The 115,343-nt window shown below is 54.8% G+C and carries 91 protein-coding genes and 3 pseudogenes (1 of these 94 running past the window's edge); 59 read left to right on the forward strand and 35 right to left on the reverse strand.

Annotation, left to right across the window (positions count from 1 at the left end; translation table 11 throughout):
- Positions 1-13 precede the first annotated feature (13 nt).
- The 5 genes from LH23_RS15355 to LH23_RS15375 form a co-directional block, all read right to left on the reverse strand.
- Complete coding sequence (locus LH23_RS15355; protein ID WP_008459294.1) at positions 14-1,045, reverse strand: methionine synthase; 1,032 nt, start codon at positions 1,043-1,045, stop codon at positions 14-16.
- A 25-nt stretch (positions 1,046-1,070) separates the two neighbouring features.
- Positions 1,071-2,048 carry a DUF1852 domain-containing protein gene (locus LH23_RS15360; RefSeq protein WP_039292832.1) on the reverse strand — a complete coding sequence of 326 codons (978 nt, stop codon included), beginning with the start codon at positions 2,046-2,048 and terminating at the stop codon, positions 1,071-1,073.
- Positions 2,049-2,291: 243 nt separating this feature from the next.
- A complete protein-coding gene (locus LH23_RS15365) occupies positions 2,292-5,360 on the reverse strand; it encodes an efflux RND transporter permease subunit (RefSeq protein ID WP_039292835.1) in 3,069 nt (1,022 codons plus the stop codon).
- Entirely contained in the window at positions 5,360-6,472 is a 1,113-nt protein-coding gene (locus LH23_RS15370) for an efflux RND transporter periplasmic adaptor subunit (RefSeq protein ID WP_039292838.1), read from the reverse strand. The genes LH23_RS15365 and LH23_RS15370 overlap by 1 nt, the downstream gene beginning before the upstream one ends.
- Before the next feature lie 77 nt (positions 6,473-6,549).
- Positions 6,550-7,167, reverse strand: a complete 618-nt coding sequence (locus LH23_RS15375) for a TetR/AcrR family transcriptional regulator (RefSeq protein WP_039292841.1) — start codon at positions 7,165-7,167, stop codon at positions 6,550-6,552.
- Positions 7,168-7,343: 176 nt separating this feature from the next.
- Here LH23_RS15375 and LH23_RS15380 point away from each other — a divergent pair, with 176 nt between their 5' ends.
- Positions 7,344-7,790, forward strand: a complete 447-nt coding sequence (locus LH23_RS15380) for a DUF4019 domain-containing protein (protein WP_039292844.1) — start codon at positions 7,344-7,346, stop codon at positions 7,788-7,790.
- A 79-nt stretch (positions 7,791-7,869) separates the two neighbouring features.
- Here the strand turns inward: LH23_RS15380 and LH23_RS15385 are convergent, their stop codons facing one another.
- From LH23_RS15385 to LH23_RS15405, 5 genes and pseudogenes are all read right to left on the reverse strand, one after another.
- The gene (locus tag LH23_RS15385; RefSeq protein ID WP_039292847.1) at positions 7,870-8,619 is read right to left on the reverse strand and encodes a hypothetical protein; all 750 of its coding nucleotides are present in this window, start codon (positions 8,617-8,619) and stop codon (positions 7,870-7,872) included.
- Between the two features lie 5 nt (positions 8,620-8,624).
- Positions 8,625-15,650 (reverse strand): YadA-like family protein, encoded by a 7,026-nt coding sequence (locus LH23_RS15390; RefSeq protein ID WP_231560136.1) that lies wholly within the window; start codon positions 15,648-15,650, stop codon positions 8,625-8,627.
- A gap of 30 nt (positions 15,651-15,680) precedes the next feature.
- Positions 15,681-15,764: pseudogene (locus LH23_RS24445) on the reverse strand (ESPR-type extended signal peptide-containing protein); the annotation flags it as partial.
- Positions 15,765-15,971: 207 nt separating this feature from the next.
- Positions 15,972-16,274, reverse strand: a complete 303-nt coding sequence (locus tag LH23_RS15400; protein WP_039292857.1) for a hypothetical protein — start codon at positions 16,272-16,274, stop codon at positions 15,972-15,974.
- A 344-nt stretch (positions 16,275-16,618) separates the two neighbouring features.
- The gene (locus LH23_RS15405) at positions 16,619-17,497 is read right to left on the reverse strand and encodes a LysR family transcriptional regulator (protein ID WP_039292860.1); all 879 of its coding nucleotides are present in this window, start codon (positions 17,495-17,497) and stop codon (positions 16,619-16,621) included.
- A gap of 107 nt (positions 17,498-17,604) precedes the next feature.
- Between LH23_RS15405 and budA the strand changes: the two genes are divergently transcribed.
- The 7 genes from budA to LH23_RS15435 all read left to right on the forward strand — a co-directional run bounded on the left by budA (position 17,605) and on the right by LH23_RS15435 (position 24,768).
- On the forward strand, positions 17,605-18,384 hold the full coding sequence (gene budA / locus LH23_RS15410; protein WP_039292863.1) for an acetolactate decarboxylase: 780 nt from the start codon (positions 17,605-17,607) through the stop codon (positions 18,382-18,384).
- A gap of 23 nt (positions 18,385-18,407) precedes the next feature.
- Positions 18,408-20,087, forward strand: a complete 1,680-nt coding sequence (alsS, locus tag LH23_RS15415; protein ID WP_039292866.1) for an acetolactate synthase AlsS — start codon at positions 18,408-18,410, stop codon at positions 20,085-20,087.
- A gap of 19 nt (positions 20,088-20,106) precedes the next feature.
- Positions 20,107-20,877 carry a (S)-acetoin forming diacetyl reductase gene (locus LH23_RS15420; RefSeq protein ID WP_039292869.1) on the forward strand — a complete coding sequence of 257 codons (771 nt, stop codon included), beginning with the start codon at positions 20,107-20,109 and terminating at the stop codon, positions 20,875-20,877.
- Between the two features lie 188 nt (positions 20,878-21,065).
- Entirely contained in the window at positions 21,066-21,548 is a 483-nt protein-coding gene (locus LH23_RS15425) for an Hcp family type VI secretion system effector (protein ID WP_039292872.1), read from the forward strand.
- Entirely contained in the window at positions 21,545-22,021 is a 477-nt protein-coding gene (locus tag LH23_RS23515; protein WP_071842733.1) for a DUF2778 domain-containing protein, read from the forward strand. Before LH23_RS15425 ends, LH23_RS23515 begins: the two co-directional genes overlap by 4 nt.
- 445 nt (positions 22,022-22,466) lie before the next feature.
- Positions 22,467-22,748: a hypothetical protein gene (locus tag LH23_RS15430; RefSeq protein WP_039292875.1), complete on the forward strand. Its 282-nt coding sequence runs from the start codon at positions 22,467-22,469 to the stop codon at positions 22,746-22,748.
- A gap of 127 nt (positions 22,749-22,875) precedes the next feature.
- Positions 22,876-24,768 (forward strand): potassium transporter Kup, encoded by a 1,893-nt coding sequence (locus LH23_RS15435; RefSeq protein ID WP_039292878.1) that lies wholly within the window; start codon positions 22,876-22,878, stop codon positions 24,766-24,768.
- On the opposite strand, the gene LH23_RS15440 is transcribed toward LH23_RS15435, so the two are convergent.
- On the reverse strand, positions 24,765-25,346 hold the full coding sequence (locus LH23_RS15440) for a TetR/AcrR family transcriptional regulator (protein WP_039292880.1): 582 nt from the start codon (positions 25,344-25,346) through the stop codon (positions 24,765-24,767). The two genes, LH23_RS15435 and LH23_RS15440, sit on opposite strands and share 4 nt — an antisense overlap.
- 41 nt (positions 25,347-25,387) lie before the next feature.
- Positions 25,388-26,893, reverse strand: a complete 1,506-nt coding sequence (locus LH23_RS15445; protein ID WP_039292882.1) for an MFS transporter — start codon at positions 26,891-26,893, stop codon at positions 25,388-25,390.
- Positions 26,894-27,081: 188 nt separating this feature from the next.
- On the opposite strand from LH23_RS15445, the gene LH23_RS15450 reads away from it, so the two are divergent.
- Positions 27,082-27,696 carry an alpha/beta hydrolase gene (locus tag LH23_RS15450; RefSeq protein WP_039292884.1) on the forward strand — a complete coding sequence of 205 codons (615 nt, stop codon included), beginning with the start codon at positions 27,082-27,084 and terminating at the stop codon, positions 27,694-27,696.
- 99 nt (positions 27,697-27,795) lie between these two features.
- Here LH23_RS15450 and LH23_RS15455 read toward each other — a convergent pair whose 3' ends face one another.
- Positions 27,796-28,830, reverse strand: a complete 1,035-nt coding sequence (locus tag LH23_RS15455; protein WP_039292887.1) for an AI-2E family transporter — start codon at positions 28,828-28,830, stop codon at positions 27,796-27,798.
- Between the two features lie 460 nt (positions 28,831-29,290).
- Here LH23_RS15455 and mdtJ point away from each other — a divergent pair, with 460 nt between their 5' ends.
- From mdtJ to mrdB, 5 genes are all read left to right on the forward strand, one after another.
- Positions 29,291-29,665, forward strand: coding sequence for a multidrug/spermidine efflux SMR transporter subunit MdtJ (gene mdtJ / locus LH23_RS15460; protein WP_039292889.1), 375 nt, complete (start codon positions 29,291-29,293; stop codon positions 29,663-29,665).
- Positions 29,652-29,981 carry a multidrug/spermidine efflux SMR transporter subunit MdtI gene (gene mdtI, locus LH23_RS15465; RefSeq protein ID WP_039292892.1) on the forward strand — a complete coding sequence of 110 codons (330 nt, stop codon included), beginning with the start codon at positions 29,652-29,654 and terminating at the stop codon, positions 29,979-29,981. The genes mdtJ and mdtI overlap by 14 nt, the downstream gene beginning before the upstream one ends.
- Positions 29,982-30,114: 133 nt before the next feature.
- A complete protein-coding gene (locus LH23_RS15470) occupies positions 30,115-32,268 on the forward strand; it encodes a bifunctional diguanylate cyclase/phosphodiesterase (protein WP_039292896.1) in 2,154 nt (717 codons plus the stop codon).
- Between the two features lie 308 nt (positions 32,269-32,576).
- Positions 32,577-33,218, forward strand: a complete 642-nt coding sequence (locus LH23_RS15475) for an ATP-dependent Clp protease proteolytic subunit (protein ID WP_039292898.1) — start codon at positions 32,577-32,579, stop codon at positions 33,216-33,218.
- A gap of 59 nt (positions 33,219-33,277) precedes the next feature.
- Positions 33,278-34,390, forward strand: a complete 1,113-nt coding sequence (gene mrdB, locus LH23_RS15480) for a peptidoglycan glycosyltransferase MrdB (protein WP_039292903.1) — start codon at positions 33,278-33,280, stop codon at positions 34,388-34,390.
- A 75-nt stretch (positions 34,391-34,465) separates the two neighbouring features.
- Here the strand turns inward: mrdB and LH23_RS15485 are convergent, their stop codons facing one another.
- The 4 genes from LH23_RS15485 to LH23_RS15500 form a co-directional block, all read right to left on the reverse strand.
- On the reverse strand, positions 34,466-35,272 hold the full coding sequence (locus LH23_RS15485) for a trypsin-like serine peptidase (RefSeq protein WP_039292906.1): 807 nt from the start codon (positions 35,270-35,272) through the stop codon (positions 34,466-34,468).
- Positions 35,273-35,566: 294 nt separating this feature from the next.
- Positions 35,567-35,992, reverse strand: a complete 426-nt coding sequence (asr, locus tag LH23_RS23520) for an acid resistance repetitive basic protein Asr (RefSeq protein ID WP_008459254.1) — start codon at positions 35,990-35,992, stop codon at positions 35,567-35,569.
- 152 nt (positions 35,993-36,144) lie between these two features.
- The gene (locus tag LH23_RS15495) at positions 36,145-37,629 is read right to left on the reverse strand and encodes a carboxypeptidase M32 (RefSeq protein WP_039292911.1); all 1,485 of its coding nucleotides are present in this window, start codon (positions 37,627-37,629) and stop codon (positions 36,145-36,147) included.
- Between the two features lie 74 nt (positions 37,630-37,703).
- The gene (locus tag LH23_RS15500) at positions 37,704-38,954 is read right to left on the reverse strand and encodes an MFS transporter (RefSeq protein WP_039292915.1); all 1,251 of its coding nucleotides are present in this window, start codon (positions 38,952-38,954) and stop codon (positions 37,704-37,706) included.
- A gap of 99 nt (positions 38,955-39,053) precedes the next feature.
- On the opposite strand from LH23_RS15500, the gene LH23_RS15505 reads away from it, so the two are divergent.
- From LH23_RS15505 to bioD, 3 genes are all read left to right on the forward strand, one after another.
- Positions 39,054-39,956 carry a LysR family transcriptional regulator gene (locus LH23_RS15505; protein ID WP_039292918.1) on the forward strand — a complete coding sequence of 301 codons (903 nt, stop codon included), beginning with the start codon at positions 39,054-39,056 and terminating at the stop codon, positions 39,954-39,956.
- 125 nt (positions 39,957-40,081) lie between these two features.
- The gene (gene mlc / locus LH23_RS15510; protein WP_039292921.1) at positions 40,082-41,299 is read left to right on the forward strand and encodes a sugar metabolism global transcriptional regulator Mlc; all 1,218 of its coding nucleotides are present in this window, start codon (positions 40,082-40,084) and stop codon (positions 41,297-41,299) included.
- 122 nt (positions 41,300-41,421) lie between these two features.
- Entirely contained in the window at positions 41,422-42,117 is a 696-nt protein-coding gene (gene bioD / locus LH23_RS15515; protein WP_039292924.1) for a dethiobiotin synthase, read from the forward strand.
- Here the strand turns inward: bioD and clcB are convergent.
- From clcB to LH23_RS15555, 8 genes and pseudogenes are all read right to left on the reverse strand, one after another.
- On the reverse strand, positions 42,070-43,362 hold the full coding sequence (gene clcB / locus LH23_RS15520; protein ID WP_039292927.1) for a voltage-gated ClC-type chloride channel ClcB: 1,293 nt from the start codon (positions 43,360-43,362) through the stop codon (positions 42,070-42,072). The genes bioD and clcB overlap by 48 nt on opposite strands.
- A gap of 97 nt (positions 43,363-43,459) precedes the next feature.
- Positions 43,460-44,605: an osmoprotectant ABC transporter ATP-binding protein OsmV gene (gene osmV / locus LH23_RS15525; RefSeq protein ID WP_039292930.1), complete on the reverse strand. Its 1,146-nt coding sequence runs from the start codon at positions 44,603-44,605 to the stop codon at positions 43,460-43,462.
- Between the two features lie 36 nt (positions 44,606-44,641).
- On the reverse strand, positions 44,642-45,280 hold the full coding sequence (osmW, locus tag LH23_RS15530) for an osmoprotectant ABC transporter permease OsmW (protein WP_039292933.1): 639 nt from the start codon (positions 45,278-45,280) through the stop codon (positions 44,642-44,644).
- Positions 45,281-45,289: 9 nt separating this feature from the next.
- Positions 45,290-46,195, reverse strand: coding sequence for a glycine betaine ABC transporter substrate-binding protein (locus LH23_RS15535; protein ID WP_039292935.1), 906 nt, complete (start codon positions 46,193-46,195; stop codon positions 45,290-45,292).
- 18 nt (positions 46,196-46,213) lie between these two features.
- Positions 46,214-46,930: an osmoprotectant ABC transporter permease OsmY gene (osmY, locus tag LH23_RS15540; protein WP_039292938.1), complete on the reverse strand. Its 717-nt coding sequence runs from the start codon at positions 46,928-46,930 to the stop codon at positions 46,214-46,216.
- Positions 46,931-47,241: 311 nt separating this feature from the next.
- Complete coding sequence (gene dmsD, locus LH23_RS15545; RefSeq protein WP_039292940.1) at positions 47,242-47,868, reverse strand: Tat proofreading chaperone DmsD; 627 nt, start codon at positions 47,866-47,868, stop codon at positions 47,242-47,244.
- Between the two features lie 90 nt (positions 47,869-47,958).
- Positions 47,959-50,399 (reverse strand): annotated as a pseudogene (gene ynfE / locus LH23_RS15550) (selenate/tellurate reductase subunit YnfE).
- 205 nt (positions 50,400-50,604) lie between these two features.
- Positions 50,605-50,877, reverse strand: a complete 273-nt coding sequence (locus tag LH23_RS15555) for a DUF1161 domain-containing protein (RefSeq protein WP_039292941.1) — start codon at positions 50,875-50,877, stop codon at positions 50,605-50,607.
- A 106-nt stretch (positions 50,878-50,983) separates the two neighbouring features.
- On the opposite strand from LH23_RS15555, the gene LH23_RS15560 reads away from it, so the two are divergent.
- Entirely contained in the window at positions 50,984-51,694 is a 711-nt protein-coding gene (locus LH23_RS15560) for a YnfC family lipoprotein (protein ID WP_052050256.1), read from the forward strand.
- A gap of 52 nt (positions 51,695-51,746) precedes the next feature.
- On the opposite strand, the gene LH23_RS15565 is transcribed toward LH23_RS15560, so the two are convergent.
- Genes LH23_RS15565 through LH23_RS15580 form a run of 4 tightly spaced genes read right to left on the reverse strand, consistent with a single transcriptional unit; the run spans position 51,747 to position 55,750 of the window.
- Complete coding sequence (locus LH23_RS15565; RefSeq protein WP_039292943.1) at positions 51,747-52,535, reverse strand: HPr family phosphocarrier protein; 789 nt, start codon at positions 52,533-52,535, stop codon at positions 51,747-51,749.
- Positions 52,522-53,946 carry a PTS fructose transporter subunit IIC gene (locus tag LH23_RS15570; RefSeq protein WP_039292946.1) on the reverse strand — a complete coding sequence of 475 codons (1,425 nt, stop codon included), beginning with the start codon at positions 53,944-53,946 and terminating at the stop codon, positions 52,522-52,524. The genes LH23_RS15565 and LH23_RS15570 overlap by 14 nt, the downstream gene beginning before the upstream one ends.
- 10 nt (positions 53,947-53,956) lie before the next feature.
- Positions 53,957-54,871, reverse strand: a complete 915-nt coding sequence (gene pfkB, locus LH23_RS15575; protein WP_039292947.1) for a 1-phosphofructokinase — start codon at positions 54,869-54,871, stop codon at positions 53,957-53,959.
- Between the two features lie 24 nt (positions 54,872-54,895).
- Positions 54,896-55,750 (reverse strand): tagatose bisphosphate family class II aldolase, encoded by an 855-nt coding sequence (locus LH23_RS15580; protein ID WP_039292949.1) that lies wholly within the window; start codon positions 55,748-55,750, stop codon positions 54,896-54,898.
- A gap of 317 nt (positions 55,751-56,067) precedes the next feature.
- Here LH23_RS15580 and LH23_RS15585 point away from each other — a divergent pair, with 317 nt between their 5' ends.
- From LH23_RS15585 to paaY, 8 genes are all read left to right on the forward strand, one after another.
- Positions 56,068-56,898: a DeoR/GlpR family DNA-binding transcription regulator gene (locus LH23_RS15585; protein WP_039292951.1), complete on the forward strand. Its 831-nt coding sequence runs from the start codon at positions 56,068-56,070 to the stop codon at positions 56,896-56,898.
- A 10-nt stretch (positions 56,899-56,908) separates the two neighbouring features.
- A complete protein-coding gene (locus LH23_RS15590; RefSeq protein WP_039292954.1) occupies positions 56,909-57,862 on the forward strand; it encodes a sugar kinase in 954 nt (317 codons plus the stop codon).
- Between the two features lie 52 nt (positions 57,863-57,914).
- Entirely contained in the window at positions 57,915-59,333 is a 1,419-nt protein-coding gene (locus LH23_RS15595; protein WP_197062488.1) for a DUF3404 domain-containing protein, read from the forward strand.
- Entirely contained in the window at positions 59,320-59,982 is a 663-nt protein-coding gene (locus LH23_RS15600) for a response regulator transcription factor (RefSeq protein ID WP_039292956.1), read from the forward strand. Before LH23_RS15595 ends, LH23_RS15600 begins: the two co-directional genes overlap by 14 nt.
- Positions 59,979-60,797 carry a DUF2861 family protein gene (locus LH23_RS15605; protein ID WP_039292960.1) on the forward strand — a complete coding sequence of 273 codons (819 nt, stop codon included), beginning with the start codon at positions 59,979-59,981 and terminating at the stop codon, positions 60,795-60,797. Before LH23_RS15600 ends, LH23_RS15605 begins: the two co-directional genes overlap by 4 nt.
- An 89-nt stretch (positions 60,798-60,886) precedes the next feature.
- Positions 60,887-62,074: a glycoside hydrolase family 5 protein gene (locus LH23_RS15610; protein ID WP_039292962.1), complete on the forward strand. Its 1,188-nt coding sequence runs from the start codon at positions 60,887-60,889 to the stop codon at positions 62,072-62,074.
- A gap of 126 nt (positions 62,075-62,200) precedes the next feature.
- Complete coding sequence (gene paaX, locus LH23_RS15615; RefSeq protein ID WP_039292964.1) at positions 62,201-63,127, forward strand: phenylacetic acid degradation operon negative regulatory protein PaaX; 927 nt, start codon at positions 62,201-62,203, stop codon at positions 63,125-63,127.
- A 14-nt stretch (positions 63,128-63,141) separates the two neighbouring features.
- Complete coding sequence (paaY, locus tag LH23_RS15620) at positions 63,142-63,738, forward strand: phenylacetic acid degradation protein PaaY (protein WP_039292967.1); 597 nt, start codon at positions 63,142-63,144, stop codon at positions 63,736-63,738.
- Positions 63,739-64,075: 337 nt separating this feature from the next.
- Here the strand turns inward: paaY and azoR are convergent, their stop codons facing one another.
- Entirely contained in the window at positions 64,076-64,681 is a 606-nt protein-coding gene (azoR, locus tag LH23_RS15625; RefSeq protein WP_039292970.1) for an FMN-dependent NADH-azoreductase, read from the reverse strand.
- Positions 64,682-64,894: 213 nt separating this feature from the next.
- On the opposite strand from azoR, the gene hrpA reads away from it, so the two are divergent.
- A complete protein-coding gene (hrpA, locus tag LH23_RS15630) occupies positions 64,895-68,794 on the forward strand; it encodes an ATP-dependent RNA helicase HrpA (protein ID WP_039292974.1) in 3,900 nt (1,299 codons plus the stop codon).
- A 33-nt stretch (positions 68,795-68,827) separates the two neighbouring features.
- Here the strand turns inward: hrpA and LH23_RS15635 are convergent, their stop codons facing one another.
- Together LH23_RS15635 and LH23_RS15640 are read right to left on the reverse strand one after the other, a co-directional pair.
- Positions 68,828-69,484: an O-methyltransferase gene (locus LH23_RS15635; RefSeq protein WP_039292976.1), complete on the reverse strand. Its 657-nt coding sequence runs from the start codon at positions 69,482-69,484 to the stop codon at positions 68,828-68,830.
- A gap of 67 nt (positions 69,485-69,551) precedes the next feature.
- A complete protein-coding gene (locus tag LH23_RS15640) occupies positions 69,552-71,849 on the reverse strand; it encodes an FdhF/YdeP family oxidoreductase (protein WP_039292979.1) in 2,298 nt (765 codons plus the stop codon).
- A 186-nt stretch (positions 71,850-72,035) separates the two neighbouring features.
- Here LH23_RS15640 and LH23_RS15645 point away from each other — a divergent pair, with 186 nt between their 5' ends.
- Positions 72,036-72,578, forward strand: coding sequence for a GNAT family N-acetyltransferase (locus LH23_RS15645; RefSeq protein WP_039292981.1), 543 nt, complete (start codon positions 72,036-72,038; stop codon positions 72,576-72,578).
- On the opposite strand, the gene LH23_RS24030 is transcribed toward LH23_RS15645, so the two are convergent.
- Positions 72,534-72,710, reverse strand: a complete 177-nt coding sequence (locus LH23_RS24030) for a hypothetical protein (protein ID WP_156108045.1) — start codon at positions 72,708-72,710, stop codon at positions 72,534-72,536. The genes LH23_RS15645 and LH23_RS24030 overlap by 45 nt on opposite strands.
- A gap of 265 nt (positions 72,711-72,975) precedes the next feature.
- On the opposite strand from LH23_RS24030, the gene LH23_RS15650 reads away from it, so the two are divergent.
- The 30 genes and pseudogenes from LH23_RS15650 to cybB all read left to right on the forward strand — a co-directional run bounded on the left by LH23_RS15650 (position 72,976) and on the right by cybB (position 111,373).
- Complete coding sequence (locus LH23_RS15650) at positions 72,976-73,227, forward strand: HTH domain-containing protein (protein ID WP_039292984.1); 252 nt, start codon at positions 72,976-72,978, stop codon at positions 73,225-73,227.
- A 106-nt stretch (positions 73,228-73,333) separates the two neighbouring features.
- Complete coding sequence (locus tag LH23_RS15655; protein WP_039292986.1) at positions 73,334-74,983, forward strand: putative bifunctional diguanylate cyclase/phosphodiesterase; 1,650 nt, start codon at positions 73,334-73,336, stop codon at positions 74,981-74,983.
- A gap of 532 nt (positions 74,984-75,515) precedes the next feature.
- Entirely contained in the window at positions 75,516-76,013 is a 498-nt protein-coding gene (tssB, locus tag LH23_RS15660; protein ID WP_039292988.1) for a type VI secretion system contractile sheath small subunit, read from the forward strand.
- Positions 76,014-76,045: 32 nt separating this feature from the next.
- Positions 76,046-77,581 (forward strand): type VI secretion system contractile sheath large subunit, encoded by a 1,536-nt coding sequence (gene tssC, locus LH23_RS15665; protein ID WP_039292991.1) that lies wholly within the window; start codon positions 76,046-76,048, stop codon positions 77,579-77,581.
- Between the two features lie 21 nt (positions 77,582-77,602).
- Positions 77,603-78,943, forward strand: coding sequence for a type VI secretion system baseplate subunit TssK (tssK, locus tag LH23_RS15670; protein ID WP_039292994.1), 1,341 nt, complete (start codon positions 77,603-77,605; stop codon positions 78,941-78,943).
- Positions 78,940-79,629: a type VI secretion system protein TssL, short form gene (gene tssL, locus LH23_RS15675; protein WP_039292998.1), complete on the forward strand. Its 690-nt coding sequence runs from the start codon at positions 78,940-78,942 to the stop codon at positions 79,627-79,629. Before tssK ends, tssL begins: the two co-directional genes overlap by 4 nt.
- A complete protein-coding gene (locus LH23_RS15680) occupies positions 79,626-81,338 on the forward strand; it encodes an OmpA family protein (protein ID WP_039293001.1) in 1,713 nt (570 codons plus the stop codon). The genes tssL and LH23_RS15680 overlap by 4 nt, the downstream gene beginning before the upstream one ends.
- A gap of 3 nt (positions 81,339-81,341) precedes the next feature.
- The gene (locus tag LH23_RS15685; RefSeq protein WP_039293006.1) at positions 81,342-81,833 is read left to right on the forward strand and encodes an Hcp family type VI secretion system effector; all 492 of its coding nucleotides are present in this window, start codon (positions 81,342-81,344) and stop codon (positions 81,831-81,833) included.
- 179 nt (positions 81,834-82,012) lie between these two features.
- Positions 82,013-84,667, forward strand: a complete 2,655-nt coding sequence (gene tssH, locus LH23_RS15690; protein WP_039293008.1) for a type VI secretion system ATPase TssH — start codon at positions 82,013-82,015, stop codon at positions 84,665-84,667.
- Positions 84,664-87,156 carry a type VI secretion system Vgr family protein gene (locus LH23_RS15695; RefSeq protein ID WP_039293010.1) on the forward strand — a complete coding sequence of 831 codons (2,493 nt, stop codon included), beginning with the start codon at positions 84,664-84,666 and terminating at the stop codon, positions 87,154-87,156. Before tssH ends, LH23_RS15695 begins: the two co-directional genes overlap by 4 nt.
- Positions 87,157-87,407: 251 nt before the next feature.
- Complete coding sequence (locus LH23_RS15700) at positions 87,408-89,330, forward strand: effector protein Tle3 domain-containing protein (RefSeq protein WP_039293013.1); 1,923 nt, start codon at positions 87,408-87,410, stop codon at positions 89,328-89,330.
- Positions 89,331-89,594, forward strand: a complete 264-nt coding sequence (locus tag LH23_RS15705; protein ID WP_039293016.1) for a PAAR domain-containing protein — start codon at positions 89,331-89,333, stop codon at positions 89,592-89,594.
- A complete protein-coding gene (locus tag LH23_RS15710) occupies positions 89,594-91,024 on the forward strand; it encodes a hypothetical protein (RefSeq protein WP_039293018.1) in 1,431 nt (476 codons plus the stop codon). The genes LH23_RS15705 and LH23_RS15710 overlap by 1 nt, the downstream gene beginning before the upstream one ends.
- 5 nt (positions 91,025-91,029) lie before the next feature.
- On the forward strand, positions 91,030-94,401 hold the full coding sequence (locus LH23_RS15715) for an ImcF-related family protein (RefSeq protein ID WP_039293021.1): 3,372 nt from the start codon (positions 91,030-91,032) through the stop codon (positions 94,399-94,401).
- Positions 94,394-96,883 (forward strand): type VI secretion system Vgr family protein, encoded by a 2,490-nt coding sequence (locus tag LH23_RS15720; protein WP_039293025.1) that lies wholly within the window; start codon positions 94,394-94,396, stop codon positions 96,881-96,883. Before LH23_RS15715 ends, LH23_RS15720 begins: the two co-directional genes overlap by 8 nt.
- A gap of 14 nt (positions 96,884-96,897) precedes the next feature.
- On the forward strand, positions 96,898-97,638 hold the full coding sequence (locus tag LH23_RS15725; RefSeq protein ID WP_039293029.1) for a T6SS immunity protein Tli3 family protein: 741 nt from the start codon (positions 96,898-96,900) through the stop codon (positions 97,636-97,638).
- Between the two features lie 13 nt (positions 97,639-97,651).
- Entirely contained in the window at positions 97,652-99,592 is a 1,941-nt protein-coding gene (locus tag LH23_RS15730) for a hypothetical protein (protein WP_039293032.1), read from the forward strand.
- A gap of 44 nt (positions 99,593-99,636) precedes the next feature.
- Positions 99,637-99,900 carry a PAAR domain-containing protein gene (locus LH23_RS23525; protein WP_071842781.1) on the forward strand — a complete coding sequence of 88 codons (264 nt, stop codon included), beginning with the start codon at positions 99,637-99,639 and terminating at the stop codon, positions 99,898-99,900.
- A gap of 100 nt (positions 99,901-100,000) precedes the next feature.
- Positions 100,001-101,602 carry a type VI secretion system protein TssA gene (gene tssA / locus LH23_RS15735; RefSeq protein WP_039293034.1) on the forward strand — a complete coding sequence of 534 codons (1,602 nt, stop codon included), beginning with the start codon at positions 100,001-100,003 and terminating at the stop codon, positions 101,600-101,602.
- A 59-nt stretch (positions 101,603-101,661) separates the two neighbouring features.
- Positions 101,662-103,416, forward strand: a complete 1,755-nt coding sequence (gene tssF / locus LH23_RS15740) for a type VI secretion system baseplate subunit TssF (RefSeq protein ID WP_039296749.1) — start codon at positions 101,662-101,664, stop codon at positions 103,414-103,416.
- A complete protein-coding gene (tssG, locus tag LH23_RS15745; protein WP_039293038.1) occupies positions 103,380-104,465 on the forward strand; it encodes a type VI secretion system baseplate subunit TssG in 1,086 nt (361 codons plus the stop codon). The genes tssF and tssG overlap by 37 nt, the downstream gene beginning before the upstream one ends.
- Positions 104,443-104,985: a type VI secretion system lipoprotein TssJ gene (tssJ, locus tag LH23_RS15750; protein ID WP_039293042.1), complete on the forward strand. Its 543-nt coding sequence runs from the start codon at positions 104,443-104,445 to the stop codon at positions 104,983-104,985. The genes tssG and tssJ overlap by 23 nt, the downstream gene beginning before the upstream one ends.
- A 2-nt stretch (positions 104,986-104,987) precedes the next feature.
- On the forward strand, positions 104,988-105,443 hold the full coding sequence (tssE, locus tag LH23_RS15755; protein ID WP_039293045.1) for a type VI secretion system baseplate subunit TssE: 456 nt from the start codon (positions 104,988-104,990) through the stop codon (positions 105,441-105,443).
- A 44-nt stretch (positions 105,444-105,487) separates the two neighbouring features.
- A complete protein-coding gene (locus tag LH23_RS15760) occupies positions 105,488-106,717 on the forward strand; it encodes a VasL domain-containing protein (protein WP_039293048.1) in 1,230 nt (409 codons plus the stop codon).
- A gap of 147 nt (positions 106,718-106,864) precedes the next feature.
- Positions 106,865-108,559 (forward strand): methyl-accepting chemotaxis protein, encoded by a 1,695-nt coding sequence (locus LH23_RS15765; RefSeq protein WP_039293050.1) that lies wholly within the window; start codon positions 106,865-106,867, stop codon positions 108,557-108,559.
- A 125-nt stretch (positions 108,560-108,684) separates the two neighbouring features.
- The gene (locus LH23_RS15770) at positions 108,685-108,963 is read left to right on the forward strand and encodes a VF530 family DNA-binding protein (protein ID WP_039293053.1); all 279 of its coding nucleotides are present in this window, start codon (positions 108,685-108,687) and stop codon (positions 108,961-108,963) included.
- A gap of 2 nt (positions 108,964-108,965) precedes the next feature.
- Positions 108,966-109,370: pseudogene (fos, locus tag LH23_RS15775) on the forward strand (fosfomycin resistance glutathione transferase); the annotation flags it as partial.
- Positions 109,356-109,811: an N-acetyltransferase family protein gene (locus tag LH23_RS23815; RefSeq protein ID WP_419672750.1), complete on the forward strand. Its 456-nt coding sequence runs from the start codon at positions 109,356-109,358 to the stop codon at positions 109,809-109,811. The pseudogene fos and the gene LH23_RS23815, both read left to right, overlap by 15 nt.
- Positions 109,812-109,897: 86 nt before the next feature.
- The gene (locus LH23_RS15780) at positions 109,898-110,692 is read left to right on the forward strand and encodes a YdcF family protein (protein ID WP_039293055.1); all 795 of its coding nucleotides are present in this window, start codon (positions 109,898-109,900) and stop codon (positions 110,690-110,692) included.
- 144 nt (positions 110,693-110,836) lie between these two features.
- Complete coding sequence (cybB, locus tag LH23_RS15785) at positions 110,837-111,373, forward strand: cytochrome b561 (RefSeq protein ID WP_039293057.1); 537 nt, start codon at positions 110,837-110,839, stop codon at positions 111,371-111,373.
- 10 nt (positions 111,374-111,383) lie between these two features.
- Here cybB and LH23_RS15790 read toward each other — a convergent pair whose 3' ends face one another.
- Complete coding sequence (locus tag LH23_RS15790; RefSeq protein ID WP_039293061.1) at positions 111,384-112,280, reverse strand: AraC family transcriptional regulator; 897 nt, start codon at positions 112,278-112,280, stop codon at positions 111,384-111,386.
- A gap of 124 nt (positions 112,281-112,404) precedes the next feature.
- On the opposite strand from LH23_RS15790, the gene LH23_RS15795 reads away from it, so the two are divergent.
- Positions 112,405-113,292 (forward strand): SDR family oxidoreductase, encoded by an 888-nt coding sequence (locus tag LH23_RS15795; RefSeq protein WP_039296753.1) that lies wholly within the window; start codon positions 112,405-112,407, stop codon positions 113,290-113,292.
- Between the two features lie 41 nt (positions 113,293-113,333).
- Here LH23_RS15795 and LH23_RS15800 read toward each other — a convergent pair whose 3' ends face one another.
- A protein-coding gene (locus tag LH23_RS15800; protein ID WP_039293064.1) for a TonB-dependent receptor domain-containing protein crosses the window boundary here: on the reverse strand, positions 113,334-115,343 show its 3' portion. The gene runs 258 nt beyond the window's last position; only the last 2,010 of its 2,268 coding nucleotides appear in the window; its start codon lies off the right edge, out of view; the stop codon is at positions 113,334-113,336.

Genomic DNA, 115,343 nt, shown 5'->3' on the forward strand with positions numbered 1-115,343 from the left:
GATAAGCTCCCGGTTATTTACCCAGAATCTCTCTACGCACGATCTCGGCCCCGGCGCTTAACGCGTGCAGTTTGCCTCTGGCCACATGGCGCGGCAGCGGAGCCATACCGCAGTTGGTGGAAGGGTAGAGATTTTCGGCATCAACGAACTGCAGCGCTTTGCGCAGCGTGTTGGCGACTTCTTCCGGGGTTTCAATGGCGTGGTTGGCCACGTCGATGGCGCCCACCATCACTTTCTTGCCGCGAATCAGCTCGAGCAGGTCCATCGGCACGTGGGAGTTGTGGCACTCCAGCGAGATGATGTCGATGTTCGAGGTCTGCAGTTTTGGAAACGCTTCTTCGTACTGGCGCCATTCGGAGCCCAGCGTTTTCTTCCAGTCGGTGTTCGCTTTGATGCCGTAGCCGTAGCAGATATGCACGGCGGTTTCGCACTTCAGCCCTTCGATGGCGCGTTCCAGCGTGGCGATGCCCCATTCGTTAACTTCGTCGAAGAACACGTTGAACGCAGGCTCATCGAACTGAATGATGTCCACGCCGGCGGCTTCTAGCTCTTTCGCTTCCTGGTTCAGGATTTTGGCAAATTCCCAGGCCAGTTTTTCGCGGCTTTTGTAGTGGTTGTCATACAGCGTGTCGATCATCGTCATTGGGCCAGGCAGCGCCCATTTGATTGGCCGGTCGGTCTGTTTGCGAAGGAACTTCGCATCTTCCACAAACACCGGTTTCTGGCGAGCCACGGCGCCGACCACGGTCGGGACGCTGGCATCGTAGCGGTTACGGATACGCACGGTTTCGCGTTTCTCGAAATCTACGCCGTCCAGGTGTTCGATAAAGGTGGTCACGAAGTGCTGACGAGTCTGCTCGCCGTCGCTGACGATGTCGATATCCGCCAGCTGTTGTTCGTGCAGCGCAAGGCGCAGGGCGTCCTGTTTACCCTCAATCAGTTCCTGATCCTGCAGTTTCCACGGCGACCACAGCGTTTCAGGCTGGGCCAGCCAGGATGGTTTAGGCAGGCTGCCGGCGGTGGACGTAGGCAATAATCTTTTCATGTCGAATAACCTTGTATTTGGTGTCTCAAAGAGGGTAGTTGGCAGACCACTGCTCTAAAATTGTTTGGTACGGTTTGATGAAGTGCTCTTCAGTAAACTTCCCTTGTTCGATGGCCAAACGGCTGCGTTCTTCACGATCGTAAACAATTTGAGTAAATGAATGATCCTGGTGGTTCAGGCTTGGCTGGAAGCACAGCCCGGCCGGAGAGTTCGCGTTGTAAATCTCCGGGCGATAGATCTTCTGGAACGTCTCCATGGTGCTGATGGTGCTGATAAGCTCGAGATTCGAGTAGTCATTCACCAGGTCGCCCGTGTGGTAGAAGGCAAAAGGCGCCACGCTGTTTGGCGGCATGAAGTAGCGAGCCTTCAGCCCCATTTTGTTGAAATAGAGATCGGTCAGGGAAGATGAATCTTGTTCATATTCGATGCCGAGCACCGGATGGCGGTTCCCGGTCTGGCGGTAAACGTTTTTGCTGGAGACGCTCAGGCAAATGACCGGCGCTTTGTTGAAGTTTTCTTTGTAGGTGTCTGAGCCAACGAAGTGTTTGAACAAGTTCCCGTGCAGGTCGCCGTAGTTTTCCGGAATGGTGAATTTTTCACGATCCTGGTTGTACTCTGGCAGCAGAACGCTGAAATCATAGTCGCGGACGTAGGAGGAGAAGTTGTTCCCAACGATGCCTTCGATGCGCTGGCCGGTTTTCTTATCCAGCACGTGTGTTTTTAAGATCTCAATCGCCGGGAAGGTGTTGCCTTTGCCCTCGACATCCAGCTCAACGGAAATAATTTCAAGTTCAACGCCGTAGCGGTCAGAGGTGGGGTTGTCCCAGTTCGCCAGGGAATTGAAGCGGTTATCAATCATGATCAAAGCGTTACGCAGGTTCTCCTGACGCTTCTCACCGCGGGCCAGGTTAGCAAAATTGGTTGTGATGCGCGTATTCCCTGATGGGTTGTAATTCTCATCAAAAACAATGCTCTTAAGAGTAAAAGTAAACGCTTTAGTCATGGTAATCCGGCACCTTAATTCTGTTTTTTGCCTGTATCTACTGCTTGATTTCTCACAGATAACCTTTGGTTAGCTGTGGTTTTACCTGTCAGTAATCTTCACATTGCATGTCGTTAACAATATTGCATCTTTTATGCCTGAGTCACAGTTTTAGTAAAAGTGATTTAATTTCATTAGAACATGAGCGGTGTTCATGATTTGGAATATGGCCCGGAGAGATCTCTTCCGGGCCTGAAAAGTCGGTCAGTTATCGACCTTTGGTGGGCGGATTTTGAACCAGATCGCATACATGGCGGGCAGGAACAGCAGCGTCATAAAGGTGCCGCCAAACGTCCCGCCGATGAGCGTGTAGGCCAGTGCCCCCCAGAACACGGAGTGGGTCAGGGGAATAAACGCCAGAATCGCCGCCAGTGCGGTGAGCAATACCGGGCGTGAACGTTGGATTGTCGCTTCAACCACGGCATCAAAAGGCGTCAGCCCGGCCTCCTCGTTATGCTTTATCTGGCCGATGAGGATCAGCGTGTTGCGCATTAAAATCCCCGAAAGCGCAATCAGCCCCACCAGGGCATTGATACCGAACGGCTGGTTGAAAATCAGCAGCGTCGGCACCACGCCGATAAGCCCCAGCGGGCTGGTGGCAAACACCATCAGCATGGCTGAGATCGACCGAACCTGAAGAATAATCACCAACAACGTTAACGCGATCATGATCGGGAACAGCGGGGCCATGGCCGCCGTGGCTTTGCCGGATTCTTCAATGGCGCCGGCTTCTTCGATGCGGTACCCCGCCGGAAGCCCTGCCACAATAGGTTGAATTTGTTTCACGATCGCCGTTGATACATCCGGCGGCTGAAGGCCATCGGCGACATCGCCACGCACGGTAATGGTTGGCGTCCTGTCGCGGCGCCGGAGCACCGGGTCTTCCATCACAACTTCAACCTTCCCGATCTGCGAGAGCGGCACTTTTTGCCCGTTCGCACCGACGAGCGTTAGCGCGGCGAGCTGCGCTGGATCGTCCCGCACGCTGCCTTGCGCTCGCCCGGTAACCTGCACGGAACGAATATCTTCTCGTACTTCGGTCAACGGCGTGCCGGATAGCAGAAACTGCAATTGCTGCGAGACGGAAGCGGTGGTTAAGCCCACGGCGTTGAGCCTGTCCTGGTTCAGGGTGAAATGCAGCGTGGGCACCCGGGAGCCCCAGTCGATATTCACGGTGCGCATCAGCCCGCTTTGATTCATCACTTTTTCTACCCGCGACGAAATCGTTCTGAGTACGTCCGGGTCTGGCCCCATCACGCGAAACGCCACCGGGTAGGGCGTATAAGGCCCGAAGACCAGCTGGGTGACACGCACCTGTGCTTCCGGTGCCAGGCCGTCGCTGATGGCCTGCCGCAGCCGCAGTTTCAACGCTTCCCGCGCATCGGGATCGGGCGTGAGGATCACGATTTTTGCAAATGAAGGGTCGGGCAGCTCAGGCGCCATGGCCAGGTAGAAACGCGGCGCGCCCTGGCCAATGTAGGAGGTGACGATTTTGGACTCTTTCTGGGCGCTGAGCCATTTTTCAATGCGCTCGGTAGTGCTCGTCGTTTGCTCGATTGAAGTGCCATAAGGCAGTTGCACTTCGACCAGTACTTCCGGGCGGTCGGAGATCGGGAAGAACTGCTTTTTCACCACGGCCATTCCGGCTATCGCCAGCACAAACAGGCCGATGACCGAACCGGCGGTCAGCCATTTGCGGGCGATGACTTTTTTCAGCAATGCCCTGAAGCGATTGTAATTTTTGCTGGTGTACAGCGCGTGTTCCGCCAGCGCGGCTTTGTGCATATCCGGGAGCAATTTCACGCCGAGATAGGGCGTGAACACCACGGCCACCAGCCAGGACGCTATTAGCGCGATGCCGACAATCCAGAACATGTTGCTGGTGTATTCCCCGGCGGTGGAGTGGGCGAAGCCGTTCGGCATAAAGCCGATGGCGGTCACCAGCGTGCCGGCCAGCATGGGCGCGGCGGTGTGGCTCCAGGCGTAGGCAGAGGCTTTCACGCGGCTGTAGCCTTCCTCCATTTTCACCACCATCATTTCAATGGCGATGATTGCGTCGTCCACCAGCAGGCCCAGCGCCAGAATCAGCGAGCCTAAGGTTATCCTGTCGAAGTTTTTATCGGTGGCGGCCATGACGATAAATACCACCGCCAGCGTTAGCGGCACGGCGGCGGCAACCACGATGCCCACGCGCCAGCCCATGCTGACAAAGCAGACCACCATTACTACCAGCAGGGCGACAAAAAACTTCACCATAAACTCATTCACGGCGGAGCTGATGTTCACCGACTGGTCGCTGACTTTACTGAAACTCATGCCGAGCGGCATTGTCTCGTTGATCTTGTGCGTTTCCAGATCCAGGGCTTTGCCCAAATCAAGCCCGTTCCAGCCGTCGCGCATGACCACGCCGAGCAGCAGGGCTGGCTCGCCGTTGTTTCTGACTAGGAATGTCGCCGGGTCTTCATACCCGCGTTCGACGTCAGCGACGTCTGACAGCTTCAGCGTTTTTCCCTGAGCCACAATAGGGGTATCGCGAATTTTGGAGAGCTGATTCAGCGCGCCATCCACGCGGATAAACACCTGCGGGCCAGCAGTTTCGATCGAGCCTGCGGGCGTGAGCAGGTTCTGATTGCTCAGCGCCTGAAAAATATCCAGCGGCGAAACGCCAAGTGTGGCGAGCCTGTCGTGCGAGAACGAAACAAAGATGCGCTCCGCTTGTTCACCGATAATATTCACTTTCTTCACGCCGGGGACATGCAGCAATTGCTGGCGCAGATTCTCGGCATCACGCACCAGCAGGCGCTGCGGCTCGCCTTTGGCTTTCAGGGCGAATAACGCAAAGGTCACGTCTGAGAACTCGTCGTTCACCAGCGGGCCAATCACGCCATCCGGCAGGTTTTTAGCCTCATCGCTGATTTTTTTACGCGCCTGGTAAAATTCCTCCGGCACGTTGGCGGGTAGCGCACTGTCTTTTAAGGAGACAACGCTATAGGCAAGGCCTGGACGGGTATAGGTTTCGGTGCGGTCATAATCGTCCAGCTCCTGCATTCTCTTTTCCAGCGGCTCGGCCACCAGATCCTGCATTTGCTGCGCGGTTGCACCCGGCCAGGCGGTGATCACGGTCAGCTGCTTCACCGTAAAGGGCGGGTCTTCGGCACGGCCCAGTTTAAAAAAGGCGATGATCCCGGCAAGCGTAATGAGCACGATCAGAAACAGCGTGACTGATTTTTCCCGTACCGCGAGAGCGGAAAGGTTAAAGCGAGAATCGCGCATTAGGGTGCTCCCGCCAGGTCAGTGGTGCCTTGTGCCAGTGGCCTGACTTCTTCGCCTTCGTGCAGCAGGTGTGCGCCCAGGGCGACGATGCTGGCGCGGCTGTCAATATGAGTAGCAACAACGGCGGATTCGTCGCTGATGCGGTGGATGCTCACCGGCTGCCAGCTCACTGTCGCCGGCTTGCCGCTGACCACCCAAACGCCGGTGCCTTTATTTTTCCCGGCATCATAGAGCGAGGCTAAAGGCACAATCACGTTCTGTGTGGTAGCACCTGCATCCGGGATGGCGACCGTGACCGTGCTGCCGAGAGGGGCCTGAGAAAGCGCACCAGCCAGTACAAATTTCGCTTCAAAGGTACGGGTTTGCGGGTCTGCCGCGTCGGAAAGCTGGCGTAAGGTGGCGGCCACGGGAGCGCCATCTGAACCGTAAAGATGAGCCTGAGCGACGGTGCCCAGTGCCGGGCGCAGCGTTTCCGGCAAATCGACAACCGCTTCACGCTGGCCCGCCCTGGCCAGACGAATCACCGCTTGCCCGGCGGCGACAACCTGACCAGGCTCGGCCAGAGTGTCCATGATCACGCCGTCAGAGTCTGCCGTCAGCACCGCATAATTCATGGCGTTTTTAGCCACATTGGCCTGCGCAATGGCCGCCTGCAGATCTGCTCTGGCGCTGTCGGCCTGGGCCTTAATTTGATCGTACTGCGAAGCGGAAATCGCGCCGCTGCCGAGAATACTTCTGTAGCGGGCCTCATCGGCGGCGGCCTGCTTCGCGCGGGCTTTGGCGGCTGCGACGGCCTGATCCTGTGCTTTAGCCTGCAGGCTTAAGTCCTGCGGATCCAACCGGAGCAGGGGCTGGCCGCTTTTCACCGTCTGGCCTTTGTCCACCAGGCGCTCAAGGATTTTGCCCGAAACGCGAAAACCGAGATCGCTTTGGATTCGGGAGGCGACAATGCCGGTAAACGCCCGGGCGTCATCGTTGGCGGACTGAACCGTGACCACACGAACCAGCGGTGGCTGGGTACGCGGATCCTCTGGTTGAGATGAATCACCGCAGGCGGTGAGCGCTGAGCACAGCAGCGCCACAGCGGCTGGAAAAGGCTGAAGACGAAACATACGTTCCCTTATAAACGCGGAGCAGGAACGCAATAATTATTCAAGTGACCAATTTAGTCAATGGTCACAAAATGCGGTCAGGGCATTAAACTTTTGAGGATAAGCGCGGGCAAAAGCTGTTCGGCCTGCTTAGCCAGTTCAAGGTTATATTGCAGCTGTACCGGGCTGATAAACGGCAGCATGACCAGGAAAACGGCGTTCACGGTGTCATCCATCGGACTGCGGCGCTCAAATTCACCGGACTGGCGGCCTTCCTGAATGATGGCGGTAAGCACTTCCCGCAGCTGCAGCTTGTAGCGTTCGGCCGAGGGCCAGTTCTCCAGGCAGGAAACAATGGCGATATCGTGCAGTTTACGGTCATAGAAGAACAGGTCGCTACCCGCGGCGATTAAGGCACTGAACATCGCCCGTAGCTTAGCCGATGCACCAGTGGCGTCATCCACCGACTGGCTGACAATTGCCATCATCTTTGTCAGGCGGTTGTCGCAGATAACTTCGCCGATTTCCTGCTTGGATTTAAAAAACTTGTAGATATAAGCCTTGGAATAGCCGATGGCTTTAGCCAGGTCGGAAACCGTTGTTTTTTCAAACCCGTAGTGGCCGAAGAATTCGGTCGCCGCCTCGATGATCTGTTCCCTGACGCTGTGTTCCGCAGGCCCTCTGGTTTCCCCGCCCTGAACGTGAGTTTCAGACATATTTTCTCCCTGTGTTCGGATTTGTGAATGGTGACTATTGTAGCATTGGGTCACTACAGGTGCGATGTTGCTTTAGTGCTGCGCTTTTCCAGCAAATATGGTGGGATGGTATATATTTTATTGATTCAGTCGTAAGCCTGCGTGTTACCTATTTTAATCGGCGAAGGAGAAGTTGCGTGAGGACAATAAAGTATTCCGGTTTTGCCTTATTTTTACTGCTGGTTCAGCCCGTTCTGGCCAATGAGGCTAATCCGTCCAATGATCCAACAGCTTTTAAAGATATGGCGCTGAAAGCTGCCGCCGTGATTGATTCCGGTGGTTATCAAAAAATATGGAAAGAGGCGACAAAACATACGCAAAATGCCGTGAATGAAAAAACGTTCGTTTCTCAGGTAGACAGCAACAGGCTGGCGGTTGGGAGCGTGAAAAACCGTGCGTGGAGAAGCATCACGCAGGTGCAGATGGCGGAGCAGAGCGGCAATGTGAATCCTGGCCATTATGTGAACGTTAATTTCAACTCGACATTTTCAGATGGGCGCCAGGGCAATGAATTAGTTTCTTTCCGTAAGGATGAAGACGGGAAATGGCGTTTTTCAGGCTATGTGGCTACGTTGAATAAATAGTGCTCAGGTGCCGCTAAGAATAAATAGTGCTCAGGTGCCGCTAAGAATAAAAGTGCCGCCGTGGCGGCGGCACTCAATTTTATTTCTTCCTCTGAATGCTTACCTTATATTCTGTTCCCATAACTTTTCCGTTTCCGAGCCAGTCTGCATCATATAAAGACATCACTATCGTATTATTCGAGATCCGGAAACGATATCCTGCATTAACACCACGATCCCGGTAGCTTTCAGGCTGAGCAGGATCATTCATCACTGACTTCACGAAGGCCGGAGCCGTTTCAGACAGCTGCTGGTGGATGAAAGTCTGGTAGTCGGCCACCGTGGCAAAGGTCATGCCTTCACTGGACGTGGCCAGTTGAGCAAGGTACTGCGCTACGTGAACGGCGCTGGGTGTCAACTGCTGCAGCCGCTGGGCAATTTGCTCCACGGCTTGCTCATCATTAGCCTGCAGGTGTTCGCTGGCGAGGAAGATGTCCGTTTTGAAGATCTTAGCTGAAACATACGCGGCGCACTTTAGCGCATAATCCGGGGGCTGTTTTCCATCATTCGTACCAAAGGCGCTGGCATTCAGGCTTTGTTCCGCCAGACTGGCGTCCAGATGCGCTTTGTCTATTTGCCCGGCGACATACTGGCAAATACTGGACATCACGGCTTCATTCAGCTGCCCGCCTGGGGCGGGGACTTCATTGACCAGCGCCTGCTGTAACAGCGGCACGGAGGAGACGGTAATCATCCCCTGTTGCCGGGTATCATCCTTGTTGGCCTCTTTACAGCCCGCCAGGGCGGCAAGAGCAATGACTGCCGGTAATATTGCGCATTTTCTCATCATTTTATTTACCACTGATAACCTACCCCAATTGATGCACCCACATCGCTTTCGGTGTTGGCGCTGGCCTGCAGCTTGGTGATCCACCGGCCGTTTTCAGAAATTTTTGATATGCCCACGGCAATTGCGCTCTTATCGGAGTAGCCGGAAATCGCGGCCCCGACCAGGTTTGAGTCAGGCTGGTATGCCTGCGGGATCCCAGCCATCGCCATGGATGAGGCAATACCCGCCGTCAGCTTGTTTTCAACCCTGTCAATACGGCGACTCAGCTGGCTGAATGCGCGGTTGTTTTGCTGTTGAGCACTGTTGAGCTGTCCAAGGTTCACGGCATCGGTGCTTTGCGTGCCTGCTGCCACATTGGTTATCTGACGTTCGTTTCCGGCCGCGCCCACGGACACGCTGTTATCGCGTGAGGCAACGGAGTTTGCGCCCAGCGCGACGCTATTGCTGCCGCTGGCGGTGGAGCTGCTGCCGAGGGCAACAGAGTTGGCGCCGGAAGCATTGCTGTTTTGCCCCATCGCGGTGGCGTTCGTGCCGCTGGCAGAGGAGGAGGCACCGACGGCAGAGCTCCCGCTTCCCGAGGCGGCAGCGCCGTTACCAATCGAAATGGCATTGGTCCCTGAACTGTTAGCGTTCCCGCCCAGGGCAATACTGTCTGCCCCGGTAGCGGACGCTGGCGTGACGCTGTCACTTACGTTGACGGCCAGCTGTTTGCTGGCGGCGACAACTTCCCGGCTCAGTGCATTCAGCTGCGCCACAGTTACTGCATCATTATCGTTCACACCGTTGGCGACACCGGTAAGTTTGCGATCTCCTTCCTGCCCGGTAAGCGAGACGCTCGTGCCGCCAGTATGTCCACCGACTGACACCGTATCTTTGGGATCTGGCTGCGTGACAATTTTACCGCCGCCGCTTTGGGCCTCCTTCTTCAGGTCATTCACGGAGTTGTCCAGCGAGGCCAGCGCCTGGCTGATGTTGTTGGTGGTGGTGCCCTGAATGGTCCAGGTCGGGCCGGTGATATTGCCATTGCCGTCCAGCGCCGCGCTGCCGCCGAGAATATTGACGATGGTGTTGTTGGCGGCATAAAGCTGGCTGCCGTTGACCGCCTGCGTGCTGGTGCTGCTTAACAATGCGGCGGTCACGCCGGACAAGGTACGGGTGTTACCTGTGCTGTTAGTGAAGGAGACTAAATCCCCATCGGTTGCGGCCGCCACGGTGATATCGCGAGTCGTTGCATCCTGTTTCACCAGACCAAGCCCGCCGTTGTTGATCTCTGTCTGGAGGTTGGTGATAGCGGTGCTGTTGCCCGTGGTCGCTACATCCAGCGCACTGAGCGCATCGCCGACGTTGGCATAGTTCCCGCCCTGGACGGCGTAGTCCGGTGCTGTCCATGTGCCGTCCGGGGCGATACCCGCACCACCGCCGAGGGAGGTGGCGACGTGGCCGAGGTTGGTGGTGTTGGTCGAGACACGTGCATTGGTAGCAAACAGCTGACTCCCATTGACTGCCTGATTGCTGGTGGCGCTGAGTTCGCCGTCGGCAACGCCGCTGAGGGTGCGGCTGACGCCGGAGGCATTGGCAAAGGTGACGCTGGTACCGTCGGTGGCTGCCGCCACGGAGATCTCCCGGGTGGTCGCATCCTGTTTCACCAGGCCGACCGCACCTTCGTTCAGCTGCGTCTGGAGGTTAGTGATCGCCGTGCTGTTGCCGGTGGTGGCGGTATCCAGCGCGCCGAGCGCTGCGCCGACGTTAGAGTAGTTCCCGCCCTGGACGGCGTAGTCCGGGGCCGTCCATGAACCATCCGGGGCAATGCCCGCACCGCCGCCGAGAGAGGAGGCGACGTGGCCGAGGTTGGTGGTGTTGGTGGCGATGCTTGCCGTATTTCCGGCGATACTGACCGTATTAGCCGTCACCTGATTATTGGTGGCAAACAGCTGGCTGCCGTTAACCGCCTGATTGCTGGTGGCGCTGAGTTCACCGTCGGCAACGCCGCTGAGGGTGCGGCTGACGCCGGAGGCATTGGCAAAGGTGACGCTGATGCCGTCGGTGGCTGCCGCCACGGAGATCTCCCGGGTGGTCGCATCCTGTTTCACCAGGCCGACCGCGCCTTCGTTCAGCTGCGTCTGGAGGTTAGTGATCGCCGTACTGTTGCCGGTGGTGGCGGTGTCCAGCGCCCCGAGCGCTGCGCCGACGTTGGCATAGTTCCCGCCCTGGACGGCGTAGTCCGGTGCTGTCCAGCTGCCGTCCGGGGCAATGCCCGCGCCGCCGCCGAGAGAGGAGGCGACGTGGCCGAGGTTGGTGGTATTGGTGGCGATGCTTGCCGTATTTCCCGCTATATTTGCAGTGTTGGTCGCGATATTTGCCGTATTCGTCGCGATATTGCCGGTATTGGTCGTTACCTGATTATTGGTAGCGAACAGCTGGCTGCCGTTCACCGCCTGATTACTGGTGGCGCTGAGTTCACCGTCGGCGACGCCGCTAAGCGTGCGGCTGACGCCGGAGGCATTGGCGAAGGTGACGCTGGTGCCGTCGGTCGCCGCTGCCACGGAGATCTCCCGGGTGGTCGCATCCTGTTTCACCAGGCCGACCGCGCCTTCATTCAGCTGCGTCTGGAGGTTAGTGATCGCCGTACTGTTGCCGGTGGTGGCGGTGTCCAGCGCGCCGAGCGCTGCGCCGACGTTAGAGTAGTTCCCGCCCTGGACGGCGTAGTCCGGTGCCGTCCATGAACCATCCGGGGCAATGCCCGCACCACCGCCGAGGGAGGAGGCCACATTACCAAGGTTGGTGGTATTGGTGGCGATGCTTGCCGTATTTCCCGCGATATTTGCAGTGTTGGTTGCGATATTTGCCGTATTCGTCGCGATATTGCCGGTATTGGTCGTTACCTGATTATTGGTAGCGAACAGCTGGCTGCCGTTCACCGCCTGATTACTGGTGGCGCTGAGTTCACCGTCGGCGACGCCGCTAAGCGTGCGGCTGACGCCGGAGGCATTGGCGAAGGTGACGCTGGTGCCGTCGGTCGCCGCTGCCACGGAGATCTCCCGGGTGGTCGCATCCTGTTTCACCAGGCCGACCGCGCCTTCATTCAGCTGCGTCTGGAGGTTAGTGATCGCCGTACTGTTGCCGGTGGTGGCGGTGTCCAGCGCGCCGAGCGCTGCGCCGACGTTAGAGTAGTTCCCGCCCTGGACGGCGTAGTCCGGTGCCGTCCATGAACCATCCGGGGCAATGCCCGCACCACCGCCGAGGGAGGAGGCCACATTACCAAGGTTGGTGGTATTGGTGGCGATGCTTGCCGTATTTCCCGCGATATTTGCAGTGTTGGTTGCGATATTTGCCGTATTCGTCGCGATATTGCCGGTATTGGTCGTTACCTGATTATTGGTAGCGAACAGCTGGCTGCCGTTCACCGCCTGATTGCTGGTGGCGCTGAGTTCACCGTCGGCAACGCCGCTGAGGGTGCGGCTGACGCCGGAGGCATTGGCGAAGGTGACGCTGGTGCCGTCGGTGGCTGCCGCCACGGAGATCTCCCGGGTGGTCGCATCCTGTTTCACCAGGCCGACTGCACCTTCGTTCAGCTGCGCCTGGAGGTTAGTGATCGCCGTGCTGTTGCCGGTGGTGGCGGTGTCCAGCGCACCGAGCGCTGCGCCGACGTTGGCGTAGTTCCCGCCCTGGACGGCGTAGTCCGGTGCTGTCCAGCTGCCGTCCGGGGCAATGCCCGCGCCGCCGCCGAGAGAGGAGGCGACGTGGCCGAGGTTGGTGGTATTGGTGGCGATGCTTGCCGTGTTCCCCGCTATATTGGCCGTATTAGCCGTCACCTGGTTATTGGTGGCAAACAGCTGGCTGCCGTTCACCGCCTGATTACTGGTGGCACTGAGTTCACCGTCGGCGACGCCGCTAAGCGTGCGGCTGACGCCGGAGGCATTGGCGAAGGTGACGCTGGTGCCGTCGGTGGCTGCCGCCACGGATATCTCCCGTGTAGTCGCATCCTGTTTCACCAGGCCGACCGCGCCTTCGTTCAGCTGCGTCTGGAGGTTAGTGATCGCCGTGCTGTTGCCGGTGGTGGCGGTGTCCAGTGCGCCGAGCGCTGCGCCGACGTTGGCATAGTTCCCGCCCTGGACGGCGTAGTCCGGTGCTGTCCATGAACCATCCGGGGCAATGCCCGCGCCGCCGCCGAGGGAGGAGGCGACGTGGCCGACGTTGGTGGTGTTGGTGGCGATGCTTGCCGTATTAGCCGTCACCTGATTGTTGGTGGCAAACAGCTGGCTGCCGTTCACCGCCTGATTGCTGGTGGCGCTGAGTTCACCGTCGGCGATGCCGCTGAGCGTGCGGCTGACGCCGGAGGCATTGGCAAAGGTGACGCTGGTACCGTCGGTGGCTGCCGCCACGGAGATTTCGCGGGTAGTCGCATCCTGTTTCACCAGGCCGACAGCACCTTCATTCAACTGCGTCTGGAGGTTAGTGATCGCCGTACTGTTGCCGGTGGTGGCGGTGTCCAGAGCCCCGAGCGCTGCGCCGACGTTAGAGTAGTTCCCGCCCTGGACGGCGTAGTCCGGTGCCGTCCATGAACCATCCGGGGCAATGCCCGCACCACCGCCGAGAGAGGAGGCGACGTGGCCGAGGTTGGTGGTGTTGGTGGCGATGCTTGCCGTATTTCCGGCGATATTGGCCGTGTTAGTGGCGATATTGCCCGTATTAGCCGTCACCTGGTTATTGGTGGCAAACAGCTGGCTGCCGTTCACGGCATCGGTGCTGGTGCCGCTCAGCGTCCCGGCGGTAACACCCGTCAGGGTACGACTTCCGGCGGTTCCTGCAATACTCACCGAAGTTCCGGCTTTGTCTCCCGCAACGGAAATCGCCTGGGTGGTCTGATCTTGTTTGACCAGGCCGACGGTGCCGTTAGTCAAATTGGTAATTGCTGAAGTGTTGCCCGCAATGTTGGCTGTGTTGGTAGCAATATTCGCTGTATTCGTCGCAATATTGCCGGTATTTGTGGAAACCTGATTATTGGTGGCAAACAGCTGACTGCCGTTCACGGCGTCGGTGCTGGTGCCGCTCAGCGTTCCAGCGGTAACACCTGTCAGGGTACGACTTCCGGCGGTTCCGGCAATGCTCACCGAAGTCCCGGCTTTGTCTCCCGCAACGGAAATCGCCTGGGTGGTCTGATCTTGTTTGACCAGGCCGATGGTGCCGTTAGTCAGGTTGTTAATTGACGTCGTATTCCCGGCAATATTGGCCGTATTCGTCGCTATATTCCCGGTGTTTGTGGAAACCTGGTTATTGGTGGCAAACAGCTGGCTGCCGTTCACCGCTTGAGTGCTGGTGGCGTTCAGTGCAGCAGGCGCAACACCACTTAGCGTTCGGTTACCTGCGGTGCCAGCAATGCTCACCGAAGTCCCGGCTTTGTCTCCCGCAACGGAAATCGCCTGGGTGGTCTGATCTTGTTTGACCAGGCCGACGGTGCCGTTAGTCAGGTTGTTAATTGACGACGTATTCCCGGCAATATTGGCCGTATTCGTCGCAATATTACCGGTATTTGTGGAAACCTGGTTATTGGTGGCAAACAGCTGGCTGCCGTTCACCGCTTGAGTGCTGGTGGCGTTGAGTGCAGCAGGCGCAACACCACTTAGCGTTCGGTTACCTGCGGTGCCAGCAATGCTCACCGAAGTTCCGGCCTTATCCCCGGCGACGGAAATCGCCTGGGTGGTTTGATCCTGTTTCACCAGGCCGACGGTGCCGTTGGTCAGGTTATTTATTGATGTCGTATTTCCGGCAATATTTGCTGTATTAGCCGCAATATTGCCGGTGTTGGTGGAGACCTGGTTATTGGTGGCAAACAGCTGGCTGCCGTTCACCGCGTCGGTGCTGGCCGCGCTTAAAGTCCCTGCTGTGACGCCGATTAAGTAACGGTTTCCTGATGTTCCTGAGATGTTGACTGTATTCCCTGCTTTGTCTCCGGCAATGGAAACATACTGGGTGGTGGGATCTTGTTTCACCAGGCCAACCGTACCGTTGGTTAGATTGGTTATTGACGTAGTATTGCCCGCAATATTGGCCGTATTTGTCGCTATGTTTGCGGTATTAGTGGCGATATTACCGGTGTTGGTATTGACCTGATTGTTAGTAGCAAACAGCTGACTGCCGTTAATGGCGTCTGTACTGGTGGCGCTCAGTACGCCGGGAGCGACGTTCTGAATCTGGCGTTCAGCGCCTGCCGCCCCTACCGAGACAACACCATTGGCGGTACCTGCGGCACTGCCGCTGATAACAAAACTGCCCGTATGGGCGACGTCGGTCACGCTTCCGTTGCCCAAGGCAACACTGTTTGCCTGAGAGGCGTTGGCTGTGGCACCGATAGCAATAGAATTGGCCTGGCTGGCAATGGCGTTTGCACCAAGAGCTACGCTATTGGTGCCACTGGCACGAGTATTTGTCGCAGTATCTTGAGGAATGCCATTCAATGTAGACGAACCAATGGCAATCGCTCCCAAAGCCGTTGATGAGGCAGAGTTACCCAGCGCAATGCTTCCCCCGGCACTCGCCGTGGTCGTATTACCTATCGCAATGGTGAAATCACCACTGGCCACGTTCATGCGACCGATGGAAACGGCCGTGTTGCCGATGGCGGAGTTTGCGACGCCCACTGTTGTGGAGGACGGGCCTGATGAATTATTACCAACACCTAACGCTGTACTTAGTGCCCCGGAAGCAATGCTGTTGCCGCCGATAGCCGTTGATCCTCCACCTGTAGCCGAAGAGGATATCCCAACCGCCGTACTTGAGCTGGCATTAGTAATATTATAATCCCCCAGGCCATCTGTACGGCGTTGGGTTGCCAGAGTAGCGGCCCCTCCGGCATTAGCGCTTCCGCCAATAGCTGTTGCTGCTACGTTCCCGGTAACGGTCGCACCATTACCCACGGCAACGGCGTTATCATTGGTCCCGGCTACGGCACCGACCCCAGCAAAATAACCGACAGCCTGTGTGGGTGACGCCCAAAAAACAGGCAGGATAGCTAATGCAAGACCCGTTCTCACCGTTTTTGGGGACGCTGTTACTGCCCCTGAAGATAATTTGTTTTTTGAAAGCTCACCGACAGCAATACAGGTCTTGAGTGACGCGTTCCATATGACTTTATAGACTCTATTCATGTGTTGCCCCAGGGGTGTAAATAACAAAAGGGAAATATCATTAAGGCAATGATTTACCCGCTGCTATTGTTGGAGAATGTTTTGTTAATATGATTTGTTGTTTTGCTGTGTTTTAATCGTATTTATTCTGACGAAACTGTTCCCCGCTCTAAAATGAACGGTAAAAATTAAACGGCTGAGTCACAGGCTTTTTATAAGCCTGCTAATTTATTTTGTGCTGTTTATTTTCGATAATAGTCGCTCAGCCTCATCACAGGAGGCTTTGTTTTCCTTAGCTATTTTTTCCTTATTGCTGCAGGATTGAAGATAAAAACTGGTGTTCATCATGGCGACTTTAGCCGTTATCCAGACAAGCCTTTCACATCCTGATTTATCAGGGTTTCCGCTGCAGGCTTGATTAGCTGCGGTCTGAATGGATTGTATGGAATCAATTTTCTTTGCAGCAGAACTGGTAAGGGGTAGAAAAACCATTAAAGAAGAAAGCATTGATATGACAATTTTTTTTTTCATAATCCCGCCGTGGATTTAATATTCTCATAAAGCGTAGTCCATAAGCGAAATTGCACAATTCAGTAAATTAAAAACTGCCAAAATTGGTGGGTGCTAATAAGTCTCATTTTTAGAGTGGTTAATTTTAAGAATCGATATTGTTTAGTATTCCAAACATAGGATTATTCTTAGTATTGATTACGTAATAACTGAGTGGATAGTCACTTTTGGCTTATTTTGCTGTGTTGTTTTTGTTTCTTTTAATTATGGGGTGGGTGGGCGTGAGTATGGGGAAACGGATCATAACGCCCGGATTCCATAGCACGATCCGGGCGCAGTACCTGATAGTCGCGGCGGTAATCGGCTCAGTGGGCGAACAGCTGGATAAAACGTTTCACTGACGGGGAGCGTTCAAACTGCCGCCAGGCCAGCGCAATGTCCGTCTTCACCTGGTCACCGCGAATCGCGTGGAAGGTGACGTTCGGGCACGAGATACAGGTCATCGATTGGGGAACTAAGGCAAACCCGAAGCCTGCCGAGACCATGCTTAACGAGGACGAGATTTGTGAAGCCTGGCAGGCGCTTGTCAGATCAATTCCCGCCCGCAGGCAGGCGTCATACATCAGTCCATAAAGTCCTGGAGCCACTTCTTCCGGGAATAGCACCGGCGGGACGTCGGCTAGCGCCTGCAGGGCCAGTTCTTTCTCTCCAGAAAGAGGATGATCCTTGTGCAGGGCAATCATCATCGGTTCTTCGTCAATTAGCTTGAGCGCAAACCGCTTGCTGCTTTCGCAGGGCAGGCGCACGAACGCCACGTCCAGCAAGCCTTCATCCAGCTCCTGCATCAGCCCTGCCATATTGGTTTCCCGTTGACGAAGCTCGATGGCCGGATAGTGAGCCTGAAACTGGCGCAGCAGAGAAAAAATCTTTGGATTAAACGCGTTTGAACTGGTTATCCCGAGCGACAGCTTGCCGTTAATACCGCGGGCAATGCCGCGAGCTTTCTCCAGCGCAGCGTCGCTGTGGGCCAAAATCTGGCAGGCATCCTGATAAAACGCTTCTCCCGCATCCGTCAGCTCCACCCCCCGCGTTAAGCGGTGCAGCAGTGGCGTGCCCACTTCGCGTTCAAGGCGTTGAATTTGTTGGCTAAGAGGAGGCTGGGAAATACCCAGCAGTTCGGCTGCCCGGGTGAAATTGTGCGTCTGGGCGACGGCGACAAAATAGCGGAGATAGCGAAGTTCCATATCGAAAACGTCTCAAACCAGAAGGGCTTTTATATTGGAACTGTGAGCTGGATCACGTCAACATTTAATTAAAGTTTCTTAACCTTCAGCCCGAGGTGACAAACGCCATGAGCGATCTAACTCTATGTTCCTGCGAAGAAAGTCTTTTAGAGATGGTCGAGACCTTCGCTGCAGCTAATAAAGAAAACATGATATATCAGACTTCATTGATGAGCGCATTACTGAGCGGCGTCTATGAAGGGGAAACCACCATGGCCGACCTGTTGAAGCACGGTGACTTTGGCCTGGGCACGTTTAACGAGCTGGACGGCGAGATGATTGCCTTCAACAGCAATGTGTATCAATTACGGTCAGACGGCAGCGCCAGAGCGGCCAGTCCGCAGCAGAAAACGCCGTTTGCGGTGATGACCTGGTTTAAACCGCAATACCGCCTGCGCATTGACAGCACGACCAGCCGCCAGAAGCTGCACGAGATTATCGATGCAATAATTCCTTCCGATAATCTGTTTTGTGCCCTGCGCATCGACGGCCATTTCCGCCACGCTCATACACGCACTGTTCCTCGCCAGAAGCCACCCTACCGCGCCATGACCGATGTACTGGACGACCAGCCGGTATTCCGTTTTAACGGTCGCAAAGGCGTGCTGGTGGGGTTCCGCACCCCGCAACATATGCAGGGCATTAACGTGGCGGGCTATCACGAACACTTTATTACCGATGACCGCCAGGGCGGCGGGCATCTGCTCGACTATCAGCTGGAGCAGGGGGTGCTCACCTTCGGCGAGATCCACAAGCTGATGATCGACCTTCCGGCAGACAGCGCATTTCTTAACGCCAACCTGCACCCAGAAAACCTCGACGCGGCGATTCGCGCGGTTGAAAACTAGCGTTCCCTGAGGAGATGTGAGCCATGAATAACAAAAAACCTTTGCGTCAGTGGGCGCACGGCGCTGACATGGTGGTCAGCCAGCTTGAAGCTCAGGGCGTGAAGCACGTCTTTGGGATTCCTGGGGCGAAGATCGATAAGGTTTTTGACTCCCTGAACGACTCGCCGATTGAATTGATTCCGGTTCGCCACGAAGCCAATGCGGCCTTTATGGCTGCAGCAGTGGGGCGCATCACCGGGAAAGCGGGGGTGGCGCTGGTGACTTCGGGCCCCGGCTGCTCAAACCTGATAACAGGCATGGCAACTGCCAACAGCGAAGGCGACCCGGTTGTGGCGCTGGGCGGGGCGGTAAAACGTTCCGATAAAGCCAAGCTGGTACACCAAAGCATGGACACCGTGGCGATGTTTAGCCCGGTGACGAAATACTCAGTAGAAGTGCCTTCTTCCGACGCCATTGCCGAGGTGGTTTCGAACGCTTTCCGTGCCGCCGAGCATGGCCGCCCCGGTAGCGCCTTTGTCAGCCTGCCGCAGGACATCAGCGACGGCCCGGCAACCGGAAACATTTTGCCCGCTAACGGATCGGTGAAAGCTGGTGCCGCGCCGGACGCCGCTATTAACGACGTGGCGAAACTTATCTCGCAGGCCAAAAATCCGGTATTCCTGCTTGGGCTGATGGCAAGTCAGCAGGAAAACAGCGCGGCGCTGTTCCATCTGCTGGAAAAAAGCCATATCCCGGTCACTAGCACCTATCAGGCCGCAGGTGCGGTGAATCAGCAGCATTTTGCTCGTTTTGCCGGGCGCATTGGGCTGTTTAATAACCAGGCCGGTGACCGCCTGCTGCAGCTTGCGGATCTGGTTATCTGTATCGGCTACAGCCCCGTGGAATATGAGCCGGCGATGTGGAATACCGGCGATGCGACGCTGGTACATATCGACGTGCTGCCCGCATATGAAGAACGTAACTACGTGCCGGACGTCGAGCTGGTGGGCGATATCGCCAGCACGCTGGACAAACTCACCGCCCGCATTGAAAAACCGCTGATTCTTAGCCCGCGAGCATCTGAAATCCTCGTGGACAGGCAGCACCAGCGTGAACTGCTGAGTCGCCGGGGTGCACAACTGAATCAGTTTGCTCTCCACCCGCTGCGTATCGTCCGGGCGATGCAGGACATCGTGAACGACGACGTGACGCTGACCGTCGATATGGGCAGTTTCCATATCTGGATCGCCCGTTACCTCTACAGCTTCCGCGCGCGTCAGCTGATGATCTCTAACGGCCAGCAAACCATGGGCGTAGCGCTGCCGTGGGCCATTGGCGCGTGGCTGGTGAATCCGGGCCGCAAAGTGGTTTCGGTATCCGGTGACGGCGGTTTCCTGCAGTCCAGCATGGAGCTGGAAACGGCGGTGCGCCTGGGCGCTAACGTGCTGCACATCATTTGGGTGGATAACGCCTACAACATGGTGGCGATTCAGGAAGAGAAAAAATACCAGCGTCTGTCCGGCGTGAACTTCGGGCCGGTGGACTTCAAAGCTTACGCGGACGCCTTCGGCGCGCGAGGCTTCGCGGTGGAAAGTGCGGAAGCGCTGGAGCCGACTTTACGCGCCGCTATGGATGTGAATGGTCCAGCGGTGGTAGCGATTCCGGTTGATTACAGCGACAACCATCTGCTGATGAGTCAGCTGCACCTCAGCCAAATTCTTTAAATAACAGAAGGATATTGTGATGAAAAAAGTAGCACTGGTTACCGGGGCCGGTCAGGGGATCGGGAAAGCTATTGCCCTGCGTCTGGCTAAAGACGGCTTTGCCGTCGCCGTGGCGGACTACAACGCTAAAACCGCAAAAGAAGTGGCGGACGAAATTAACCGCAACGGCGGTCGCGCGCTGGAAGTGACTGCGGACGTGTCCGACCGCGATCAGGTTTTCGCCGCCGTTGAGGCTGCCCGCAAAGGACTGGGCGGTTTTGATGTCATCGTCAACAACGCAGGCGTGGCGCCGTCTACCCCTATCGAGGAGATCACCCCGGAAATCGTCGATAAGGTCTACAACATCAACGTGAAGGGCGTGATTTGGGGTATTCAGGCCGCGGTTAAAGCTTTTAAAGCAGAGGGTCACGGTGGGAAAATCATTAACGCCTGTTCCCAGGCCGGCCACGTGGGTAACCCGGAACTGGCTGTTTACAGCTCCAGCAAATTTGCCGTGCGCGGCCTGACCCAAACCGCAGCGCGCGACCTGGCGCCGTTGGGCATCACCGTGAACGGCTACTGCCCAGGGATAGTCAAAACGCCTATGTGGGCCGAAATCGACCGTCAGGTGTCCGAAGCCGCAGGCAAACCGCTGGGCTATGGCACCGCCGAGTTCGCCAAACGCATCACCCTGGGGCGTTTGTCCGAGCCGGAAGATGTGGCCGCCTGTGTGTCTTATCTGGCCAGCGCGGACTCCGACTATATGACCGGGCAGTCGCTGCTTATCGACGGCGGGATGGTCTTTAATTAAAAAAGCGTTTTAATGTGGAGTACCTTTGGCCTGGCGGGAAACCGTTAGGCCTTTTTTATTTGAATCGTCAATACAGGGCAATAATTAAGGGAATTAAAAAGAGTTAAGATTTTTTCAAAGTTTCTGGTTTGAAGTGAATTTAATTCATATATAGGGTTGGCTCCTTATTGATAATAAGGAGATGAAAAATGGCAATACCGGCTTATTTATGGCTGAAAGATGATGGTGGGGCAGATATCAAAGGCTCTGTCGATGTTCAGGATCGTGAGGGAAGCATTGAGATACTCGGGTTTGGTCATGGCCTGTATTTGCCCACAGACAACAGTACGGGGAAAATTACCGGCACACGCGTACACGCTCCGCTAACGTTTGAAAAAGAATTTGATTCATCGAGTCCTTATCTCTATAAAGCCGTCGCAAGAGGGCAGACGCTAAAGAGTGTTGAAATAAAATGGTACAAGATTAACTATTCCGGACAGGAAGAAGAGTACTTCAATATGTTATTGGAAGGCGTAAAAGTCATTTCAATATGCCCGATGATGCATGACTGCAAGAATCCGGCCACCGAGAAACATAATCATCTGGAAGCCGTGTCGCTGCGCTACGAGAAAATTACCTGGAAACATTGCGACGGAAATATCATCTTTTCTGATAGTTGGAGCGAACGATGATCCGCTGCACGTTCCATCTTAACGGTGGGGCGCTAAGTACATTGAGCTGCCCTGGGGTTGGATTTTTCCCCGCCTATTCAGGTACGGGAGCATCCCGCAATAATCCGGATGACATTGCAGTAAAAAATATTGGTCCACTTCCACCGGGGCAGTACTACATAGTCATCAGAGGTACTGGTGGTATAGTGACTTCGATCAATGATTCAATTGCATCTGTAATCAGTGGTTCAGATCGTTCGATCTGGTTTGCACTTTACCGAAATGATGAACAAATTGATGATTTTACCTTTATAGATGTGGTTGAAAGGGGACATTTTCGCTTACACCCAGCAGGATATAAGGGGACCAGCGAAGGATGCATTACTTTACCCAGATTATCTGATTTTATGCTTTTACGTGAAGCATTGCTTAAAACGCCCAAAATACAGGTTAGTGCCTCACTTTCAGCTTTTGGTACAGTGCAGGTATACTGATGAAATATGTATGGATTTGGCTGAGTGAGGCTGCATTGTATTGTGTGGTCTTCGTACTGCTGTTTATTTATGGGCCTGAACGTGCAGCTTACAGTTTTGTACGGCGTTTTACAGGTGTGATTTCCGGAGATACATGGGATAAATATTATTTCTTATCTTTATGTGTACTATCGCTACTCATCGTTTCGCTGGTAATTTACATCACGGTATGTATTAGAAAACGTTACTTTTAAGCTCTCACCAAGTCCATGTTTTTGCATCGACTTGGTTTTAGCCTTATTCTTATCGAATTGGATTTTCCTCATATATGTGTTGATTGATGATAATAAGATGCTAGTTTTAATGTCTATAAAACAAGGGGTTTTTTATGTTAATGTTAAAAGTAAAATTGGTATTCATGACTGTGACGTAAACGTTAAAATTGTGCTTCGGACAAGGACGGTTTATGTTTTTTAATATCCAATATGTTAAGCCGATGCTGACATGGCTTATATTTACCGCAAGTGCAGTGGCCATATATTGTGGGCTGTTTGCGTATTCGCCTGAACGTGAGTTATACATCTGGTATTCTGAAAGGAAAGGCTTTGTAGAAGAGAATGTTTGGGTTGATATTTATATGTCGACTCTTTTAGCACTTACAGTACTATTGAACAGCATCTTTATATTAATAACAACGCTGGTTTATAAAAAACTAACACGTAAGAAATTTGACGATAAAGCAGGGTAGCAATTTCTAAAATGCCCCCAGACCTGGCCCCCCGCCAGGTTTTTTTAGCCGCCCCTGGCTGAAAAATTCCCCCAACCTCTATACTTTGTCATGGCAACTGCCAGAAAAATCACAGAAAGGATTGTGCATGACAAACCAGCCGCAGACGGCCGGCGCGGAAGCCGCCGGGACAACGCCGCATAAATTTATCCTCGCGGGAAGCGCCCTCGGCGTGGTGTTTGGCGATATTGGCACCAGCCCGCTTTATACCCTGAAAACGGTGCTGCTGTTATCCGGCAACAATCCCACCCCGTCGGTTATTCTGGGGCTGCTGTCGCTGATTATCTGGACGCTGATCCTTATCACCTCGGTGAAGTACGCGATGTTTGCGATGCGTATCGACAACCACGGCGAGGGCGGCATTATGGCGCTGATGTCGCTGCTGGTGGCGAGAGACAAAGGCTCGCGCTGGGTGGTGCTGGCGGCTTTATTAGGTGCGGCGTTGATCTACGGCGACGGGGCAATTACACCAGCCATTTCAGTGCTCTCCGCCATTGAAGGGTTGAATATAATCCTGCCCGAGGCCGAAACCTGGGTGCTGCCTATTGCGGTGACGATTCTGGTGCTGCTGTTTGCCGTGCAGCCTTTCGGCACGGCTAAAATCGGTAAAGTCTTCGGGCCGATTATGGCGCTGTGGTTTATTTCTATCGCTGGACTTGGGATTTGGGGTATTGCACAGCATCCGGCGGTGCTGCTGGCCATCAATCCCTGGTACGGGCTGCGGTTTCTCGTCTCCAATGGTTTTGTCAGTTTTATGGTGCTGGGCGGCGTGTTTCTGTGCGTCACCGGGGCGGAAGCGCTGTATGCCGACATGGGGCATTTCGGTAAAAAGCCTATCTGGATGGCGTGGTACGGCGTGGTCTTCCCGAGCCTGCTGCTGAACTACGCGGGGCAGTCGGCGCTGATCCTTTCCGGGGCTGATATAACCCAGAATATCTTCTTCCGCCTTTGCCCACCGGCACTGCTTATCCCGCTGGTGATCCTTGCCACGCTGGCCACCATTATTGCCAGTCAGGCGATTATCACCGGGGCATTTTCGATGACCCGGCAGGCAATACAACTGGGTTGGCTGCCGCGGCTGCGCATTCGCCAGACGGCGGCGGAGAGCTACGGGCAAATCTACATCGGCGTGATCAACTGGCTGCTGATGGGCGTCACGCTGTTCCTGACGGTATTCTTTAAATCATCCGAAAATCTGGCGGCGGCTTACGGGATTGCGGTGTCTCTTACCATGCTGATGACCTCCGGGCTGCTATATGTGGCGATGCGCCACATCTGGCAGTGGCGACGGCTGACCAGCGCGCTGGTGGCGGGGGGCTTTTTGATTGTCGATACCAGCTTCCTGATCGCTAATCTGATCAAGGTGCTGGAGGGCGGCTATATTCCGCTGCTGCTGGCGGCCATCGTCTGTACGACGATGCTGGTCTGGCACCGTGGCGCGTCGGCAGCGTCCAACGCGGTGAATGAAAAGGTTATCGATGTGAATACCTTCTTCGCCGCGCTGAAAGAACGTGACGTGCCGCGCGTGCAGGGCTCGGCGGTGTTTCTGACCAAAACGCGTAATGGTATTCCGCCCGTGATGCGGTGGCATGTGGCGCGCAACCACGCGTTGCAGGAGCAGGTGCTTTCGCTGACCATTTCTATCATGAACGTTCCGCGCGTCCCGGCTGGGGAGAGATTGGTGATCGTGGAGCAGGCACCGAATTACTGGCGCGGTATCGCCCAGTACGGCTTTATGGAAAGGCCACACATTCCTGAATTGATGGCTAGGTTAGGGGAGATGGCGTGTGCTTTCAGCGTGGAAGATGTGACCTATTATCTGGGCCATGAAACCATCGTGGCCCGTGAGGACGGGCAGGGGATGCCAGCCTGGCAGCGTAAGTGCTTCGCGTTCATGGTGAGAAACGCCACACATGTGACGCACTATTACCGCCTGCCGAGCGACAGCGTGGTAGAGATCAGCCGTCGGATAGCGATTTAGCCAGCGCGCAGGACCAGGCGAATAAAACTGTCGATGTCGTCCAGCGCCAGCTGCCTGTCGGCGGGGGCTGAGGCGACAAGTAGTTTGTCGGCATAACCGTTTAGCAGAGCGCTGAACTGGCGCGTGGTTCTGGCGGCATCCACCGCTTTAAATACGCCAGCCGCAATGCCGTCATCGACGATATCGGCCAGCACTTTTTCCCATTTTTGCGTCATTACCAGCGCAAGCTCAGCCCATACGCTGCTGTGCGCCGCCTGGTGCCACAGCGCGCCGTAAAGCTGCCAGACAGCGTCCGGCGCGTGGGGGAGATACGTGTGGATCAAGCGTTGCAACTTATCTTCCGGGGAAAATGTGCTGGTTTCAGCGGTAAACTTGTGCAGATCGGCCATTAAAAACGCCGTCATGGCTTCGATGCAAAGCGTTTGCCAGTCGCTGAAGTAGTGGTAAATGTGGCTTCGCGAGATGCCCACCCGCTCGGTGAGTTCACGGGTGGTCACCTTCTCAATGCCTTTCTCAATGAACAGCTCAATGGCCCCGCTCAGGATTTTGCTTCTTAGCGTGTCCGGTGCTTCTTTCATGACGTTTCCACGGTTATCTGAATCGCTGGTGGGGCATCTTATCAGCTTTTAACATGTTGGCTGGACAGCTTTTCCGACTGGCGCAGTACATATTTCAATACCACCGTACTGACGGCGACCAGCACCGCGGCGCAAATAATCACCGTAAGATAGGCATGGCTGAAGGCGTCACGCGCCAGCTCTCTCAGCAATTCGGCGCTTGCCGTGCTCATCGAGCCTGCAAGGTGCAGGGCTTCATCCAGGCTGTCGTACGCGCTGTTCCCCGCAACCAGGCCTTCAGGCAACACCAGGCTTGCGCTGTAGACCGCAGTCATCAGTCCGCCCAGCAATGTGACACCAAGTACGCCGCCCATTTCCCATGAGACATCCTCAATCGCGGCGACCATGCCAGCTTTTTCTTCCGGGGCATTTAGCATGATGGATGTTGATGCGGCGGTAAACGCCACGCCAAGGCCAAGTCCGATAACAAACAGCGCGGTGAGCTGTGGGGCCAGGCTGTAATCGGCCAGCAAAGCCATACCGGTCATACCCATGGCTGTTACCAGCAGGCCGAAGACCATAAGTTTGGCGCCGCCCCAGCGCGGCAGCACGACACCGGCCAGCGGTGAGGCCAGGGCCGAACCAATCGGGATAGGCAGAATCGACAACCCGGCTAACAGCGGCGTCAGGCCTAAAACAAGCTGCAGGCGCTGGGTTAGCACCAGCTCAATGCCGGTTAGTGCGATCATGGTGATAATCGCCACGCTAATGCCGCTGGCAAACATGCGGTTACGGAACAGCGAGAAATCGATCATCGGCTGGGCCGAGCGCTGTTGGCGACGGACAAACAACGTTAAAAAGACCACGCCAGCCAGCAAAGAGCCAGCCACGGTTAACCACGAGGCGTCCATCTTGCTGAGTTCCTTGAGAGCGTAAATCACGCCGACAAGGCCAAGCATAATCAGCAGCGATGCGGTGAAATCACAGGGGCGGCTGGCGTTCCCCGCATCCCGTGGGATCAGGAACCAGGCAAAAACGATAACCAGCAAGACAACCGGCACGTTAATCAGGAAGACCGATCCCCACCAGAAGTATTCCAGCAGCACGCCGCCAATAACCGGGCCAAGCGCTGCGGCGGCAGAAGCCACGGCAGACCAAATGCCGATGGCCAGCGCCCGCTCGCGCTCGTTGGTAAAGACCTGACGCACGATGGCAAGCGTGGCTGGCATCATCATCGTGGCACCTATAGCCAGAAACACGCGTGAAGCGATCAGCAGTTCAGCCGTGGGCGAATAAGCCGCGCAGAGCGAAGCTATGCCGAACACTGGCAATCCGCACATAAACAGCAGCTTGTGACCCAGGCGGTCACTCAGCATCCCCGCGCCGGGAAGCAGGCCCGCCGCCACGAGCGGATAGGCGTTAATGATCCACAGTTTTTCAGACGCTGTAGCGTTTAAGGCCTGGGTGAGCCTGGGCAGGGCCGTGTAAAGCACCGTCATATCAATAATGATCAGGAAAAGGGTGCTGGTCAGGATCGCCAGAATCAGCCAGCGGTTAGTGAAGCGCATGTTGAATGCCTCTAAAAAAGCCAAATTTGAGCGGTTGCTCAAGCGCGAAATATACTTGAGCAGTTGCTCAAAAACAAGCTCGACATTGCTGCCTGTTTATCGGTGGTTGACTTGTTGTGAAGGGGGGGATCGCGATAAGGTAGCCGCCTGCGAGGATATTTATTCAGATTTGAGCACAGGGCAGGGAAATGAAAAAACTGATCGTGATGTTACATGGCGTAGGGAGTTCCGGGGCGGATCTCGAAGGGCTGGGGCTTTTCGTTCAGCAGGTGATGCCTGAAGTATTATATGCCTCACCTAACGGCAGCGAGCCTTTTGACGGCGGCGGCGACGCCTGGCAGTGGTTCAGTCTGGAAGGCGTAACCGTAGAAAACCGCCCGCAGCGTGTTGCCGAGGCTCGTGCCGCGTTTGATGCGAAGCTGCAGGCTATTTTTAAGCAGCATGACGTGACGCCGGGTAAAGATCAGGTCATCCTGCTGGGCTTCTCTCAGGGATCTATTATGGCCCTGGATGTCCTGGCTACCTCCCGTTTTCCACTGGCGGGCGTGGTCGCGTTTTCCGGGCGCCTTGCTTCACCCCAACCGTACCACGTGGCGGCAGATGCTTCGGCGCTGTTGATTCATGGCATGGCGGATCAGGTGATTCCGTGGGCTGAAAGTGAAGCGGCTGCCGCGGCGTTAATTGAAGCCGGCGCGGAAGTTGAAACGCTGTTTGAACCCGGCGTGGTGCATACCATCAGTGCGGATGGGGTGTCGCAGGCGCTGGGGTATATTGCGGAGCGTTTTGAGTTAGATCCGGAGTGATTTTTTCCCTCACCCTAACCCTCTCCCAAAGGGAGAGGGGATAAAACATATTGCATGTGATCTTACCTCTCACCCCTTTTGGGGATAGGGGCAAAATCTTCAGGACTTACTCATATCACTCAGCAGCACCGCAATACTTTTCCCGCCTTCCGTTTGCTCCAGCGCAATCTTCACCGCAATGGTCAGTGGCACAGACAGCAGCATACCGACCGGACCAAGCAGCCAGCCCCAGAAAATTAGTGACAGGAACACCACCAGCGTCGACAGCCCAAGTCCGCGGCCCATCATGCGCGGCTCCAGAATATTGCCAAACACCAGATTAATAAGCAGATAACCTGCGACGACAATCAGTGCCTCGTAGAGCCCGTTAAATACCAGAACCTGTATCACCGGCGGGATAGCGGCCAGTACGGAGCCGATGTTTGGAATATAGTTGAGCGCGAAGGCCAGCAGCCCCCAGATAAAGGCAAAGCGAACATCCAGGGCGGCAAGCATGCCCCAGACGACAAGCCCGGTGACGATGCTGATGGCTGTTTTGAGCACCAAATAATGGCTGACGCTGTCCAGCGCACGCTGAATAGCACCCATACCTTCTTCCGGGCGAGACATCAGTTGCTGAAGTTTGCGCGGCAACTGAGGGACCTCAATCAGCATAAATACCACGGTGAGCAGCAGTAAAAAGATAGAGGTCATGGCGTTGGAAAGCTGGGTCAGCAGGCCGGTCACCAGCGTCATCAAGGCATTAGGGTCGACATACTTCATTAACTCATCGACGGAAACAGAGATTCCCGCTCGCTGCAGCCAGGGCTCAAGGGTTTTTAAGGGAATCACTAGCGAAGAGCGGTATTGCGGCAGGGTGCGTGCCAGTTCATTCAGCGAAGTGCCGAGATAAGCCAGCAGCAGCACCATGCTCAGAATAATGACGACAATGACCAGGCTAATGGCCAACACGCGCGGCACCCGCAGCCGCTCAAGGCGACGAATCAACGGGTTGAGAATAACGGCAATAAATAGCGCCAGAATAAACGGCACGATGATATCGGCTGCCGCTTTAATACCCACCAGAATAATGACCAGCATGCCCAGCATAATCACAGCTTTCAGTGCTTTAAGTGTAATAATTGGTTTTGCCATTGTGGCTGGTTCTCCAGTGTGCGGGAGGGGGAATAATACACCGCCGTTAAAATAGTCATCCCTTTATTACGTTATTTTAAACGCTAAAAACAGTTTAATACATTGTGTTTTTACTGTCATTTATCGTAAAGGAGTGTAAAGGTCAGGCGCTAACATACCGATTTATGGTATAAAATCGTCGTGTTTAACTACCGAGGACAATTTTCTATCCGCAACTGACGAGAAGCAACACCGCGGATAAGTTGGAAATATTATGGACAATACGTTCAGCATTTCAGTCAATCAGCATCCTGTTTTTATCACGTCTACTTCTTCACTTTCTGGTGAGCAGCACTGGCGCAACGCGCTTTAGTCCCTTTCTTCTGACAATTATTCTGGTTTTTTAATTTTCCCTTGCCCGTCGTTTTGACGTCGCTTGTCGGTTTTTTGCATCTTTATTTTCTCTGTCAGGAGAGAAATCATGATTTATTGGATTTTATTGGGATTAGCCATCGTTGCCGAAATTACCGGCACCTTATCAATGAAATGGTCAAGCGTTAGTGAGAGTAATATGGGTTATATTTTCATGCTGGTCATGATCGCAATTTCCTATATTTTCCTGGCGTTTTCGGTAAAAAAAATTGCCCTTGGTGTGGCCTACGCCATGTGGGAAGGTATCGGTATTCTGTTTATTACCGTCTTCAGCGTCATGTTGTTTGATGAGTCCATTTCACCGCTAAAAATACTCGGCCTGACCACGCTGGTTGTCGGTATTGCGCTGATTAAATCGGGTACGCGAGAAAAAAAATCACGCCCGGTAATGTCTAAGAAAGGAGAACATCATGCCGTCGTTTGAGTGGGTACACGCCCTGTGGCTGGCGTTAGCTATTGTTCTGGAAATTGTTGCCAATATTTTTTTAAAACAATCTGATGGTTTTAAACGCCCGATATACGGCGTACTGTCCTTGCTGGCCGTCCTGGCCGCGTTCAGTGCCCTGGCTCAGGCGGTTAAAGGTATTGAGTTATCCGTAGCCTATGCGCTCTGGGGCGGGTTTGGTATTGCAGCCACCGTGGCTGCAGGTTGGATCCTCTTCGGCCAGCGCCTCAATCGCAAAGGCTGGGTCGGCATTAGCCTGCTATTGGTAGGGATGATTATTATCAAAATTGCCTGATCCATCACGCTGCCCGTTAATTATTCGGGCAGCGCTTTCCTCAGGGTGTATTACGCTTATTTTACGGTAAAAGCACTTCTATAAATCCAATGCCGAAAATATCCACGTTATTTCACTTAGAAGAGAGCTGAAATTGCGTAATCTCCTTAGCTGGAAAAGCACTCCCGTTGCCGGAACCTTGTTTGCCATGGTGTTTGTGGCAGGCATCGGGCTGATCGTGTCGGTTATCTCACTTCTCTACCTTTCACTTCACCTTATCAGCAGTAAAACCAATGAGATAGATGAACACCGAAGCGCACTGTCGGTGCAAGGGGCCATTCAGACTTCGGTCAATCGCGTGTGGGCGTTGGTTATCGACAATGCGGTTTGGGACGATGCCGTCAATCAAGTTTACCGCCCTGAGTTGGACGTTAACTGGCTGTATAACACCTGGGGGGCTGGTTACAAAATCAACAATCTCTACGATGGCGTGTATGTGCTGGATGAGGGGTTCAATGTGCTTTGGGGATCGTTTCGCGGGCAGCGAGTGACAGGGCAAAACATCTCGCAACTAGGGAAGGGGTTTGAGTCCCTCGTGTATCAAAACGCGCAAACGCTGAGAGATGACAAAAAGATCTTTGCCGGTATCACTCAGACCGGAAGCGGCGTTTCGTTTATCGGGATTGGGCTTATTCGGCCCATGCTAGGGCGGCTTCAGGTCCACGATGCGACGCGGCGTTACCTGGTGATTGGCCGTCAGATCAACGATCTGATGCTGAAAGAGTTGGGCAACACCTTCCAAATTGAGAACCTGCGCCTGACGTCCACGCCAGCGGATTCCTCCAGCGTCCCGTTGAGCAGCGCATCCGGTGAAACGCTGGGTTATCTAAGCTGGGAACCAAGGCAGCCTGGGGCAGAGGCTGCCCGTGCCGCTTCGGCAGACATTCTGCGTATTACGTTGCTTGCGGCAGTATTAATCCTGGTGTTTATCGTCATCAGCAGCCTGGGGTTGTACAAGCTGGCACGCGGAGAAAAGCAGGCGAGAAACATCGCGCTGACCGACTGGCTCAGTCATTTACCCAACCGACGAGCGCTTATCGAGCGGCTGGAAACCATCAGTAAACGGGGAGATACCGACGAAAAAAGCGTGGTATTTATCGATCTCGATGGTTTTAAGGATGTGAATGATATTTACGGGCACGACAAAGGCGACCAGTTAATCGTGACCATTGCTCATGCTCTTCGCGATCGCGTGCCGCAAAACGGCATGCTGGTACGCATGGGAGGGGATGAATTTGCCATGATGATAGGCGGGGAGAGGGCCGGGGAACATTCAGCCGCCTTTGCGGGTTCGGTCCTGGATTTTCTGAGCCAGCCTGTCCCCGTAGGGGAAAGTACCATCCATATTAGCGCCAGCATCGGAATAGCTTCGGGCTCGCTGGTCGATTGCAGCAGTTCGGAGCTGTTCCGCCGGGCTGATATCGCTATGTATCACTCTAAAATTACCGGCAAGGGGCGCACGACGTATTATGATGCTGCGTTAAATAACGTTCGCGAGCGCCGTTTAACCATCGAAAATGACATTCGTGTAGGTCTTACACGAGATGAGTTTGAAGTCTGGTACCAGCCGATTATTGATGCACGTAGCCAGACGATGACCGGTGTGGAAGCGCTGGTGCGCTGGCCGCGCCGCCCCGGAGGTGAGCTGCTACCGGATGAGTTTATTTCCGTGGCTGAAACCAGCGGCCTCATCTATTCCCTCGGGCAGTTCGTGCTTCGTCGCGCGTGCCGTGATTTAGCGCCTTATGAGGATCTCCAACTGTCGGTGAACATTTCCCCGGCTCAGTTCCGCGATCCAGAATTTGAGGATAAAGTTGCGCGGGTGCTACAGGAAACTGCGTACCCGGCACAGCGGCTTGAACTTGAAGTGACGGAAAGCTATGTGCTGGAAAACCCGGAGCGTGCCCTGGCGGCAATTCGAAATCTAAAGTCTCTGGGCATGGCGGTGGCGCTGGACGATTTTGGCAACGGCTATTCGAGCATCGGCTATCTGCGTCGCTTTCATTTCGACACGATCAAAATTGATAAGTCGCTGGCCGGGCTGGTGGACAGCGACGAGCAGGCGCTGGCGTTGGTGAACGGCACGGTACGTATTGCCACCGCGTTGGGTATGGCGGTGACGGCAGAGGGAGTGGAAAACGAAAACCAGCTCAAGCTGCTTTGCCACGCAGGCTGTGACCGACTGCAGGGCTATTACTTTAGCCCCCCCAGGCCGCTGGCGACCATCTTGTCGCTAAGGCCAGCGTAATAATGTTTTCTGGAATAAAATACCTGTAATTCAATTTCTTCTGTTATTGCTGCTATGAAGTTGCGGTTTGGTAGAGAACAGATGCGCCTCCAGCTTTACCGCGCGATGATTTATAAAGGAGGTTTATAGAATGGGTTAATATTGTTAGTCATTACAGCGGGTTGTTTTGTTTTTTTTATGTTTTCTTCTTTTTACTTCTACATTAACGCTTTGTTTAAAATCCGGATATAAAACATCTTGCTTTTGCAACGCCATATTATAAGCTGTGAAAAAATGGAGTGTGCGTAAAATTTATCAAGGAGAGAGATGTGAAAGCCATAATACACCTGATCATGACAGTGTTAATTTCGTATGTTTCATTTGCTGTAGCGCAGCCTGTTGAAGATAAAAATAAAATCGCCAAAATCTATTATTCTGGAGAAATGCAAACGTCTGCCGTGTCGAGGCTGGTCAGCGTCTTTGATGAAATTAATAAAAATAATGATGTAGAGAGAATTTATTTATATATCAATAGCTATGGCGGCGATATGGACGCGGGCCTGATGGCCGCTGCCGCCGTCAGAAGCTCCGAAATCCCCGTCACAACCGTGGCCATGTCTACCGTCGGCTCTTCGGCAACGATCATGTTCTGCGCCGCAGACGACAGGCGTTCTTTACCGGATGGCAGCTTATTTCTGCACCCGGCTTCTATTTCACATAGCGGGGATTTAAGGCCCGCTGATGTGACTTATCTTGAAAGAGAAACCCGTCGTTTCAATGAAATGTTTAAAAAAACGTATCGGGCATGCACAAAACTTGATGAAGCCAAAATAGCTGAAATATTGCATAGCGAGTATAACCTCACCGGCTATTCTCCCAGTGAGGCAATGGCTATTGGATTAGTCTCTTCCGTGGATAAAAAAATAATACCGGCTACCTACACTTACTCTATCGTTAGCAGCTCGAATTAATACGCGGATATCACCTGGCTAACCCGAACTGAATTACCTCACGGTTGCAGAGGTATTAAATGGAAAATATTCATCAGAAAAGAATGTGTTGGGCAAGAGTTCATCTTGATCCCTCGCTACTGCTGTTGATTATGTTATTGCTGGCTTACAGCGCTTTTGTGATGTGGAGCGCCAGTGGCCAGGATATCGGGATGATGGAGCGTAAAGCCGGGCAGATCGCGATGGGGCTTATGGTGATGATTGCCATGGCGCAAATCCCTCCGCGCTTCTACGAAAGATCCGCACCCTGGCTTTTTGCCCTGTGCGTTATTTTACTACTGCTGGTCGATAGCATCGGGCAAATCAGCAAAGGGGCTCAGCGCTGGTTGGATCTCGGCATTATCCGCTTCCAGCCTTCGGAAATTGCCAAGATTGCCGTTCCGCTGATGGTGGCCCGATTTATCAATCAGAACCTGAGTCCACCGTCGCTTAAACAGACGGCTATTGCGCTGGCGATCATTTTTGTGCCTGTCTTACTTATTGCGATGCAGCCTGACCTCGGTACCGCCGTCCTGGTAGCGGCATCCGGTCTTTTTGTGCTGTTCCTGTCGGGGATTAGCTGGAGAATTATCGCCGCAGCTGCCGTGCTGATGGCCATTTTCATTCCGGTGCTGTGGTTCTTTCTTATGCATGACTACCAGCGCGAACGCATCATGATGCTGTTGGATCCGACGCTAGATCCGCGCGGGGCGGGTTATCACATCATTCAGTCAAAAATCGCGATTGGTTCTGGCGGCCTGGTGGGGAAAGGCTGGCTGCATGGCACACAGTCTCAGTTGGAGTTTTTACCGGAACGGCATACCGATTTTGTGTTTGCCGTTATTGCGGAGGAACTGGGCTTTATCGGCATTCTGGTGCTGCTTGCGCTGTATCTGCTGGTGATTATGCGAGGCCTAATCATTGCGGCTCAGGCTCAAACGCTCTTCGGGCGGATGGTCGTCGGCGGCCTGATACTGATCCTGTTTGTTTATGTGTTTGTGAATATCGGTATGGTGAGCGGTATTTTGCCGGTGGTGGGTGTTCCGCTACCGTTAATAAGCTATGGCGGCTCGGCGTTGATCGTGCTGATGGCCGGGTTTGGCATCATGATGTCAGTGCATACGCACCGCAAGATGATGTCAAAGAGTGTTTAGCGGCAGGAAGAGGGCGAGTCATTTGCCGCCGGGCAACCCTGGTATTGCGCTGCCCGGCGGTATCAGGATAAAGCTTTATTGTGCCAGTGCTTCCAGCCTGTCGCGGAAGCCGGTCACTGAAATGGCGCGGTTATCCGCCCTGTATCTGTCTTTGGCTGCCGGGGCGGAACTTTGCACCGCAATCAGCTGCCAGCCCTGATCGGTTTTCAACAACAGCGGTGAACCACTATCGCCTGGGAGCGTATCGCACTGGTGAGACAGCACGGACGCCTGAGCCCAGCCTGTTACCAGGCAGTTACTGTGGGTATACAGGTCGTCGAGATGATCCAGCGGATAGCCAGACTGTGTCACTTTACGATCCTGTGCTTTTAATGCTTCGGTTAGCGCGTCTTTGTCGCCGGTAAACAGCGGCAACGGCGTAATTCCCGAAGGCGGATTACGGATAATAATCAGGCCAAAATCATAAGGTGCCGCGTTAGACGGAACCAGCCATCCGTCGCCATCCGGCTTGAGGCGGCGACCAAGGGATTTGTCCACGCGGCCTTCAATATCATGGATCTCATAGCGCCATTGCCCTTTGTGGGAAATAAAGCGCAGGGCGATGGCTTTGTCTGCTTTACCGCGCGGCGGCTGCAGCAGGCAGTGTCCGGCGGTTAAGGCCAGATGCGGTGAAATCAGGGTGGCGGTACATAAGTTGCCGCTGGCGGTTTCCAACTGGCCAATGGCATCCCAGGGGGCATCCTCAGGGTTGGTCACGCGAATACGGTCATCTTTGCCGAAGAACAGTGTTTTAACGTTCGCCGGGCTGTCGTCTTCGTCCGCGTGAGCAAGTTGAGGTAAAAGGATCAATGCTCCTAAAAACAACACAACACTTTTGCGCATAGCTCTCTCTGAAGGGGCTAATAATTATGGTTTTTATAGATGCAGTAACTATAGTCGGAACGGACCGAAAGTGGGAGTGAAAACAGCAGACTACGCTATCAGAGCCAGAAGCTCAGCGTAATAATACCGCAGATGATCAGCAGGGCGAGGATTAACTCGAAACTGTAGCGTCGCAACATTATCCGCACTCCAGAAATAAGTACGTGCTAAAGGCTGTGCCTTATTCCTAATAAAACACCCGGCAAGCCGGGTGTTTATGTAAACGCTTTAAGCTAACGGGTAGCCCCGTTTAACTTATGCTGCTGGCTGTGCAGCTGGTTTAGCAGCGGCTTTGTGATGTTTTTTCACGTGTTTTTTAGCAGCCTGAGCTTTCTGTGCAGCTGGTTTTACTGCTTTTTTGTGGTGTTTTTTAGCAGCCTGGGCTTTCTGAGCAGCTGGTTTGGTTGCTTTTTTGTGGTGCTTTTTAGCAGCCTGAGCTTTCTGCTCGGTCGCTGGTTTAGCGGCTTTTTTGTGTTTCTTTTTAGCAGCCTGAGCTTTCTGAGCGGCAGCTTTTTTGTGTTTCTTGTGATGCGTTACTTTTGCAGCTGGCGCTTTAGCAGCAGGAGCAGCAGCGGTGGTTGCTGGAGCAGCAGCTGGAGCGGTAGCGGTGGTGTCAGCAGCGAAAGCGGCAGAAGACAGACCCATAGCAGCGGCAACAACCAGAGCTAATACTTTTTTCATTTCGACATCCTCGAATTTGTTTGTGTGTCAACCCCACTGCGGGGCCGTTGAAATGAACTATAGGCTGGGGAATCAAAGTGTTCAGTGAGTGATTGGTATCGGCATGTAACGTAATGTACAAGGCCGGGTACAGACGACCCGGCGCGAGGGGTTTACAGGTAACGTGACTCTAAATGCTTGCGGAAATACAATGGGTTAAGGTCTTCGCCGGTCGCGTTGGTTATCAGCTGTGAAGTGGTGAAACGGCTGCCATGCTGCCAGATATTTTGCTTCAACCAGTCAAATAAGGCGGTGAAATTGCCGCTGGCGATCGCCTGGTCCAGATCCGGCAGCGCGCGTGATGCCGCGCTAAACAGCTGCGCCGCGTACATCGCGCCCAGCGTATAGGAAGGGAAGTAGCCGAAAGCGCCATCGGTCCAGTGAATATCCTGCATACAACCATTGCGGTAATTGCCTTCGGTGGACAGGCCCAGCCAGGACTGCATCTTCTCATTCCACAGCGCCGGAATGTCATCCACCTCGATATCCCCCTCGATCAGTGCCCGTTCAATTTCATATCGCAGCACAACGTGTGCCGGGTAGCTCACTTCATCGGCATCGACGCGAATATAGCCGCGCTCAACCTGCTGGTTGACGTTGATAAAGTTGTTCAGTTCGAACGCCGGCTGCGGACCAAAACGCTCAATGACTTTTGGCAGCAGCAGTTTCAGGAACGGCGCGCTGCGGCCAAGTTGCATCTCAAAGAACAGGCTTTGAGATTCATGGATGGCGGTAGAACGCGCCAGAGCGACGGGCTGGCCGAGCCATTCCCGCGGCAGGTTTTGCTCGTAGCGGGCGTGGCCGGTTTCATGAATCACGCCAAACAGCGAGCTGAACATCTCTTCTTCGTTATAACGCGTCGTGATTCGCACATCTTCAGGCACGCCGCCGCAGAAGGGATGCGCGCTGACATCAAGGCGGCCGCCGTTAAAGTCAAAGCCAAGCAGCCCCATAGTATCCAGCCCGAGCTGACGCTGGGTTTCAGTGGCAAAAGGACCTTGTGGCGTCAGCATTTTTTCTTTGGCCTGCTTATCAACCACCTTCTGGAGCAAATCAGGCAGCCAGCCGCGCAGGTCGCCAAACAGCACGTCGAGCTTGGCGCTGGTCATACCGGGTTCATAGATATCCAGCAGCGCATCATAGCGAGAAATACCTTTTGCCTCCGCGCGCAGTCGAGCCTCTTCGCGGCTGACGCGCACGACTTCTTTCAGGTTCGTGGAGAAGCCTTGCCAGTCGTTGGCCGGGCGCTGGGTACGCCAGCCGTGTTCGCAACGCGTACCTACCAGCGATTTCTCTTCTACTAACGCATCGGGGAGCAGCACCGCTTCCTGGTAGTGACGAGTCATTTCACGCAGGTTTGCACGCTCTACATCGTTCAGATCTTCCTGAGCTGCGGCCTGGAGCAGGGTGGCAATTTTCTTGTCGGTCAGGATCTGGTGCTTAAGCACGCTAAGTTCAGCGAGAGCCTCGCCGCGCGCCTGGCTACCGTTAGCGGGCATCATGGTGGACATGTCCCAGCCGGCAATGGCTGACAAATGCTCAAACCGGGACAGACGCTGGAAGGTACGGGTCAGGTGATTATAGTTTTGCTTTTCCATATGGCCTCGTGAACAGGTTGTTAACGCCAAAGAAAATAGCATTAAGCTTACCTGAACACGAGAGCGGCAGCAGGTTAGTGCGCCTTATGGTGCAAACGGGCGGCAACCAGCAGGGCGACCAGCAGCAGCGAGCCGATAAACGCCGCCACGCCGTTCCAGCCAAACTGGTGCCAGAACACGCCGCCAAGGGTACCAGCCAGGCTGGAGCCGAGGTAATAGCTGAACAAATACAGTGACGAAGCCTGGCCTTTGGCACGGCGCGCGCGTGGCCCAATCCAGCTGCTGGCAACTGAGTGAGCGGCAAAGAAACCGGCGGAAAACAGCAGCATTCCGGCAAAAATAACGATAAGCGAGGAGAAAACAGTCAGCGTCAGGCCAAGGAACATAATGGCCGTGAAGCCAATCAGCACGGGGCCTCGGCCATATTTAGCGGTCATTGCGCCCGCTTTAGGTGAGCTCCATGTCCCGGTCAGATAGGCGACGGAAAGCAGGCCCACCACCGCCTGGCTCAGGAACCACGGAGCTTCCATCATGCGGTAGCCAATGTAGTTAAAGAGGGTGACAAACGCCCCCATTAGCAGGAAGCCTTCCGCAAACAGCAGCGGCAACCCCTGGTCCCGCCAGTGCAGGCGGAAGTTAATAAACAGCGTTTTAGGGCGAAGACTGGAGGCGCGAAAATGCTGCGACTGCGGCAAAATCTTCCAGAACATCAGCGCAGAGGCGAGGGCAAAACAGCCGATAGCCGCGACGGCCACGCGCCAGGTAAAGAAATCGGTAAGTACCCCGGTGATCAGGCGGCCGCTCATTCCGCCGATTGAGTTCCCGCTGATGTACAGGCCCATCGAAAACGCCACCACGCTCGGGTGCATCTCCTCGCTGAGGTAGGTCATGCCCACGGCTGCAACGCCGCTCAAAGAAAGGCCGATGAGTGCGCGCATGATCAAAATGCCGTGCCAGCTGGTCATCAACGTTGACAGTAAAGTGCAGCAGGAAGCCAGCAGCAGAGCCGTAACCATGACCTGTTTACGGCCAATGGCGTCCGATAGCGGGCCGGTAAACAGCAGCCCGATAGCCAGCATGGCGGTAGAAACCGAAAGCGAAATACTGCTGCTTGCCGGGCTGACGCCAAATTCATGGGAGAGCACCGGTAGAATAGGCTGGACGCAATAGAGCAGGGCAAAAGTAGCCAGCCCGGCGGAAAACAGCGCCAGCGTGACGCGCATAAACTGAGGGGTACCGCGTTTGATATAGCTGACAGAAGGGGTAGATCGGCTTTCGTCAACGTCCTCTGTCGGGGCTGTATTGACGGTAGTTGTACGACTCAAGGGAGATCCTTACGCAGGTGTTAACTTATTCTTTACAGAGTAGAAAAGTGTAAATGTTATGTCTAATATATTAATAATCTCAAATGATACTTTAAACATATGAATATCGAGTTGCGCCATTTGCGCTATTTCATTGCGGTTGCCGAAGAGCTGCATTTTGGTCGGGCCGCAGCGCGGCTGCGGATCTCCCAGCCCCCCCTTAGCCAGCAGATTCAGATCCTTGAAGAGCAAATAGGCGCTCGCCTGCTGGCGCGCACTAACCGCAGCGTTAACCTCACCGCAGCCGGCCAGCAGTTTCTCACCGATGCCAGGCAAATTCTCAGCCAGGTGGATGCCGCTGCAGCGCGTGCAGCCCGGCTGCACCAGGGGGAAACCGGCGAATTGCGCATAGGCTTTACCTCCTCCGCGCCATTTATTAAGGCTGTTTCTGACAGCCTGTCCCGCTTTCGCAAGCGCTACCCAGACGTGCATCTCCAGATGCGAGAGGTGAACACCCGGGAGCAAATTGCCCCCCTGAATGAGGGCGAGCTTGAGCTGGGGCTGATGCGCAATACGCGCCTGCCGGATACTCTGAACTGGACGCTCATCCTGCGTGAACCGCTGCTGGCGATGGTGCATCGCGATCATCCGCTGGCCAGCAGTCGTTCGATATCGCTGACACAGTTGGCGCAGGAGCCGTTTGTTTTCTTTGACCCGCACGTAGGCACCGGACTGTACGACGACATCATTGGGCTGCTTCGCCGCTATAGCATCGTGCCGTACATCACCCAGGAAGTGGGTGAGGCGATGACGATCATTGGGCTAGTGTCCGCCGGGCTGGGGGTTTCAATCCTGCCTGCTTCATTCCAGCGCATTCGCCTGAGTGATGTGGTATGGCTGCCCATTGATGAGCCAGAGGCACAGTCTGAGTTGTGGCTGGTCTGGCCGAAGCATCGGGAATTATCGGAAGCGGCGAAGCGCATCTCGGCATTGCTGACCGAGGCCTCCTGGGCGTTAAAATAGGGCGAATGTGGCGGGAATATGTGCGGTAAATCACAACCCTACGTAAATATTTGACGACCCCACTTGAAGTGTTTCACCATAGCCTAAAAGTTTATTTCGAAGCGCGAAAATAAAGGGAGTACCACGTGGTTGCTGATAGTCAACCGGGCCATATCGATCAGATTAAACAAACCAATGCTGGCGTTGTTTATCGCTTGATTGATACCCACGGCCCGGTGTCGCGAATCGATCTTTCCCGCCTGGCGCAGCTGGCTCCGGCCAGTATCACCAAGATTGTGCGGGAAATGCTAGAGGCGCATCTGGTACAGGAAACGGAAATTCAGGACCCCGGTAGCCGTGGCCGCCCCGCGGTGGGCTTAATGCTTGAAACAGAAGCCTGGCATTACCTCTCTATTCGCCTCAGCCGCGGTGAAATTTCACTCGGCCTGCGCGACCTCAGCAGTAAGCTGGTGGTGGAAGACGCGGTAGACCTGCCGACGAACGACCCGCAGCCTTTGCTGGAGCGCATCATCTTTCAGGTCGATCAATTCTTTATTCGCCATCAGCAAAAGCTTGAGCGCCTCACCGCCATCGCCATTACGTTGCCGGGCATCATTGACACAGTGGGTGGCGTTATTCACCGTATGCCGTTCTATGATGTCTGCGATATGCCGCTGGGTGAAGTGCTGGGCAATCACACCGGTGTGCCGGTTTTTATCCAGCACGATATTAGCGCCTGGACCATGGCAGAAGGGCTGTTCGGCGCCTCTCAGGGGGCGAGAGATGTCATTCAGGTGGTGATTGACCATAACGTTGGCGCAGGCGTTATTACCGATGGTCGCTTGTTGCACGCCGGCAGCAGCAGTCTGGTGGAAATTGGCCACACGCAGGTCGATCCCTACGGGAAGCGCTGCTACTGTGGCAACCACGGCTGCCTGGAAACCATTGCCAGCGTCGAAAGCGTGCTGGAACTGGCGCAGCAGCGAATGAGCCAGTCGATGGGATCGATGCTGCACGGCCAGCCGCTTAGCGTGGAATCCTTGTGTGACGCTGCGCTAAGCGGAGATCTGCTGGCGAAAGATATTATTATTGGCGTCGGGCAAAATGTGGGCCGCATTCTGGCCATCATGGTTAACCTGTTTAATCCGCAAAAAATTCTTATCGGTTCGCCGCTTAACCGCGCCGCCGCCATCCTTCACCCTGCGATAACCGATTGTATTCGCCAGCAGGCGTTGCCCGCCTATAGTAGCCACACGATCGTGGAAGGTACGCAGTTTGATAACCGCGGTACCATGGCCGGTGCGGCGCTGGTAAAAGATGCAATGTATAACGGCTCTTTATTAATTCGTCTGCTGCAGGGCTAATCTTCGGCCCTGATTCACCAAAAATTGCGCTATCTCAATCTGGCTACAGCGCCATTCTTTTAGACTTCCCGGGTTAATTTTTCTCTTTACTTATATGGCTAGCATTACCTCGGGAGACAGTCATGCTTAAGCGTTTCTTTATAACAGGTACCGATACTGCCGTAGGGAAGACGGTGGTTTCACGAGCCTTACTGCAGGCGCTATCGGCCAACGGAAAAAGCGTCGTCGGTTACAAGCCGGTCGCTAAAGGCAGTAAAGAGACGCCAGACGGGCTGCGCAATAAAGATGCTCTGGTACTGCAAAGCGTCTCCACAATTAAACTGCCCTATGAAGCGATCAATCCTATCGCGCTCAGCGAAGAAGAGAGCAGCATCAGCCATCATGGGCCGATTAACTACTCGCTGCTGTCAAGCGGCCTGCAAAGGCTGGCCGACCAAATGGACCACGTTGTCGTCGAAGGCACGGGCGGCTGGCGCAGCCTGATGAACGATCTTCGTCCGCTGTCGGACTGGGTGGTGCAGGAACAGTTGCCGGTGCTGCTGGTGGTGGGGATTCAGGAAGGGTGCATTAACCATGCGCTGCTGACGGCGCAGGCGATTGCCAACGACGGGCTGCCGTTTATTGGCTGGGTGGCGAACCGCATCAATCCAGGCCTTGCGCACTACGCGGAAATTATCGAGGTATTGAGCAAAAAACTGCCGGGACCGCTGGTCGGCGAGTTACCGTACCTACCTCGGGCCGAGCAGCGTGAGCTGGGGGCGTATATCGACCTAACCCGGCTGCGTAGCGCCCTGACGGTAGACCGACTGCGGGCGTAGCCAGCGCGAAAGCGTTGAGGCTATCACGCAGGTCAGCAGCAGGCCGGGGAGCAGCGTAAACTCTCCGGTCATTTCACAAATCATCAGCGTCGCCATAATTGGCGCATGTGTAGTCGCCGCCAGCAAAGACGCCATGCCCGTCAGCCCAAGCAGGATCATCAGCGGTTCACCTCCGCCCCACAGGCCGCACACCTGGCCAAATAGCATACCCAGCGCCGCCCCCATAAATAGCGTCGGTGTAAATACACCGCCCGGCGCGCCGGATCCGCTGCTTGCCATCACCGCCAGCAGCTTGCACAGCAACACGCCGCCGACGAACAGCAACGCAGGCGGGCTGGAAAGAAACGACTGCACCACGCTGTAGCCGTTGCCCCATGCCGTCGGCGTTACCAGCGACAGCAGCCCGACAATCAGCCCGCCGAGTGCCAGCTGCAGCGGCGGCGTAAGCTTAAGTGAACGAAAAAGCGCGCTGCTTTGCGCCAGCAGCCACAGAATCAGCGGCCCGAGCACGCCCGCGGTTAAGCCGAGCAGCGCCATTAGCCCATAATGAGAAGGCTGGGGTGGATCAAGAAGCGTGACGATATACAGCGGGGCCTGGCCGCCGTTGAGCAAATGTGTCATCAGCAAGGCGCTGATGGCGGCAATCACCACCGGCCCCAGCGAGGCAAGCATCAGGGAGCCAAACAGAATTTCCGCAATAAACAGGCTGCCCGCCAGCGGCGCATGATAGGCACTCGCCATCCCGGCAGCTGCGCCGCAGGCTACCCACAGCTTCCACTCTTTGTCCGGGGTAAAGCGTTGGGCAAACAGCGAAGCAAAAACCGTTGCCAGCAGAATCATCGCCCCTTCTCGCCCGATAGCGCTCCCGCTGGCGACAACGATCAGCGAGGCGGCGGACTTCACCAGGCTGGACGGCACGTCCAGGCGACCATCGCCGGTTTCGATAGCTTCCATGTAGTCGGTGGGGGCAGAAGGGCGCTGGCGAGTGGCTCGCTGCCAGCCCCAAAGCAGAAGCCCGGCCAGGAGGCCACCGGCGGCAGGCGTCAGGGCGCGTCGCCAGGGCTCGAGGGACGCAGCGGCTGCAACCAGGCTGCCACCGTGATCGCCGAGGAATACATTCTCAAGCAGGTACATGGCCTGCCGAAAAAGCCAGACTACCAGCGCGGAAGCCAGGCCAATAAAGACCGCAATCACCAGCCGGCGAAGCATCTCTCGGATGTCAGGAAAGGCTTGTATTCGGTGCATAGCGCAAAAGGTAACGGGGGAATGGCGCTATTGTGGGGGAGAACGTCGATAAGCTCAAAAGGAAAATGCGCCACTGGGAGGTAGCGCATTATGTTGATTAGCTCTGCTGAATATTCAGCGCCCGGCGCGTGCGGCCCGAGCTGAGATAATCGGCAATGTAATCCTGCGAAATCTCCCCACTGTAGCGGCCATCTTCATCGGTGATCGGCATCCAGACCATGTTGTGCTCATAGAGCTTAGAAAGCACGATGCGCAGGTTTTCCTCCGCGCGGCCGGTGACGCGGAACGGGTGCAGAAGGTCGGTGCAAGTGCCCGTCGCGCCACGCGCTTCACGCCGCTTAACGAAGCCCAGAGGTTTACCTCCGGCGTCAACGACGGTGATGGAACGCATGTCGTTGTCGTCCATTGTGGCGAAAGCTTCCGCCAGTGGCGTAGATTCACGAGCCGTAATGGTCGGCTGCTGTTCGGTCACATCCCCTGCCTGTACCAACAGGAGGCGCTTCAGCGTGCGGTCCTGGCCAACAAACGACCCAACGAAGTCATTGGCCGGTTTCGCCAGCAGCTCGTCCGGGCTGGCGCATTGCACAATTTTGCCCTGGCGGAAGACCGCAATCCGGTCACCCAGCTTCAGAGCCTCGTCGATATCGTGGCTGACCAGCATTACCGTTTTTTTCAACTGGCGCTGCATCTCCAGAAACTCGTTCTGAATGGTTTCGCGGTTAATCGGGTCAACCGCGCCAAAAGGTTCATCCATCAGCAGCACCGGAGGATCTGCCGCCAGGGCGCGGATCACTCCGATACGCTGCTGCTGGCCGCCGGACATTTCGCGCGGATAGCGGTTGAGGAAGCGGTTAGGGTCGAGGGCGACCATGCTCATCAACTCCTGGGCGCGTGCTTTGCAGCGGGCCTTATCCCAGCCCAGCATGCGCGGCACAACGGTAATGTTTTCTTCTATCGTCATGTTAGGGAACAGGCCGATTTGCTGGATAACGTAGCCGATATTGCGGCGGAGGGTGACGGTATCCAGATCGTTGGTGTCCTGGCCGTTGATTAAAATCTTGCCGCCGGTGGGTTTTATCAGGCGGTTGATCATTTTCAGCGTGGTGGTTTTGCCGCAGCCGGACGGGCCGAGCAGCACGCACATTTCCCCTTCTGGCACGTTCAGACTGATATTGTCGACAGCGTTGAAAGTCTGGCCATTTTTCTGCACAAATTGTCGCGTGAGGTTTTCAAGTTTTATCATTATTAACTCTCCTTTGAATACGGCTTCCCGGCCCGGTTACCATTTAGTGAAATGCAGCTGCAGGCGATGCAAAAGCCAGTCGAGCACGATAGCCAACAGGCAGATCATCACCGCCCCGGCAATCAGCATGCGGATGTCACTCCCGCCGATGCCGTTAAGCAGCAGCAAGCCCAGGCCGCCCGCACCAATGACGGCAGCAATGGCCATAACGCCAATGTTCATCACCACCGCGGTTCGAATTCCGCCAAAAATCACCGGCAGCGCCATAGGAATTTCCACCCAGCGCAGGCGCTGCCAAAACGTCATGCCGATGCCTCGTCCGGCTTCACGTAGCCCCGACGGCAGGCTGTCCAGCGCGGTGTGGGTATTGCGAACAATCGGCAGCAGCGAATAAAGAAATACTGCCGTTACTGCAGGTACCACGCCAATACCCTGACCGATCAGCGAAAACAGGGGGATCATCAGGCCAAACAGCGCCACGGACGGAATGGTGAGCAAAATAGTGGCAAAGCCGAGTATCGGCGTGGCGAGCCATTTATGGCGCACGATAAGAATGCCCAGCGGCACCCCAATCAGAATTGCGAGGCCGACGGCGATCAGCACCAGCCACAGGTGATGCAGAGTAAGGGAGCCAATATACCCTGCGTTATCAATCATATAATGTAATGTTTCCACGATACCTCCTCAGAGCAAGCCTTTCTGCTGCAGGAATTCACGGGCCACCTGCTGCGGGGTTTCATGGTCGATATCAACTTTAGCGTTCAGGGTTGTTATCACCTCATTGTTCAGCTCGGACGATAGGGTGTTCAGCGCCTCCTCAAGGCCCGGATGCGAGTCCAGCACGTCTTTCCGCACCACGGGAGTGACAGCGTAACTTGGGAAGAAGCCCTTATCATCCACTAGCGCTTTCAGGTCAAAGCCCTTCATACGGCCATCGGTGGTGTAGATCAGACCTGCGTCAACAAAGCCATCGCGGATGGCGTTGTAGACAAGGCCGGGGTCCATCTGGCGGATCTGCGGGCGGTCCAGCGGCATGTTGTAAACCTGCTGCAGTGGCTTCAGGCCATCGCTGCGCCCGGCAAATTCCAGATCCAGGCCAAGCATCCAGTTATGTTTCGGGTCGGTCTGGCGGATATGCTCGATGCGCTCCACCAGTTGTGACATTGTGGTAATGCCTTCTTTTTCTGCCCGCTCACGCTTCATGGCAAAGGCGTAGGTGTTGTTCATCTCCGCCGGTTTAAGCCAGATGAGGCCCAGCTTCGCGTCGAGTTTTTTGACCGTGTTGTACGACTCTTCCGGCGTCATTCGCTTATTAATGTGGTTGAAGATAATCAGCGAGGTGCCGGTGTACTCCCAGGTCATATCAATCTGTTTGTTGATCATCGCATTGCGGGAAATCACCGTGGCAATATTGGTCTGCGGCGTCACCTGGAAGCCCTTTTTAGCCAGATACTGCGTGGTCATGGCCGACAAAATATGTTGCTCGGTAAAGCTTTTGGTCGCCAGAATCAGCGGTGCGGCCTGGGCCTGCATGGCGATAAGGGAGGCCGCGGCAAACGCCGTCGTTAGCATCCGTGAAAGCAGTCTCATAATCGCTCCTTATTGTTGTTATTGGGCGGTGTGGGGGCTGAGCATCCGGCCCAGGCTGGCAAGTGCCAGGTCGAGGATCAGGGCAAACAGGGCCGTCGCCACGGCGCCGAGTATCAGCGTTGGGAAATCATTCAGGTAAATCCCCGGGAAGATAAGCTCCCCGTAGCTGCTCGCGCCGATAAGAAAGGCCAGCGGGGCGGTGCCGACGTTGATGGCGGTGGCAATGCGCACGCCGGACAGGATCACCGGCCAGGCGTTAGGGATTTCAACCTGGCGCAGCCGCTGCAGTTTGGTCATGCCAATCCCGTTGGCGGCTTCGATAAGTGACGGCGGGACGCTGCAAAGCCCGGCATAGGTATTACGGACAATCGGAAGCAGTGAGGCGAGGAACAGGGCAACGATCGCCGGTTTGTCGCCAATGCCGATAATCACCATCGCCAGCGCTAAGACCGCCAGCGGCGGCAGCGTGTTACCGATATTAAAAATCTGCATGACGTACTCAGCCCAGCGGCGCGCGGCAGGACGGCTGAGCAATATTCCGCTAGGAATACCGACCAACAGGGCCAGGGCCATTGAGCTGAACACCAGAATCAGGTGCTGCTGCCCGAGATAGAGTAAATCGACCTGCCGGGCTTTGAGGGTGTCGAGGCCGATGCCCCAAACCACCAGAGCAAGCACTAAAATCAGCGCCACCAGCCCAAGTAAAAACCGTGTTGCGAAGGATGCGTTTTGCATTGCAGTGTGTCTCCCTGTGTGCACGCGTTATCGCCGCCGGGGAGGCGGCCTGTTGTTATGCCATGTGTCGGCAGGGTGTCTGGAGCTATAGCAACGCAGCGGGAAGGATTCCAGTTTAAGGGACAATTAAGAGGCTAATGATTTAGTCGATAAACTGAAGCTCAGGCCTTATGGCTTCTGGCCTGCGGAAGAAAAGTAAAGATTTGTCTTAAAAATGTTAACACAAGGTGACGTTGTCACATTTGCGGGGGCGGAAATCCTCGTTTTTTCAGGAAACCGGATGCGCCCGGCTTCCTGAAAGCCCAGGATTCTTAGAAATGCAGTTCCTTGCTGGCGACGGGCATCAACATGCCGTTTTGCCAGGCTGAGAGGGTCAGTTTTGCCAGCTCACCCAGGCCACGATAGAAATCATTCGCTGCGTTTTCGGTAAACAGGCTCAGATAACGTTCGGCCCAGGGCAGCAGATGCCAGGCCAGCAGCTCATCCAACGGCTGCTGCAGCCCCTGGTCGGCCAGCCAGGCCGCCAGCATCAGCATTAAGCCAAAATGATCTTCAGGCTCGTTTTGTTCCGTCTGCGGGGCAAAACCTTGGGTCCGCATCCACTGGCGAAGCTCGAGCAGCGAGTCGCCAAACAGCACGTTTTCTTTGTCGAGATAGACCGAGCCCCACGGCGGGGCCGGCAGCGCATAAGGGCCGATAAACAGGCGCTGGAACTCTTCGTTTATCGGCGTGGCCTGATCCGCCAGGCCTGCAGCCATCAGAGGCGCAACTGACGCCAGCGTTGGGGTCTGGAACGGCCATTCGCTCACCCAGTCCGGTGCCGCAAGCATCGCCATCAGCGCGGCGCTGTTCGGGTGGCTGGGGGCATGATAAAACAGGGCTCCGAGCACCCGGCCGCTAAGGGCTATCGCCGACAGGCGTTGTTGTTCAGAGAGCATTTTCATTCCTTTTAGTCGGGCACCTGGCTCCGCTATACGTTGCTGGAGCCAGGTGAATACAGGCAAAGCGGCAAGCCTTTACCATCATGCTTAAATCTTCTTAATTTCAACCAGATTGGTATGCTGCGGGTTGCCTTTTGCCAGCGGCGAAGGGCGGTGCGTGGTTAGCGTATTAATGCAGGCGCCGTGGTCAATACGGTCACCGTTCATGTCTGCGTCATGCCAGGCACCCTGGCCCATCGCGGCAACGCCCGGCATGATGCGCGGGGTGACTTTCGCCTCGATATGCACTTCGCCACGCCCGTTAAAGACGCTGACTTTGTCGCCGTTGGCAATGCCGCGACGTTTGGCGTCGAGCGGGTTAATCCAGACCTCCTGACGCGCGGCGGCCTGCAGGACGTCGATGTTGCCGTAGGTTGAGTGAGTTCTGGATTTGTAGTGGAAACCAAACAACTGGAGGGGAAACTCGCTGCGCTGCGGAGAGTCCCAGCCTTCAAACGTCGAGGCGTACACCGCCAGCGGACTGATAGTTTCGTCTTTTTCCAGCTCCCAGCTGGCGGCAATTCCGGCGAGCTTACTGGAATAAATTTCAATTTTCCCGGACGGCGTTTTGAGCGGATTAGCCTGAGGATCTTCGCGGAATTTTTTGTAAGCGACAAAATGGCCAGCCGGATCTTTCCGCTTGTATATGCCCATCGCCCGCAGATCTTCATAGGCAGGCAGCGCCGGGTCTTTCGCCAGCATTTTCGCGTACAGATATTGCAGCCATTCGCGCTGGGTTCGTCCTTCCGTGAAGGCCTGATGCACCCCGTCTCCCAGCCGTTTAGCCACTTCGCTCATCATCCAGTAGATAGGCTTGCGCTCAAACTTAGGCGCGGTGGCGGGCTGGATGAAAATCAGGTAGCCCATATTACCGGCGTAATCGTTAGGAATGATGTCCTCCTGCTCAACGGTCATCAGGTCCGGCAGCAGGATATCGGCGTATTTCGCCGATGAAGTCATAAAGTTCTCAATCACCACAATCATTTCGCATTGCTTATCGTCCTGCAAAATGGCGTGGGTTTTATTGATGTCGGAATGCTGGTTAATAATCGTGTTGCCGGCATAGTTCCAGATGAACTTGATCGGCACGTCCAGCTTCTCTTTCCCGCGCACGCCGTCTCGTTTGGCCGTCATTTCGGGGCCGCGAGTGATGGCGTCCGTCCAACTGAAGCAGGATATCTGCGTTTTTACCGGGTTTTCCAGCACCGGCATACGTTCAATGGTGATGGTATAGGTGGATTCACGTGCGCCGCTGTTGCCGCCGTTAATCCCCACGTTGCCGGTCAGGATCGGCAGCATGGCGATGGCGCGTGAGGTCAACTCGCCGTTGGCCTGGCGCTGCGGCCCCAGCCCTGGGCAATGTAGGCAGGTTTTGCGCCAGCAATTTCGCGCGCCAGTTTGATGATTCTGTCCGCCGGGATGCCGGTTATCGCGGAGGCCCACTGCGGCGTTTTCTCTGTCCCGTCATCGCCGTCACCTAAAATGTAGGCTTTGTAGTGGCCGTTGTGCGGGGCATCGGCGGGCAGGGTTGTCTCGTCATAGCCGACGCAGTATTTATCCAGGAAGGGCTGATCGACCAGGTTTTCACTGATCATGACGTGGGCAAGCCCGGCCACCAGCGCCGCATCCGTTCCGGGACGAATAGGGATCCATTCATCTTCCCGGCCTGCGGCCGTGTCGGTATAGCGCGGGTCGATAACAATCATGCGGGCGTTGGAGCGTTCACGAGCCTGTTCAAGATAATAAGTGATGCCGCCGCCGCTCATGCGCGTTTCTGCCGGGTTATTGCCGAACAGGACGACCAGCTTGCTGTTTTCGATATCCGAAGTGCTGTTGCCGTCATTGCTGCCGTAGGTGTACGGCATGGCGCAGGCGATTTGGGCCGTGCTGTAGGTGCCGTAGTGGCTCAGAAAACCGCCGTAGCAGTTCATCAGCCGGGCGACCAGCGAGGCGTAAGGGGAAGAGCGGGTGATATTCCCGCCGACCACGCCGGACGAGTAATTAATGTAGACCGCTTCGTTGCCATATTTTTCAACGGTCTGCTTCAGGCTGTGGCTGACAATCTCCAGCGCTTCGTCCCAACTGATGCGTTCAAATTTACCTTCACCCCGTTTGCCCACGCGCTTCATCGGGTAATTCAGGCGTTCCGGGTGGTTTATCCTGCGGCGGATAGAGCGCCCGCGCAGGCAGGCGCGAACCTGGTGATCGCCATATTGGTCCAGGCCGGTATTGTCCGTTTCAACCCAGTAAACTTCTTCGTCACGAACGTGCAGCCGCAGGGCGCAGCGACTGCCGCAGTTTACCGAACAGGCTCCCCAGACAACTTTATCTTTATTTTCCGGTGACACGGCATCGGCAACTGCGGCCGCAGCGCTACGCAGACCAAAAGGCAGCGAAATGCCCCCTGCGGCGAGGGCCAGGCCGCCAATGGCTGATGATTTTACCAGGCTGCGGCGGCTAATCCCGCCTGGCTGATTGAGGTTCGACATCGCTCTCTCCATGACTTTTTGTCGTGTGGAAGACGTTATTATTTATGTTTTTGAGTTTTGGTGATTGCTGAGGCAGCCCGGCTAAGGGCGTTCCCGGGCAGAGTGTTACTTATTTAGGAGTAGAGGTTATTAACGCCAGTCAAAGTTGCGGTGGTTGAGGGAAAATTGATGAAGGAAAGCAGGGTGCCTGGCACCCTGCAGGGGATTATTGTGGTTCATTTTCCGGCACAGCGCCGCCCGCGACGCGGGTATAAACGATTTTTTGCGTGTCGTTAGCACAATGGCCGACGACCTGGCCGCCGGCTTTGTCTGCCTGATCGTTAGGTACGATGGTGAGCGAGAAGCCTGACTCCGGCACGCCGTTGTTGATAATTTTCTGCTGAATGTCCGCTTTCACCTTTTCGCAACTGCCCTGTGCGGCCAACGCCGGTGCGGCAGCGATCAGCAGTATCGTGCTTAACCAAACGGTACGTTTCATCATCTCTTCCTTATGTTGAGTTGAACGTTAAGAATAGCGCTTTTAGTGTAAAGTGTTGTATTTGCTTATATCATGTTATGACATAAAAACAGGAGAGCGGCAAAACGTGAAGAAAATCATTACCCTCGGTGCGCTGGTTTTGAGCCTTGTTGGCTGCGATAACTCGACGTCGCCGCAGGCGTACACGCCGGAAATGGCCAGTTTTTCTAACGAATTTGATTTTGACCCGATGCGTGGCCCGGTAAAGGATTTTAGCCAGACGCTGATGAACGACAAAGGCCAGGTTTTGAAAAGGGTTAGCGGTACGCTGTCGGAAGAAGGCTGTTTCGACACGCTGGAGTTTCACGATCTGGAGAACAACAGCGGGGCATCGCTGACGCTCGATGCAAACTACTATGTTGATGCGGTCAGCCTTGAAAAACGCGTCCGGCTGCAGGGGAAATGCCAGCTGGCTGAACTGCCTGCCGCGGGCATCAGCTATGACACCGACGACAACGACTTTGTCACTGCCGCCAAAGGCAAAGATGTGCTGGTCACCTATAAGTACGACAGCGAAGGCTATCCGCTGGGGAAAGTTACCAAATCGAAAGACAGCGAGCTTGCCATCGTGGCGAAAGCGGGAGTCGATAAAAAGAAAAAGCTGGATTACAGCGCGACAACCAGCCTGAACGGTAAAATCATCGGGGTGGCAAAGCAAAGCTGTGACTATGACAGCCATTTCAACTCGCTGTCCTGCGATCTGGAAATGACGGATGATTCCGTCACGCCGCCAAAGGTGGACCATTACACCATTAAAAATACGGTGGAGTATTATTGATCGCGTTGGTGTTACAAATGCCGGATGCCACAATGACACCCGGCATATGAAGTTAGCCAAACAAACGGGATAACCAGCTGCGTTTCGGTTGCTCTGGCGGGGCGAGGGGCATTTCTCCCAGCCCCTGATCAATACTTTGCCCAATGGCTGCCAGCGCATTTCGGGCGTCGGTGCCATTCGCCGTGAACCGCATACGGTGGCCCGTTTTTACCCCCAACGAAACCATCTTCATCAGGTTCTTGCCATCAACTGGCCCGGCAGGGCTGTCCATATTCTCGACGGTGACGCGGCTTTGAAATTGCTTGATCAATTTCACCAGCACGGCGCTCGGTCTGGCATGCAACCCATGCGGATTACGGATCACAAACGTGGCCTGTTCTCCTTCCGTGTGGGATTCCTGGGGTTCGCTTTCGGCGTCATTGCCGGTCAGAATAGCTAAAACTTCTGCAGGCGTTGTGGCCTTCGCCAGCGCGTGCGGCACGCCTTCATCGCTCAACGCCCGGGTGAGCTGGCGCAAAATATCGAGATGTTCGTTCGATCTTGCGGCAATCCCGGCCAGCATGTACGCCACATTATCTTCTCCCCAGTCCACGCCTTGCGGGAAAACAATCACTTTTACGCCAGTGCTTAGCACCGCATGGCGGGTATCCGGTGTGCCGTGGGGAATAGCAATACCGTGACCCAGGTAAGTGGAAATCTGCGCTTCTCTGGCCAACATGCCCTGCAGATATTCCGGCGTGGTATTGCCCGCTGATACCAGCCTGTCGCTGACTCGCTGGAGCGCAGTGACTTTATCGACCTGCTCATGGCTGATGAAAATATCTTGTTCACAAAGTTGCATTCTGACCTCCTGTCTGTAGCCCGGCTGCGGGCTGTTTGCGGTTATTCCAGAGTCGCCACGTACCCAGCATCACCGCACCGCAGGCGGAACCGGCTAGGATGCAGAGCACCCAGATTACCGGTTTACTGACCAGCGGCAGGATCAGGAATCCGCCGTGCGGTGCCGGGACTTCTATATGCATGCTGTAGCTGAGTACGGCCGAGATGGAAGAGGCGATCATCATCATCGGGATCACGCGCAGCGGATCTTTCGCCGCAAAGGGGATAGCGCCTTCGGTGATATGCGTGCAGCCGAGAATATAGTTCACCATCCCGGCCGCGCGCTCCTCTTCGCTAAAGCCTTTGGGGAAGAAAGTGGTTGCCAGAGCGATGACCAGCGGAGGCGTAATACAGGCGGCGGACACGCCGGCCATAAAGAAGAAATTCCCCTGGCCGAGCAGTAAGGTTCCCGTGACGTACGCCGCTTTGTTGACCGGGCCACCAAAATCGAAAGAACACATCGCCCCGACAACAATGCCCAGCAGGATCGGGTTGGCCTGCTGCAGAGAACTCAGCCAGCCCATCATGCCGTTGTTGATGGCCGCCACGGGCTTGCCGAGCAGTACCATCAATACGCCAATCACCAGCACGCCAATCAGCGGCATAATGAAGATCGATTTTAAACCTTCATACTGACGCGGCAGCCCGCCGAGCAGGCGGCGAACAAGCAGCATGAAGTAACCGGCGGCGAAACCAGCAATGATCCCGCCGAGAAAGCCCGCCCCCGTGGCGTTAGCCAGCAGGCCGCCAACGAAGCCGGCAACCATCCCGGCGCGGCCGGAAATCGACCAGGCAATATAGGCCGTAAAAACGGGTACCATAATGGAAAATGCCTGCTGGCCGACCTGCATTAAGGTTGCGGCAATGGCGTTGTACTGAGGCGAATTGGGATCGGCGGAGTAAATGCCCCACAGGAAGGAGATGGCAATCAGGATGCCGCCTGCCACCACGAAAGGCAGCATGTTGGAGACGCCGCTCATCAGGTGTTTATAAATCTGCCTGCCGAAGGATTCTCGTTGATAACTTTCCTCTGCTGCAGAAACAGAAGATATTCCCTTGCGGCGGGAGAGTTGCCCGCTGATAACTTTATTAATAAGCTCTGCCGGGTGATGAATCGCTTCTTTAACCGGCACTTCGATTACCGGCAAGCCATTAAAACGTTCGGCGTTGACATCTTTATCTGCGGCAATAATTACGCCGTAAATATTTTTTAAATCTTCCGGTGTTATTTCATTTTCAACGCCGGATGCGCCATTTGTTTCTATTTTTATTTCGATATTTACTTTTTTGGCTGCGGTCTTTAAGGCTTCTTCAGCCATAAACGTGTGGGCAATACCCGTAGGGCAGCCGGTAACGGCAATGATCTTTTTCATAATCGGACCTTTATAATTGGACGATTTGAACCTGTAGTAATAAGTCTTCTAAACGATTGAGTTTTCCCAGACCGGCAGACGCGGCCACGTCCGCGCCGGTGGCGCTGGCAAGGGCTAATGCCTCAGGGATCTCTACACCCTTCAACCATTGACTGAGAAATGCCCCGAGTGCGGCGTCACCGGCGCAGGCAGAGCTGACCAGCTCGATTTCGGGCGCGGAGGCGAACCACAAATTACAACCGTTGGAAAAATAGAGCCCTTTTGCGCCGAGGGTTAATAACACATTACGCGCACCCAACTGATGCAAGGTTTGCATCGCCTCGCGCACCTGCTGGATATTTTCCACCTGAAGATTGAATATTTCTTTTAATTCATCGTCATTGGGTTTGATCAGCAGGGGATTAAGCTCAAGTAACTGGCGCAGCGCAGGGTGGCTGATATCCAGAATGACCTTTCCCCCGCGCCGTTCGCACAGCGACATAATTTCCACATAAAACTGGCTTTCAATACCCGGTGGCAAACTGCCGCTAATGACTAAATAATCTCCGGGGCGGATGCAGTCCAGATGCTGAATGATCTGTTGTTTACATTTATCATCAATATGCGATCCGGCATTGACCAATTTATATTCATTGCTGCCGTCATTAATAAAAACATTAATTCGCGTAGGGGCCTGCACCCAGGAAGGGGTAACGTTAATTTTTTGCTTTTTAAGCTCCTCCACAATATAGCGGCCGGTAAATCCACCGAATATGCCCATGACGTGAGTTGGCTGTTGGAAATGCTTCAGCACTAAAGAAACGTTAACGCCTTTGCCGTTAGGGCAGTATTCCGTGCGCTGGGTGCGGTTCACGCTAGAAGGTTGTAGAGAGCCGCAAAAAATATTCATATCAATCGCGGTGTTTAAAGTCAGGGTATGGATCACGACATTGCTCCTTGCGGCCGTTGGTTAGCGTTGTCCTTCACAACCACAGACATGAATGACTTTACGGACGACTTCTTTCATCGCCTCTTTGGCTGGCTGCATGTAATGCCGGGGATCGTTAGCTCCAGGCTGCTCGATGAAGTACTGCTTTAGCGCATCGGAAAACGCGATTTTAAGTTCGGTGGCGACGTTCACCTTACAGACACCGAGCGAAATAGCCCGGCGAATATCGCCCTCCGGCAGACCGGAGGCGCCGTGTAGTACCAGGGGAACATCCACGCATTCCCGGATTGCGGCCAGACGGTCGAAATCGAGCTTCGGCTCTGCGGCATACAGCCCGTGAGCCGTCCCGATAGCTACCGCGAGGGAATCAATCCCGGTACGGGAGACAAATTCGCGAGCCTGCTCCGGGTTGGTATACAGCGCATCTTTCGCGTCAACGACCAAATCGTCCTCTACGCCGCCCAGCCGCCCAAGCTCCGCTTCTACGCTGGCATCGTAGCGGTGACTCAATTCGACAACGCTTTTCACCAGCGCGACGTTCTCTTCAAAAGCATGATGTGATCCGTCAATCATCACTGAACGGATCCCCGCCTGCACTTTACGGGTGATGTCCGTGAGATCTTCGTGGTGATCAAGATGTAGCGCGAGTGGCTGATCCCAAAGCCTGGCCAGATCGCTGGCGATGGCGACAACATTGCCGGTCCCGGCATAACTGTATGTGCCCGGCGTCCCGGCAAGGATCAGCGGCGAACGCATTTCAGCGGCCGTTTCCACCACCACCTGCATGGTTTCCAGATTGTGAATGTTAAATGCCGGTACGGCATACCCCAAACGCTGAGCCTTTAACAGCATGTTTTTGCTGGAAATAATATACATATTCGCTCCTGTTGATTTCAAAATGTAATGTTTTAATGAATTTATACTTACGTTTTGAAAGTAATCTAACGATCGTAGGGCTCAGACGCTGTGATCGAAGCCACACAACGATTAATTTATTTACTAAATGAAAGTTATCAGGCATTGATATGCTTCGTTTTTAAACGTATTTTTGTAAGGGATTTGAGCTTTAATACATTGAAAAACAATTTTTTTCTTGATTTCGGCTCGTCTTGCGAGAGGCGTTGGTTTGACAAGGGAAAAGATAAATTTAAAAATGAAAGTTATTACTCGAATGACTTAAAAGGCACTTTACTGTGGCAAAACCGTCAACCAGCCTGCTGAAAAGACGCTTAGATATTGCAGAGATCGTTCGTAAAAACGGCGAAATTAAAGTGGATGATCTGGCGGAGATGCTTACCGTATCTGGCGTCACCATTCGAAACGATCTCAATTATCTGGAGCAACAAGGCTATCTAAAACGTTCGTTTGGTGGCGCAATTTATACCGCCCAACAGGGTGCCCCGGTGGCTCAGCCCCGGGAACTTACCGCCGTTGTAGATAAAGTGCTGGAAGCCGAAATAGCGCGCCAGGCTGCGGCCTTAATCAGCGAGGATGAAACCGTATTTTTAGGCCCTGGCTCCATTTTACGTAAAGTGATTCCTTTCCTTACGGGCTATGGCGATCTGCGGTTGCTGATGAATGACCTGGCTCACGTCTGTTTTGCGCAAGAGTTTCTTACCGGTGAAAAGATCCTGCTTGGCGGCGTATTGAGCGGAGATGGAAACAGGGTCGAGGGGGAGGTGGCAGTAAATGCGCTTCGCCATTACCGCCCGAGCCGCACGTTGATTGCCGTCGACCATATTGCAGAGGATGGCACGCTGAGCGTCAGAGATGCGCAAAGCGCGCGTCTGTTGGGTGAGGCCGTGGGGCAAAGCAAACACCTGATTACCATCGTTGCCAACAGGCCTGTTTACGGCGAAAAACGCTATGCCGTTGGTCAGCTCGCGCAGGTGAGTGGCCTTATTACGCCCCAGGTTGTGGCGGCGGAATACCATTCCCGCTTTCTCGCCGTGGGGCTGAGCAACAGCTACACCAACAATGAGTGCCTGACGTGGCTCAACCCGGCGCTGCAAAAAGTAAAATGAAGGAGCGGTGATGAACGTGACGATATGTACCATCGGCGAGCTGTTGGTGGAGTTTTTGGCAAAGAAAGAAAACCAGGGCTTTTCGCAGCCGGGCGAATTCTGGGGGCCTTATCCCAGCGGTGCGCCAGCCATTTTTGCCGATCAGGTGGCTAAATTAGGATTCGGTTCGGTGCTGTTCAGCTGCGTCGGCAGCGATGCCTTCGGGGAGATGAATATTGCCCGGCTGGAAAAAGACGGGGTCGACGTGAACGGCATTACCGTCCTGCCCAAAGCCACCACCGGCAGTGCCTTTGTGAGTTACCGCACCCAGTCGCAGCGTGATTTTATTTTTAATCTGCCAAACAGCGCCTGCGGCTTGATTACTGCCGACCATATCGACGACACCTTGCTTAACCAGTGCAATCATTTTCATATTATGGGCTCGTCGCTGTTTTCGTTTCGTATTATTGACGCCATGCGAAAGGCGATTGAAAACGTAAAGTCGCGCGGCGGCACTGTCTCCTTCGATCCTAACATCCGTAAAGAGATGCTTAACATCCCTGAAATGTCGCAGGCGTTTGAATATATCCTTGATTACACAGATATTTTCCTGCCGAGCGACGGGGAGTTAGATTACTTCGGTCGGCATCAGGGGGAGGATGAGCAACGGCTGGTGGATAATCTGCTCAAGCGCGGGGTGAAACACGTGGTGATCAAACGTGGGCCGCGAGGGGCGAGCTACTTCAGCGCTCGGCAGACCTGGTATGTGCCCGGTTTTAACGTGTCGGTGGTTGACCCTACCGGGGCAGGTGACTGCTTTGGTGCCACGTTTGTCAGCCTGTTTTTGTCCGGGATGCAGCCCCAGGATGCGTTGACCTGGGCCAATGCCAGCGGTTCGCTGGCGATCTCGCAGCGTGGCCCGATGGAAGGGACTTCCACCCGCTCGCAAATTGAAGCTTTCCTTGCGGCGCAATCGGCGAGATAAACATGCTGCCAGTTGGGCAGCTTTTGCCTCCTTACACATTAAGGTCTTTCTGGTGATCCGGCGACTTGTCCCGTTTTTTCGTTACGCTATGTTCTGGCTGTGTGCTGTCCTTTGGCTGCACGCAGGCTCAGCTCGTGCGGCGGAGCTCGACAAGGATCTGGCGCACTTTAGCGAGGCGTTAAGCCGGTCAACCCCGGCGGCGCAGGTCTCGCTGCAAACCCTGCAGCAGCTTGATGCGGCGCTGCTCAAGCCCGCATCCATGTATCCTCAGTTTCAGGCCTGGTCGCTGCCGGAACTCACGGCGTTGTATCGGCTGGATAAGCGCTGCGCCAGCGGGGTTGATCTATCCGCTTCTGTGAAAGCATTTCTTGCCGCCCTATGTCAGCCGAACATTCCGTCTGCATCCTGGTTCGCCGCGAATCCGCTCTATCCGCTTGGGGGAAGCAGTGCCTGGCAGTACATCTTGCGTCATCCGGAGGCGGCAGCCGCACTGAAAAACTCGCTGCACGTGCGGGAACGACCGGACGACCTGGCGGGCATCGGGACGCTATCCGATGACAATCTTGATGCATTGCTTGGGGGCCAGCGCTGGCTGCTGCAAAACGGCCAACTCTGGCGATTCAGCCAGCAGCACTGGCGGCGTTATGAGGCGCAAGTCTGGCAGCCGTTGGCCCGGCAGTCCGGGATCGAACTCGTCAATGCAGGAGGGCGCTGCGATATGCGGGCAGGGGCGCTGTGCGTCAATGCTCGCGAAGGTTATCGCGATGTCTGGCGCTGGCTTTTTGGTCTGCTGGCGCTGTTTACCGCGTCGGGATTGATATGGCTGGCCTGGCAGCGGCGTCGACAGCGCGAGCGTCAGCGGTTTATTACGCAAATGCTGACTCACGAACTGCGTACGCCCATCGCCCAGTTAAGCAACGTGGTCGAACATTTTCGCCGCGACTTCGACCAGCTACCGGAGGGGGCCCAGCTTAATTTTGTGGCTCTGGCCGATACGCTGCAGCGGATGCGTCAGATGGCCGAAACCAGTAAACATTACCTGATAGCAGAGCATCAGAGGGAAGCGCTGGAAACGCCCACTCAGGTACAGCTCAGCGACTGGCTCGATCACCTTTGTATGGATCGGGTCGGGCTGACGTACTGCCTCGACGAAAACATAACCGTGAGCGTGTCGCTCTACTGGGGCAGCCTGTGCCTGACGAATTTACTGGATAATGCGTTTCGTCACGGAAAGCCTCCCGTGCACCTGACCGTGCGTAAAAGTAGAACGCACCTTATTTTTCAGGTCAGCGATAGCGGAAACATCTCTCAAAACCCGCTGCTGAACAGCCGCGGTTTACGCTGGTCAAACAGCAGTCTTGGCCTCGGATTAACTATTGTTCAGCGGGTTGCTCGTCGCCTCAACGGCAGGTTGACGTTCAGCCCTGCGCCAACCACGTTTACCCTGGAGTTGCCGTATGACCCCGACTAAAGCGCATGCTTTATTGTTAATTGAGGACGATATCGCGCTGGGCGAAGGGCTGGCGACATTTTTGCGGCAGGAGGGGTTCAGTTGCCGCTGGCTGCGCAGCAGTGAGCACGTCCTCGATCATTGGTATCAGGCGGATTTGGCGATTCTCGACCGCCAGCTTCCCGAAGGCGACAGCCTCCGGTTCTTACCACAGTGGCTGGCCAAAAAAGCCCTGCCGGTGATCGTGCTCACGGCAAAAGTGAGCGTTGAAGAGCGGGTGGCAGGGCTGGAGGCGGGGGCGCGAGACTACCTGAGCAAGCCCTTTGCCCACGTTGAATTGCTGGCACGGATTCGGGCTCAGCTTCGCCCTTTGGGCGACGGGCTGCTTGTCTGCGGGGCGCTCAGCCTGCTCCCGGCCCGGCAGGTGGCAAACTGGCAGGGAAATGAGGTCGCGCTGACGGCAACCGAGTTTGCGCTGCTGGCGATGCTGATGCAGATGGCAGGGCGCGTGTTTACCCGGGATGAGTTGCTCAATCAGGTTTGGGGCTATCAACGTTTTCCGTCAACCCGAACGGTCGATACGCATGTTTTACAGTTACGGCAAAAACTGCCGGGCCTGCCGATTGCGAGCGTGCGTGGGATTGGCTACCGGCTGGAGCTAGCGGCATGAAGCTCCCCCTGCTAGCGCTGCTGATCGTCTCCTCGTTCAGCGTCGGTGCGACATTGCCCCAGACGCCGCTGGAGCCCGTATATCATCAGCTTTTTAACCAGCGAGGCGACCTTGCTAACAGCCAGTTGATTGATGTCTGGCCGCAGTTGAACAGTGAGGCGCAGCGGCAGGCCTGGAAAGAGGCGCTTAATGCCGTAGTCAGTCGGCAATGTGGCAAAGATCTTTCTACAGCGGTTCCTGAGTGGCTGGACGACTTAACGCTTACGTTGATGCAGCGTGATATGCCGCTTAACCGCATTTATCGCATTACCCTGAGCGGAAACAGCCCTCGCCATGATATTAACGTTGCCCTGACTCTGCCTGATGGCAAAAACGCCCTTGCCGCAATGCCGGTGCAGTATGAAGCGGAAGGTGAGTTTCGGGTAGAAAGCGAAGAGTTTACTCAGCCGATCAGCGAAGGCGTTTATCTGCTGCGCGTATCGAGCGGCGGGCAGCAATGGCAGCAACCTCTGGCGTTGCAGGGCATTGGCGGGTTAACGCAGATCCAGCTTCACGATCGCGCTATTTCACTCAATGCACCGCAGGTGTCTCATGCTTGCCCCAAACCCTGGCTGGAACAAACGCTGCTTAGTCGCAGCGACTATAACCAGATTTGGTGGGCGAAAAGCGACCAACTGACGCTGGTGCCCTGGCCTTCGAAGCCAGCCGACAGCGTATGGGCTACGGTAGCGGTGGTCAGTGCGGAAAACCGGGGCAGCGTGGCGGTAAAAACCGAGCACCGACTCGCCGGCCCGCTGGCGACGATCAAAAACTAAGGCCCACACCGCTATCCTGACATTCCTCTGACAATCGACGCCCGCTAACCGGCAATACTGCTGCCTCTTTCATCACTGAGGTATTTGCCATGAAACTCAAAGCATTTTTGGCGGGCTTAACGCTGCTTTCTACCTCCGCCTTTGCCATCGACAGCATCGCCTTTTGGGACTCGCCGCAGCACGGCGGCAACAGCTTTAACCGCCTGCCGCCCGATCAAGCCTATTTCACCGCTCTCAAAGGCTACGGCGCAAGCTGGGTAAGGCTGTCGTGGGATAAATGGCAGCCGGAACAGCGTGATTTTTTGCTGGGGAATGCCGACCACTATCAGGGGCTGATGGCGCAGGATCTGCGTACCCTCAAAGAGACGCTGGCGCGCGCTCACACCGCCGGGCTTAAAGTGGTGATTACGCCGCTGTCGCTGCCCGGTATGCGCTGGGCGCAAAACAATGATGGCCGCTTTGATGACCGGCTGTGGCAGGATAAACGTTACTGGCAGCAAAGCGCACAGTTCTGGCGTGACCTGGCCGGGCAGCTAAAAGATAACCCGGCGATTGCCGCCTACAACCTGATCAATGAGCCTGCGCCGGAGAAACGGGCTGGCCTGCCGGAACATGCCTCGCTGGAAGAAATGAAAGCCTGGTACACCGCACACCAGGGCACGGCCAGAGACCTGCCGGCGTTCTACCAAACCGTGATCAAAGCGATTCGTGAAGTGGATAAGACGACGCCCATCATGGTTGATAGCGGCTGGTACGCCGCTGCCGACAGTTTTAGCTACTGGCCTTCCGCCCTGAGTGACAATCGCGTGCTTTACAGTTTTCATATGTACGAACCTTACGACGCAACCAGCGCGCCAAACCTCAAACGCCTGAAGCCTTATGTCTATCCCGGCGTTGTTCCTTTTGGCGGCAAGCAGGAAAAATGGAACGGGGAGCGCGTGGCCGGGTATCTGCAGCAGCCGTTCTGGTGGGCTAAGCAGCGAGGGGTGGCGCAGAATCGTATGGTGGCGGGGGAGTTTGGCTGTATGCGCCAGTTGGCCGGGTGTCGCCAGTATCTTGAGGATGTCCTCAGCACGCTGGATAAAACGCAGGCGCACTGGGCGTTCTACAGCTTTCGCGAAGACGCCTGGGACGGCATGGATTATGAGTTGGGAAAAAGGAAAGTGCCCTGGTCCTATTGGCAGGCGATGGACGAACATAAGCCGGATACTTTACCGCGCCATGCCACGCCTGAGTTTGAGCCGATTAGCCGTCGTTTGGGGCCGTCGATACACTGATTAATATGTTCCGCTTTATCTGCTTATTGACATTTTTGTGAATCGTAATTGCTAATTCAATGTGGGTCGTCCGCTTTATTGTGCTATGTTTTTTCTCTGAAATTCCCATAGCGGCAATGAGGCAGGATGAGCAGCAAACTCGACACTTTTATTCAGCAGGCCGTCAGCGCGGTGCCCATCAGCGGCACGTCGCTGATTGTCTCTTTGTACGGCGATGCGCTGGCTCATCGCGGCGGCGAAATCTGGCTGGGTAGCCTCGCGGCGATGCTGGAGCCTTTGGGATTCGGCGAGCGTTTTGTGCGAACGTCGCTTTTCCGCCTCAATAAAGAGGGCTGGCTGGACGTGGAGCGAGTGGGGCGTCGCAGTTTTTATCGCCTGACCGATATGGGCCAGAGAATGACCCGCCGCGCCGAGTCGAAAATTTATCGCGCCGGGCAGCCTGCCTGGGATGGAAAGTGGCTGCTGCTGCTTTCCGAGGGGCTGGAAAAAACCACGCTGCAACAGGTGAAAAAACAGCTCATTTGGCAGGGTTTTGGGGCGCTCGCACCGAACCTGATGGCTTCGCCCTCGCAAAACCTCGCGGATATCCAAAGCCTGTTGCATGAGGCGGGCGTGGCTGAACAGGTCATCTGTTTTGAGGCTGAATCGCCGCTGCAAACGTCCCGCGCTGCGCTGAGATCCCGCGTGGAAGAGTGCTGGCTGCTGACCGACAAAAACGAACGTTACGCTGAATTTATCAACTCTTTTCGCCCGCTTTTACCGCTGTTGCGTGAGGCCGGAAGCGAGGAGCTAACGCCGCAGCGCTGTTTTCACATCCAACTGCTGCTGATCCACTTCTACCGCCGCGTTGTGCTGAAAGACCCACTGCTGCCGGATGAACTGCTGCCGCCGCACTGGCTGGGGCAAAACGCCCGCCAGCTGTGTATCAATATCTATCAGCGGGTCGCCGCCGGGGCGCTTACCTACGTCAGCGAGTTGGGTGAAACCTCGGTGGGTGACTTGCCGGCCCCGGTGAACGGTTACCAGAAGCGATTCGGTGGACTCATCCCGTAAAATAAGGAGCACGTATGTCCATTTATCAGATTGATGGCCTGACGCCTGTCGTCCCGGAAGACAGCTATGTTCACCCGACCGCGGTGCTGATCGGCGACGTTATTCTCGGGCACCGCGTTTACATTGGCCCCAATGCCAGCCTGCGCGGGGATTTTGGGCGGATTATCGTCGAAGACGGGGCGAATGTGCAGGACAACTGCGTGATGCACGGCTTCCCTGAACAGGACACCGTTGTTGAGCAGGACGGCCACATCGGCCACGGAGCCATTCTGCATGGTTGCCGCATTGGCAAAAATGCGCTGGTGGGCATGAACGCGGTGATCCTGGATGGGGCACAAATTGGCGAGAATTCGATTGTCGGTGCGGCGGCTTTTGTTAAAGGCAAAGCGGAATTTCCGGCGAATACGATGATCATCGGCAGCCCGGCGAAAGCGATACGTGAATTACGACCTGAAGAGCTGGCCTGGAAGAAACAGGGCACGAAGGAGTATCAGGATTTAGTGATTCGCTGCCAGCAAACGATGCATCAGGTGGAGCCGCTGCGGGAGGTTGAGGCGGACCGGAAGCGTCTGGTGTTTGAGGATTTGCACCAGCCTAAGAAGAGCTGTTAATTCCCCTCACCCCGGCCCTCTCCCCAAAGGGGCGAGGGAGAAAACAGGCCTGGAGAATATTGCTTATCCTCTCTCCCCAAAGGGGCGAGGGAGAAAACAGGTTTGGAGAATATTGTTTATCCTCTCTCCTCAAAGGGGCGAGAGAGAAAACAGGTTTGGAGAATATTGTTTATCCTCTCTCCCCAAAGGGGCGAGGGAGAAAACAGGTTTGGAGAATATTATTTATCCTCTCTCCTCAAAGGGGCGAGAGAGAAAGCGGACTTGAAGAATATTGTTTATCCCCTCTCCCTTTTAGGGAGAGGGCAAGGGTGAGGGTCAGTCACTCCGGGAGCAAATCTTACGCCGCAACGATGCTGTCAATAGCCGCTTTCGCGTCAGTCTGCGCTTTAGCCGCCACTTCCGGGCCATAGCCAAAACCTTCAGCAAACACGTAGTTCACGTCGGTGATCCCGATGAAGCCAAGGAACACGTTCAGGTAAGGCACCAGCAGATCGGTTGGGGTGTCTTTGTGGATCCCGCCGCGGCTGGTCACAACCAGAGCACGTTTACCGGTTACCAGACCTTCAGGGCCTTTCTCGGTGTAGCGGAAGGTCACGCCAGCGCGAGCCACCAGGTCGAAATAGTTTTTCAGCTGGGTAGGAATGTTGAAGTTGTACATTGGCGCGTTGAAGACAATCACGTCGTGCGCTTTCAGTTCGGCAATCAGCTCATCAGACAGGGCCAGAGCTTCCTGCTGACGTGGGGTCAGCGCGGCATCGGAAGGGCGCAGAGCACCGACCAGTTCGCCATCCAGTACTGGAATTGGGTTTGCCGCCAGGTCACGAACGGTGATTTCGTCATCGCTGTGTTTTTCACGCCATTGTTCAACAAAATAGTCGGACAGCTGGTTGGACTGAGAGTAACCTGCCAGGATGCTGGATTTCAGAACTAATACTTTGCTCATGGGATGATTCCTTAGTGTTTGGTCAGTCGGACAGTGTGCCCGTTCGCTTAGACTTACTGTATTCACAATCCGATGACAGAGATAGCGCAATATATCGAACCCTATATTCGAATTTATTGAACAAGGCGCTCGAAATCGGGGTGTGATAAAATAGCGGAAATTAACGCCGTGACTTATCCGGTTGTGCCCGGTAGCGAAATAACGATAGATAAAATGGAAATGACAAAACCCTCGCTGTCCTCTTTGTTCGCCCGTCTTGACGGGCTGATGCTCCGCGACAGACAACGCTTTTCTCGCCGTCTTCACGGTGCTAAGAAAATTAAAAATGCTGACTCTCAGCAGGCCTTATTCGACACGCTGGCCGCAGAAATTGACGTCGCAGCGGGCAAAGTACAGCTGCGCGAAGCCGCGCGCCCGGCGATTATTTATCCTGAAAATCTTCCGGTCAGCCAGAAGAAACAGGACATTCTGAACGCCGTGCGCGATCACCAGGTGGTGATCGTGGCGGGTGAAACCGGCTCCGGCAAAACCACTCAGTTGCCAAAAATTTGTATGGAGCTGGGGCGCGGTGTGAAAGGCCTGATCGGCCACACTCAGCCTCGCCGTCTGGCGGCGCGTACCGTGGCCAACCGTATTGCGGAAGAGTTGCAAACCGAACCCGGCGGTTGCGTAGGCTATAAAGTGCGTTTCTCCGACCACGTCGGCGACAACACAATGGTCAAACTGATGACGGACGGGATCCTGCTGGCGGAAATCCAGCAGGACAGGCTGCTGATGCAGTACGACACCATCATCATCGATGAAGCGCACGAACGTAGCCTGAATATCGACTTCCTGCTGGGTTACCTGCGCGAACTGCTGCCCAAACGCCCCGATCTTAAAATCATTATTACCTCGGCGACCATCGATCCGGAGCGTTTCTCGCGCCACTTTAATAACGCGCCGATTATCGAAGTGTCGGGCCGCACTTATCCAGTGGAAGTGCGCTACCGCCCGATGGTGGAAGATAACGACGATACCGATCGCGATCAGCTGCAGGCGATTTTCGACGCGGTGGATGAGCTGGGCCATGAAAGTTCGGGCGATATTTTGATCTTTATGAGCGGCGAGCGTGAAATTCGCGACACCGCTGATGCGCTGACGAAGCTCAACCTGCCGCATACGGAAATTCTGCCGCTCTATGCGCGCCTGTCCAATAGCGAGCAGAATCGTGTTTTCCAGTCGCACGTTGGACGGCGCATTGTGCTGGCGACCAACGTCGCGGAAACGTCGCTGACGGTGCCGGGTATTAAATATGTAATCGACCCTGGTACGGCGCGTATTAGCCGCTACAGCTATCGCACCAAAGTTCAGCGCCTGCCGATTGAGCCAGTGTCTCAGGCTTCGGCCAACCAGCGTAAAGGCCGCTGCGGCCGCGTGTCGGAAGGGATCTGTATTCGCCTTTATTCCGAAGATGATTTCCTGTCGCGCCCGGAATTTACCGACCCGGAAATTCTGCGCACCAACCTGGCGTCGGTCATTCTGCAAATGACGGCGTTGGGGCTGGGGGATATTCAGGCGTTTCCGTTCGTTGAGGCCCCGGACAAGCGCAACATTCAGGACGGCGTACGCCTGCTTGAAGAACTGGGCGCCATTACCAGCGATGAAGACCATAGCGTTTACAAACTGACGGCCTCAGGCCGCCAGCTTTCGCAGTTGCCGGTTGATCCGCGACTCGCCAAAATGGTGCTGGAAGCGCAGAAATTTGGCTGCGTGCGTGAGGTGATGATCATTACTTCCGCGCTGTCGATTCAGGATCCGCGCGAACGCCCAATGGACAAACAGCAGGCCTCAGACGAGAAGCATCGCCGCTTCCACGACAAAGAGTCTGACTTCCTGGCCTACGTGAACCTGTGGAATTACCTCGGTGAGCAACAAAAAGCGCTCTCTTCGAACCAGTTCCGTCGCCAGTGCAAGCTGGACTTCCTCAACTACCTGCGCGTCCGCGAATGGCAGGATATTTACACCCAACTGCGGCAGGTAGTGAAAGAGCTTGGCCTGCCGGTGAACAGCGAACCAGGTGACTTCCGCTCGGTGCACTCGGCACTGCTGACCGGGCTGCTGTCCCATATCGGGCAAAAGGACACGGAAAAACAGGAGTACACCGGGGCGCGTAACGCCAGATTTTCCATCTTCCCAGGCTCGGGCTTATTTAAAAAGCCGCCGAAGTGGACGATGGTGGCCGAGCTGGTGGAAACCAGCCGCCTGTGGGGGCGTATTGCCGCCCGGATCGACCCGGAGTGGATTGAGCCGCTGGCGCAGCATCTGATTAAGCGCTCGTACAGCGAACCGCACTGGGAGAAAGCCCAGGGCGCGGTGATGGCGCAGGAAAAAGTGACCCTTTATGGCCTGCCGATTGTGGCGGCACGTAAAGTGAATTACAGCGATATCGATCCGGCGTTGTGCCGCGAGCTGTTTATTCGCCATGCGCTGGTTGAAGGCGACTGGCAGACCCGCCACGCGTTCTTCCGCGACAACCTCAAGCTGCGGGCGGAAATCGAAGATCTGGAGCATAAGTCCCGCCGTCGCGACATCCTGGTGGATGACGAAACGCTGTTTGAGTTTTATGACCAGCGCATCGCCCACGATGTGATTTCCGCGCGCCACTTCGACAGCTGGTGGAAAAAGACCAGCCGCGAAACGCCAGATCTGCTCAATTTTGAAAAAAATATGCTGATCAGGGAAGGCGCGGAGCAGGTCAGCAAGCTGGACTATCCGAACTTCTGGCATCAGGGCAATCTCAAGCTACGCCTGACCTACCAGTTTGAGCCTGGCGCGGACGCCGACGGCGTAACGGTGCATATCCCACTGCCGCTGCTGAACCAGGTTGAAGAGTCTGGTTTTGAGTGGCAAATCCCTGGCGTGCGCCGCGAGCTGATTATTGCCCTGATCAAATCGCTGCCGAAGCCGGTGCGCCGCAACTTTGTGCCGGCCCCGAACTACGCGGAGGCGTTTTTAGGCCGGGCTACGCCGCTGGAACTGCCGCTGCTGGATAGCCTTGAGCGTGAATTCCGCCGCATGGCGGGGGTCACCATCGACCGGGAAGACTGGCACTGGGATCAGGTGCCCGATCACCTGAAAATGACCTTCCGCGTGGTGGACGAGCACAACAAGAAGCTGAAAGAGGGTAAGGACCTCAGCGAGCTAAAAGGCGGCCTGAAGGATAAAGTACAGCAGACGCTTTCCGCCGTAGCGGATGACGGTATTGAGCAGAGCGGGCTGCACATCTGGAGCTTTGGCTCGCTGCCGGAAAGCTATGAGCAGAAACGCGGCAATTACCGGATGAAAGCCTTCCCGGCGCTGGTGGATGAAAAAGAGAGCGTGGCGATTAAGCTGTTTGATAACCCGCTCGAGCAGCAGCAGGCGATGTGGCGCGGGCTGCGCCGTCTGCTCTTGTTGAACATCCCGTCGCCGGTGAAATACCTGCACGAAAAACTGCCGAACAAAGCCAAGCTGGGACTCTACTTTAACCCGTACGGCAAGGTGCTGGAGCTTATCGACGACTGCATTTCCTGCGGCATTGATAAGCTGATTGCGCAAAACGGCGGGCCGGTCTGGAGCGAAGAAGGGTTTGCCGCGCTGCACGAGAAAGTACGCGCCGAGCTGAATGACACGGTGGTTGAGATTGCCAAACAGGTGGAGCAGATCCTCACGGCAGTGTTTAACATCAACAAACGGCTGAAAGGGCGTGTGGACATGACCATGGCGCTTGGCCTGTCGGATGTTAAGGCGCAGATGAGCGGCCTGGTTTATCGAGGTTTTGTCACCGGCAACGGCTACAAACGCCTCGGCGATACGCTGCGTTACCTGCAGGCAATCGAAAAACGGCTGGAAAAAATGGCTATCGACCCGCACCGTGACCGCGCGCAGATGCTCAAAGTGGAAAGCGTGCAGCAGGCCTGGCAGCAGTGGCTGAACAAGCTGTCGCCGGCCAGCCGCGAAAACGAAGAGGTGCAGGAGATTCGCTGGATGATCGAAGAGCTGCGCGTCAGCTACTTCGCGCAGCAACTTGGAACCCCGTATCCGATTTCCGATAAGCGTATTTTGCAGGCGATGGAGCAGGTGGCACTTTGATATCAGGCCCTTTCCTCGGGAAAGGGCCTGGCACTATTCAACACGTGCCAGCGTAAAACCGTCCCAGCCTTTACTGCCGACCGTTTGTAGGGCAGTAACAGACAGGTTCGGGTTGTTGCCCATCAGTTCGATAAAGGTTCGCACGCCCTGAACGCGGTCGTCACCGCTTTCGGGGTTGGCAACCTCGCCATCGCGGACCACGTTATCACCGATGATTAACGTGCCGGGGCGCGAATATTTCAATGCCCACTCAAGATAAATCGGGTTATTCGGCTTATCTGCATCAATAAAAATCAAATCGAACGGAGCGTCGTGGCCTAAACTGGCCAGCGTTTCTGCTGCTGGGCCGATATGCAGCTCAATCTGTTTTCCCAGCCCGGCCAGCGTAATGTTCCTTTGCGCAACTTCAGCGTGACGAGGATCCGCTTCGAGCGTGACAAGCTTGCCGTCAGCGGGCAAGGCTCTTGCCATCCACACGGAGCTGTACGCGCCGAGCGTCCCGATTTCCAGAATTTTTCTCGCGCCGGTAATCTCCACCAGCAATTGCAGGAATTTCCCCTGATTCGGAGCAACATCGTGGGCAGGCAGCCCGGCGGCATGATTGTTGGCCAGAATTTGCTGAAAAACAGCATCGGAAGGGATCAGGGAATGAACAAGGTACTCATCAACATCGGACCATTTTTTCTGCATCGCTTACTCCATGTTTAGAGATAACGTTTTCCCTCTCACCTTGCGGGAGAGGGAATGTGATTCACGATCAGGCAATTCGTCGCGTATTCTCCGCTTCGCTGCGGGTGATTTTCACCGGCACGGATTTTGACGTCGGCGTGCCCGTGCCGTCCCCAACGCTGCCAAGAGGCACCAGCGGGTTTGTCTCCGGGTAATAGGCTGCGAGATTGCCGCGCGGGATGTCATACGCCACCAGCTTAAAGCCGCTGACTTTACGGGTAATGCCGTCATGCCAGATGGTTTCAATATCGACCTTGTCGCCGTCGTTCAGGCCGAGTTCACCCATATCATCGGGATGAATGAACAGGATTTCTCGCTGGCCGTACACGCCACGATAGCGATCGTCGAGGCCATAAATCGTGGTGTTGTACTGATCGTGAGAACGCAGCGTCTGTAGCGTGAACGGGGCTTCCACACCTTGCCACAGCGAATCCGGCAGCGGGGCATCGCTGAATTCAGCCTTGCCGCTTGGCGTATTAAAGCGCAGTTCTGCCGCCGCGTTACCCAGGTAAAAGCCGCCAGGTTCTTCACAGCGCTGATTAAAATCTTTAAAGCCCGGCAGCGTGGCAGCGATGTGATCGCGAATCAGGTTGTAGTCGTCGGCCAGCGCCAGCCAGTCCAGTTTGGTTCGGCCCAGAACGGCATCAGCTATGCTGGCCACAATCGCGGTTTCAGAGCGCTGGGTGTCGGCAATCGGTTTGCCGATGCCTTCGGAGGCGTGAACCATGCTAAAAGAGTCTTCGACGGTGACAAACTGGCGCCCGGAAACCTGCATGTCCTCTTCGGTACGGCCAAGCGTCGGCAGGATCAGCGAGGCTTTACCCGGCACCAGGTGACTGCGGTTCAGCTTGGTGCTGATGAATACGGTCAGGCCACAGCGGCTAATGGCTTCTTCCGTGCGCGGGCTGTCCGGGGCCGCAGCGGCAAGGTTTCCGCCGAGCGCAATCAGCACTTTGATTTCATCGCGCAGCATCGCGGCAAGGGCTTCAACGGTATTGTGGCCATGTTCGCGCGGAGGCTCAAAATCAAAGTGTTTGGCCAGATTATCCAGCAGGCTTACCGGCGGCTTTTCATCAATCCCCATGGTACGGTTGCCCTGCACGTTACTGTGGCCGCGCACCGGGCAAAGGCCCGCGCCCGGACGGCCTAAATGGCCGCCCAGCAGCTGCAGGTTGACGATTTCACGCACGGTATTCAGCGAGTGTTTGTGCTGGGTGATGCCCATAGCCCAGGTAAAAATCACCCGTTTTGAATGCTGCCAGATAGCCGCGGCGTCGCGAAGCTGCAGTTCGCTCAGGCCGGACTGCTGGGTGATTTTCTCCCAGCTTGTTTCATCAATGGCGGCAAACCAGGCCTCAACGCCGTGGGTATGGGCTTCGATAAACGCCAGGTCAAACACGCCATCTTCACCTTCAGTGATGAGACGACGATGGGTTTCCAGCAGCGCTTTTGCCATGCCGCGTACCGCCGCCATGTCGCCACCCAGATTTGGCTGGTAATAGTTGGTGCTGATGGTACCTGACAGCGGGGTGATCACTTCCAGCGGTTTTTGCGGATCGGCAAAGCGTTCCAGGCCGCGTTCGCGCAGCGTATTGAAAGTGACAATCTGTGCCCCATTTTCTGCCGCATGACGCAGACTGTGCAGCATTCGCGGGTGGTTGGTGCCGGGATTCTGACCAAAGACAAAAATGGCATCGGCTTTGTCGAAATCATCCAGTCGGATGGTGCCTTTCCCTACGCCGATACTGCGTTTTAGCCCGCTGCCGCTGGCTTCGTGGCACATGTTTGAGCAATCCGGGAAATTATTGGTGCCCAACATGCGGCCAAAAAGTTGATAAAGATAAGAGGCTTCATTGCTGGCGCGGCCGGAGGTGTAAAGCTCAATCTGGTCGGGGTTATCCATCGCCTGGATATGTTGCGCAATCAGGCTTAGTGCGTTGGCCCAGCTGATAGGTTCATAGCGATCGGTTTGTGGATTATAGCTAAGCGGTTCGGTCAGGCGGCCCTGATATTCGAGGAAGTAGTCGCTTTGCTGATAGAGTTTGCTGACGCTGTGCTGAGCAAAAAAGTCGCTGTCTATAAAACGGCGAGTCGCTTCCCAGGTGACTGCTTTGGCGCCATTTTCGCAGAAACTGAAGGTGCTTTTGTTGTCGTCCCCCCAGGCACAGCCCGGGCAATCAAAGCCTTTGGCTTTGTTCATGCGCATCAGGTTGCGCAGGTTTTTCAGGGCATGTTTGCTGTCGATGACGAAGCGGGTGGTTGCTTCGAGAGAACCCCAGCCGCCCGCTGCGGCCTGGTAAGGCTTAATCGCCGATTTGAATTTCATATGGCAGGTGTCACTTGTTATGGTTGATTGCGCAATAACACAGATGAGTTGCTTACCTTTAGTTTACTCCTGATTAACATTTGTGGAAGCGCTAACGTCAATCAGCCGTCAACGAAACGGCCGGGATTTATGAAAGCAGGCTGCTAAACTGCGTGGCATGACTGCCAATAAATGAAAGGAATACGAATGTTGTATGCCAGTGATATTAGGGATATTGACGAGTTACAGCGTGTTGAGGCAGCCGCCGCACACCGTTTTCTTGCGCTGCCCGAGCTTGCTTTTCTGGCCACCGCTGGGGTGACGGACAGGCAGACTCACGCCGCCGCCATCGAAAATAACCTCGCCTGGAAGGTAGCTGGGAGCGATGGCAGGATCAAAGGTTTTTGCTATTGCGAGCGGCACGAGGATGAGCTTTATCTGGCTGAAATATCTACCCACCCGGATTTTCAGCGACAGGGGGTGGGCGCAATGTTGCTGGCTGAAGTTAAACGCACGGGGCAGGTGCTTGGCGTAAGCCAAATCACGCTGACAACTTACAGGGATGTGAGCTGGAATGGCCCGTGGTACGGACGCCACGGTTTTGACATTATCAATGAGGCTGAATTAACGCCCGCTCTTGTCAGCCGTCTTGTACACCAGTTCGACGAGGGATTAATGGTGTTACCCCGTTGCGCAATGCGGTATCTACTCGGGAAGGGGAAGCCCGCGGTCGTTAAACCATTTTTGTAACCGCGTAAGCTGGCGGATGTGGTAGCCGATGGCCAGCTCTTCGTACAGCGTCGATGGGGGAGTCAGAGGCGCGACATCGGGTCTGCCGCTCAGGATAGCGCGTCGGGCCTGATGCCAGGCTCGTTGTTTCATCTCAATTTCATCTGGTCTTGTTACCCGATGCTTACTCACGGTCATAGTCTGCCAACTTGTTGTGAGGCGCGATTATACCCTGCAAAGCCGTCAATATGTCGTCCGATCTCCAGGGACGTTAATTTTTTATCAAAAAAATCTAGCCTTGTCATAATGTTGCATAATAATTACCCTGCGGACGCGCGATATATTCTGTCAATGGCTGACACGACCTGTCATTTGTTCGCGCTAAGATTCCTGACACCTACTTGCAGGAGACACACTCATGACCCCCCCCGAAAAAAGCACGCAGCTTGCCAACAGAATTGCCGGTATTTTTTGTGAAATGCTGAGCTGCGAGCGCGTGTCCCGCCATCAACTGGCCAGTAAATTTGGCGTAAGCGAACGGACGATATACCGGGATCTCCGGCGGCTAAGCAACTATGTTTATCATGTTGGGGAAGATCAGTACGCCCTCAGTCTGGAAGTTACTCAGCAACTGGAAAACTACCTGCAGCGAGTGAAGCGGGAAAAATGATCGGCTGCTGGCGATAATGGGCTTAAAGCTTCGTGGCTCCGCCGCCGATAATGCGATAAATTATTCTTTTTATTAACAAAATAACCACAATTAACTCAAGGGTAAGATGCGTACTGAAAGCTTAACTGATATCGCCTACCGTCACTTTGTGGAGAGCGTAAAAGATTACGCCATCTACATGTTGGACGTTGATGGCACCGTAGCCACCTGGAACGAGGGGGCGCTGCGAGCGAAGGGATATCTGCGCGAGGAGATTGTGGGGCAGTTTTTTGGCGTTTTCTACAGCGATGCGGAGCAAAAAAACGGACTGCCCGAGCGTAATCTGAATATCGCGCTTAAAAATGGAAAATTTGAAGGGGAAGGCTGGCGCTATCGCAAAGATGGCAGTCGGTTTTGGGCTCATGTGGTGATTGATGCCATCTATGATGAGCACCACACGCTGCTGGGATTTGCCAAAATTACCCGTGATATCAGCGAGCAGAAGGTCGTTATCGACAAGATCTCATGGCTTGCCCGCTACGATGCGCTTACCGGGCTTCCTAACCGCGTCGAATTCTTCAGTTTTGTAGAAAAACTGTTCACCGAGTCTGACTATAACCACATTGCTATTTGCACGGTTGATCTCGATAAATTCAAAGAGATCAATGATACCGAAGGGCATCTGGTTGGCGACCAGCTTTTGCAGCGTGTTTCGTCCTCGGTACTCAAAGCGATGGAAAAAGACGAGATTGTTGCTCGTTTCGGTGGCGACGAATTTGTCGCGGCCAAGCCTTATAACCACGACGATGAGTTACGTAATTTCACCGAGCGCTTACATAGCTGTTTTGTAGGCAAGCAGATTTTCGCCCACAGCGAAATTACCGTGAGTGCCAGCATCGGCGTGGCGGTTTACCCGGATGACGCCACGGATATCAATACGCTTATCAGCAATTCAGATCTGGCGATGTACCGTGCCAAAGCTAATCTGGATAACAAGATCTGCTGGTATGAAAAAGACATGGACGAGAAAACACGGCTGCGGAACCTGATGGCGGCGGATATTCGCCGCGGCATCAAAGAAGGGCAGTTCTTCATTCATTACCAGGAAAAACGCTCGCTGAAAGATAAGGCCATTACCGGCTATGAAGCGCTGCTGCGTTGGAATCACCCGGAGCAGGGACTGATTCCGCCTGATGAATTTATCCCTATTGCCGAGGAAAGTGGGGCCATTGTTCCACTGGGATACTGGGTGATTGAAACGGTATGTAAAGAGTCGCTTGCCAACAAGCTGGACAAAAAAATCTCGATCAATATTTCTCCCGTGCAGCTGCGTAATCTCAGCTTTATCGATAATGTCCGTGACATTTTAATGAGAACCGCATGGCCAATAACGCTGCTTGAGTTTGAGGTGACGGAGACGGCATTCATCATTAATAAAAAGCTGACGTTTAATATTCTTCATCAGTTCCAGAAAATGGGGATCAGCATTGCGCTGGATGACTTTGGTACCGGATATTCTTCTTTAAGTACGCTGCGAGAATTTCATTTTGACGTTATCAAGCTGGATCGCAGCTTCCTGACGAACGTTGAAAGTAACTTCCAGGCACGCTCCTTCGTTAGGGCGATCATTTCGCTCGGTAACTCCATCAATACGCCGCTAATTGCCGAAGGAGTGGAAACCAACGAGCAGTTACGTATTCTGGAGGAAGAAGGCTGTACCGAAATTCAGGGCTTCCTGTTTGGACAGCCTGTTGATATCAAGAACATTCATCGGTGAAATGAATGGTGGCGCATGCATTTGCGCCACCAATATCTTATGGCGAGGAGTGTGGTTTTTTTCTCATCTTCTATGTTGTAGTAAAAAATAATATCTTCCTGGGATTATTTTCTTGTGCTGGATTTTTCCCTCTTTTTATCGCAAAAAAATACTTCCGATTGAGTCTGGGTTAATTTTAGGATATTTCTCGTTTATTTTTTCTGTGATGAGTTACATTGGTTTAATTTCTATATTTTTCAGTTGGATGGTTTTAGTTTTTCAGTCGCATTGATCTAAATCAATTACTTTGTCTTTTTGCGCTAAAATCCTGTTTGATAACCGACTGGCTATTTAATCAAAGAATTTTTCTTAAGTTTTAATAAATTTAGATATTTTTCACTGTCCCTTTTTTTTATGCGAGAAATGTCTTTATAAATATCTTAGATTTTCGGTTGCAGCGGGAATTGATCCAACTTTGTTCATTGTTCTATTATTTTGCGCGGTGTAACTTAGCGCCAAAAATATCACGCAGCAATAACAGAGGGATGAGGCGATGGCTGACAGCTTCCAGGGCGAGGTGCCCAAAGCACGTATCAATTTAAAATTGGATTTACACACCGGAGGGGCTCAAAAGAAAACTGAACTTCCACTAAAGCTACTGGTTACCGGCGATTTTAGTCACGGGAGTGAAACCGCTCCATTATCTGAAAGGGTAAAAACAAACATTAATAAAAATAATTTTGATAGCGTGCTTTCTGAATATTCCCCAAAAATCAATGTCGCAGTCAAGAATATGCTGGCCGCTGAGGGGGGTGAAGAGAATATCCATCTTGTCTTTCGTGAAATGAAAGATTTCACGCCAGAAGAGGTTGCGCGTCAAATACCTCAGCTAAAAGCGATGCTGGCTATGCGTAATCTGTTGCGCGATTTAAAAGCCAATTTACTGGATAACCAGTCTTTCCGAAAAGAACTGGAAAAAATTCTGATTGACCCGGCGCTGAGCGCGGAGCTTCGTGCAGAACTTTCTGCTCTGGCACCAAAACAGGCATGAGCAATCACGCTATTTAATGGATTAATTGAGGAATGCTGATGTCTGTAAAAAATGAGAATACTGCTAGCGCAGAAAGTGTCGTACTTGACCAGCCTGTTTATGCTTCTCTGTTTGAAAAAATCAACCTTAATCCGGTGTCCGCCATAAGCGCACTGGATGTCTGGCAGGACAATCAGGCAATGTCCGACGCTACCGCCGATGAGCGACTGACTGCGGGGATGCAGGTGTTTCTTGAGTGCCTGAGTAAGGCGGGCTCAAAGGTTGAGAAACTCGACAAAGCGCTGATCGATCACCACATTGCCGAGCTGGATTTCCAAATCAGCCGTCAACTGGATGCAGTCATGCATCACGATGAGTTTCAGGCCGTGGAATCCCTGTGGCGAGGGGTTAAATCGCTGGTGGATAAAACTGATTTCCGCCAGAACGTCAAAATTGAGCTGCTTGATCTCTCCAAAGACGACCTGCGACAGGATTTTGAGGATGCCCCGGAAATTATCCAGAGCGGGCTGTACCTGCAAACCTATGTGGCAGAGTACGACACGCCTGGGGGGGAGCCGATAGCTGCCCTCGTCTCGGCCTATGAGTTCGATGCATCCGCTCAGGATGTGGCGCTTTTACGTAATATTTCCAAAGTTTCTGCGGCAGCACACATGCCGTTTATCGGCTCTGCCGGGCCAAAGTTCTTCCTGAAAGAATCAATGGAAGACGTGGCCGCCATCAAAGATATTGGCAACTACTTCGACCGCGCCGAATACATCAAGTGGAAGTCATTCAGGGACACTGATGACAGCCGTTATATTGGCCTGGTTATGCCTCGAGTGCTTGGCCGCTTGCCTTATGGGCCCGATACCGTGCCGGTACGCAGCTTCAACTATGTGGAAGAAGTAAAAGGTCCGGACCACGATAAATACTTGTGGACTAATGCATCTTTTGCTTTTGCCGCCAACATGGTGCGCAGCTTTATCCAGAATGGCTGGTGCGTCCAAATTCGCGGCCCGCAGGCTGGGGGAGCAGTAAAAGATCTGCCGATTCATTTGTACGATCTTGGTACCGGCAATCAGGTAAAAATTCCGTCGGAAGTCATGATCCCGGAAACCCGGGAATTTGAGTTCGCTAATCTCGGTTTCATCCCGCTGTCTTATTATAAAAATCGCGATTACGCGTGCTTCTTCTCGGCAAACTCCACGCAGAAACCGGCCCTGTATGACACCGCAGATGCCACGGCTAACAGTCGTATCAATGCGCGGTTACCCTACATTTTCCTGCTTTCTCGTATTGCGCACTACCTGAAGCTTATTCAGCGTGAAAACATCGGCACTACCAAGGACCGCCGTCTGCTGGAGCTGGAGCTGAACACCTGGGTTCGCAGTCTGGTCACCGAAATGACCGATCCAGGCGACGAACTGCAGGCTTCCCACCCGCTGCGCGATGCCAAAGTGGTGGTGGAAGATATCGAGGATAACCCGGGTTTCTTCCGCGTGAAGCTTTATGCCGTGCCACATTTCCAGGTCGAAGGTATGGACGTCAATCTGTCACTGGTTTCCCAGATGCCGAAGGCGAAAGCGTAACGTACTTAAGGCAGGAAGCCGATGAAAACGGAACAACCGTTATGGGGCAGGGGCCAGATGGTCTCTCCCCAGCACTTCCAGCAACAGGTCGCTTATGCGGCCTGGTCTGCGGAGTGTATTGCCCGACAGGGCCTTTCCCATCCATGGGGCGTTATTGAAGCCACTTTTGAACCGGATATGCTGAAACTGGGGCGACTTCAGGCCCGTCATCTGCACATCCGTTTTCAGGACGGTACGCTGATTGACACGGACAACACAGACGCTCTGCCCCCTGCGCTCATGCTTGAAGGCGAATCTCAGGGTACGAAAATAGTTCTGGCCCTCCCGCTGCTGAGATCCAACGGTGGTAACTGCCTGAGACCCGATGAAGTTGCCGAACGCCCGATACGTTTTCGCCAGCGCTGGCGGGACGTTCGTAATCTCTTCGGCGAGGATACCCGCCAGATAGCGGTGATACAGCCGGAGTTAACGCTGCGTTTTGCCAGCCAGGACAACAGCGATTATCTGACTTGTCCGGTAGCCAGCCTGCGGCAGGACTCCCAGGGCATCTGGGGGCTGGACGAGACTTTTCTGCCGCCGCTGCTGGCGATGCAGGGCAGCCGCTGGCTGGTCACCCAGCTCGAACAATTGATGACGCAGCTGCGAGCCAGACTGGGCCGCCTGATGGCAATGCGCCGGGAAAGTAATGAACGCATGGCTGATTTTGCGATGGCCGATGTCTCGCTCTTCTGGCTGCTTAATGCCCTGAACAGCGCAGAGCCCGTGCTGGGGCAGCTTCAGCGCCATCTGCAAAGTCCACCAGAGCGTTTGTATCCGGAACTTGCACGCCTGGCCGGCAGCTTGCTGACTTTTTCGCTGGAGCATCAGGTTAGCGCGATCCCGGTTTATCAACATGATCGACTAAATGCCGTTTTCCCGCCGCTGTTTGACTTACTTGGCGACCTGCTTGAAGCCAGCCTGCCTTCAAGAGTGGTGTCCATCACTCTTGAATATGATCCCCGGCTTCGCTTCTGGCAGGCCCGTCTGCATGACCCGCGTTTGCGGGAGGACGCGGATTACTACCTTTCCGTCCGCTCGACTTTGCCGGTGGCGCAAATGCAGGAGCAGTTCCCGAGGCAGTGCAAGGTGGGCAGCCCTGATCTCGTCAGAAGCCTGGTGAACTCCTCGCGCGTGGGCGTTCCGTTGACGCCACTGCGCCATGTGCCAGCGGCGATCCCGCTGCGTCTGGAGAATCAATACTTCAGCCTTAATGTCTCCGATCCTCTGGCCATCGACATGCTCCAGAGCGGCACCTGCATGTTTTACGTGCCGGGGATGCTCGGAGAGCCAGAGCTTGAACTCTTTGCGGTACTGAGAACATGAATGAGCCAAAACGCGGCAGCGCCGTAGAAGTTGATATAGATATGTTGCTGCAGGATACCTGGCTGCAGGTGATTAGCCTGCGGCATGGTCCTCTATTTCAGCCAGGGGAAGGCCGAACGCTGTGGGATCGCTGCGTCGCTGATGTAGAACGCGTGCAGCGCGAGCTGAAGGCTTGCGGCCTTGATAACGCCAGTTGCCAGCATATTCTCACCGCACAGTGCGCACTGCTTGATGAGGCGGTTAAAAGTCGCGGCGAGGAAGATGATGCCTGCGTGAAGTGGTATGACATTCCCTTGCTTGGCCATTTTCTTGGCACGATGGATGCCGGTGACACACTGTGCGACAGAATGTGGGAAGTGCTGCGTGAGCCGTCATCTGACCGTGTGGTCGTGACCTGTTTTCAGCGGGTTATGATGCTGGGTTTTCGCGGCAGCTTCAGTTCATTGAACGATCCTGAACGCCAAAAGCTCATTAATGCTCTTGGTGAGCATGTCCCTCCATTCAGCTATCCGCAATCCCATCCCGTGCTGGCGGAAAGCCCTACCGGAAGTGCACTGACAGGCTGGCTGGCATCGTGGCCAGTGTGTATTGGGTTGAGCCTGTTCGTTCTAATTGCTCTGTGGTGGGGCCTGGATCGTTGGCTCGAACGGGTATTGGCTACATTGCTGCCGGGAGCGTTGCAATGAGTGCAGCCCAGCAGCGAATGCTGGTCCTTTGGGCCGCCGCGTTAAGCGCGTTGGTGTGCCTGGTATTTTTGCCTGTCTCACGGCTACTTTCTGTGCTGATTTTTCTGGCTGCATTGGGCGTTATTGGCGCGTTTTGGTACGCGGCCAGTCGTCGCATCGTGGATGACTCCTCCCTGTTTCTGGATAAGCTTCCTGAAGCCACTTTTAGTCAGCCGGTGGTGCTGGTCTGTGGCGATTTGCCCCGGACCTGGCCACATCAGGAACCCGTACTGATCGTCTCTCATGGCTGCTGGATCAGGGTTGAACCCCATCAGGATCTGCCGCAGATAGTTGATCAGGTGCTGGCCCAGCGCCCGGACTGGGGGCGCCAGCTATCGGTCATGGTCAATATTTGCCCGCAGCAGCACGCCGACGGCGAACGGTTAACCAGCGATTTGCTGACTCTGCGCTGGCAAATATGCCAGATGCGTAAGAGTACGGGGCACGCGCTGCCGTTGGTGCTCAATGTGAATATAGGCAGCACGATGATGAGTGACCAGGTCTGGCAGGTGGCAATGCCGGGCGACGGCATCAGAGTCTGGCACGAATCTGCTGCACCATGCTCGATTGCGACCTGGGTGAGCACAGGCGGCGCAATAGCCATGCATCAGCAGGTGCTGATCAACAGCCTGATGAGCTGGTGTCGTCAACACGTTGAGGCGGTATTTATGGATGAAAATACTGATTTCCCGGCGATTATGCCCTCCGCCGTGCTGTGGGGGGCGGGCCCGATACTTGCCGGCAACCTGACCTCATCGGTCTGGTCGATATGGCTATCGCGGCGTACGGCCATGCATCAGGTCGCAGGCTGGGAGCCGACAGGCACGGACAGTTCGGTCATTTCACCCCTTCCGGACTTTATCCTGCCGCTGTTGCCAGAGGGGAAAGGGCTGACTTCGCGGGACCGGGCCGGGCGATACGCGCTGATGTTTTTCACGCTGGCGGCCGCTGCGGCACTGTCATGCAGCGGCTGGAACAATCGACAACTCCTGCAGCGGGTTGGGTTTGATATTTCCCAATACAACAGCCTCTCCATGAACAATTACGAGCCAAAGGCCGATGCTGTCTCGGCTCTACGTACAGATGCCGCCCAGCTTGATGACTGGGCCAGGAATGGCATCCCGGCTCGTATAAGTCTTGGCTTGTACCAGGGAGAGCGCCTGAGGTTCCCGGTGCTAGACGCTATCCGTTCCTATGTGCCACCGCCATCTCCAAAACCGTTTGCGAAGCCAAAATCGACGCCTAAAACCGTGCGTCTCGACAGCATGTCCCTGTTTGATTCTGGCAAATCCGTATTGAAGGCAGGCTCTACCAAAATGCTGGTGAATTCTCTGGTGGGCATTAAAGCGAAACCAGGCTGGTTGATTGTCGTGTCCGGCCATACCGATGACACCGGCGATGTCCGGCTGAATCAAACATTATCCCTTAAGCGCGCTGCAGCGGTGCGCGACTGGATGCGTGATACCGGCGATGTGCCGGAAAGCTGTTTTGCGGTGCAGGGCTATGGCCAGGGCCGCCCCATTGCCACCAATGAGACGCCGGAAGGCCGTGCGTTAAACCGGCGTGTTGAAATCAGCCTGGTACCGCAGGCCTGGGCCTGTCAGCTACCGGGCGAAATCCCCGCGTCATCGCAGGATGATGACGTTTTACACAACGAAATGGAGAAGTAAATCATGGCAATTCCTGTTTACCTTTGGCTTAAAGACGACGGCGGTGCGGACATCAAAGGATCTGTGGACGTCGAGAACCGCGAAGGCAGCATCGAAATTGTTGCTCAGGAACATAATCTGTACATCCCGACCGATAACAACACCGGCAAACTGACCGGGACCCGTATCCACACCCCGTTCAGGTTCACCAAGGAAATCGACTCCTCAAGCCCGTACCTGTACAAAGCGGTCACCACCGGGCAAACCCTGAAATCGGCTGAATTTAAGTGGTACAAAATCAACGATGCAGGCCAGGAAGTTGAGTACTTCAACACCAAACTGGAAAACGTGAAAGTGGTGAAGGTCAACCCTGAAATGTATGACGTGAAAGACCCTTCCAAAGAGAAACACAACCACCTCGAGCGCGTAGAGCTGCGCTACGAAAAAATCACCTGGACCTACAAAGACGGCAACATCATTCATTCCGATAGCTGGAACGAACGCGCCACCGCGTAAAACACTAGCGGGCAGAGTTTCTCTGTCCGTTTTTTTGTTTTTGCTGAACGCCTGCCCGCGCGGGCGTTCAGCAAAGAAACCCACAATCTGCCAGCCCGACCGTATGCGCTTTGGTCCCCAATATGGGAAACGGCGATGGGCGGTAGCGTGTCCAGGCCCCCTTCAGGAGAGAATAAAACATGGAAAATCCAGCCAGCCTGCTACGTCGTCTTAACCCTTACTGCGCCCGGGCGATGGAAGGGGCTGCATCCCTGTGCCAGACCCGAGCACAGGCGGAAATTCTGCCCGAGCATTTGGTTTTAAAGTTGTTGGAGCAGGGCGAAGGCGACCTGACGGTGCTGGCGCGGCGCTATGAATGGGACATGGACACCATTTGGCAGGATTTGCTTGGCTGGCTGGACAAACAGCCTCGTTCCGTTCGTCATCGCCCGCATCTCTCAGAAAGTGTTCAGGCGCTGATGCAGGAAGCGTGGTTGATCGCCTCTCTTGCAGGAGAAACGCATATTCGCAGCGTACACCTGCTGATGGCGCTGGTGGATAAACAAAATTTGCTGCGCTGCGATGGGCTTTGGCCGCTGCTGACGCTGGGTCGAAACCAGTTAGAACGCCTGCGACCCTTGCTCGATGCGCAGTCCGACGAGTGTCCGGAGGCTCAGCTTGAGGCTGAACTGGCACAAAAACATGGTGGTGAGGTCGAGCTTATCGGTCGCCCGGTGGATGAAGAAATAAAAGAGGGCGGACTCAGCCCTGCGCTGCAAAATGCGCTGGATAAATTTACTCTCGACGTCACCTCGAAAGCCAGGGAAGGGAAAATCGATCCGGTTTTTGGGCGCGACAAGGAAATCCGCCAGATGGTGGATATTCTCTCAAGACGCCGTAAAAACAACCCAATCCTGGTCGGTGAACCTGGGGTGGGGAAAACCGCGTTGGTAGAAGGCCTGGCATTGCGTATCGCTGAAGGGAACGTCCCGACAAGCCTCAAGCCTGTCAGGTTGCGCACACTCGACCTTGGGCTACTGCAGGCCGGCGCGGGCGTGAAGGGGGAATTTGAGCAGCGCCTGAAAAACGTGATTGAGGCCGTGCAGCAGTCGCCGGAGCCGATTTTACTGTTTATCGATGAGGCGCACACCATTATCGGCGCGGGCAACCAGGCAGGTGGAGCCGATGCCGCCAACCTGTTGAAACCGGCCCTGGCGCGCGGTGAGCTTCGCACCATCGCCGCAACCACCTGGAGCGAATACAAACAATATTTCGAGCGTGATGCCGCGCTGGAACGCCGGTTCCAGATGGTCAAAGTGGATGAGCCGGACGATGATACTGCCTGCCTGATGCTGCGCGGCCTGAAATCCCGCTATGCAGAGCATCACGGCGTTCATATTAGTGATGATGCCGTGTGCGCGGCAGTGACACTGTCACGCCGATATCTCACGGGCCGTCAGTTGCCGGATAAAGCCGTTGATTTGTTGGATACCGCGGCGGCGCGAGTTCGTATGAGCCTGGATACTCTCCCGGAAGACATCGTGGTTCTGAAAGCTCAGCGAACTGCTCTCGAGCTGGAGGAGCAGGCACTGCTGGAAGACATTGCCACCGGCTGCCACCGCCACGGCGAGCGGATTGAGCTTATCGAAACGCAGTTTAGTCACCTGGAAAGCACGCTCGAAGCGATGGAAAACCGCTTTGAACAGGAAAAGTTACTGGCGCTGCAGGTTGTGGAATGCCGTCTGGATATCAGCCGCCAGGCTGAGCTTACAGGCCTGCAACAGCAGCTAGCGGCGCTACAGCAGGGGGATCCGCTGGTGCAGATTGACGTCGATACTCGCACCGTGGCGAACGTGATTGCCGACTGGACCGGCGTCCCTCTTTCTTCGTTGATGAAAGATGAACAGGCTGAGTTGCTGACGCTGGAAGGCGCCCTCGGCAAGCGAGTTGTGGGGCAAGAAGTGGCGCTTAATAGCCTGGCTCAGCGGCTCCGAGCCGCCAAAACAGGGCTGACGTCCGAGCACGGACCACAGGGCGTATTTCTACTGGTAGGGCCTAGCGGCGTTGGGAAAACCGAAACGGCGCTCGCGCTCGCGGATGTACTCTACGGCGGTGAAAAATCCCTGATTACCATCAACCTGTCAGAATACCAGGAACCGCACACCGTTTCTCAGCTCAAGGGATCGCCCCCTGGCTATGTGGGTTACGGGCAGGGCGGGATCCTGACCGAAGCCGTGCGTAAGCGGCCTTACAGCATTGTGCTGCTCGATGAAGTAGAAAAAGCCCACCGCGATGTAATGAATCTGTTTTACCAGGTCTTTGATCGTGGCTTTATGCGTGACGGCGAAGGCCGCGAAATCGACTTCCGCAACACCGTGATTCTGATGACTTCCAACCTGGGTAGCGACCATCTGATGCAGTTGCTGGGCGAAAAGCCGGATGCCACCGAAGGAGATCTGCACGAACTTCTACGGCCAGTCCTGCGTGACCACTTCCAGCCCGCGCTGCTGGCCCGCTTTCAGACCGTGATTTACCGCCCGCTAGGCTCCCCGGCAATGCGCACCATTGTGGAAATGAAACTTGCGCAGGTGTGCCAACGTCTGCACCGCCACTATGGCCTGACAACGCACATAGAAGAGAGTTTGTATGACGCGCTAACCGCTGCCTGCCTGCTACCGGACACCGGCGCTCGCAACGTCGATAGCCTGCTTAACCAGCAGATCCTGCCGGTGCTGAGCCAGCAGCTGTTGAGGCAGATGGCGGTACAGCAGAAGCCCAAAACCCTGACGTTTGGCTGGGATGATGCAGAGGGCATTACACTGGAGTTTGACTGGACACCAGGAGTCAACGAATGAGTAATAATCCCCCGGCAGGATACAGCCACAACCATCACCGGCTCGCGGTGAAGGGCTGCGAACCGGCCCTCGACGTGCTGGCGTTTACCGGCGAAGAAGCCCTGAGCAAACCGTTCAGCTACCGCATTGAGTTCACCAGCGAGAGCCACGCCATCAGCAAAGAAATGATGCTGATGCAGCCTGCCTCGCTGACGCTTCTGGCCCCGGTGGACCAGGGCTACGGTATCAAAGTACAGCAGCCGGTGCGGGTGATTCAGGGCGTGGTCAGCGGCTTTGAGCGCCTGAACACGTCCCGGGACGAGACTCATTATGCCCTGACGCTGCAGCCCCGGCTGGCGCTGCTCGACCGTTCGGTTCAGAACGCCATTTATCAGGACATGTCCGTCCCGCAGATTGTCGAAAAAATCCTGCGCGAGCGCCACAACATGCGTGGCCAGGACTTTGTGTTTTCACTTGCCAGAGAGTACCCGCGCCGCGAGCAGGTGATGCAGTACGGCGAGGACGACCTGCACTTCATCACCCGCCTGCTGGGCGAGGTGGGCATCTGGTTCCGCTTTACCACCGACACGCGGCTCAACATCGACGTGGTGGAGTTTTACGACAGCCAGCAGGGCTATGAGCGGGGGCCGGAGTTGCCTTCGGTGCCGCCGTCGGGCCAGCATTCACAGGGCATGGATTCGGTGTGGGAGATGGTGAGCCACCATCGCGTGGTGCCGCAGAAGGTCAGCACCCGGGATTACAACTACCGGCAGGCCACGGCAGAGATGACCGCGCAGGTGGATGTGACGCGGGGCGACACGACCACCTGTGGGGAGCACTACCGCTGGGCCGACAACTACCTGACGGCGGGCAGCGCTTACGACCTGACCCCGGCGCCTGAATCGGGCGTGTTTTACGCCCGGATGCGCCACGAACGCTACCTGAACGGGCAGACGCAGGTCCAGGCCCTCACCAGCAGCCCGGTGCTCTCGCCGGGTCAGGTGCTGACCGTTACCGGCGGCTATGAAGTGGCGGAGGTGTTCGCTCAGGGCGTGCTCATCACGGGCATGACCAGCCATGCCCGTCGCGACAGAAACTTTGTGGTGAATTTTCACGGCATCCCGGACAGCACGGATTTTGGGTTCCGCCCCGAGCCCGGCAGCCGGCCGGTGATGGCCGGCACGCTCCCGGCACGTGTGACCAGCACGACAGAAAACGACACCTACGGCCATATCGACAAAGATGGCCGCTACCGCGTCAGTATGCTGTTTGACCGCGCCAGCTGGGAAACCGGGTTTGAAAGCCTGTGGGTGCGCCAGTCCAGGCCGTACGCCGGAGATACGTACGGCCTGCACCTGCCGCTGCTGGCGGGCACGGAAGTGGCCATCGGCTTTGAAGACGGCAACCCGGACAGGCCTTATATCGCCGGGGTTTTACACGACTCGGCCCACCCGGACCCCGTCACCATCCGCAACTACCGGCGGAACGTGCTGCGGACGCCTGCGAACAACAAAATCCGCCTCGACGATGAGCGTGGCAAAGAGCACATCAAGGTCTCCACCGAGTACGGCGGCAAGAGCCAGCTGAACCTCGGCCATCTGGTCGACAGCGAAAGGCAGCCGCGCGGGGAGGGCTTTGAATTAAGGACCGACAGCCGGGGCGCCATCCGGGCGCAGAAGGGGATATTCATCAGCGCCGACGGCCAGGCGAAGGCGCAGGGACAGGCGCTGGAGATGGAGCCCGCGCTTGCACGGCTTTCAGCCGCATTAGTGGCAATGGAATCCCTGGCTGCCAGCGCGAAGCAGGCTCAGGCACTGGCTGCCGATGTCGGCCGTCAGCAAAAACTCCTCAGGCAAAAAATCGAACAATTGCATGAGGAGGTCATCCTGGGCAGTGCGCCAAAAGGCATGGCGCTGGTGAGTGGTGAAGATATGCAGTTATCAGCCAGTGATAATCTGACGCTGACCGCAGGCAAACAACTGGATGTCGGAGCGCAGAAAGATTTCACGCTGGCCGCGGGGAAACAACTCAGCCTGTACAGCCGGGAAGGTGCAAAACTGTTCAGCTCGCATGACGATATTGATATTCAGGCGCAGGGCGGAAACATCACGACCTGGTCCACGCAGGACACACATATTTCGAGTGGCAAAAAACTGGTGGTGACGGCACAGGATGAGCTGACGCTAATATGCGGCGGCGGTTATATCAAAATCAAGGGCGGGAATGTTGAGATTGGTGGCCCGGGTAAGCTGTTGATAAAGAACACGGGGATAGAGAAGGCGGGTGCCGGTAGTCTGCAGGGGGTGATGAAGTCGTTTGAGTCTGAAAGTTTTGATGAAAAATTCATAATCAGAAATGCATTAACTCAAGAGCCGTTGCCAGGAAAAGCTTATAAAATAACTATGCCAAATGGATCAGTTGTAACTGGTATAACAGACTCCTTGGGGGCTACATCACTTAATTCTTCGGATTTAATAGCTGACGTGATAATAACACTTATGAGCCGTTAAATAACTTTGAGGACGTACACATGCTAGGATTGGTGCTCTTTATAATTTTTTTATATTCACTTGTGGCTGGAAGCATTTTATATCTATTCGTTGGGTTTCTGTACAAATCTACTGGCGGAGGATGGAGGAAAGCAGGTAAGTGGTTTATATGTGTGATCCTCTCATATATCATTGTATATGCCCTCCAGTCAAATGATGCCCCAATAATAAGATGAAGGCGGTTGTTCTAATAGATAAGAAAGGTTCTGCTAATGAATAAAGGAACAAATACAACAAGGCCTTTAGAACTCAAGTATGATGATAATGGCCGACCCTCATGGCGTTCAAGCCCTTCACATAAAAATATAAAAGTCCGCGGAGGATGTGATTTGCCTCCTCATCTTCCAGGGCTAATAATACTTGTTCATGGTGTTAACTCAACGGGGGAATGGTATCAAAATGCGGAAGAGTCCCTCTGCGGAGGATTAAATGCCAGGTTGGGGCTAAAAGGTACCGCATTCGAGTTGAAATCGAACAAATACAGCACTGATTCTGTTGTGGAAGATAACTCATCACCATCACCTTTAACTCACAGGGAAATTATTGAAAATAATGAGAGGTCTCCAATTATTCGATTCTACTGGGGATATTCTTCAGTAGAGGGTGAAGAGGATAAATATGTTATTCCGTTAGCTAATGTAGATGGTGAAGACTATCACCAAATGAAAAAAATAGGTGTAAAGGTAGATGATATTCGGAGAAAAGGCCCATATATATGGGGAGGAGGGCCGTTTCAAAACGGTACAAATAACTTACATTCGCTATGGAGTAACTATGGATTCGATGAGGACTTGGCAGGAATTCCTGGCGCGAAACTTCAGTATTTTAATGAAGATAAAGATAGGCTTTTAACAAATGCCCCACCACGGAAATACTATTCACATGCTGCTAAGCGACTAGCGGATCTTTTAGATCTTATCCGAGATAAATATCCTTATGATACAATTAGCATTATCTCTCACAGCCAGGGAACAATGATTTCACTAGCCGCGGTAGCACTAGCAAAAAAAGGGCCAGATGCTCTTTTCATATTAAACTCCCCTTATGCAATGCATAATAGCCAACTTAATGAGTTTTCAATTCCTCAGCAAGAGAGAATTTCTCCTAACGGCCGAGAGAATACTTTGTCATCAATAATTGAAAAAATTTCAATGCAAACTTCGCATCTTTCCGCTGGCGGTTATGAAGGATTATGTGTAGGTAAATTTACTGATAAATCGAGTTGGAAGCCTGAAGGTGAGAATGTAATAGAAGGTGGTAAAATACAGGAACGTGATAATCATGGTAGAACATATATTTACTTCTGCCCACATGACCGAGTTATGGGGTCATTGCCGCTTCGCTCAATAGGTTGGCAAGGGCTGCCGAATGATAAAAATGGAAATCCACATCCATTAATTCTGAAGTTCAAAAATAATTTATACCAACGGATGTTGGCTAGAAATACGCCGTGTGGGTCTGATCCAGATAAACATACACCATTTGGTACATTGCCTGATGGAAGACCATTTTGGGATGATGGAGATGATAAATATCAAAGTAGTAGAAATACATATCCTAACCCTCCCAAATGGCAAACAGTGTTTGTAAATGCAGAAAGAGTTCCTAAACCTATTAATTCTGATGAGTTGGCCGGATTTGACCAAACCCGAGTAGGTAAAGAGCATGGCTCAAAACAGCAGGATGGGTGGGGGGAAGTGAACCCTAAAACTGGAGATAAAAATGACAATACATACGATAACTATATTAATTTATATCCAAACCATGATGTCGTAATCGGCTATAAAGAGCTTCCAAGTGGTTATGTGCAAGAGATAACAAGGAAGGAAACTGTCGAAGAAAAAAATAAGAGGTTACGAACATATGTTTCGCAACCGACAGATCACAGTACACTACCTGGAAGCGAGAACTTTATGTCCAGAGTAGTAGCTTATGATTTACCAATAGGCTACTGCGATGCTACATGGGATAAAGAATTTCTTTCTAAACTTCGATATCTTGCAGATTGGACCACTGGTTCTGATCCATATATGAATACAGGAATTGTTGAAAGTATTAGTGAGCCTTCAATGATAAGCCGTGAAACGGGCATCGAGGAAATGATTCGGAAAAAGGCAAAGGAGTACGGTTACTAAATGAGTAGATACGTCGTTATTCTAGGAGATTCCACTTCACACGGAGGCAAGGTTACATCAGCCTCATCCAGCTTTGAAATATCGGGCAAATATGCCGCACTCTTAAATGACACCGTGTCCTGCCCTGAGCATGGCACAAATAAAATTATCGAGTGCGATATTTCTGCCTATGAAGAAAACGGGCGTGGAATTGTATTACATGGCTATAGAACTCAATGCGGGGCAATAGTTATCGCAAGCATGCAGGATATGGAGGTTGGCTGATGGGGTGGTCTCTTCCGGAGGTGCCTGAAAAAGAGCAGGCACCATCCTGGTCGCCGTGGGTTTGTTTGTTGATTATTATTCTCGGTATATTCATTGGGCTGCTTGTTGCTGTACTGAAATCACCGACGACAGAGTTACCTTCATTGAACAGTGGGGCCTGGTTGTCGCTCACGGTCTGGACATTTGTGGGCATTTCGGCAACCATCGCAGTCTACAGTTTCTGCTGGGAAATGCTGGCAATCCGTGTCTGGAACTGGAATGAGTGGTGCAGGGATATGCGTCTGAAGTGGCGCTTACGCGCGCATCAGCACCTTGTCATTCTCAGCCATTTTTTCATCGCGGCCAATACGGGAATGCTGTCTCGTCTTGCACATACATCAGAAGGGGAAAGTGCGGACACGACACCTTTAACTTTGTTGCCGGATGTCCCCCTTACGCCCGGCATTTCGCGTTTTGAGCAACTTCTCAGTCATCTCATTGCCCAGATAATGCCTTCGATTCGGCGGCGATATCCTTCCGGCCCACTCCAGATTATTGTTCAGACCAACGGTAGCGACAAAGACCGTGAATCTCAGTCATTCCATCGTATCTGGTCAGTAGGTACCCCACCATGGAAAGCCGACGTTCATTTTCAGGATGCTGACTCCTCCCTTAATGGTTGGAATCAGTTTTTGAGGTCAACAAAGCAGCCCGTACTGGTACTGGTGATGTACTATCGGCTACCCGATGACGTTCTGCCTGAATTTGCCAGCGCTTTGTTTATGGTGCATCCGTCGATGCTTAATCAGGGGGAAGGAAAAAATGCGTTACGGCTTTTCCGGGCGATGCCGCTCAACTCCCGTACGCTTGCAACGGAACTCAGTGAGTTAAGGAATATGGCCCTCACGCCTGCCAGCAAGAAACATCTTGTCTGGCACAGTGGGCTATCAGATGCGCCACGACAGTCAGTGAGCAGGGTGATGAATGAACTATCGGTTCCCCTGTACGATAGCATTGGCACTGGCGGGGTCATTGACTATGACATCGCCAGTGCCCGGTATGGTGGTCTTGCTGGCTGGGCAATGATTGGTGCTGCGGCTGAGATGGCGGCTTATGGTCCCGACTGCCAGTGGCTTCTTCTCGAAGGTGAAAATGATGCCTGTGCAGTGACACTTGGAAGTGCCGTCCTCGCAGTCGAGGATGATCATTTCATCGTTCAGGCACCCTTTCCCGGGGGCTCTGTTCTGATGGCATTACTGCTCAATGCCGGTCTGTACAGTCTGATGATCCACTATTTTCCTTCAACGGCATTCTCCTGGTCAGGGATCGCTCTTCTTGTGCTGTCAGTGATAGTGATATTGCCCGGGCTGGCCATTTTGCTGAGGCACATTACAGCCCGTCTTCAGCGTCCAAAATTTATCAGGGCAGCGCGACACACCGGAAAGGAATAACCGGCATGAAAAATGTTTCAAAGTCACTGGGAGTAGGATTTCTCATCGTGGCAATTCTGCTAGTGATACTCTTTGTTTTGGTACAGATAACGCAATTGCCTTCGAGTAGCGGTGGCGACAATTTCTGGTACGCGCTGGCAAGTTTCATCATCCTGACCGCCACATTGTGCACTCTGGTATTTTTTACGTTGTCCAGGCAACAAAATTCCTCTCCCGTTGCGCCTGATGATGAAAACAATCACAACGAAGAAAGAGCGCCGGGGCGATATGATTTTTCAACACTCAGCAAGCATCTTAGAACACGTAACTTGTTCTTCTGGCACTACAAAGTCCGCCTGCTTCTCATCACCGGAGACGAAGCTGCGATAGAAGAGTTGGTCCCCGGCCTGCAGCAAAACCAGTGGCTGGAAGGTAACCGCACGGTTCTGATTTATGGCGGCAGCCTGTCGGCGGAGCCGGACCGCGAAAAATATACCTCGCTGCGCAAACTGCGCCGTGGCCGCCCGCTGGATGGCATCATTCGCGTTTTGCCTCACTCGCTCGAGCTTACGCCGCAGATCAGCGATAGCGACCTGCGCGGGCTGGAGAAAATTAGCGAACTGCTGCGTTATTCGGCTCCGGTCTGGCTGTGGCAGCTCTGCGACAGCAAGTGGCCGCAGGCGAAACGCCCCGAGCAGGCCGTGGGGGCCAGTTTCCCGGCTCGTGCCAGTCTGGATGATGTAGCCCGCCAGATGACAAACCTGTTATCGCCCCTGACAACACAGGGCGTCAGCCAGATTGTCGACAACAATAACCACGACTTCCTGCTGCGCCTTGGGCAACAGCTGAAAAATGGAGGCATTAGCGGCTGGGTTGATCGGCTCAAGCCGTGGCTCTACGCAAGCCAACAGCGCGTTCCGCTGCGGGGGCTGATGTTCAGTCTCACTCGGACTCAATCCGCTAACGCTACCGAAAATGCGAATGCTGAGACATTTATACCTGAGTCGCAGCGTCATACCCTGACGCTCCCGGCGACCTGGCAGGGGATCGTCGCAGACTGCGGGCGGGTACGTGGTCGCCGCGTAGGGCTGCCGTGGGAGCAGGCGCTGGCGTTAAGCCTCATCGCTGCGCTGGGGATTTGGGCCACCGGGATGTTGATCTCTTTTGGCCTGAACTATAACCAAATCACTTCTGTCGCGACTAAAGCCCACTACCTGGCGGAACAGACCAGCGTGTCTGATGTTCAGTTAGAGGCTTTGCATGACCTGCGTAATGATGCTGGCCGCTTACAGCATAATATTCAGGACGGCGCGCCCTGGTACCAGCGCTTCGGGTTAGATCATTCCCGGACATTGCTCGACGCCATGCTGCCCTGGTACGGCGTCGCCAATACCCGGCTGATACGCGACCCGGCAAATGCGGCGCTAACGCAAAAACTTACCGCGCTGGTTAACTCTGCGCCCAACAGCGACAAGCGTGCACAGCTGGCTAAACCCGGTTATGACCAGCTAAAAGCGTGGCTGATGATGGCGAGGCCGGACAAAACCGATGGCGCGTTTTTCGCTCAGACCATGAAGGTGGTTGAACCTGTCCGAGCCGGAGTATCACCGGGGCTGTGGCAAAGCCTTTCCCCGGATCTGTGGGCGTTCTACATCACCGAGCTGCCGAACCAGCCCCACTGGAAAATAACCCCGGACCAACAGCTGATCGGCCAAAGCCGCCAGGTGCTGCTGCAGCAGATTGGGCGCCGAAATGCCGAAAGTACACTGTATGAAAATATGCTCAAGTCCGTGCGGCGTAATTTTGCCGATGTGACTCTGGAGGACATGACCAGCGGCACCGATGCGCGTCGCCTGTTTACCACCGATGAAGCGGTGCCGGGCATGTTTACCCGCCAGGCGTGGGAAGGGGGGATTCAGCAGGCGATTGAAAAAGCAGCTAAATCTCGCCGAGAGGAGATCGACTGGGTGCTGAGCGACAGCCAGCACAGCGTGGGGGCCGATCTCTCCCCTGAGGCGCTGAAAGCACGCTTGACCCAGCGCTACTTCACCGACTTTGCCGGGACGTGGCTGAACTTTCTCAACAGCCTGCGGCTGAATCAGGCCAATAACATTACCGATGTAGCTGACCAGTTGACGCTGATGAGTGATGTCCGCCAGTCCCCTTTAATAGCCCTGATGAACACCCTGGCCTGGCAGGGGGAAACGGGGCAGAAGGCTGAAGGGATTTCCGAGTCCATTATCAAGTCGGCGAAAGATTTGGTGGGGGGGAAAAATAAGCCGCTGATTGATCAGCGTGATGCGCGTGCAGAGGGGCCGCTGGATGAGACCTTCGGGCCGCTGTTAACGCTGATGGGGAAAAATAAAGCCAGCAGCGTGATGTCAGCGGACAGCACCCTGAGCCTGCAAACTTATCTGACCCGAATCACTCGCGTTCGCCTGCGCCTGCAGCAGGTCGCAAGTTCCTCCGATCCTCAGGAGATGATGCAGACCCTGGCCCAGACCGTTTTTCAGGGCAAAAGCATCGACCTGACGGACACGCAGCAGTACGGCAGCCTGATGGCCGCCAGCCTCGGAGAAGAGTGGAGCGGTTTTGGGCAAACCCTGTTTGTGCAGCCGCTAACCCAGGCGTGGGAAACGGTCCTGCAACCTTCGGCCGCCGGCCTGAACGACAAATGGCGCCGTTCGGTGGTGGCGAACTGGCATACGGCTTTCGATGGCCGTTATCCGTTTGCGGTCAGCAAAAGTGAAGTGTCTTTGCCCATGCTGGCTGAGTTTGTGCGTCAGGACAGCGGGCGCATCGAGCGTTTTCTGACCACGCAGCTGAATGGGGTGCTGCATAAAGAAGGCAGCCAGTGGGTACCGGATAAAATCAACGGGCAGGGCTTAACCTTCAATCCAGCTTTCCTCCGCGCCGTAAACCAGTTGAGCCAGCTGTCGGACATTTTATTTACCGACGGCACCCAGGGGATCAATTTTGAACTGCAGGCTCGCCCGGCCCCGCAGGTGGTGGAAACGCTCCTGACTCTCGACGGGCAAAAGCTGCGTTACTTTAACCAGATGGCCGACTGGCAAATGTTTCGCTGGCCGGGAGACACATATAAACCAGGCACCACGCTGACCTGGACTTCAACCAGCGCCGGGGCACGCTTATTTGGTGATTACAGCGGGGCATGGGGTTTTATCCGCTGGCTGGAAGAAGGCAAACGGCAACAACTGGATAGCAGCCGGTGGATGATGAGTTTTACGGCCCCGGACGGGCGAACCCTGCAATGGGTGCTGCGCTCACAACTGGGGAAAGGGCCGCTGGCGCTTTTGGAACTGCGCAATTTTACGCTGCCGGAGCAGATATTTAGCGTGAACAATTTGACCGGACATCAGGAGTCAACGAATGAGTAATAATCCCCCGGCAGGATACAGCCACAGCCATCACCGGCTCGCGGTGAAGGGCTGCGAACCGGCCCTCGACGTGCTGGCGTTTACCGGCGAAGAAGCCCTGAGCAAACCGTTCAGCTACCGCATTGAGTTCACCAGCGAGAGCCACGCCATCAGCAAAGAAATGATGCTGATGCAGCCTGCCTCGCTGACGCTTCTGGCCCCGGTGGACCAGGGCTACGGTATCAAAGTACAGCAGCCGGTGCGGGTGATTCAGGGCGTGGTCAGCGGCTTTGAGCGCCTGAACACGTCCCGGGACGAGACTCATTATGCCCTGACGCTTCAGCCCCGTCTGGCGCTGCTCGACCGTTCGGTTCAGAACGCCATCTATCAGGACATGTCCGTCCCGCAGATTGTCGAAAAAATCCTGCGCGAGCGCCACAACATGCGCGGCCAGGACTTTGTGTTTTCACTCGCAAAAGAGTATCCGCGCCGCGAGCAGGTGATGCAGTACGGCGAGGACGACCTGCACTTCATCACCCGCCTGCTGGGCGAGGTGGGCATCTGGTTCCGCTTCACCACCGACACGCGGCTCAACATCGACGTGGTGGAGTTTTACGACAGCCAGCAGGGCTATGAGCGGGGGCCGGAGTTGCCTTCGGTGCCGCCGTCGGGCCAGCATTCACAGGGCATGGATTCGGTGTGGGAGATGGCGAGCCACCATCGCGTGGTGCCGCAGAAGGTCAGCACCCGGGATTACAACTACCGGCAGGCCACGGCAGAGATGACCGCGCAGGTGGATGTGACGCGGGGCGACACGACCACCTGTGGGGAGCACTACCGCTGGGCCGACAACTACCTGACGGCGGGCAGCGCCTACGACCCGACCCCGGCGCCTGAATCGGGCGTGTTTTACGCCCGGATGCGCCACGAACGCTACCTGAACGGGCAGACGCAGGTCCAGGCCCTCACCAGCAGCCCGGTGCTCTCGCCGGGTCAGGTGCTGACCGTTACTGGCGGCTACGAAGTGGCGGAGGTGTTCGCTCAGGGCGTGCTCATCACGGGCATGACCAGCCATGCGCGCCGCGACAGAAACTTTGTGGTGAATTTTCACGGCATCCCGGACAGCACGGATTTTGGGTTCCACCCCGAGCCCGGCAGCCGCCCGGTGATGGCCGGCACGCTCCCGGCACGCGTGACCAGCACGACAGAAAACGACACCTACGGCCATATCGACAAAGATGGCCGCTACCGCGTCAGTATGCTGTTTGACCGCGCCAGCTGGGAAACCGGGTTTGAAAGCCTGTGGGTGCGCCAGTCCAGGCCGTACGCCGGGGATACCTACGGCCTGCACCTGCCGTTGCTGGCGGGCACGGAAGTGGCCATCGGCTTTGAAGACGGCAACCCGGACAGGCCCTATATCGCCGGGGTCTTACACGACTCGGCCCATCCGGACCCTGTCACCATCCGCAACTACCGGCGGAACGTGCTGCGGACGCCTGCGAACAACAAAATCCGCCTCGACGATGAGCGTGGCAAGGAGCACATCAAGGTCTCCACCGAGTACGGCGGCAAGAGCCAGCTGAACCTGGGCCATCTGGTCGACAGCGAGAGGCAGGCGCGCGGGGAGGGCTTTGAATTAAGGACCGACAGCCGGGGCGCCATCCGGGCGCAGAAGGGGATATTCATCAGCGCCGACGGGCAGGCGAAGGCGCAGGGCCAGGTGCTGGAGATGGAGCCCGCGCTTGCACGGCTTTCAGCCGCATTAGTGGCAATGGAATCCCTGGCTGCCAGCGCGAAGCAGGCTCAGGCACTGGCTGCCGATGTCGGCCGTCAGCAAAAACTCCTCAGGCAAAAAATCGAACAATTGCATGAGGAGGTCATCCTGGGCAGTGCGCCAAAGGGCATGGCGCTGGTGAGTGGTGAAGATATGCAGTTATCAGCCAGTGATAATCTGACGCTGACCGCAGGCAAACAACTGGATGTCGGAGCGCAGAAAGATTTCACGCTGGCCGCGGGGAAACAACTCAGCCTGTACAGCCGGGAAGGTGCAAAACTGTTCAGCTCGCATGACGATATTGATATTCAGGCGCAGGGCGGAAACATCACGACCTGGTCCACGCAGGACACACATATTTCGAGTGGCAGGAAACTGGTTGTTACAGCACAGGATGAGCTGACGCTAATATGCGGCGGCGGTTATATCAAAATTAAGGGCGGGAATGTTGAGATTGGTGGCCCGGGTAAGCTGTTGATAAAGAACACGGGGATAAAGAAGGCGGGTGCCGGTAGTCTGCAGGGGGTGATGAAGTCGTTTGAGCCAGAAACATTTGATGAAAAATTTGTCATTACCCATCCTGTTACTGGTAAACCTTTAGCAAATCAAAACTATGACATTCATATGCCGGACGGAAAAATATTGTCCGGCATCACAGATAATTCAGGAAACTCCGCACTGGTTATGTCAAAAGCGGTTGATGGACTGAAGATCGTGCTGAAAAAATAAAAAGGAATAGAGTCATGATGAATCTGATTATACGGATGTGCTTTATATATAGTGTGTTTGTTCTGAGTGGTTGTGTCGCGGGTCCTTATGGTGGCGGTGTTGCCTTTGTGAATCCGTTTTCTGCAACAAATAACACACAGAAAGAACCGGAAAATAAAAAACAGCAACCTGAGGTGTATGGTCCGCCGCAGATAATTTATCACATTGATAAAGACCGTTACTTTACGTTGGAAGAATACACGCGTTGTGAAAACGGGAAAACATTTTACAACAATAAAGCGAAAGGTATTCACGTTAAAGTGGCAAATACCTCAGGATATATGTTCAAAGGGCGTTTCTTCTGGCTCTCCAGCCGTGATGACTATTTAGCATTTCCATTAAATGATGAAAAGCCTGCCTGCCGCGGCTCCGACAAGGGGTGTATGAATGTCGTGGCGGTGACAACCGATGGTGGAAAAACTCTGCGTTCGGTGACGTACGGGTCAAATACGCAAGATCCCAATGGCGATACAAAAGATTACGATATGCTGGTGACCAATGACGGATTTTATATGATTGAGTATGCTTTTAAGGAACGATCTCCGACTAGTGCTTATGCTTTGAAGTGGACATTTAGCCCTGCATCCAAGGAATCAAACCCCGCTTATCCTGGGGTAACGGGGCCAATTTATCAACCTGAACTTTCATTTGATGTTTCTCAGGTACCCCAAGAAATTATGAAATGTGATCGTAAACTGGAACCAAAACACCAGTAGGAAGGATTATCAAATGAATAGAAAAACATCTCCTACACGAAAGGTTGAAGTTTATACTACGGATAATGGCACTCCATTTTCTTACTCTGTGACATCACATAAAAACGTTAAAGTTAATGCAGAGGTTCAACCTCCTTTGCAACTACCTGGCCTGATTATATTCGTTCACGGAGTAAACTCTGAGGGTGAATGGTATGACCATGCTGAAAAGGCACTGTGTGACGGATTAAATGAACGGCTGGGATTGTCATCTCTGGATGAGAAATTTAGATTACTAGAGAATAAATATGAAAAAGCTTACTGGAATGAAGAACATACTGCTTGGATAGTGCCACCTCGAAAAATAACTGAAGAAGGCCGTTCTCCTGTTATTCGTTTCTACTGGGGGTATCGTGCTGCGGATAATACAACGGATAAATATGCTATCCCACTTAAAAATAAGCAGGGTGATAACTATTACGACCTGACGCCTGAGCAGCAAAAAAGCGGAGGCCCGTTTTACTGGGGAGGTGGCCCGTTCCAGAATGGTTGTAACCAACTGGTCAGCTTATGGAGCGATAAAGGGTTTGATAACTGGCCTTCTGCGCTGGGGGTTCCTGTTCCATTCAGTACGCAATTACTGAACGGAGAGCGAGATAGATTATTAACGGCAGCCCCTCCACGTCATTATTATGCTCACGCAGCAGGTCGTCTGGCAAAGCTCATTAAAACCATCCGTAATAAACATCCTGAAGATACGGTGACCGTGATCTCTCACAGCCAGGGAACCATGATCGCATTGGGCGCAGCTGCAATAGAGGCGCCTGATGCACTTTTTGTGATGAATTCCCCTTATGCACTGGATAATGAAATGACAACTTATATTTCATATCCCATGGATGAAATTATCAGTAAAGAAGCCAGAGAAGCGACCTTTGCCGATATTGTGAAGAAAGTCGCTGAAAACAAAACGCGTTTGAAACAGCAGGGATGTGGCCGATTACTGGCCGGAGCCAGCAGTGATGGTGAAAGCTGGACGCCGGAAGGTAAAACCCATGGAGGCGTACCGGAGCGCGATAACCATGGAACTACCTGGATCTACTGCAATCCTCATGACCGAGTAATGGGGTCTGCACCTTTGCGCAGTATTGGCTGGCAGGGATTGCCAAACACTGAGAAAAGCCATTTTACTGAATCTCACCTTCTTTTTAAGGCCGCTGGTGACACCTTATACGTGCGTATGCTTGGACGAAATACACCTTGCGGCAATGTACCTGACACTCAGACTCATTTCAGCAATCTTGGTGATGGAAAGCCATTTTGGGACAGTACCACCACCTTTATGCAGAAGATGACTTGGCCTGAGCCTGCTGGCGACCAGAAATTGTCCATAAACGCGCCACGGGTTCCCGAGCCTCTTTCAGCAGACGAGCTTAAAGATTTCGATGAGGATTATCGCAGCAAAGAAAAACAAACCGGTCCGGTTGGCTATGGTTATGGGCAAATTGATCCTAAATTGAATACCCCTATTGATGTCGACTATCGCTATTACATATCACTCTACGGTTATTTTGATCAGAAAATGATCCCCAAAAAAGAGACTGGTTATTATCAGCCGGGACCTGGTTCTAAGGATGACCGTACTAGGTATGAAAAACAGTCCAGAGCAGAAATGCTGGAAGATGTGCGTACTTATGTTCAACGACCGACAGACCACAGCACTTTGCCAGCGGACGAACGCTTTATGAAAAGAGTTGTTGCTTATGATTTACCCATCGGATATTGCTGGCATTCGTGGGACAGAGAAAGTCTTGCTGAACTACGCTACCAAGCTGACTGGTTAGAAAGCGACGACTATTACTGGACAGGTAAGCTGACGATCCCTGCCATGCCTGCAATTATAAGAAGGGACGTGGCCAGTGATGCTGCAGAAAATAAAGCACATGAAATGGAAAGGCTTCAACGTAAAAAATAACCCAATGGGTGCAATGCAGGCATTTTAATTTTAAGGAATGAAATATTGGAAAGTTTGCCGTTGTTTTAGAAGATGCCACTACGCATGGTGGTAAAGTCACATCAGCCTCATCCAGCTTCGATATTTCAGGGAAGAATGCTGCACTATTAAATGACACAGTATCTTGTCCTGAGCACGGCACAAATAAAATTATTGAGTGCGATGTTTCTGCGTATGAAGAAAATGGGCGTGGAATTGTATTACATGGCTGCAGAACGCAATGCCGAGCAATAGTCATTGCAAGCATGCAGGATATGGAGGTTGATTGATGGGATGGTCACTGCCCGAAAGGATATTCAGCGTGAACAACGCTGCGGCACAGGCGCTGATGGGCGACGCTGATAGCCATAACATGGATGAACTGAACTAATGCATTCTCTACACAATCTCGTTTCAGCCTGCCAGGTGGAGGAAACTTTGCTTCGGCAACAGGCGCAGGCCCGAATCGAACACTGGGATCACTGGCTGACGCCAATCAATGACGCCTCGTTAACAGGAGAGGATCCCGGCTATGACGATGATTTTCAGCGTATCCGGGAAGAGGTTAACCAGCTCTCGGGGATTGATACCGGCCTGATTTGTACCCTGGCCGAAAAACTGCTGACAACCACCGCCAAAGATATCCGGGTTGCCACCTACTATTGCTGGGCTCGTTTGCACCAGGACGGGGAAGGCGGGTTCGCCGAAGGGCTGGAGCTACTGGCGGGGATGCTGCAACGCTTTGGTTTGCAGCTTCACCCACAGCGAGATCGCAGTCGAAAAGCCGCGCTGGAATGGCTGGCCGGTTCTCGCGTGCTTGCCAGCCTCTCACTCTATCCGGAAGTGGGGCGGGAGGATGCACAGCGTACTCTCGGCGCGCTACTTTTGATTGCCGACAGCCTCGAAGCCGGGACTGGTGAATCCCGCCCGGAGCTGAATGCGTTACACAGCGCGCTGGAATCACGCCTGGTGAAGGCCGGCGGAGTGGACGCCGTGGTACCGCAAAACGCCAGCGACGCTGTGCAAACCTCGTATGACGCCGAAACGGCAGGCAGCCCGCCGCCAGTACTCAGCCGCATTACTTCCGGGCAGGACCTTTTGGCTCAGGCTCGAATTCTGACGAGCTATCTGCGCGAGCAACCCGGAGGCTGGCTGGCGGCTCATCGGCTGATGAAAAGCCTTCGCCACGACACGCTGCAAGAGATTCCTGCTCCAGACGGAAAGGGAAATACCCGCATCGAACCGCCGCGCGCCGATCAGCGGGCAATGCTCAAGCGTCTCTATCTGCAGCAAAGCTGGTCGGAAATCCTTGAGCAAGCCGACAGCAACTTTTCCCGCGGGGCCAATCACCTGTGGCTTGACCTGCAGTGGTATATCCATGAAGCACTGGAGAAGTCGGGGCAGGATGTACTGGCTGGCGTCATTATTGCCGATTTGAAAGGATTTCTTCGCCGGCTCACCGGGATAGAAACGCTGGCGTTTAATGACGGCACGCCCTTTGCTGACGAGGTGACGCTGAACTGGATTAACCAGCACGTCCTGGCCGATGTTACAGGCTATAAAGATGAGCCGGTCAGCGCCGGCAGCGCGGTTGACAACGATATCCTGGCGCTTGAGCCAGAGGCGCTGGAAAAGGCGGACAGCGAAGGTCTGGAGGCCTCGCTGCAATGGCTGCAGACGCGTCCGGGTGCGGATTCGACCAAAGATAAATGGCTGCTTCGCCTGTTGATGGCTCGCGTGGCTGAACAGAAAGGCAAAAACGAACTGGCCCTGCATTTGCTCGGGGAGCTGGACTTTTCAGCCCAATCCATCACGCTCGCGCACTGGACGCCCGCGCTGCTGTACGAAGTCAAATCCCGCCGCCTCCGACTGCTGCGTATGAAAGCGGCCCGCAGTGAAACCGACAAATCACGCCTCCAGCCTGAGATGGACCAGCTTCTGTCCGGCCTGATTACGCTCGACCCGGCCAGTTCCGCCGTGTTGTGCATCTGATTACCTTTCAGGTAGTCGGGTTCTATTTCATCAAAAACACTTACTCCGCACAGAAAATTATGGACGACTTAACCCTGCGTTATTACGACGCCGAAATGCGCTACCTGCTGGAAGCCGGGGAAGAATTTGCCCGTGCACACCCCGAACAGGCGGCGATGCTTAATCTCGATAAAGCGGGCGCGCGCGACCCGTACGTGGAACGCCTGTTTGAAGGCTTTGCCTTCATGATGGGGCGGCTTCGCGAAAAACTGGATGACGACCTGCCGGAGCTGACGGAAGGGCTAGTCAGCCTGCTGTGGCCCCATTACTTGCGCACTATTCCGTCGATGTCGGTGGTAGAGCTCTCGCCGGACTGGCGTGAAATGAAAGAACCTGTGCGCATCGCGAAGGGTTTTGAGGTCCTTTCCCGGCCAATCGGCGAAAAAGGCACGCGCTGCCGTTACACCACCACCCAGGAAATACATCTGCAGCCACTCTCGCTGGAGAAGGTTCGGCTGGCAACGGACCCAGAGGGCCGCTCGGTGATTACGCTGCGATTTCACTGCGGCAGCCTGGCGGACTGGAGCCGCATCGACCTCAGCGATCTTGCCCTGTACTTCAACGCCGATGCCCCGCTGGCCTGCGCGATGCATGAAGCCTTCACCCTGAACGTCGAGCGAATACGCCTGCGTTTGCCTGGAGATACGGATGGTGAACCTTTTGACGGGCATTTCACCGCCAGGGGTTTTAGTGAAGGCGATACTTTATGGCCGAAGGGCAACAGCAGTTTTAGCGGCTACCAACTGCTGCTGGAATACTTTACCTTCCGCGAAAAATTCATGTTTACCGGCCTTCACGGGCTGGAAAAAATCGTCTTCCCGGCTGGTCTTGCGTGGTTTGAAATCGACGTGGTGCTGGCTGAGCGATGGGAGCATGACTTCAGCTTTACCGAAAAACATCTGCGGCTGAACTGTGTCCCGGTGGTGAATCTGTTCGCGCTGGAGTCTGACCCGCTGACCCTGAATTCCCTGCAAACGGAATATCTGCTGCGCCCGATGCGCGTGCAGGATGGTCATACAGAGATTTATGCCGTGGACTCCGTCATGTCCGCCAGCCAGCATACTTACGTACCGTTCTCAAGCTTCCGACATAAAGGCGGCATGATGCGCCATGAAGCCCCGGAGTATTACTACCACACCCGCATCCGCCGAGGCCCGTCGGGGCTGCATAACACCTGGCTTGTGCTCGGTGGCGAAGCATTTGATAACCATACCGTGCCGGAAAATGAGAGCCTGTCTCTGACGCTGACGGGCACCAACGGCCAGCTCCCACGCCGCGCGCTGCAAAGTACGGTGCTCGATACGGTGATGAAAACGCCCTCGGTCAGCATGACGGTGCGTAACCTTTGCGCGCCAACGCAGCCCTGTTACCCCCCTGCGCAGGATCGCTTCCACTGGCGCGTGCTCAGCCATCTCGGCAGCAGTTTTCTTTCGATGATGGACAATGCGGAAGTGCTGCGCGGCACGCTGGCGCTGTATGAGTGGACGAACAGTGAAATGAACCGCCGTCGGCTGGAGGCGATTGTCGACGTGAAGCACGGAGAAACCGAGCGCTTCGAACAGGGCTTCCTGGTGCGCGGCGTGCAGATTGAGGTGACGCTCGACAGTCACGGCTTTGCCGGGCGAGGCGATGTTTGCCTGTTTGGTGAAATGCTCAGTCGCTTCTTCGCGCTGTATACCGATATCTACCTGTTTAACCGCCTGATTATTATTCTGCAGCCAACCGGAGAGCGTCTCGAATGGGAAGAGAAACACAGCCGTCGCATCCCCGGCTGATCCCGCGCCTGGAAGACGACTTACAGCGGATCAACTTTTACCGATTTTGCCAACTGCTGGAGAAACGCAATGCAGATAAACCACCGTTGGGGGCGACCAGCCATCCGGCTAACGATCCCGTGCGTTTTGCGCCTCATTCCGGAATGGGCTTCCCCAGCAGTGAGCTGAAATCCGTGGAATATGACGCGGAAGATATCACCCAGCCGCCACGCATCCGTACCACCTTTATGGGGCTGTACGGGGTTGATTCCCCGCTGCCGACAGCCTATCTCGACGACATTACCCAGCGGCGGGAAGGGCATGAGGCGCTGCAGGGATTTCTGGATATCTTCAACCACCGTTTTCTGACGCAGTTTTATCGCATCTGGCGGAAATACTCTTACCCGGCAACCTTCGAACCCGGCGGGGCCGATACGATCTCGCAGTCGCTGCTGGGGCTGGTTGGGCTGGGGATCCCCGGCACGGCAAACCATATCGCCACGCCGGTATCGCTTTTTTTAGCCTTGCTCGGCGTGCTGCGCCAGCCCGGAAAAACAGAAGAAGGCATTCAGGCTTTGGTGAGCCTGCTGGCGCCCGACACCACGGTTCGGGTCAGACCGTATTGCCTGCGGCCGGTGGAAATTAGCCAGCCGCTGGGGTTTCACGGCGACGAGGACTTTCTGCTGGACGGCAACACGCCGCTTGGGGATGAAGCGCAGGATGCCAGCAGCCAGCTTCTGATCGCGCTGTCCACCGACAATGCGCTGGAGTCCGGGGCCTGGAAGCCGGACGGCCAGCTCTATCAGGACTTTCTCGTGATGCTGCGGGTTTACCTCGGCTGGCGTTTTAAAGCAAAAATTACCCTGACCACCGCGACCCGACTGCTGGCCGTGCCCCCGCTGGGCGACGCGCCTTTCTGGCTGGGCATGAACGGCGTGCTGGGTGCCGAAGACAGTACATTCCCGGACGATATGCCCCAAAGTTTTACCACGGAATTGGGTTATTACCGCGGCCTTCAGCCCGCGAAACAACAACAAGGAAATCGGCATGTTAGATACCAGTTTGACTAAAATTCGGCGCTGGCCGCTAGCCCTGCTGGCGCTCAGTCTCACGGGCTGCGGCCTGACACAAAGCGTCAGCGACGGCACAAAATCCGCCTTTAGCTCGGTGTTCTACAAAAAAATTAAGGTGCTGCATCTGGACTTCGTGGCCCGTGAAGAATTGAACACGGATACCCGCGAAAGCAACGCATTTTCAGCCCCGGTACTGGTGCGTATTTACCAGCTTAAAGAGGCTAAAACATTCGAAAACGCGCTGTACCAGCAGCTGTTGAAAGAGGGGGATACGCTCCTGCAAGACGATCTGCTGGCGAGTCGGGACGTGATAATTAAGCCGGGCGGGAGCGCCAGCCTCGATATGCCTATGGAAACAAACACCCGATTTGTTGGCGTCGTGGGACTGTTCCGTCAGCCAGACCAGGAAAAAAACACCTGGAAACTGATCCTCGACCGTGAGGCGCTGGACCCGGATAAACCCCGTGTGATTGAAGTCGGGAGCAACCAACTAACGCCGATCCCGGAGAAGGAGTAGCTATGCCACAATCTCATCGAACGCCGTCTCTGTATGACATGCTGCTGGGCAACTTTTCCGGCGAACTCCCGCTCCAGCAGGTTAGCGAAGAAAACCAGGTTATTTTGTCTGTACTGGATAACATGCAGCGCATTCTCAACTGCCGCGCGGGGACGCTGGCCCATCTGCCGGATTACGGCCTGCCGGACATGACGAAAATCCTGCAAGGAATGCCGGGCACGGCCCACCAGTTGATCAACGCTCTGGCCAGCGTATTGCTGAAATATGAGCCACGCCTGCAAAGCATCAACGTGGCGCTGCTCGAGCAAACCCAGCCCGGCGAACTGCGTTACGCCATTGATGCGGAACTTAAAGGACTCGGTCTCGTGCGTTACGGCACTGAGTTTATGCCGGAAGGCCGGGTGCTGTTACGCCATTTGAAACAGCAGCAATATCTGGATAGCAAAGCCAGCCTCTGAGCTGCGACCTGTCATTTTCTGTCAATCACCAGAAGAACAATCCCGTGAATAAATCCCATCAAATTAAAACCGGCGGCGATCCGCGCGCCTTGCCGGACTATGCGCTGCTGCGTGATGAACTGGCTAAACTTTCCCATCCCGCCAGGCCGGACGTGGACTGGAACCGGGTGGAACAGCTCAGTCTGTCGCTTTTCCGCCAGAACGGTGTTGAGCTGCAAACGGCAGTCTGGTACACGCTGGCGCGCACTCGCCTGAGCACACTTGCGGGGCTGAATGAGGGGCTAGCGCTGCTGGAGGCGCTGTTCGTGCATCAATGGGGAATCATGTGGCCGCAGCCGGTGCATGCCCGAATGGAGATTCTGGCCGGATTCAGCCATCGCCTGCAGGCGCAGTTGCGTACGTTAACCCTTAAATACAGCGACCTGTCTCAGGTTTACCAGGCGGAGCAGCACCTGAACGTTTTGCGTGACGTCCTGCAGCGGCTGGAGCTGAAAAATGCCAGCCAGATGGAGGGGCTGTGCCGGTTTATGCAGACGGCCGCCGTCAGGCTTGAAAACGCTGAGGTCGGGCACAGTGAAAGCGCTGCCGTAGTGTTACCTGCCTCAGCGTTACAAAGCGTCAGCGAGCCAGCGCTACAAGAACCGCTGATCTACGTTACCCACGAAAAGGTCGCTGAGCCTCGCATTGCCGTGGTAAATCCAGACGCTGTTTCACGCCAGGCATGGAAAAGCTTCTCTGCGGGCATGTTGACTATGCTGCTGATTGGCGCGGCAGGTTTGCTGGGCTGGCGGCAGCTCAACCCGGCTCCCGTTAGCCCGCTGCCGTTGGTAGCGGATGAAATTGCGCTGGAAAAACTCAGTCAGCTCCCGCCACTGTGGCTGCAGAACTACGGTTTTGCGCTGGCAGAACGAGGCAGCCCTGAACAAATTGAAGGCTTGAAAGCACAATGGATGCGGCAGCTAAGCGGCAACGCCTTGCCTGGTGAAGCGCTTAGCGGCTGGCATCAGGGAATGGACGGCCTGAGCGATCTGACTCGCCGTCTGAATGCGCTGGATGAACGCAAGGGCAAATACCTGACCGGCTCCGAGCTAAAATCCATGGTGTTCACGATCACTCAGCATTTTTCACGCAGCGTGCCGCTTGAAGAGCGCCTGTATTTGCTGAGCCAGGTCCCGGCGGGCGAGCCGCTGCCAGACGGACAGCTGGCGCAAACTGATATGCACTTCAGACAATTATTGAACCGCTACGCGCTGATAAAAGATCAAGCAGAATAGCGGTAGACACAAACCTGTGATCCACTTAACTCTCCGGGACTTCTTTGAGCTTCATTAACGCAAATCTGTGACGTAGCGCGTAATGTTTTTCCGCAACGGGGCCGATGACCTTTGAAGGGAATTCCCCATACAAAGAGAGTCACGGACATGTCGATAAAAACTCTGACCCCACAAAACGGCGTGCGCTTCTGGCATCACATCCGGCTGGTGCCGCTGTTTTCCTCTATTCTCGGCGGCATTCTGCTGCTGTTTGCACTATGTATCGGTTTCGCCAGTTATTTTCTTATCCAGAGCGATCGTGCGCTTCAGGACGTCACCGAAGAAATTCAGGTGCGAATGGGGCTGGCGGACAGCGCTAACCATCTGCGTACGGCGCGTATCAACCTGATCAACGCCGGGGCTGCAAGCCGCGTGGCGGATATGGATCAGGTGAAGCAGAACGTGTCCAATGCCGAAGGGCTTATCAAGCAGGCGCAGGCTGGCTTCAACGCTTATCTGGCGCGCAAAGTGAAAACGCCGGCAGATCAGGCTTTAGACAAAGGACTGCAGGATGATTTTGCGGCCTATCTCGAAAAAGGGATGAAGCCGATGCTGAAGTTCGCCAAAAACGGCATGTTCGAGGCGATCATCACCCATGAAAGCGAAGTGGTGCGCAAGCTGGATGGCGATTACGATGCCAAACTGCAGCAGGCCGTCAACATCCGTACCGACAGGGCGAACGCACTGAGAGAGCAGGCCGACAGCCGCACCCGCACCAGCGTGGCGTTAATGGCCGGAGCCTTTGCGCTTGCGCTGTTTATGACGGTGTTCACCTTCATCATGCTGCGTCGCGTGGTGATTGGCCCGCTGCAGCGCGCCGCGAAGCGCATCGAGCACATCTCTGAGGGTGATTTGACGCTGCCAGCAGAGGCGACTGGCAACAGCGAAATTGGCAAACTCAGCCAGCATTTGCAGCATATGCAACAGCAACTGGTGAGTACCGTCAGCACGGTACGTGAAGGGGCCGAGGCTATCTATCAGGGCTCGAGTGAAATTTCCGCCGGGAACACCGATCTTTCTTCCCGCACCGAGCAGCAGGCGGCGGCCATTGAACAAACCGCCGCCAGCATGGAACAGTTGACCGCCACGGTGAAACAAAACGCCGACAATGCCCATCACGCGACAAAGCTTGCGGAAGATGCCTCCCAGAAAGCCAGCGACGGCGGGCGTATTGTTTCTGGCGTGGTCAGCACCATGGACAACATCTCCGCCAGTTCGAAGAAAATCTCTGAGATCACCGCGGTGATCAACAGCATCGCTTTCCAGACCAATATTCTGGCACTGAACGCCGCCGTTGAAGCGGCCAGGGCGGGGGAGCAGGGGCGAGGTTTTGCCGTGGTGGCAAGCGAGGTGAGAACACTGGCACAGCGTAGCGCCCAGGCGGCAAAAGAGATCGAGGGGCTTATCAGCGAATCCGTGTCGCTGATCGACAGCGGCTCCCGCCAGGTGGCGCAGGCCGGCACCACGGTGACCGGGATTGTGGAGGCCGTCCGCCGCGTGACCGATATTATGCTGGAAATTGCCGCGGCTTCTGATGAGCAAAGCCGGGGCATCCAGCAAGTCGGGCAGGCGATACACGAAATGGATAACGTCACGCAGCAAAATGCCTCGCTGGTGGAGGAGGCGTCGGCCGCCGCCGTTTCTCTGGAAGAGCAGGCCGCCCGTCTGACGGAGGCGGTTGGAGCCTTCAGGCTAACGACAAGTTTTGCCACTGCGCCGCAAAAACACTCCGTCATTTCTTCCTCAACATCCGCTACTGTTCGCCCGGCGACGGCCTCTGCCGACAACTGGGAAACCTTCTGATTTACCTCTCGCGGCTCAGAAATGGGCCGCCTCTCACTTCTTTGAGCTTCGTCTCTGCACGCTGTTGCGCCTCACCTGCAGAATCAGTAAGGTGTGCGCAAATTGACGAAATAGCTGGAATAAACATGAGTTCAAAAGATCCGCTGCACGGCGTGACGCTTGAAGCGTTGCTTAACGCTCTGGTCGAACGTTACGGTTGGGCCGAAATGGCGCGGCAGGTAAATATCAACTGCTTTAAAAGCGATCCCACCGTTAAGTCCAGCCTGAAGTTCCTACGCCGCACACCCTGGGCGCGCAAAGAAGTGGAAGAGATGTACATCGCCTCTCTGGATGAACCAGAGACTAAAAACGATGTACCTGCAGACAGCCCCTGGGCCAACTGGCAGGCTAAAAATAAGGAATAACCATGCTAACCGGCCTGAATCACCTGACGCTTGCGGTGCGCGACCTGGCGCGGAGCCTGGTGTTTTACCAAAGCCTGCCGGGTATCAGGCTGCATGCGCGCTGGGACGCCGGGGCCTATCTTTCCTGCGGTGACTTATGGCTTTGTCTTTCTCTGGACGCAAAGGCCGGTGAGCGGCCCGTGCATTATACCCACTACGCGTTCAACGTGAGTGCAGGGGCCTTTCCCCGAATGGTTAAGGCGCTGGAACAGCAAGGCGTGCGGGTCTGGAAAGACAACCGCAGCGAAGGGCATTCCTTCTACTTTCTTGACCCGGATAACCACCAGCTTGAGCTTCACGTCGGGGATTTAGCCAGCCGCCTTGCGGCATGCCGGGCAAAACCTTATCAAGGGATGACTTTTCAGGACGATGGCCTGACGGTGCGGCAAGCCTCGCTCGAGGAGATCCTCGCGCTTTATCACCGCCTGCCCGAATTTGAAGACTGTAGAAGCGTGGCGGATCTTCAGGCTCGTCTCGCAACGAACCAAAGCAGCCAGCTCATTGCCTGTGTGAACGGCGTTCCCGCCGGGTTTAAACTCGGCTATGCGCTCGGTGAGACGGAGTTTTACAGCTGGCTCGGGGGCGTTTTACCCGAGTTCAGGCGGGACGGCGTCGCTCAGGCCTTGCTGGCCGCGCAGGAAAAATGGGCGATGGAACAGGGCTACCGCACGCTGACCGTGAAAACCCGCAACAAATTTCGCGGTATGCTGATGCTGCTGGTCAAAAACGGCTATCAGCTTATCGAAGTAGAGCAGAAGGGCATGCCGGCCGATTACCGCCTGCTGCTGCGCAAGTCGCTGGCAGCCTGAAACAGCCCTTTCAGTCGCATCTGATAGGCGTGTTACCTTGACCGGGGTAGGCTACACGCTGGTTTTTAACCGGGAGGATCCCGCTCATGATGACGTCCCCAACCCTGAACCAGCCGACAATTCAGGCCGTTAATACGCTCGGCCAGTGGCTGGCGCAAAGCGACTTTACTGGCACACCGCAGGCACAGGATGCCGATTTGATTATCCTGGCCGGTAACGCCGTGATCCCAACCCTCGAGGCCGCGTGTGAGTTTGCCGCCAACAGCGAAAAAACGCTGCTCATCACCGGTGGAATAGGCCATTCCACAACGTATCTCTACGCGGAAATTGCTCGCCACCCGCGCTATAACACCATTCCTACCACCGGGCGTGCCGAAGCGGCGATAATCAAAGACATTGCCCACCAGTTCTGGAAAGTCCCGAGTGAAAACATTATCACCGAAGAGAAGTCGACCAACTGCGGGGAAAACGCGCGCTTTAGCGTGGACAAAATGGCCGAACTTGGCCTCAATCCCGAACGAGTGCTGATTGTCCAGGATCCGACCATGCAGCGCCGCACCGTTGCGACTTTTGCTCGCGTCTGGCAGGGCAACGCGCAGGCGCCGGAATGGCTAAGCTGGCCCGGCGTGATACCGGCATTGGTCGAGGGAGAACAGGGCACTATTTTTGCCGGAGAGGCTGATGGTTTGTGGCCGATCGAGCGCTATGTTTCGCTGGCGCTGGGCGAAATTCCTCGTCTGCGTGACGACGCAACCGGCTATGGTCCGCAGGGGCGAGACTTCATCGTTCACGTTGATATTCCCCCTCAGGTAATGGCCGCCTGGCACGCTCTCCAGCAGGATATGGCACTGAGCGCACTGATCCGCGAGCGCGGGCTGTAAACCTTGAGCTTTGCCCTGAGAAACGTTAAGGCTAAAAAATTACACGCTGAAACAAATTAACGTCCATAATATGTTGATGTTAATACTCTTTTAATGTTTCTTCGTTATCCTGGCATTCAACGTCATTTCAGGGCAGAGGCTCTTATGCGCACTAAATACACCTCGGTACAGATTTCGATCCACTGGCTGGTTTTTCTGCTGGTCGTGGGGGCTTATTGCGCGATGGAACTGCGTGGTTTTGCCCCGCGCAGCTACCGGCCGCTCATTAATTCTATCCATTTCACCTGCGGCATTTCCGTGCTGGTGCTGATGGTTGCCCGCCTGTTGGTGCGCATCAAATATCGCGCGCCGGCCATTGTGCCAAAGCCGCATCCGGCAGTGACCGGCATCTCTCATCTGGTTCACACGATTGTCTATCTGATGTTTATTGCGCTGCCGGTGCTGGGCTTTCTGGCAATGTACTATCGCGGCAGTGACTGGGTGGCCTTTGGGTTACAAATGCCGGTGGCGGCGGTGCCGGACGAAGACCTGGAGTTCAGCATCAAATCCTGGCATGAGCTTATCGCCAACACTGGCTATTTCGTGATTGGTCTTCACGCCTTCGGCGCGCTGTTTCACCATTACGTCTGGAAAGACAACACGCTGTTACGGATGATGCCTGGCAAACGCCAGCAACCCTGATTGCCTGCCGCTAGCCTTTTGAATACTGCCGGGGTGAGCAGCCCATCACCCGCTTGAAAGCCTTACCAAACGCGCTTTCCGATTCATACCCCAATGTCATCGCAATACGCGCCAGGGAATCACCGGACTGGCGCAACCTGTCGCAGGCCAGCATCATGCGCCAGCGCGTCAGGTAATCGATAGCGGATGCCCCCGTCACCGCTTTAAACCGGGCGGCAAACACCGACCGCGACATTCCCACGCGCTCCGCCAGTTTTTCCAGCGTCCAGTTGAAGGCAGGCTCTTTATGCATGCAGGTCAGAGCCAGACTGAGCTGTTTATCCGCCAGCGCATACAGCCAGCCTACGGCGGGTTGCTGAGCTAAGTGCAGTCGCAAAGCCTGAATCAGCAGCATCCAGGCGAGCTGCTGGACGATAAGCGCGCTGCCGGGGCGAGGGTGGCGAACTTCATCGGTCATTTGATCCAGCGCCCAGCGCATGGCGGCCTTACTTTCAGGCTGCTGAATGCAGACCACTGGCGGCAAAGAACTCAGCAACAGATCGGCCGCTTCCCCGCTCAAAACAAAATGCCCGCCGACCAGGAAACAGCTTTCCTGTTGGCCGGGGACAACGTCAGGCCCCAGCTTCCCTGCCTGACGCAGCGTGTAGAAATCTATAGGTGCGGCATCAAGTCCGGTCGCCAGGCAAAACGGCGGCCCCGGCGGCAGAAGATAACAGTCACCGGCCTGAAGCAACTGCGGCTCACTCATACCGTCAACCGAAAGCCAGCAGCGGCCGGACACCACGGCATAACACTTGATGCCGGCATGCTCAGGCCATTGGATGGACATATCTTCATGCAGGGCCACACCGCCGGAGGCATAGCTTTGGGGTTTCAGCAGGGAAAGCAGTTCAGACAGCGGATCCATAGCAACTCCGGACGATGAGACCAAAAATGGCGACTTTTGAACATTGTTCGTATTCCCCCCTCTGTTTACAGTAAATCCCGTCGGACGGCAACTCAGTCCTCAGTGACGGTTTGGGGTAATGACTATGCGTATTTTTGTCACCGGTGCGACCGGTTTTCTTGGCTCGGCCATCGTGCAACAACTGCTTGCCGCCGGGCATCAGGTACTGGGGCTAACGCGTACTCAGCGTGGAGCCGAGGCTTTATCAGCCTGGGGTGCAAAAGCACATTATGGCGATCTGGATGACCTCGCCAGCCTGCAGCACGGGGCGGATCTTGCTGACGCCGTGATTCACACTGCGTTTAATCATGATTTTTCTAACTTTGTCGCCAACTGCGAGGCGGACGGGAAAGTGATTGCCGCCATGGGGGACGCGCTGGTGGGCTCGGCTCGCCCGATGGTGATCACCTCTTTTGTGGCTATGGGCGCTACTGAACCGGGCAAACCGGCGACGGAAGCGGGGTATAACCTTCTGACGCCCAATCCGCGTAAGGCCACGGAAATTGCCGGGGTCAGCGTGCTTGAGCGGGGCGTTAACGCCTCATTTGTGCGGCTGCCGCAGGTGCATGACACCTTCAGGCAGGGGCTCATTACGCCGCTGATCGAGCTGGCGCGCGACAAAGGCGTAGCGGCTTATATTGGCGAAGGAGAAAACCGCTGGTCGGCGGTGCATCTGAGCGATGCCGCCCGTCTTTATGTTCAGGCGGTGGAGAGAGGCGTGGCGGGGGAGCGCTATAACGCCGTGGCGGAAGAAGGGATCGCCACTAAAACGATCGCCGAAACGATCGGGCAGGGGCTTGGTGTGCCGGTACGCAGTATTGCCGCCGACAAAGCCAGCGATCATTTTGGCTGGCTGGGAAGTTTTGCCGCCCACGACATGTCGGCCTCAAGTGCCGCCACGCAGCAAAAAACCGGCTGGCGGCCAACCGGACAGGGGCTGATTGAAGACTTGCAGAAGATGAAATACCGCTAATTGTCCGTCGCCCGGCGTGATACCGGGCGACGGGATGGCAATCAGAAGCGAACTTCGCCGCCAAAGATCCAGGTTCTGCCGCGCGCGGTGTTTGCCCGGCTGGCATCATCCCCAGGCCCTGGCATCATATTGAGCTTGTTCAGCGCCTCGGAGTAATCCCGGTTCATCAGGTTTTGTACCGTGAGTTTCAGCATCAGATTACGGTTCACCTCATAAGTGCCGTAGAGGTCGATAATGGTCGGGATCTGCGGCAAATCCTCTTTAATGATCGCGCCGGTATGTTCATCGGTTTCAAAATCAGGCGACAGCCGCCGCGCTTTACCGGTGTACTTCACTATCGTCCCGAGGGTCAGGGCCTTATCAAAGAAGCGTACCCCGGCATCCAGGGTCATGTATTTCCGTGGTAGTTCGGTAATATCCCCCGCGCCAAAGTAGGTGCTAGCGATAGACGTGGGCTGGTCGGTCTGCTGCTGGCTGAAGGAAAGTCGGCTGAAGGCGAAGCCTGCGTCGTAGTCCATCTCCAGCTCCACGCCATGAGCGGTAACGCCGCTGGCCGAGTTCACGTAAATGTACATATTGTCGCTGTACTCGTCGCTGATGTCCGCCCAGTCATTGCCAAGTACTTCGGTCATGCTGCATTTTCGCCCGCTGGAGCAGACCTGGTAAGACTCGCTGTAAATATAGTTCTGGATCCTGCTGCGGTAGGCCAGCGCCTTAAAGCGCAGAGAATCCTGCTGAACGAGCAGATCTTTGGTGTCGATATTAAAACCGGCCTGCCAGGTTTCCGCGCGCTCAGGCTTTAAGAACGGGTTCATGGACGCACCGCCGGAGTTGGAGAAAAACATCTCCTGAATATTTGGCGCACGCATCGATTTACTGTAGCCGACAAATGGCTGAAGCCACGGCGTAACCTGGGCCGACAGCTGGACCGATGGGTTAAAACCGCTTTCTCGCTCATCGACGTCGTAACTTCCCTGGGGGACGCAGACAACGCGTTCGTCACAGGGCGGTTTATGCCCGGTGATTCTGTTGCGCGTGTAGTTAAGGTTAAGATCCGCCTGCCAGATACCGCGCGTGACCTGTAACCCGGTATATAACGCCGAAATATCCTGCCGCCCGGAAGGGGCGAATGGATTGTTTTCTATCGCCTCCTGGTTGGTTTTCTCATCGCCCGCAGCAGCATTAATGATCTTGGTGTAACGGGTACGCATTAGCTTACTGCCCAGCGTAAACGCCAGGTCGTTATCGCCCAGGCTAAAACGGCTGGTGTTGTTTACATCCAGCGCATCGGAACGGTTTTGCGCGGAAGTGCTGTAAAACGTGTACAGCGAATCATCACGGTATTTCTGATCGCCGCGGCTGGTGCTGGCCGTAACGTTAAAATCAATCAGCTCAGAAAACGGGGCGTAGTGATACTTAATATAATAATCATCGCTGGTGATGTCGCGGCGGGAGAATCTATTTTCATAGGTTCTGGCCGATAGCTCGAAACTATTAAACTCATCAGGCTTAATATCCATTTTATAAAGCTGGGATTTCGGGTTCTGCTTCATAAATTTATCGTAACCAAACTCTTCGCTATTAATGCCGGAGCCGTTAGAAAAATTAGAATAAATAGAGCTACCGCTGATGGCGGCCATCGCACCGAAGCTCCCGGTGTCGGTAAAGGCGTCCGTTCTTCCGGCCGCCGCAATCATCCCGCTGCGGCCGATCCCGTTGCTGCCGACTGAGAAGCGCGACCTCAGCCCGTAATCATTGCCTTTAAAGATCACGTCATCGACACCCAGGGTGCGCATGTTTGCGCTGCCTGCAAGGGCGTTGATTCCCGCAGAGCCACTGCTGTCACCGCGCGTAACATCTACGCCGACCAGAAAATTCGGGTCGATGAGTACGCCCGCCTGGTTATTGGTGGAGCCGTGAACGGTTGTGCCGGACGTGGTGGTGCCGTAGAAGCTTTGGGTAATGCCATCCACCATGGTGTTCACCCGGCCAAAGCCGCTCATCCCGCGAATGTTCACGCTCACCGTCCCCTGGCCGGGATCGATTTGGGT

Source organism: Cedecea neteri, assembly GCF_000758305.1.
Taxonomy (GTDB): Bacteria; Pseudomonadota; Gammaproteobacteria; order Enterobacterales; family Enterobacteriaceae; genus Cedecea; species Cedecea neteri_C.

Excerpts from the sequence above, each read along its gene's own strand:
- LH23_RS15355 (WP_008459294.1), bottom strand. The coding sequence starts at position 1,045 with ATGAAAAGATTATTGCCTACGTCCACCGCCGGCAGCCTGCCTAAACCA.
- LH23_RS15360 (WP_039292832.1), bottom strand. The coding sequence starts at position 2,048 with ATGACTAAAGCGTTTACTTTTACTCTTAAGAGCATTGTTTTTGATGAG.
- LH23_RS15365 (WP_039292835.1), bottom strand. The coding sequence starts at position 5,360 with ATGCGCGATTCTCGCTTTAACCTTTCCGCTCTCGCGGTACGGGAAAAA.
- LH23_RS15370 (WP_039292838.1), bottom strand. The coding sequence starts at position 6,472 with ATGTTTCGTCTTCAGCCTTTTCCAGCCGCTGTGGCGCTGCTGTGCTCA.
- LH23_RS15375 (WP_039292841.1), bottom strand. The coding sequence starts at position 7,167 with ATGTCTGAAACTCACGTTCAGGGCGGGGAAACCAGAGGGCCTGCGGAA.
- LH23_RS15385 (WP_039292847.1), bottom strand. The coding sequence starts at position 8,619 with ATGATGAGAAAATGCGCAATATTACCGGCAGTCATTGCTCTTGCCGCC.
- LH23_RS15400 (WP_039292857.1), bottom strand. The coding sequence starts at position 16,274 with ATGAAAAAAAAAATTGTCATATCAATGCTTTCTTCTTTAATGGTTTTT.
- LH23_RS15405 (WP_039292860.1), bottom strand. The coding sequence starts at position 17,497 with ATGGAACTTCGCTATCTCCGCTATTTTGTCGCCGTCGCCCAGACGCAC.
- budA (WP_039292863.1), top strand. The coding sequence starts at position 17,605 with ATGAGCGATCTAACTCTATGTTCCTGCGAAGAAAGTCTTTTAGAGATG.
- alsS (WP_039292866.1), top strand. The coding sequence starts at position 18,408 with ATGAATAACAAAAAACCTTTGCGTCAGTGGGCGCACGGCGCTGACATG.
- LH23_RS15420 (WP_039292869.1), top strand. The coding sequence starts at position 20,107 with ATGAAAAAAGTAGCACTGGTTACCGGGGCCGGTCAGGGGATCGGGAAA.
- LH23_RS15425 (WP_039292872.1), top strand. The coding sequence starts at position 21,066 with ATGGCAATACCGGCTTATTTATGGCTGAAAGATGATGGTGGGGCAGAT.
- LH23_RS23515 (WP_071842733.1), top strand. The coding sequence starts at position 21,545 with ATGATCCGCTGCACGTTCCATCTTAACGGTGGGGCGCTAAGTACATTG.
- LH23_RS15430 (WP_039292875.1), top strand. The coding sequence starts at position 22,467 with ATGTTTTTTAATATCCAATATGTTAAGCCGATGCTGACATGGCTTATA.
- LH23_RS15435 (WP_039292878.1), top strand. The coding sequence starts at position 22,876 with ATGACAAACCAGCCGCAGACGGCCGGCGCGGAAGCCGCCGGGACAACG.
- LH23_RS15440 (WP_039292880.1), bottom strand. The coding sequence starts at position 25,346 with ATGAAAGAAGCACCGGACACGCTAAGAAGCAAAATCCTGAGCGGGGCC.
- LH23_RS15445 (WP_039292882.1), bottom strand. The coding sequence starts at position 26,893 with ATGCGCTTCACTAACCGCTGGCTGATTCTGGCGATCCTGACCAGCACC.
- LH23_RS15450 (WP_039292884.1), top strand. The coding sequence starts at position 27,082 with ATGAAAAAACTGATCGTGATGTTACATGGCGTAGGGAGTTCCGGGGCG.
- LH23_RS15455 (WP_039292887.1), bottom strand. The coding sequence starts at position 28,830 with ATGGCAAAACCAATTATTACACTTAAAGCACTGAAAGCTGTGATTATG.
- mdtJ (WP_039292889.1), top strand. The coding sequence starts at position 29,291 with ATGATTTATTGGATTTTATTGGGATTAGCCATCGTTGCCGAAATTACC.
- mdtI (WP_039292892.1), top strand. The coding sequence starts at position 29,652 with ATGCCGTCGTTTGAGTGGGTACACGCCCTGTGGCTGGCGTTAGCTATT.
- mrdB (WP_039292903.1), top strand. The coding sequence starts at position 33,278 with ATGGAAAATATTCATCAGAAAAGAATGTGTTGGGCAAGAGTTCATCTT.
- LH23_RS15485 (WP_039292906.1), bottom strand. The coding sequence starts at position 35,272 with ATGCGCAAAAGTGTTGTGTTGTTTTTAGGAGCATTGATCCTTTTACCT.
- asr (WP_008459254.1), bottom strand. The coding sequence starts at position 35,992 with ATGAAAAAAGTATTAGCTCTGGTTGTTGCCGCTGCTATGGGTCTGTCT.
- LH23_RS15495 (WP_039292911.1), bottom strand. The coding sequence starts at position 37,629 with ATGGAAAAGCAAAACTATAATCACCTGACCCGTACCTTCCAGCGTCTG.
- LH23_RS15505 (WP_039292918.1), top strand. The coding sequence starts at position 39,054 with ATGAATATCGAGTTGCGCCATTTGCGCTATTTCATTGCGGTTGCCGAA.
- bioD (WP_039292924.1), top strand. The coding sequence starts at position 41,422 with ATGCTTAAGCGTTTCTTTATAACAGGTACCGATACTGCCGTAGGGAAG.
- clcB (WP_039292927.1), bottom strand. The coding sequence starts at position 43,362 with ATGCACCGAATACAAGCCTTTCCTGACATCCGAGAGATGCTTCGCCGG.
- osmV (WP_039292930.1), bottom strand. The coding sequence starts at position 44,605 with ATGATAAAACTTGAAAACCTCACGCGACAATTTGTGCAGAAAAATGGC.
- LH23_RS15535 (WP_039292935.1), bottom strand. The coding sequence starts at position 46,195 with ATGAGACTGCTTTCACGGATGCTAACGACGGCGTTTGCCGCGGCCTCC.
- osmY (WP_039292938.1), bottom strand. The coding sequence starts at position 46,930 with ATGCAAAACGCATCCTTCGCAACACGGTTTTTACTTGGGCTGGTGGCG.
- dmsD (WP_039292940.1), bottom strand. The coding sequence starts at position 47,868 with ATGCTCTCTGAACAACAACGCCTGTCGGCGATAGCCCTTAGCGGCCGG.
- LH23_RS15555 (WP_039292941.1), bottom strand. The coding sequence starts at position 50,877 with ATGAAACGTACCGTTTGGTTAAGCACGATACTGCTGATCGCTGCCGCA.
- LH23_RS15565 (WP_039292943.1), bottom strand. The coding sequence starts at position 52,535 with ATGCAACTTTGTGAACAAGATATTTTCATCAGCCATGAGCAGGTCGAT.
- LH23_RS15570 (WP_039292946.1), bottom strand. The coding sequence starts at position 53,946 with ATGAAAAAGATCATTGCCGTTACCGGCTGCCCTACGGGTATTGCCCAC.
- LH23_RS15580 (WP_039292949.1), bottom strand. The coding sequence starts at position 55,750 with ATGTATATTATTTCCAGCAAAAACATGCTGTTAAAGGCTCAGCGTTTG.
- LH23_RS15590 (WP_039292954.1), top strand. The coding sequence starts at position 56,909 with ATGAACGTGACGATATGTACCATCGGCGAGCTGTTGGTGGAGTTTTTG.
- LH23_RS15600 (WP_039292956.1), top strand. The coding sequence starts at position 59,320 with ATGACCCCGACTAAAGCGCATGCTTTATTGTTAATTGAGGACGATATC.
- LH23_RS15605 (WP_039292960.1), top strand. The coding sequence starts at position 59,979 with ATGAAGCTCCCCCTGCTAGCGCTGCTGATCGTCTCCTCGTTCAGCGTC.
- LH23_RS15610 (WP_039292962.1), top strand. The coding sequence starts at position 60,887 with ATGAAACTCAAAGCATTTTTGGCGGGCTTAACGCTGCTTTCTACCTCC.
- paaX (WP_039292964.1), top strand. The coding sequence starts at position 62,201 with ATGAGCAGCAAACTCGACACTTTTATTCAGCAGGCCGTCAGCGCGGTG.
- paaY (WP_039292967.1), top strand. The coding sequence starts at position 63,142 with ATGTCCATTTATCAGATTGATGGCCTGACGCCTGTCGTCCCGGAAGAC.
- azoR (WP_039292970.1), bottom strand. The coding sequence starts at position 64,681 with ATGAGCAAAGTATTAGTTCTGAAATCCAGCATCCTGGCAGGTTACTCT.
- hrpA (WP_039292974.1), top strand. The coding sequence starts at position 64,895 with ATGGAAATGACAAAACCCTCGCTGTCCTCTTTGTTCGCCCGTCTTGAC.
- LH23_RS15635 (WP_039292976.1), bottom strand. The coding sequence starts at position 69,484 with ATGCAGAAAAAATGGTCCGATGTTGATGAGTACCTTGTTCATTCCCTG.
- LH23_RS15640 (WP_039292979.1), bottom strand. The coding sequence starts at position 71,849 with ATGAAATTCAAATCGGCGATTAAGCCTTACCAGGCCGCAGCGGGCGGC.
- LH23_RS15645 (WP_039292981.1), top strand. The coding sequence starts at position 72,036 with ATGTTGTATGCCAGTGATATTAGGGATATTGACGAGTTACAGCGTGTT.
- LH23_RS24030 (WP_156108045.1), bottom strand. The coding sequence starts at position 72,710 with ATGAAACAACGAGCCTGGCATCAGGCCCGACGCGCTATCCTGAGCGGC.
- LH23_RS15650 (WP_039292984.1), top strand. The coding sequence starts at position 72,976 with ATGACCCCCCCCGAAAAAAGCACGCAGCTTGCCAACAGAATTGCCGGT.
- LH23_RS15655 (WP_039292986.1), top strand. The coding sequence starts at position 73,334 with ATGCGTACTGAAAGCTTAACTGATATCGCCTACCGTCACTTTGTGGAG.
- tssB (WP_039292988.1), top strand. The coding sequence starts at position 75,516 with ATGGCTGACAGCTTCCAGGGCGAGGTGCCCAAAGCACGTATCAATTTA.
- tssC (WP_039292991.1), top strand. The coding sequence starts at position 76,046 with ATGCTGATGTCTGTAAAAAATGAGAATACTGCTAGCGCAGAAAGTGTC.
- tssK (WP_039292994.1), top strand. The coding sequence starts at position 77,603 with ATGAAAACGGAACAACCGTTATGGGGCAGGGGCCAGATGGTCTCTCCC.
- tssL (WP_039292998.1), top strand. The coding sequence starts at position 78,940 with ATGAATGAGCCAAAACGCGGCAGCGCCGTAGAAGTTGATATAGATATG.
- LH23_RS15680 (WP_039293001.1), top strand. The coding sequence starts at position 79,626 with ATGAGTGCAGCCCAGCAGCGAATGCTGGTCCTTTGGGCCGCCGCGTTA.
- LH23_RS15685 (WP_039293006.1), top strand. The coding sequence starts at position 81,342 with ATGGCAATTCCTGTTTACCTTTGGCTTAAAGACGACGGCGGTGCGGAC.
- tssH (WP_039293008.1), top strand. The coding sequence starts at position 82,013 with ATGGAAAATCCAGCCAGCCTGCTACGTCGTCTTAACCCTTACTGCGCC.
- LH23_RS15695 (WP_039293010.1), top strand. The coding sequence starts at position 84,664 with ATGAGTAATAATCCCCCGGCAGGATACAGCCACAACCATCACCGGCTC.
- LH23_RS15700 (WP_039293013.1), top strand. The coding sequence starts at position 87,408 with ATGAATAAAGGAACAAATACAACAAGGCCTTTAGAACTCAAGTATGAT.
- LH23_RS15705 (WP_039293016.1), top strand. The coding sequence starts at position 89,331 with ATGAGTAGATACGTCGTTATTCTAGGAGATTCCACTTCACACGGAGGC.
- LH23_RS15710 (WP_039293018.1), top strand. The coding sequence starts at position 89,594 with ATGGGGTGGTCTCTTCCGGAGGTGCCTGAAAAAGAGCAGGCACCATCC.
- LH23_RS15715 (WP_039293021.1), top strand. The coding sequence starts at position 91,030 with ATGAAAAATGTTTCAAAGTCACTGGGAGTAGGATTTCTCATCGTGGCA.
- LH23_RS15720 (WP_039293025.1), top strand. The coding sequence starts at position 94,394 with ATGAGTAATAATCCCCCGGCAGGATACAGCCACAGCCATCACCGGCTC.
- LH23_RS15725 (WP_039293029.1), top strand. The coding sequence starts at position 96,898 with ATGATGAATCTGATTATACGGATGTGCTTTATATATAGTGTGTTTGTT.
- LH23_RS15730 (WP_039293032.1), top strand. The coding sequence starts at position 97,652 with ATGAATAGAAAAACATCTCCTACACGAAAGGTTGAAGTTTATACTACG.
- tssA (WP_039293034.1), top strand. The coding sequence starts at position 100,001 with ATGCATTCTCTACACAATCTCGTTTCAGCCTGCCAGGTGGAGGAAACT.
- tssF (WP_039296749.1), top strand. The coding sequence starts at position 101,662 with ATGGACGACTTAACCCTGCGTTATTACGACGCCGAAATGCGCTACCTG.
- tssG (WP_039293038.1), top strand. The coding sequence starts at position 103,380 with ATGGGAAGAGAAACACAGCCGTCGCATCCCCGGCTGATCCCGCGCCTG.
- tssJ (WP_039293042.1), top strand. The coding sequence starts at position 104,443 with ATGTTAGATACCAGTTTGACTAAAATTCGGCGCTGGCCGCTAGCCCTG.
- tssE (WP_039293045.1), top strand. The coding sequence starts at position 104,988 with ATGCCACAATCTCATCGAACGCCGTCTCTGTATGACATGCTGCTGGGC.
- LH23_RS15765 (WP_039293050.1), top strand. The coding sequence starts at position 106,865 with ATGTCGATAAAAACTCTGACCCCACAAAACGGCGTGCGCTTCTGGCAT.
- LH23_RS15770 (WP_039293053.1), top strand. The coding sequence starts at position 108,685 with ATGAGTTCAAAAGATCCGCTGCACGGCGTGACGCTTGAAGCGTTGCTT.
- LH23_RS23815 (WP_419672750.1), top strand. The coding sequence starts at position 109,356 with ATGACTTTTCAGGACGATGGCCTGACGGTGCGGCAAGCCTCGCTCGAG.
- LH23_RS15780 (WP_039293055.1), top strand. The coding sequence starts at position 109,898 with ATGATGACGTCCCCAACCCTGAACCAGCCGACAATTCAGGCCGTTAAT.
- cybB (WP_039293057.1), top strand. The coding sequence starts at position 110,837 with ATGCGCACTAAATACACCTCGGTACAGATTTCGATCCACTGGCTGGTT.
- LH23_RS15790 (WP_039293061.1), bottom strand. The coding sequence starts at position 112,280 with ATGGATCCGCTGTCTGAACTGCTTTCCCTGCTGAAACCCCAAAGCTAT.
- LH23_RS15795 (WP_039296753.1), top strand. The coding sequence starts at position 112,405 with ATGCGTATTTTTGTCACCGGTGCGACCGGTTTTCTTGGCTCGGCCATC.